The sequence below is a fragment of the Dyadobacter sp. CY261 genome (genome assembly GCF_021440085.1).
In the GTDB taxonomy this organism is placed as follows: domain Bacteria; phylum Bacteroidota; class Bacteroidia; order Cytophagales; family Spirosomataceae; genus Dyadobacter.
In genome coordinates this window covers 230,686-346,028 of the sequence record NZ_JAKCPW010000009.1, presented here as the reverse complement: position 1 = coordinate 346,028, position 115,343 = coordinate 230,686, and the positions used below count along the sequence as shown (strand labels likewise).

General features: G+C 48.3%; 82 protein-coding genes (2 of these 82 only partly in view). 48 read left to right on the top strand and 34 right to left on the bottom strand.

From position 1 onward, the window contains the following. The 8 genes from LZD49_RS24770 to LZD49_RS24735 all read right to left on the bottom strand — a co-directional run. A protein-coding gene (locus LZD49_RS24770) for a hypothetical protein (RefSeq protein WP_234670367.1) crosses the window boundary here: on the bottom strand, positions 1 to 444 show its start. The gene continues 948 nt to the left of window position 1, outside the view; the window shows 444 of its 1,392 coding nt (coding positions 1-444); its start codon is at positions 442 to 444; its stop codon lies off the left edge, out of view. 80 nt (positions 445 to 524) lie between these two features. Further along, a complete protein-coding gene (locus LZD49_RS24765) occupies positions 525 to 1,658 on the bottom strand; it encodes a hypothetical protein (RefSeq protein WP_234670366.1) in 1,134 nt (377 codons plus the stop codon). Between the two features lie 96 nt (positions 1,659 to 1,754). Then, complete coding sequence (locus LZD49_RS24760) at positions 1,755 to 2,420, bottom strand: hypothetical protein (RefSeq protein ID WP_234670365.1); 666 nt, start codon at positions 2,418 to 2,420, stop codon at positions 1,755 to 1,757. Positions 2,421 to 2,425: 5 nt separating this feature from the next. Continuing rightward, positions 2,426 to 3,025 (bottom strand): thermonuclease family protein, encoded by a 600-nt coding sequence (locus LZD49_RS24755; protein ID WP_234670364.1) that lies wholly within the window; start codon positions 3,023 to 3,025, stop codon positions 2,426 to 2,428. Positions 3,026 to 3,044: 19 nt separating this feature from the next. Then, a complete protein-coding gene (locus LZD49_RS24750) occupies positions 3,045 to 3,437 on the bottom strand; it encodes a hypothetical protein (protein WP_234670363.1) in 393 nt (130 codons plus the stop codon). A gap of 35 nt (positions 3,438 to 3,472) precedes the next feature. Then, the gene (locus LZD49_RS24745) at positions 3,473 to 4,735 is read right to left on the bottom strand and encodes a sulfite oxidase (RefSeq protein ID WP_409021350.1); all 1,263 of its coding nucleotides are present in this window, start codon (positions 4,733 to 4,735) and stop codon (positions 3,473 to 3,475) included. A 195-nt stretch (positions 4,736 to 4,930) separates the two neighbouring features. After that, positions 4,931 to 5,722, bottom strand: a complete 792-nt coding sequence (locus tag LZD49_RS24740; protein ID WP_234670362.1) for a ferritin-like domain-containing protein — start codon at positions 5,720 to 5,722, stop codon at positions 4,931 to 4,933. Between the two features lie 26 nt (positions 5,723 to 5,748). Then, positions 5,749 to 6,471, bottom strand: a complete 723-nt coding sequence (locus LZD49_RS24735) for a ferritin-like domain-containing protein (protein ID WP_234670361.1) — start codon at positions 6,469 to 6,471, stop codon at positions 5,749 to 5,751. Between the two features lie 607 nt (positions 6,472 to 7,078). Between LZD49_RS24735 and LZD49_RS24730 the strand changes: the two genes are divergently transcribed. Then, positions 7,079 to 7,381, top strand: coding sequence for a hypothetical protein (locus tag LZD49_RS24730; RefSeq protein ID WP_234670360.1), 303 nt, complete (start codon positions 7,079 to 7,081; stop codon positions 7,379 to 7,381). A gap of 139 nt (positions 7,382 to 7,520) precedes the next feature. Continuing rightward, the gene (locus LZD49_RS24725) at positions 7,521 to 8,894 is read left to right on the top strand and encodes a sigma-54 dependent transcriptional regulator (RefSeq protein WP_234670359.1); all 1,374 of its coding nucleotides are present in this window, start codon (positions 7,521 to 7,523) and stop codon (positions 8,892 to 8,894) included. On the opposite strand, the gene LZD49_RS24720 is transcribed toward LZD49_RS24725, so the two are convergent. From LZD49_RS24720 to LZD49_RS24710, 3 genes are all read right to left on the bottom strand, one after another. After that, entirely contained in the window at positions 8,882 to 11,440 is a 2,559-nt protein-coding gene (locus LZD49_RS24720; RefSeq protein WP_234670358.1) for an ATP-binding protein, read from the bottom strand. The genes LZD49_RS24725 and LZD49_RS24720 overlap by 13 nt on opposite strands. Positions 11,441 to 11,640: 200 nt before the next feature. Beyond that, positions 11,641 to 13,584 carry a c-type cytochrome gene (locus LZD49_RS24715; RefSeq protein WP_234670357.1) on the bottom strand — a complete coding sequence of 648 codons (1,944 nt, stop codon included), beginning with the start codon at positions 13,582 to 13,584 and terminating at the stop codon, positions 11,641 to 11,643. 28 nt (positions 13,585 to 13,612) lie between these two features. Then, on the bottom strand, positions 13,613 to 15,460 hold the full coding sequence (locus LZD49_RS24710) for a family 16 glycoside hydrolase (RefSeq protein WP_234670356.1): 1,848 nt from the start codon (positions 15,458 to 15,460) through the stop codon (positions 13,613 to 13,615). A 192-nt stretch (positions 15,461 to 15,652) separates the two neighbouring features. Here LZD49_RS24710 and LZD49_RS24705 point away from each other — a divergent pair, with 192 nt between their 5' ends. From LZD49_RS24705 to glgP, 4 genes are all read left to right on the top strand, one after another. Continuing rightward, positions 15,653 to 16,417: a DUF1080 domain-containing protein gene (locus tag LZD49_RS24705; protein ID WP_234670355.1), complete on the top strand. Its 765-nt coding sequence runs from the start codon at positions 15,653 to 15,655 to the stop codon at positions 16,415 to 16,417. A 212-nt stretch (positions 16,418 to 16,629) separates the two neighbouring features. Next, positions 16,630 to 17,196 (top strand): hypothetical protein, encoded by a 567-nt coding sequence (locus LZD49_RS24700; RefSeq protein ID WP_234670354.1) that lies wholly within the window; start codon positions 16,630 to 16,632, stop codon positions 17,194 to 17,196. 95 nt (positions 17,197 to 17,291) lie between these two features. Further along, positions 17,292 to 18,062: a hypothetical protein gene (locus tag LZD49_RS24695; protein WP_234670353.1), complete on the top strand. Its 771-nt coding sequence runs from the start codon at positions 17,292 to 17,294 to the stop codon at positions 18,060 to 18,062. An 88-nt stretch (positions 18,063 to 18,150) separates the two neighbouring features. Then, entirely contained in the window at positions 18,151 to 19,800 is a 1,650-nt protein-coding gene (gene glgP, locus LZD49_RS24690) for an alpha-glucan family phosphorylase (protein ID WP_234670352.1), read from the top strand. Between the two features lie 111 nt (positions 19,801 to 19,911). Here glgP and LZD49_RS24685 read toward each other — a convergent pair whose 3' ends face one another. The 4 genes from LZD49_RS24685 to LZD49_RS24670 all read right to left on the bottom strand — a co-directional run bounded on the left by LZD49_RS24685 (position 19,912) and on the right by LZD49_RS24670 (position 23,672). Beyond that, complete coding sequence (locus LZD49_RS24685; RefSeq protein ID WP_234670351.1) at positions 19,912 to 20,820, bottom strand: NAD(P)-dependent oxidoreductase; 909 nt, start codon at positions 20,818 to 20,820, stop codon at positions 19,912 to 19,914. A gap of 1 nt (position 20,821) precedes the next feature. After that, entirely contained in the window at positions 20,822 to 21,529 is a 708-nt protein-coding gene (locus tag LZD49_RS24680; protein ID WP_234670350.1) for a peptidylprolyl isomerase, read from the bottom strand. A gap of 5 nt (positions 21,530 to 21,534) precedes the next feature. Further along, positions 21,535 to 22,131 (bottom strand): hypothetical protein, encoded by a 597-nt coding sequence (locus tag LZD49_RS24675; protein ID WP_234670349.1) that lies wholly within the window; start codon positions 22,129 to 22,131, stop codon positions 21,535 to 21,537. 116 nt (positions 22,132 to 22,247) lie between these two features. Then, positions 22,248 to 23,672 (bottom strand): BamA/TamA family outer membrane protein, encoded by a 1,425-nt coding sequence (locus tag LZD49_RS24670; RefSeq protein ID WP_234670348.1) that lies wholly within the window; start codon positions 23,670 to 23,672, stop codon positions 22,248 to 22,250. 323 nt (positions 23,673 to 23,995) lie between these two features. Here LZD49_RS24670 and LZD49_RS24665 point away from each other — a divergent pair, with 323 nt between their 5' ends. The 10 genes from LZD49_RS24665 (at position 23,996) to LZD49_RS24620 (ending at position 41,832) form a co-directional block, all read left to right on the top strand. After that, on the top strand, positions 23,996 to 26,587 hold the full coding sequence (locus LZD49_RS24665; RefSeq protein ID WP_234670347.1) for a T9SS type A sorting domain-containing protein: 2,592 nt from the start codon (positions 23,996 to 23,998) through the stop codon (positions 26,585 to 26,587). Positions 26,588 to 26,665: 78 nt separating this feature from the next. Continuing rightward, entirely contained in the window at positions 26,666 to 29,899 is a 3,234-nt protein-coding gene (locus LZD49_RS24660; RefSeq protein WP_234670346.1) for a DUF6443 domain-containing protein, read from the top strand. Further along, positions 29,877 to 30,260, top strand: a complete 384-nt coding sequence (locus tag LZD49_RS24655) for a hypothetical protein (RefSeq protein WP_234670345.1) — start codon at positions 29,877 to 29,879, stop codon at positions 30,258 to 30,260. Before LZD49_RS24660 ends, LZD49_RS24655 begins: the two co-directional genes overlap by 23 nt. Before the next feature lie 105 nt (positions 30,261 to 30,365). Next, positions 30,366 to 31,520 carry a hypothetical protein gene (locus tag LZD49_RS24650; RefSeq protein ID WP_234670344.1) on the top strand — a complete coding sequence of 385 codons (1,155 nt, stop codon included), beginning with the start codon at positions 30,366 to 30,368 and terminating at the stop codon, positions 31,518 to 31,520. 162 nt (positions 31,521 to 31,682) lie between these two features. Beyond that, a complete protein-coding gene (locus LZD49_RS24645) occupies positions 31,683 to 31,883 on the top strand; it encodes a hypothetical protein (protein WP_234670343.1) in 201 nt (66 codons plus the stop codon). A 343-nt stretch (positions 31,884 to 32,226) separates the two neighbouring features. Then, the gene (locus tag LZD49_RS24640; RefSeq protein ID WP_409021352.1) at positions 32,227 to 35,574 is read left to right on the top strand and encodes a SusC/RagA family TonB-linked outer membrane protein; all 3,348 of its coding nucleotides are present in this window, start codon (positions 32,227 to 32,229) and stop codon (positions 35,572 to 35,574) included. Positions 35,575 to 35,611: 37 nt separating this feature from the next. After that, positions 35,612 to 37,255 carry a SusD/RagB family nutrient-binding outer membrane lipoprotein gene (locus LZD49_RS24635; protein WP_234670341.1) on the top strand — a complete coding sequence of 548 codons (1,644 nt, stop codon included), beginning with the start codon at positions 35,612 to 35,614 and terminating at the stop codon, positions 37,253 to 37,255. Positions 37,256 to 37,344: 89 nt separating this feature from the next. Beyond that, positions 37,345 to 38,613: a hypothetical protein gene (locus tag LZD49_RS24630; RefSeq protein ID WP_409021349.1), complete on the top strand. Its 1,269-nt coding sequence runs from the start codon at positions 37,345 to 37,347 to the stop codon at positions 38,611 to 38,613. Positions 38,614 to 38,643: 30 nt separating this feature from the next. Beyond that, positions 38,644 to 40,002 carry a PhoPQ-activated pathogenicity-related family protein gene (locus tag LZD49_RS24625; protein WP_234670340.1) on the top strand — a complete coding sequence of 453 codons (1,359 nt, stop codon included), beginning with the start codon at positions 38,644 to 38,646 and terminating at the stop codon, positions 40,000 to 40,002. Between the two features lie 48 nt (positions 40,003 to 40,050). After that, a complete protein-coding gene (locus LZD49_RS24620; protein WP_234670339.1) occupies positions 40,051 to 41,832 on the top strand; it encodes a metallophosphoesterase family protein in 1,782 nt (593 codons plus the stop codon). 20 nt (positions 41,833 to 41,852) lie between these two features. Here the strand turns inward: LZD49_RS24620 and LZD49_RS24615 are convergent, their stop codons facing one another. Beyond that, complete coding sequence (locus LZD49_RS24615) at positions 41,853 to 43,136, bottom strand: hypothetical protein (RefSeq protein ID WP_234670338.1); 1,284 nt, start codon at positions 43,134 to 43,136, stop codon at positions 41,853 to 41,855. A gap of 157 nt (positions 43,137 to 43,293) precedes the next feature. Here LZD49_RS24615 and LZD49_RS24610 point away from each other — a divergent pair, with 157 nt between their 5' ends. Next, positions 43,294 to 44,517 carry a DegT/DnrJ/EryC1/StrS aminotransferase family protein gene (locus LZD49_RS24610; protein WP_234670337.1) on the top strand — a complete coding sequence of 408 codons (1,224 nt, stop codon included), beginning with the start codon at positions 43,294 to 43,296 and terminating at the stop codon, positions 44,515 to 44,517. Between the two features lie 27 nt (positions 44,518 to 44,544). Here the strand turns inward: LZD49_RS24610 and LZD49_RS24605 are convergent, their stop codons facing one another. Both LZD49_RS24605 and LZD49_RS24600 read right to left on the bottom strand, forming a co-directional pair. After that, complete coding sequence (locus LZD49_RS24605; RefSeq protein WP_234670336.1) at positions 44,545 to 45,060, bottom strand: GNAT family N-acetyltransferase; 516 nt, start codon at positions 45,058 to 45,060, stop codon at positions 44,545 to 44,547. Positions 45,061 to 45,069: 9 nt separating this feature from the next. Then, entirely contained in the window at positions 45,070 to 51,180 is a 6,111-nt protein-coding gene (locus LZD49_RS24600) for an alpha-2-macroglobulin (protein WP_234670335.1), read from the bottom strand. Positions 51,181 to 51,411: 231 nt separating this feature from the next. Between LZD49_RS24600 and LZD49_RS24595 the strand changes: the two genes are divergently transcribed. Together LZD49_RS24595 and LZD49_RS24590 are read left to right on the top strand one after the other, a co-directional pair. Continuing rightward, a complete protein-coding gene (locus tag LZD49_RS24595; RefSeq protein WP_234670334.1) occupies positions 51,412 to 52,485 on the top strand; it encodes an efflux RND transporter periplasmic adaptor subunit in 1,074 nt (357 codons plus the stop codon). Beyond that, on the top strand, positions 52,482 to 55,595 hold the full coding sequence (locus LZD49_RS24590; RefSeq protein ID WP_234670333.1) for an efflux RND transporter permease subunit: 3,114 nt from the start codon (positions 52,482 to 52,484) through the stop codon (positions 55,593 to 55,595). The genes LZD49_RS24595 and LZD49_RS24590 overlap by 4 nt, the downstream gene beginning before the upstream one ends. A gap of 40 nt (positions 55,596 to 55,635) precedes the next feature. Here the strand turns inward: LZD49_RS24590 and LZD49_RS24585 are convergent, their stop codons facing one another. From LZD49_RS24585 to LZD49_RS24570, 4 genes are all read right to left on the bottom strand, one after another. After that, positions 55,636 to 56,577, bottom strand: coding sequence for an acyl-CoA desaturase (locus tag LZD49_RS24585; RefSeq protein ID WP_234670332.1), 942 nt, complete (start codon positions 56,575 to 56,577; stop codon positions 55,636 to 55,638). A gap of 355 nt (positions 56,578 to 56,932) precedes the next feature. Beyond that, entirely contained in the window at positions 56,933 to 58,213 is a 1,281-nt protein-coding gene (metK, locus tag LZD49_RS24580) for a methionine adenosyltransferase (protein WP_234670331.1), read from the bottom strand. 227 nt (positions 58,214 to 58,440) lie between these two features. Beyond that, a complete protein-coding gene (lipA, locus tag LZD49_RS24575) occupies positions 58,441 to 59,319 on the bottom strand; it encodes a lipoyl synthase (RefSeq protein WP_234670330.1) in 879 nt (292 codons plus the stop codon). Positions 59,320 to 59,376: 57 nt separating this feature from the next. Next, entirely contained in the window at positions 59,377 to 60,132 is a 756-nt protein-coding gene (locus tag LZD49_RS24570) for a hypothetical protein (RefSeq protein WP_234670329.1), read from the bottom strand. Positions 60,133 to 60,355: 223 nt separating this feature from the next. Between LZD49_RS24570 and LZD49_RS24565 the strand changes: the two genes are divergently transcribed. Beyond that, a complete protein-coding gene (locus LZD49_RS24565; protein WP_234670328.1) occupies positions 60,356 to 61,609 on the top strand; it encodes a glycosyltransferase N-terminal domain-containing protein in 1,254 nt (417 codons plus the stop codon). A gap of 32 nt (positions 61,610 to 61,641) precedes the next feature. Here the strand turns inward: LZD49_RS24565 and LZD49_RS24560 are convergent, their stop codons facing one another. Then, positions 61,642 to 62,865, bottom strand: a complete 1,224-nt coding sequence (locus LZD49_RS24560) for an ROK family transcriptional regulator (protein WP_234670327.1) — start codon at positions 62,863 to 62,865, stop codon at positions 61,642 to 61,644. Between the two features lie 333 nt (positions 62,866 to 63,198). Here LZD49_RS24560 and rsgA point away from each other — a divergent pair, with 333 nt between their 5' ends. Next, positions 63,199 to 64,134 (top strand): ribosome small subunit-dependent GTPase A, encoded by a 936-nt coding sequence (gene rsgA, locus LZD49_RS24555; protein WP_234670326.1) that lies wholly within the window; start codon positions 63,199 to 63,201, stop codon positions 64,132 to 64,134. 64 nt (positions 64,135 to 64,198) lie between these two features. After that, positions 64,199 to 64,606, top strand: a complete 408-nt coding sequence (mce, locus tag LZD49_RS24550; protein WP_234670325.1) for a methylmalonyl-CoA epimerase — start codon at positions 64,199 to 64,201, stop codon at positions 64,604 to 64,606. Positions 64,607 to 64,968: 362 nt separating this feature from the next. On the opposite strand, the gene LZD49_RS24545 is transcribed toward mce, so the two are convergent. The 4 genes from LZD49_RS24545 to LZD49_RS24530 form a co-directional block, all read right to left on the bottom strand. Then, positions 64,969 to 67,404, bottom strand: coding sequence for a BamA/TamA family outer membrane protein (locus LZD49_RS24545; protein ID WP_234670324.1), 2,436 nt, complete (start codon positions 67,402 to 67,404; stop codon positions 64,969 to 64,971). After that, the gene (locus LZD49_RS24540; RefSeq protein WP_234670323.1) at positions 67,394 to 72,328 is read right to left on the bottom strand and encodes a translocation/assembly module TamB domain-containing protein; all 4,935 of its coding nucleotides are present in this window, start codon (positions 72,326 to 72,328) and stop codon (positions 67,394 to 67,396) included. The genes LZD49_RS24545 and LZD49_RS24540 overlap by 11 nt, the downstream gene beginning before the upstream one ends. 50 nt (positions 72,329 to 72,378) lie before the next feature. Continuing rightward, positions 72,379 to 73,089 carry a hypothetical protein gene (locus LZD49_RS24535; protein WP_234670322.1) on the bottom strand — a complete coding sequence of 237 codons (711 nt, stop codon included), beginning with the start codon at positions 73,087 to 73,089 and terminating at the stop codon, positions 72,379 to 72,381. Between the two features lie 263 nt (positions 73,090 to 73,352). Beyond that, positions 73,353 to 75,782: a TonB-dependent receptor domain-containing protein gene (locus tag LZD49_RS24530; RefSeq protein ID WP_234670321.1), complete on the bottom strand. Its 2,430-nt coding sequence runs from the start codon at positions 75,780 to 75,782 to the stop codon at positions 73,353 to 73,355. A 246-nt stretch (positions 75,783 to 76,028) separates the two neighbouring features. On the opposite strand from LZD49_RS24530, the gene LZD49_RS24525 reads away from it, so the two are divergent. The 5 genes from LZD49_RS24525 to LZD49_RS24505 all read left to right on the top strand — a co-directional run bounded on the left by LZD49_RS24525 (position 76,029) and on the right by LZD49_RS24505 (position 83,026). After that, the gene (locus tag LZD49_RS24525) at positions 76,029 to 77,657 is read left to right on the top strand and encodes a beta-N-acetylhexosaminidase (RefSeq protein ID WP_234670320.1); all 1,629 of its coding nucleotides are present in this window, start codon (positions 76,029 to 76,031) and stop codon (positions 77,655 to 77,657) included. Between the two features lie 86 nt (positions 77,658 to 77,743). Next, entirely contained in the window at positions 77,744 to 78,442 is a 699-nt protein-coding gene (locus LZD49_RS24520; protein WP_234670319.1) for a DUF6036 family nucleotidyltransferase, read from the top strand. Positions 78,443 to 78,635: 193 nt separating this feature from the next. Beyond that, positions 78,636 to 79,667 (top strand): quinone-dependent dihydroorotate dehydrogenase, encoded by a 1,032-nt coding sequence (locus LZD49_RS24515; protein ID WP_234670318.1) that lies wholly within the window; start codon positions 78,636 to 78,638, stop codon positions 79,665 to 79,667. A gap of 43 nt (positions 79,668 to 79,710) precedes the next feature. Beyond that, positions 79,711 to 82,275 (top strand): DNA translocase FtsK, encoded by a 2,565-nt coding sequence (locus tag LZD49_RS24510; RefSeq protein WP_234670317.1) that lies wholly within the window; start codon positions 79,711 to 79,713, stop codon positions 82,273 to 82,275. 100 nt (positions 82,276 to 82,375) lie between these two features. Beyond that, positions 82,376 to 83,026: an outer membrane lipoprotein carrier protein LolA gene (locus tag LZD49_RS24505; protein WP_234670316.1), complete on the top strand. Its 651-nt coding sequence runs from the start codon at positions 82,376 to 82,378 to the stop codon at positions 83,024 to 83,026. A gap of 96 nt (positions 83,027 to 83,122) precedes the next feature. Here LZD49_RS24505 and LZD49_RS24500 read toward each other — a convergent pair whose 3' ends face one another. The 4 genes from LZD49_RS24500 to LZD49_RS24485 all read right to left on the bottom strand — a co-directional run bounded on the left by LZD49_RS24500 (position 83,123) and on the right by LZD49_RS24485 (position 87,970). Next, positions 83,123 to 83,590: a PA2169 family four-helix-bundle protein gene (locus LZD49_RS24500; protein WP_234670315.1), complete on the bottom strand. Its 468-nt coding sequence runs from the start codon at positions 83,588 to 83,590 to the stop codon at positions 83,123 to 83,125. Positions 83,591 to 83,768: 178 nt separating this feature from the next. Beyond that, entirely contained in the window at positions 83,769 to 84,869 is a 1,101-nt protein-coding gene (locus tag LZD49_RS24495) for a DNA topoisomerase IB (RefSeq protein ID WP_234670314.1), read from the bottom strand. A gap of 168 nt (positions 84,870 to 85,037) precedes the next feature. Next, positions 85,038 to 87,323, bottom strand: coding sequence for an ATP-binding protein (locus tag LZD49_RS24490; protein ID WP_234670313.1), 2,286 nt, complete (start codon positions 87,321 to 87,323; stop codon positions 85,038 to 85,040). A gap of 14 nt (positions 87,324 to 87,337) precedes the next feature. After that, complete coding sequence (locus LZD49_RS24485; protein WP_234670312.1) at positions 87,338 to 87,970, bottom strand: biliverdin-producing heme oxygenase; 633 nt, start codon at positions 87,968 to 87,970, stop codon at positions 87,338 to 87,340. Between the two features lie 277 nt (positions 87,971 to 88,247). Here LZD49_RS24485 and LZD49_RS24480 point away from each other — a divergent pair, with 277 nt between their 5' ends. The 19 genes from LZD49_RS24480 (at position 88,248) to LZD49_RS24390 (ending at position 109,192) form a co-directional block, all read left to right on the top strand. Next, positions 88,248 to 88,811: a DUF4142 domain-containing protein gene (locus tag LZD49_RS24480; protein WP_234670311.1), complete on the top strand. Its 564-nt coding sequence runs from the start codon at positions 88,248 to 88,250 to the stop codon at positions 88,809 to 88,811. A 202-nt stretch (positions 88,812 to 89,013) separates the two neighbouring features. After that, complete coding sequence (locus LZD49_RS24475) at positions 89,014 to 90,585, top strand: sulfatase (RefSeq protein WP_234670310.1); 1,572 nt, start codon at positions 89,014 to 89,016, stop codon at positions 90,583 to 90,585. 5 nt (positions 90,586 to 90,590) lie between these two features. Then, entirely contained in the window at positions 90,591 to 92,024 is a 1,434-nt protein-coding gene (locus LZD49_RS24470) for an NAD(P)/FAD-dependent oxidoreductase (protein WP_234670309.1), read from the top strand. A gap of 24 nt (positions 92,025 to 92,048) precedes the next feature. Further along, the gene (locus LZD49_RS24465; protein ID WP_234670308.1) at positions 92,049 to 93,134 is read left to right on the top strand and encodes a formylglycine-generating enzyme family protein; all 1,086 of its coding nucleotides are present in this window, start codon (positions 92,049 to 92,051) and stop codon (positions 93,132 to 93,134) included. A gap of 25 nt (positions 93,135 to 93,159) precedes the next feature. After that, entirely contained in the window at positions 93,160 to 93,729 is a 570-nt protein-coding gene (locus tag LZD49_RS24460; protein WP_234670307.1) for an alpha/beta hydrolase, read from the top strand. Between the two features lie 116 nt (positions 93,730 to 93,845). After that, positions 93,846 to 94,445 (top strand): YceI family protein, encoded by a 600-nt coding sequence (locus LZD49_RS24455; protein WP_409021351.1) that lies wholly within the window; start codon positions 93,846 to 93,848, stop codon positions 94,443 to 94,445. Between the two features lie 149 nt (positions 94,446 to 94,594). Then, positions 94,595 to 95,740: a glycoside hydrolase family 130 protein gene (locus LZD49_RS24450; protein WP_234670305.1), complete on the top strand. Its 1,146-nt coding sequence runs from the start codon at positions 94,595 to 94,597 to the stop codon at positions 95,738 to 95,740. Between the two features lie 218 nt (positions 95,741 to 95,958). Next, a complete protein-coding gene (locus LZD49_RS24445) occupies positions 95,959 to 96,732 on the top strand; it encodes a DUF1080 domain-containing protein (RefSeq protein ID WP_409021348.1) in 774 nt (257 codons plus the stop codon). Between the two features lie 55 nt (positions 96,733 to 96,787). Further along, complete coding sequence (locus LZD49_RS24440) at positions 96,788 to 97,639, top strand: sugar phosphate isomerase/epimerase (protein ID WP_234670304.1); 852 nt, start codon at positions 96,788 to 96,790, stop codon at positions 97,637 to 97,639. 27 nt (positions 97,640 to 97,666) lie between these two features. Further along, entirely contained in the window at positions 97,667 to 98,716 is a 1,050-nt protein-coding gene (locus tag LZD49_RS24435) for a ThuA domain-containing protein (RefSeq protein ID WP_234670303.1), read from the top strand. Positions 98,717 to 98,745: 29 nt separating this feature from the next. After that, positions 98,746 to 99,573 carry a sugar phosphate isomerase/epimerase gene (locus tag LZD49_RS24430; protein ID WP_234670302.1) on the top strand — a complete coding sequence of 276 codons (828 nt, stop codon included), beginning with the start codon at positions 98,746 to 98,748 and terminating at the stop codon, positions 99,571 to 99,573. Positions 99,574 to 99,712: 139 nt separating this feature from the next. Continuing rightward, on the top strand, positions 99,713 to 100,525 hold the full coding sequence (locus tag LZD49_RS24425) for an alpha/beta fold hydrolase (protein ID WP_234670301.1): 813 nt from the start codon (positions 99,713 to 99,715) through the stop codon (positions 100,523 to 100,525). An 86-nt stretch (positions 100,526 to 100,611) separates the two neighbouring features. Beyond that, entirely contained in the window at positions 100,612 to 101,709 is a 1,098-nt protein-coding gene (locus LZD49_RS24420) for an aldose 1-epimerase family protein (RefSeq protein WP_234670300.1), read from the top strand. A gap of 211 nt (positions 101,710 to 101,920) precedes the next feature. After that, positions 101,921 to 103,135: a class I mannose-6-phosphate isomerase gene (locus LZD49_RS24415; RefSeq protein WP_234670299.1), complete on the top strand. Its 1,215-nt coding sequence runs from the start codon at positions 101,921 to 101,923 to the stop codon at positions 103,133 to 103,135. A gap of 20 nt (positions 103,136 to 103,155) precedes the next feature. Beyond that, positions 103,156 to 104,190 carry a TIM barrel protein gene (locus LZD49_RS24410; protein WP_234670298.1) on the top strand — a complete coding sequence of 345 codons (1,035 nt, stop codon included), beginning with the start codon at positions 103,156 to 103,158 and terminating at the stop codon, positions 104,188 to 104,190. Between the two features lie 143 nt (positions 104,191 to 104,333). Beyond that, positions 104,334 to 105,494 (top strand): Gfo/Idh/MocA family protein, encoded by a 1,161-nt coding sequence (locus LZD49_RS24405; protein ID WP_234670297.1) that lies wholly within the window; start codon positions 104,334 to 104,336, stop codon positions 105,492 to 105,494. Between the two features lie 80 nt (positions 105,495 to 105,574). After that, positions 105,575 to 107,080 (top strand): sugar ABC transporter ATP-binding protein, encoded by a 1,506-nt coding sequence (locus LZD49_RS24400; protein ID WP_234670296.1) that lies wholly within the window; start codon positions 105,575 to 105,577, stop codon positions 107,078 to 107,080. A 133-nt stretch (positions 107,081 to 107,213) separates the two neighbouring features. Further along, on the top strand, positions 107,214 to 108,146 hold the full coding sequence (locus LZD49_RS24395) for an ABC transporter permease (protein ID WP_234670295.1): 933 nt from the start codon (positions 107,214 to 107,216) through the stop codon (positions 108,144 to 108,146). A gap of 113 nt (positions 108,147 to 108,259) precedes the next feature. Beyond that, positions 108,260 to 109,192, top strand: coding sequence for a sugar ABC transporter substrate-binding protein (locus LZD49_RS24390; protein WP_234670294.1), 933 nt, complete (start codon positions 108,260 to 108,262; stop codon positions 109,190 to 109,192). 1 nt (position 109,193) lies between these two features. Here LZD49_RS24390 and LZD49_RS24385 read toward each other — a convergent pair whose 3' ends face one another. Beyond that, a complete protein-coding gene (locus LZD49_RS24385) occupies positions 109,194 to 109,343 on the bottom strand; it encodes a hypothetical protein (protein ID WP_234670293.1) in 150 nt (49 codons plus the stop codon). After that, positions 109,340 to 109,909, bottom strand: a complete 570-nt coding sequence (locus tag LZD49_RS24380) for a DUF6934 family protein (protein ID WP_234670292.1) — start codon at positions 109,907 to 109,909, stop codon at positions 109,340 to 109,342. The genes LZD49_RS24385 and LZD49_RS24380 overlap by 4 nt, the downstream gene beginning before the upstream one ends. A gap of 41 nt (positions 109,910 to 109,950) precedes the next feature. Between LZD49_RS24380 and LZD49_RS24375 the strand changes: the two genes are divergently transcribed. Both LZD49_RS24375 and LZD49_RS24370 read left to right on the top strand, forming a co-directional pair. After that, on the top strand, positions 109,951 to 111,318 hold the full coding sequence (locus LZD49_RS24375; RefSeq protein ID WP_234670291.1) for a Gfo/Idh/MocA family protein: 1,368 nt from the start codon (positions 109,951 to 109,953) through the stop codon (positions 111,316 to 111,318). A gap of 336 nt (positions 111,319 to 111,654) precedes the next feature. Then, positions 111,655 to 112,230, top strand: coding sequence for a DUF4136 domain-containing protein (locus tag LZD49_RS24370; protein WP_234670290.1), 576 nt, complete (start codon positions 111,655 to 111,657; stop codon positions 112,228 to 112,230). Between the two features lie 76 nt (positions 112,231 to 112,306). On the opposite strand, the gene LZD49_RS24360 is transcribed toward LZD49_RS24370, so the two are convergent. Next, positions 112,307 to 115,343: the 3' portion of an efflux RND transporter permease subunit gene (locus tag LZD49_RS24360; protein ID WP_310590503.1), read on the bottom strand. 1,319 nt of this gene lie beyond the right edge of the window; 3,037 of the gene's 4,356 nt are visible here — the last part of the coding sequence; its start codon lies off the right edge, out of view — the gene reads right to left on this strand; the stop codon is at positions 112,307 to 112,309.

Sequence of the window (115,343 nt, the reverse complement as noted above, 5' to 3'; positions counted from 1 at the left end):
GATATTGAGCGCATAGGCTACGATTTCGTGGGAGATAATCAAGTCACCGGCGATGAATGAAATACCGGCAGCAAGGAAGATCAGTCCTGCAATGAGTGAATAGGATGGCGCTTTTTCAGCACGTCTTTCTTTCAGCTCCTCAGTCGTGAAATCGATCTCGGTAATCTGCCGCTCCATGTCCTTCGTTTGCGTAGCCGCATTGTTGAGGCCCATTACCTCATTTTGCAATTTGCCATAAGCAGCCTTGTGTTGCTCCGTGGCTTGCTGGTTGCGCGATCTTACTTCGGAAAGCTCCTGTTTTTTTTCATTGAGCCGGTCCTGGATCCAGCCGTGATTTACGTTACTGGACAAATAGTTTTCATATACCTGACGGTCGATACCTTCGATTCCACGCGTGTAGCCGTGTTGGTAGTCTCCGTTTTCATTTGGATTTTGCTCGTTCATAACCAGTATTAGGGTTGATCGAATGTGAGTTTGGGTAAAAAATCGCGCCATCAGGGCGCTTCCTGATCATCATTTCTCCTTTATTTGCCTTTCTGGATCAGGTTAAGCTGCCGGGTTGTCAGCTCGTGTTTCATGCGGCGTGCAAGATAAAATTCGCTCTCAAAAAGCTTGATAAGCATATCCCGCTTCGCGAAAAGGCGGTCACGCTCGGTCTCGGCATGGCTCTGTTCACGCAATACCTGCCATTTTTTTACGCGGAGTGCATCGATTTCTTCCCCTAAATTCTGGCATTCCGCTTCCCAGTTGTAGTTATTTTCAACATAATCCTGGCGGTCGCGACGAATATTTAACCAGATCTTCAAGTCATTGCGCAATACGGTAATGTTACTGAGCAATAGTTTTCCTGCAAAAAGGAAGAGAAAAAACACGAACACAAACAATGCAAACGCCTGCCACCAGGTTTGGTACGTGATCACGTTGGCAAACACAAACAATGTCGCTGCAAATGGTAACCCGGTCTCTTCCAGCAGCGATTTCCAAGTCACTTTCGAATCGGTGTCGTGGAAAAGGGAGATGCGACCAAAGAGACTAAACATCCCGGCGAGGAACACGCCCAGCGCAATCCAGGAGTTATCGGCAAACGCGGGTTTCAGCGACTCGCGGATCAGAAAGAAGTTGCCCACGCACATGGCCGCGCACAATGTGATACCTATGAGTGTTCGCGGGAGCTGATGCTCGCCTTCGGCACGTGCGCCTGGGTTTTTCAAGCGTTCCTGCAATTCGTCGATCCGGTTGTTTTTCTGACCGATAAACAGGTTCAGTTCCTGAATGCGCTCATTATGCTGCTCGATATTCGCAATATGAGAGGCGGCCAGATTAGAGAAGTATTTATGGATAATATCGGTTTTCTCATTTGGGTCCGATTCCGAAAGCCCGAATAGCACACCTTCATCGCGCAATGTATCTTCGTCTTCGAGCCAGTAAGGGATCGGTACTTCCACTTTGGGGAGTTCTTTTACTTCGGAGAGCGGTTGCGACAAGGTCGCGGTTACTGGTTGCCTTGTTTCGACAACGGGTGTTTGATTGATCTGATTTTGTTCCACTGATTGGGTAGGGGTGTCGTTGGCCTCAACAGGCTCATCGTCATAGAATTGGTTTTCGTCGGACTCTTTCGGACGAAACCAGCCGGCAATTAATTCAGTCAGTTTGGCCATAGTTTTCATGGGTTAGCCTGCGATTATCCATGAAAACAAACAAAATCACTATAATATTGTGATGACCGGCTATTAAAAAAGGTAAGTCCCTCGGAATTAGGACATTTCGAACATCTTCTGTAAAGCTTGCCAGAGCTTTTTCTTCAAATTACGGTCGGCTTCGATCACGACCAGCGGGTCCACGAGGAGGAACCATACGCCCTCGACCATTTTGGGAGTGTAGGGCACCAGCAGGAGATCCAGATGGAGCTTGATCAGCGGTACTCCGAAAGAGATGAAGAAATTTGTCTTTTTACCTGAAAGCACCGTGCGCGCATCTTGCCCGGGCATAAAACTGAAGTTCAGGACGTCGCTTGTTTCCAGCGAATGACCAACTGCTTTCAGGATATTGTCGAGGAACAACGCTTCGGACATGATCATGTCCGTTTGCTTCTGTTCGTCCACCAGCACCAGCACTTTATGTTTCAACGCCGGGAATGCGGGAACGGTAGCTTGTGGAGGAGTGGCGGCTGGACTTGGTACTGGTGTAGCCGGTGGCTGCACGAGAATCGCAGGAGCGGGTGGTAATGCTGATGCCGGGATAGCGGGCGTGGCTGGCAATGTGGGAACATCTGCCTGCACGGTGGCGGGCGTCGGTATGGGAAGTTCGGGCTCGGTTATTTCCTCTGAAGTTGCGTCTTGGGGCCGCGCGCGATCTTCCAGTTGAAACAAAGTTTCATGCTGGTAAAGTATCTGAAAAAATGCGACCGACGAATGCTCCATAATTTCTATAAATGTCCAAGTACCATTCCTGGCTGACTCCAAATACCTACTTTTTGTTTTTCTGCGGCTATTTCGAGGGCTGCGTATTCCTGGTCTTTCGAATATTTCTTAAAATGCACCGCAAGGCCTTTTTTTACAAGTTCTTTATTCAAGATCTTGCCATCGGGCAATACTATTTCGCCCAACAGGCGGCCATATTTATCAAATTCACCTTTGTGACGGATACTCACTACTTTCCGGAAACATTTTTCGCTCGTAAACTGCTTCGCGTTTTTGTAAAACGGCATACCGCGTTCGGGGCAATTGATGTGCAAAAAGCGTATCCTGACCGGCTTACCCATTCTCCGTCCCGCTTTTTTGCCGGAATAAATAAATTTCAACTCAATCGTGTCACCGTCCTGAATACCTATAACTTCGGCTTTGAGCGGGTTAGGTAAATCAATGTTGCTGCCAAACTGCTGGCCTTCCTCCGACGTCAGCACACACGAGGCGAGCATTGTCGGGGTGGTTGTAAAAATGAGGAACAACAGGCAGGAAAATACAACTCGGGGAATCAGGAAGCGGAAAGCAGGCACGCGCACGGATGATAAGTTTTGAATACCCAAAGATAGGTATTGTTTCCGATCAGTTCTGATCCAGCTTGTACCACTTAATGTCCTTCAAAGGCGCTCTCCTTGCCACTGAGGCAGTTGGCGAGTAATTTTTTTCCAGATAATCGAGCACCGGCTTTTCGGCGTCACCTAGCTCCCAGAGGTTGTGGTTGGCCTGCATCCAGCGTATCTTCTGTTTCCAGCCATCGCGTGTGAAGCGGTTGGCGATAATCAGCTTTGTGGAATGGCAGTTAGTGCATTGCGCTTTCACCATATACAGGTTTTCGTCCACGATCAGGCCTGTTTCGGGGTCTTTCTTCGTCGTGTCGGCTGGCATTGCAGCCACATTCGCGTTGGTTAACGATGTTTCGGGCAGGGTTTGTGAAATAATGCCCAGCCCGAGCAAGGCAATCAATAGGATTTTCATAGATATCAGATTTGCCGGAAAGCATTATTTTCGCATTAACCCACCTTAACGGCGATCCTTTCGCAGGCGTTGTTCAGATACCCACCCGGGTTCCAGGCTGGTATGAGCATGGGTTGGGCATTGCCTTTATTGTCTGTGGCCTTAACCCAAATTTCATAGTAGCCATTTACCGGGAATTTGATTTCGGTATTCCAATGTTGCCAGGCAAGGCGATTTACCGGGGCTTCGAGCTTGCATTCCTTCCATGTCGCGCCGAAATCAATGGAAACTTCCACTTTTTTGACGGAATGATCTCCGGCCCACGCATGCCCGCGCAACGCGAGGTCCGTGCCGGATCCGATCGTCGCGCCGGATTTGGGATAGGTAATCAGCGATTTCACCGGCATCGATTCGATAATTTTGTAATATTCATCGGTTGCCGGAATGTCAGTGCCGGGAGCAACAGGGTTTTTAGGCATTTTGTAGCTGTGGCCTTCCATTTTTGCGCCATCATGTACCTTGTTACGCACCGAAATTCCGGTTAGCCATTTGCCTGAAACCGAAGCTGGCCAGCCGCCAATCACGAGCCGAAGCGGATAGCCGTGAAATTCCGGAATGTCTTTGCCGTTCATTTGCCAGGCGATCAACGTTTCGTCTTCCATGGCTTTTGCGATGGGTACGCCGCGCGAAATGGGTTCTTTTTTAGGGTCCCGACTTAAATGCAGGTCCTTACCATGGTATCCTATATATACGGCGTCATTCTTAATGCCTGCATCATTTAAAATATCTTTAAGCCTTACGCCCGTCCATTGTGCACAATGCACGGCCCCCTGGCCCCACTGGTTACCCGAAGCTTGCGGCTGGTAGCCCGAGCGCCCATTACCGCCGCATTCAAGTACAAGCTGGTAAGTGTATTGTTTGAAATTCTTTTTAAGGTCGGCCAGCGAGTAGGTTTTAGGAGCTTTTACAGACTCGCCGTCGATGGTCAGCGTCCAGGTGGACACATCGATTTTCTCGGGAATAAGCCCGTTGTTGCGGATGAACATTTTCTCTACCGGGGTAATGCGGTCGTCGAGCAAATGTACTGGTGATTCCACGTTCCAGGGTTTGTCGCCCTGCACGATCATTTCGATATCCTTGCCTTTTAATGCATCCTTTTCATCAAGGAGCAATGGGCGATAGCCCACAGGCATGTGCTTTGCAAAAACGATCTGGCTGCCGATGGTCGTGGCCAGGGCCGTGAGGCTGCCCTGTTTGAGAAAATCTCTTCTGTTCAATTCGGAATTCATCAACTGGTTCAGGAAAAACTTGTAAGACATTCATCCCAAATTTACATAAACCACATGGCTTTAAAACATTAAATCAGACACAATTCGGGTGGTTTACCGCAAAAAAGAGGTTACCAGTAATGGTAACCTCCTCATTCATAATAGTGTGTCGGTTGCACTTCGAACTTTACTCACTTAAAAGTGCATGTATATGCCAACAGGGAAAGTTTACGATAATGCGTGTGATTATTTTTTGATGAACGGCCCGGCAATGGCCAGTACCGCTTCTTTTGATAATGGTTCATCGAATGCCTCGGTAATGGCCGCATCCGACTTGGAGGCAAGACCTTTCAGATCTTTTCCGCCTTGCATCATGTTTTCCTCGCCTGCGTAAATCGCTGCTACCGCACCTTCCTTGCCGGTAATCCAGCCTTTCATGGCAGGGTTTCCGAGCAATGTTCCCGCCAATCTGCGGGCTACTGCTGCATGGCGTGCTTCCACTGAATGCACTTGCAATGCATATTCAAGGATTTGCGGATCGGTGATCAGTTCGCCGGCCTGTCCCTTATATGCACGCACACCGGTGTCTTCAAGCGCACTCGAAACGGTAACGAATGTTTTGTAGTTGGTAAAAACATCGCCGAATGCGCCGCCATATTGGAAATCGAATGTCGGCTTGGCAATGGCTTTTGTTCCCAATGCTTTTACCAGGAATGCCACGTGTTGCGTTTCGTGCTTACCGATTTGCGTAAAAATTGCCTTGTCAGACGCCGGGATCAGATTTGCAGCCGCATTACCTGCTTTGTAAAACTCATCTTCGAGGTATTCAAGTGTCAAGGCGTAGTTGAGTACATCCACAGCCTTAGCCGATTGTGCGTATGCCTTGTTCACAATCGCCGCAAATGCGGTCGGAATCGCGGCAGAGGCCAGTTTGCTCCCCACCCTGTTCATAAAATGACGGCGAGTTGCGTATTCGAGACGCCCCACTGCGTCACCGTCGATTTGCTGAAACTTATCTATGATTTTGAAGATATCCATGTTGTGTGATCCTTTATATGTTGAAATTACTTGCCTACGTTGGCACCCGTGATAGTATCTTTTACATAACCTTTCACGGCAGAAAGAATGTCGGCAGGGGCAACGGCCTTGTCCATTCCGTTGGCGTCGATGATATCGTCACCCGCGAAATCGGCAGACTTAGGATTGATCAGGTCGCGGATCACCGCAGCATGGCGGGCTTCCACCGACACGATTTTGCCGGCCAGTAACAAGTAATTGGGATCTTTAAGCAGTTTCCCGGCACCATTGTACGCGGCAACGCCGGTGTCTTCGAATAATTTAGCAGCGCCCAAAACCGCGTCTTTCTTGGTGAAGTCGATGGCGGCGAAGTTAGGGGTCAGTCCTTTAATGGCTTTGTCACCTAATGCAGCCTTGAAAAAATCGCGGTGGATAATTTCGTGGTCGCGGATGTCGGTTAGGATTGTTTTTTCCGCGTCGGTAATACCCGTGTATGGCGTAGCAATCACCTGTGTGTAGAAAGCGGCTTCCAGTTGTTCCAAAGCGTATGCATAGTTAAGCACGCCAACGTCTCCTGAGCCAAGGTCGACGGTGTCGCCTGACCCTGGGATCATCGGGTCGTCGTCGTCGTTGCAACCTGCGGCGATTACGATTGTCCCCAATGATGTGGCTAAACCGGCTGAGCGCAAAAACAAACGTCTGTTGACAACCGACGTGATTTCCCCCTCTCCTTTGCCGGAGGTTTTCTTCGTTTCTGTGTGTTTGTTCATAACAATAAAGGTTGTTGAATCACTCTCCGCGTGTTCGAAAGAGTTTAATAGATTTTATAGACCTACGCATGTTTGATTGCTTTAGATCGATGGGAGGAAGGGATGAATGAAGGACAGGCGAGAATAGGAGAATGGAGGGGTTGGGGGAACAAACAAAAAGAGTCCCTTTTAGAGGACTCTTTTTGTTTCAAACTAACCGATGATTCTATTAAATAACGTTGAGTAATAAATGCCTGAGATATAATTCAATGCATGAATGTATAGCGTTAAATTCCAGCCGTGTGTAGTATTTGTGCTACTTTCAGTACTTAAATAATTTCTACGCAAATATAAGGGAAAGTGTTCTTAACAAAGAAATTATTTTCTAAAAAATTTTGAATTTTTTTTAGTTGATGTAATAAGATATTGATGAATAGGCAAAATTATTATTGAATTTCGCATATTGATGTGAAATTCCACAACCTGAGGTACAGATCCCTTTCATTCCGACTACGCCGTCGGAAACAAAAATTGGTTAATATCTGATAATCAACTTTTTTTGTGGTTAACTTCCATTGGCACGAATATCTTTTCAGTTTACAGTAAAAATTAAATGCCCCGATCGATTATGCGAATAACTCCGATAGCCATCGCCCTCTTGCTGCTCGCCGCTATAACGAATGTTGATGCCGCCAGACAATCTTCGACGTACATAGTCGTTGTTGCTGAACAAAGCAAAGTGACCGTGAGGCCCGAAGATCTTCCTGAGCCGGTGAAAAGCACATTGGCTGGTTCCTATTCGGAATGGAAGGTAACCAGTGCGTATCTGGTCACACGTGACGACAATTCACAGTATTACGAAATCAATATCAAGAGAGCGGAGGAAACATCTACGTTAAATCTGGACAAGTACGGGAAGAAAATTGACTAAAAAGCGGTTGCCTTCCTGGCTCCTAACAGGCTCATAATGAAAAGCCGGAGACATCTCCGGCTTTTTGGTGTTTGTTTTTTGTAATTTTACATTTAGCCCACTCGTTAATTAATATTTATTTTTTGAAATAGTATCACCCATGGCTCATCTGCTCCTCGTTGAAGACGATTCTACATTCTCAAAGTTGCTCACCAATTTTCTCGGCAAGCATGGTCATCAGGTAAAAGGTTGCACAAATATTAAAGAGGCGAGAGAGGCCCTCGGCAAAAATGCCACCGATGGACCGTTTGAAGTACTGATGCTTGATTACCGCCTGCCCGACGGTAACTCTGTGGATTTCCTCAAGACGCTCAGGAGCGAGGGTAACCGCACACCGGCATTCATTATGACTAGCTTTCATGATGTCCGCACCGCAGTGACCGCCATGCAGATCGGGGCGTTCGACTATATTACTAAACCGGTGAATCCGGAAGAACTGCTTATGGTACTGAGAGAGGCGTTAAATAAGGGAGAGGTTACGAGTGTTAAAACGGCACCGAAGGCCAAAAGCAATGCAAAGGCCGACAAACAGTCACTTGATTATATCGAAGGCAGAAGCAAAATTGCCAAGCAACTATTCGAATACGTACGGCTGGTAGCGCCCACCGACATGTCGGTGATCATTCAGGGTGAGAGTGGGACGGGGAAGGAACATGTAGCGAAGTCGATCCACCGCTTAAGCAAGCGCGCCGATGGACCTTTTGTAGCGATCGACTGTGGTTCTCTTTCCAAAGATTTGGCAGCGAGCGAGCTGTTCGGTCATAAAAAAGGCGCATTTACCGGTGCGTTACAAGACAAAATAGGACAGTTTGAGGCGGCCGACGGTGGTACCCTTTTCCTTGATGAGATCGGTAACCTTAGTTACGACGTGCAAATAAAGCTGCTCCGGGCATTGCAGGAGCGCATAATCGTTCCCATCGGAAGTACACAGCAAGTTAAGGTTGACGTAAGGCTGATCGCGGCAACGAATGAGGACCTGATGTCGAGTGCCGCCGCGGGAGATTTTCGCGAGGATCTTTACCACCGTTTGAACGAATTCAAGATCGAAGTTCCCGCATTACGCAAGCGAGGTGAAGATCTGCCGCTGTTTATACAACATTTTGTGGATAAAGCTAATGAAGAGCTAGACAGGAATGTGAGGGAGCTTTCAAAGGAGGTGATGGATGTGTTTCAAAAATACGACTGGCCAGGTAACCTGCGGGAGCTGAACAATGTGATCAAACGGTTGGTATTACTTTCAAAAGAGGAAGTGGCAACATTGAGCGCATTACCCCCGGAAATGATCACAGCGATGGAAGATCAGCAGAAACCAGCGCCTGGATCGGATCTCAAAGCTTTACAGGAAACACACGAGAAGGAGATGATTGAAAAAGTTTTGCAAGAGGTGCGCTATAACAAAAGTAAAGCTGCCAAGTTGCTCAACATCGACCGGAAGACTTTATATTATAAAATCGAAAAATATCATATCGAGTAGGAAAGCGCTTTTTCCTCCACATGCTCAACTACTGACGCAGCGTCTTCTACGACCTGCGTCATTTCTTTTTCCGATACTTCCGAAGAATCTTCACGAAGTGCTATTTCGAGGTTCCTGAATCGGGCCGATAAATCACGGGCTCCGATCTGCCCGGTTCGCCCGGCCATACGGTGCATGAGTTCCTGTACATGCTCGGGCTCATTGGCTTCAATATGGTTTCTCAGTGATTCGATATCGTTACGGGAATCTTTCACAAACTGGTCTAGTATTTCCCGCAACAGGCTTTCGTCCCCAAAGGTCATTTCACTCAACATCGAAAAATCGAATTCCAAGTTGTTGGCAACGTTAACTTCCGTGGGTTCGACGAGCACCTGCTCCTCCTGTTCTATTTCAGGCGTGGACGATAATTCGAGTAGTTCCAGTAAATCTCTGGAGTGGAATGGCTTCATCAGATAGCCATCGAAGCCCATACTGAGTAACTTTTTCCGTTCTTCGGGCAATGCCTGTGCCGTAAGCACAAAGAACTTCACGCTTTCCGGTGCCGATTTGCGGAGGCGGCCCACCAGCTCGGCCCCGTTCATGCCCGACATGCGCATGTCGGTCAGTATAAATTTTACCTGATTGTCCCACGGCCGGTTGAGGACTTCTTCACCCGATGAGAATGCTGTATGCGGAATGCCGTTCATTTCAAGAACGGAAGAGCACCATTTGAGAATGAAGGCGTCGTCGTCAACCAGCCAGACTTTGCCATTGATCTGATAACTTCTTTCCGGCGCTTCTTCTGCCAATTCCAGTGTGTCTGCCTTTTTCATACTGGTGGTGACAAAAAAAGTCGTGCCCTCGCCGGGTTTGCTGCTCACATGAATGTTTCCCGACATCCCCTCTACTAATGCTTTTACAATGCTCAAACCCAGCCCGGTACCGCCGTATTTGCGTTGAATGGTCGGATCGGCCTGCTCAAACTGATTGAAAATGCGCTCTAACTGCTCTTTTGAAAGCCCTATGCCTGTATCCGAAATCTGGTACTCGATCTTGACCTGGCTACCACTTTCGTGGCCTGCCACTTTGAGCACGACCTCGCCGTTTTCGGTGAACTTTATAGCATTAGTCAGCAAATTGTACAGAACCTGCCGCAACCTGAATGGGTCGCCGTGCACATACAAGTTGGGAATAAGCTTATTATCCAGCTTCAATATCAAACCTTTAGAAAGGGCATTAGGTCGTAATACCTGAATAACTTCGTTGAGGAGCTGGTTAATCGAAAACACCCTGTCTTCGAAGGTAAAGCGGTCGGAAATAATGCGGCTGTAATCCAACACTTCATTGACCAGATATAACAAATGTTCAGAAGCCGAATGCAAAATTTCGAGATCTTGCTTTTTGGGCTTTTCTTCGTTTTTCAAGGCCTCGGTATAACCGATGATGGATTGCAGTGGCGTCCGGATCTCGTGGCTCATATTGGCCAGAAAGCGCTGCTTGGCCATGCTATGGTATTCAGCTTCCTCTTTGGCCTCTTCGAGCAATTGTCGATAATCGTTGCTTTTGGTAATATCTGCGAAGATAAGATAGGCCATTACCGCAGTAATTAAGGAAAAGCCCAGCATGATCCATTCCAGATACTTGATACTGCCTTCCACGATGCCTTTGGCCTGCGAGCTGTTTTGATGAGACTGGGTTACGACGTTCTCTTCTATCTTCTGCATGACGCTTAGCAGTTGTTTCACCAGCGAGTTGCGTGCAGTAGCCAGTTCTTGTTCCCGGTCTACAAAAGTAACTGCCCGCTTCTTTTGTGATTTTTCAATGGCGTGAACGGCTTCGCCTACCTTTTCTATAGTGCTATCCTTCTTTACGACACGAATTGTGTCGACCTGGACATTCACTTCCTGCTTCTGAACCAGCTTGGTGGGTTCGGGGGCGGGTTTTTTGGCACTTTTTTTATTACGGAAAACGCGGCCAAAAAAGCCCTTTTTTTCGCTCGCTTTCTGCGCCGTGTCTGGTACTTCCGTATAAACAGTGGTCGTCGTTGTACGTTTTTCGGTCTTGACTACCGTGCTATCCGGTTTAAGTTGTTCAGTTGTGATCAATCCTGAAATGGATTTGACCTCGTCCTCTAAATCCTTATTATTCACCAATTTGGATCGGACTTTCACATAGTCGCCATATATTTTTTCTCTTTCTTTAAGAATGGTCTTCATCGAATCGATCCGGATCATCTGCATATGATCGCCGATGCTCATATCGCTGAGAGAGTCCAGCGTTGCGATGAGCTCCACAGATTGGGCCAATACTTCGCCATCCATCTCCTCACCTTTAAGCTTTCGCTCATTTTGGAGTTGGTCGAGTGTAAGGATATCGCGGAAAATTTTATTGACGAGCTGCATTTTATTGTCTGGCGTCGACAACACTTGCAGTTTGGTAAGCATGTTATCAAATGCCAGTTTACTGGTGATCCAGGATGCTGCCAATGCGAGGGAGGCTATAAAGAAGCCGAGAAAGACTTTGCCTTTCATCGATTTCAAGAAAGACGGGCCACGTTGCGTAGACATAGTTTCGGGTTACAGTCAGTACCAATTAACGCATTTTCAATGCCAAAACGTGCCATTTGTAATGGATCCGACTGATTTGCAATGTGAATATAATGTATAAAAATGTAATGTAAACATGCTTCCCGCCAACTAAAAAGGCTGCTCCCGCAGCGGAAGCAGCCTTTTATAATGTATTCCCGGTCAGATCCAGGCAAAGTAGATTATTTGGCAAGAGAATTGATCCACGCAGCGATTTTTGCAGCTTCTGCCTTCGGAACCTGAGGCATTGGTGCCATCGGTGTCGCGTAATCAGGCCAGTTTTCAGGCTTCGGTGCGTAAATCAGCTCTACGATCTTCTCGTTGCTGTACTTGCGCTTCGCCACATCGGCGTAAGATGGTCCTACCACTTTTTTATCGGGTGCATGGCACGCAAGGCAAGTGTTTTTAGCTAGTAATGGCTTCACTTCTTCCCAGGTTGGGGTTTTGGCAGCACCGGCCTTCGCGGTAGCCGCTTTACCTTTGCCGTCCGGCGAAACGTGTTCTTTTGCAGGCTCCGCGGAAACGGATGCTTGTGCTTTTCCTGAGCGGGTAGTTTTCAGGTCAGAAACCTTCATTCTTTCGCCATCAGGGATATTGTTCAGCGTGTAATAAGCGTCCGGGTGAACAAGCGACCAGCTGTTAGTCGCCGAGCGAACGCCTTCCAGCGAGATTTTGTGCACATAGTACTGACGCATTCCTTCAAGCACAATGCGCACTTTCTTATTATCGTCGGATACTTTCACTCCGGCGATTTTCACATCTTCGAGGTTGATCTGTGGGCTACCGTACACAGGGTAATGCTTATAGAGATAGCTGCCTACTTTGTATGAATCCAGGTCTTCCGCTGATTTGCGATCAACGGGCATGGTGAATTCGATCTCGAAACCGTCTGGCTGCGCTTTTACTGTGTACATTTCGAACGGCATTTTACCATTCCACACCAGACGCTGCAACCCTTGATTCGCATCACCTGCTGAGCCCCATCCGCGGTTGGTTTCCCCTACGAACATCGACCCGTCCTTATCAAACGCCATACGCAGCACACCCGACTGGAACCCACTGCGGAATCCAATGCTGGCACCCTGATATTCACCCTTTACCTTTTCCATAACGACACGCATGATATTGCTTTGTCCCTGGTCGCCTACGAAAACCTGACCTGTAAATGGGCCGAAATTTCCCTGGGTATTATCGAGAATGAGTTCGGAAGTAGATACACCGTGCACACCGTAAGGTAGCCATACAGCCGGAAGCTGTACCATGTCATATTTCTTTTTCAGTTGGTAAAGGAACTGTGGTTCTTCTCCCAACGTATTTTCTGGCTTGATAGCGCGGCCTTGTGCATCTTTATTCTGGCGGTTGTCGCGCTCGGCGAAGAATTGCTTTTCAGTCAGTTTAACGGGTGAATTAGGCAATCCAGCCCATTTCAAACCTGCGGGGTGACCCATGAAGCCGCCTTTTTTAACCTGGAAAATAGCACCGGTACCCATCCAGTCACCCTGGTTGTCAGTGTAGAACAGTTCGCCGTTCAGCATGCTGATACCTGCCGGGGAGCGCACACCTGTTGCGTATGGCTCGTATTTGCCATCGTTGGTGATGTGGAAGATCCAGCCGCGGCCGGGTACACGGCTTTCGCCTCTCCACCATTCTTCGTCACCGAATGCTACGTTACCACTCACGAAAAAGCTGCCATCCGGCGCCAGTTTCGGTCCGAAAGAGTATTCGTGGTAATGACCCGACAAAGGCCATGCATACACTGTTTCGTAAACGTCAGCTTTGCCGTCGCCGTTTTTATCGACCAGTTTGGTCAATTCACCGCGTTGTGCGCAGTATAATGCGCCTTCTTTGTAAGCCAGACCCAGGATTTCGTGCAAACCGGTCGCGAATTTGCGGAAGTATGGCGCGCGGCTCGTTGGGTTGTCAACGATCCACACTTCCCCGCGACGGGTTGAAATGGCCAGTGAACCATTGGGCATCGTCGTAAGACCACCTACTTCGAGAATAATGCCCTCGGGGATTGGCGGGGTGACGATTTTATAGAAATCTTCTTCTTTTGGAGACTCCTGCGCTTTCAGCGTCGATAGTCCGGCCAAAAGAGCAAATGCTATATGAGCAAGTTTTTTCATTGTTCAATCAGAAATAATAAGGTTAAAATCAGAATAGGATTGCGTACTTCACTTCACCATTGGTAACAGGCACGATGAGTTCCTGCTGCCCGTTGGCGCTTCTGATTTCCGGTTTAAGTTTTTTATCGGCAAGCTGGATGTAGTACGATTTGTTGTCTACTGCATAAAGTCCTTCTCCAACTTTCTCGATTGCAGAACCATCAGCCAGGCGTGCCACGAGGTCTTTTGCAGGGTTATTAACCTTTACAATGCGCTCGAAATATTGATTGTTCACAACCGAAATGTAGTCGGTAATTGCAGAACCAAATGCCTGGTACTGGAATGTAGGCAAATCGGACTCATCCAGTACATAGCCCTTAGGACGATACCCGCTACCGGTTGTATCCGCTTCCCATTTAGATTTACCCGATTTACCTAAAAACATGTCGTCTCCCAGCAAGGTCACGCTGCCGCGCGGACGGGAAGAACCGTCACCGCGATCATGCCACATGGGGGTTGCGTCGAGGAATTCGCCACGCCATACTTGCAGGATCGTTCCTTTATCGAGGTCGTAAGTATAATGCAGGCTTGAAGGGCTACCCACAGAAACAGCGTGAACGACGCGTGTTCTTTTCGCTTTTTCATCCTTGCGGAAATCCATGAAGCTGCGGGTAATGGTGTTGGTTGCCGCGCCGATCAGGATCGGGTCGTTGGAGCCGCCGCCCATTGCCGAGCTTTTAGCGTGGTAAGCAACCTCGCGGAAGCCCGGGCCGCTTGCCCAAAGGCCCAATACCGGACGCATCCAGCCATCTTTTTTGTTATTGAAAATTTCAATGGTATGGTCACCCGCTTTCAGGTTCACGCTTCCATTGCGGAATTCGTTGTTCGATTTCCATTCCGGCTTGATCACATCTTTGCCGTCGATTTTAAGGTAGGAATTACCCGAAGCCTGCAAACGGAAGTCATATTCGCCTTCGGTAGGCGAATTGAAACGTCCCGTATAAACGTAAGAGTAATTATTGTTCTCTTTCAGGATTTCCCAGTTCAGCGATTCCGATTTGCCGGTTTCAGCAGGCGTATGTTTTGAAAGGTCTTCGGTCTCCGACAAAGCGCCGTAATAGGTTTTGTAGGTCAGTTCGGAGAGGGTAGCCGGTTTTTTATCAAAATTATTAATTACAATATTCTTGATTGCCAGCGAACCATGGTCACCTTGGATGCGGATCGGGCCCATAGGCACATCCTCGGCAGTGAGTGAACCGCGGGTAGGGCCGCTTACTTCCACGTTTTCGTGAATTGTTACACCATTCAGTACGATGGAAAGGAATACAGCATTGGAGATTTTCTTACCATTGGCATCAAAACGTGGTGCCTGGTAAGAGATTTTGATATGCTGCCATAAACCCGGTGCTTTTGCGACGTTGAAACGAGGTGCATATCCTTCGTAACCCTTTTCACCTTCGGGCTTGGCGTCGTTCCAGCGCTCGTAGATACCGCCGGCATCATTGTATTTAGCCCCTTTTTTGCCCCAGCTATCGAAAAGCTGGACTTCGTAGTTGCCTTGGAGATAGATTCCTGAATTGGAACCTTTGCTCATCATGAAATCCAGTTCAATGTCGAGGTCGCCGTGTTTGAAGTTGGAGATCAATTCGTAGTCGCTGCCATACTTGCCTTTTTCGTGAAGGCAAGCCAGCACACCTTTACCCGGGCTGGTGATCAGCGCGTTTTCCCTGGTAATGTCTGCGGATGCATTGCCGACAATTTTCCAGTCACTGGATTTGGTCGTGAAAGCACTGAGGTCGTTGAGAGGAATGGGCTGCTGGGCGTAGGCGGTATGCATAGCGAATGCTGCTACCCCAGAGGCGATTAATTGAAAAAGTGAACGGTTTGTTTTAAACATACTTGCGGTAAGCTTAGTCGGTTTTAGATTAGCAATCAGGCCAGGAATGCCTTTAGCCCTGCAAATTACGTGATAAGAATCGGGAAAATTACATTTATATAGATGAGAATCCCTTTTGTTAGTGCTTTTTACTTAATGTTGTGTTTTGATACTATTTCAAAGAGTTATTAGACTAAAACTGTTACTTTTCAAATGAAAAAATTGATGCTTACCGCGTTCAGCATGGCCGCAGCCTTTGCCGCACACGCACAATTGCAACCTGCGAAACAAACTCCTGAATCCAGCGAATTGTGGAACCCGGTACCCCGTGTTGTAACGCCCGGCAAAAGTTCTCCTGCCGTTTCCGGCTTCACTGCCCCATCCGATGCGATCGTGCTTTTCGACGGTAAAAACCTCGATCAGTGGGTTTCCGGAAAAGATGGCAAAGCTGCCGCTCCCTGGACCGTAGCCGACGGAACAATCACCGTCGCTCCCAAGTCAGGCGATATTCAAACTAAACAGACATTCGGCGATTACCAGCTGCACATCGAATGGAGAACCCCTGCAAAAGTGGATGGAAACGGACAAGGCCGTGGTAACAGCGGTATTTTTATGCAGGGAGTCTACGAATTGCAGGTACTCGATAGCTATAACAACCCGACTTATTCAAACGGTCAGGCAGGTTCGATCTACAAGCAAACCATGCCGCTCGTGAACGCAGCGGTAGGCCCGGGCGAATGGCAGACTTACGACGTAGTATATACTGCGCCGCATTTCAACAAAGATGGCCAAATGTCCATCCCACCTTACATCACCGTTATCCATAATGGTGTACTGGTTCAAAACCACACCGCAATCCAGGGAACGACGCCTTACATCGGCCAGCCTACAATCGAACCGCACGGCAAAGGCCCCATCAAATTGCAAGACCATAACAATACGACCAGTTTCCGGAACATTTGGATCCGCGAGTTGTAGCATATTTGAGTACAAAGTAGAAAGGCTGTCTCCGCTAAAGGGACGGCCTTTTTTATGTATGGATGTCGGGGGTGTTGGGCGTGATCGCGAGGTGTGCTTGCTGATCTGAAATTCGGGTATAATACTTTTGCAGGTCTAAACGATTGGCAACATCATTGGCCCTTTTCGGTTTTCTTTTATATTCGTTTAACAGACCTTTTACAAATCTTGCTATGCAGGAAATAGAGCCATATTATAATTGGGAAAAACATTACGTAGCCAGCCAGGACGATCGCTCGCCCTTCTATGGCCGGACATACAATCTGGAATATTACGAAAATGCCATCTATGGTTATTATATACATCCGCTCTGGGATCCCATCGGATCTGAGACGCTATATGTAAAAATCCTTTTTGCCGACTATAAGAAACGTTTTGTGATCATCGAAATGTTTGGTGAATGGAATGATGCCCTGCATAATGACATTATGTTCTTCAAAAGACAGGTTGTCGATCCACTTGTAGATGAGGGCATTAACCAGTTTATCCTGCTGGGTGAAAATGTGCTGGATTTCCACGGCGCCGAAGACGATTACTATGCCGAATGGTTCGACGACGTAGAGGATGGGTGGATCGTCGCTGTCAATTTCCGGGAGCACGTCGAGGAGCAATGGAAGAAATACCGGCTTGATTATTATATCAATTTCGGTGGTACATTGCACCTCAATAACTGGCGTACGTTGCAGCCGGAGCCGTTTTACGAGCTTGTTAAAAATTTGATGGTTAGACGGTTAACATAGCAGAAAGGTGAGCGTCTTGTTTGCAACCTTGCCAAGACATTTGTAGCTTACGCATTCATCGTATCAACTGTTCCCACCTTAAAACACCAGTTCCCATGGCCGAGAATACCGAACCCACACCAGATGATGCAAAAGAATCGCTGGAAAATAAAGTTGAAGAACTCAAAACCACTACTACCGAAGCCAAGGATGAGATTGTGGAAGAAGTGCTGGGGATCAAGGAAGAGGCGAAAGAAGTAGTGGTGGAAGAAGCGGCTGAACTTGAGACCGTGGCAGAAATCAAGGCGGAGGAAGCAGCAGAAGCCGCCGACGGCATCAAAACGGAAGTTTATGAAACGTTGGATGACCTGAAAGCGCAAGCTGAGACCAAAACTTCTGAGGTTATAGAGGTAATTGAGGATAAAGTGGAGGCAGCTGAGGAAACTGTAACGGACGTGAAGGAGGAGGTTGTTGCCAAAGCCGAGGAGGTCAAAGAAGAGGCAGCAGTGAAGGCAGAAGCAGTGAAGGAAGAAGTTGCGGAAAAAGCAGAAGCGGCACAATCCGGTTTTGCGGCAAAGCTGGCTGAGATTAAGGAAGCTGCCGCCGATAAGTTTGAGGATATTAAAGAAGCCGCTGTGGATAAATTCGACGATTTAAAAGAGACAGCAACTGATAAATTTGAGGATATTAAGGAAGATGCCGCTGAGGCGTTTGAAGACGCGAAGGAAATCGCCGCCGAAAAACTGGCCGAGGCGCAGGTGAAAGCTGCCGAGCTCAAAGCGAAAGCCGCCGAGGAAATAGCCGAATTGAGGGAAGAAGCGTCGGAAAAGGTCGTCGAAACGAAAACAAAAGCCAAAGGCTTCTGGGCGCGACTCTTCGGCGGATAGTGCTTAATTGAAATGTACTTTGACCCGGTCCTTTTTAACAGGCCGGGTTTTTTATGCTATGTCTTTTTGTTCACCAAAATCATTTCTAATGTCACAACAATCTTTCTCTCTCCCTTACCAGCATCCATTCACCGCGGATCAGAAATATAAAAAGTCAGTCGCTTATTTTTCCATGGAGTTCGCCGTCGACCAGGCATTGAAAATCTATTCCGGCGGGCTTGGTTTCCTCGCGGGGTCGCACATGCGAAGTGCGTATGCGCTCAAACAGAATATCATCGGAATCGGAATGCTCTGGAAGTATGGCTATTACGATCAGGGCCGCAACAAGGACGGTAGCATGCAGCCCGAGTTTCATGAGAAGATGTATTCCTATCTTGTCGATACAAAAATCCGCTTCCAGATTCCGATGATGGGCAAAGAAGTGTGGGTAGCGGCCTATTATCTCGATCCCGAGATATTTCAGTCGGCGCCATTGTTCTTGCTAACCACTGACACCGACGGTAACGATGAATCGACGCGGGCCATCAGCTATTCATTGTATGATGCGGATGTGACTTACAAAGTGGCACAATGTATGGTGTTGGGCATCGGCGGAGCGCGGTTGCTCGAAGGGTTGGGTTATGAGCCCGAAGTATATCATTTAAATGAAGCGCATGCGGTATCATCGCTTTTTCATTTGTATAAAAAATATAAAAGTGTCTCCGAAGTACAAAAAAAGGTTGTTTTTACAACCCACACGCCCGAGGAGGCCGGTAATGAGAAGCACGACATCCATTTTCTGGATAAACTTGGTTTCTTTTCAGGTATCGACCTGGAAACTGTCCGGAAGATCAGTGGCATCCGCGATAGTATTTTTAATCACTCACTAGCCGCATTGAGTCTCAGCCATAAAGCGAACGGCGTTTCAAAGCTGCATGGGGAAGTTTCCCGGAAAATGTGGAAAGCACATCCCAAAATTGCGCCGATCGGCCACATCACCAATGCGCAGAACAATGCGTATTGGGTTGATCCCGTATTGGAAAAGGCGAGGCTGACTGATGACATCGACACGATTGTTACCCGCAAGAAGGAGCTAAAAAAACTATTGTTCAAAACGGTCGCCGACCAAAGCGGAAAAATTTTCGATCCGGAGGTTTTGACGATCGTCTGGGCGCGGCGGTTTGCGGCTTATAAGCGTCCTGATATGCTGGTGTGGGACATCGAACGTTTCAGGCGATTAATGGGGAATAAAAATCAGCCGATACAGGTGATATGGGCAGGAAAACCGTATCCGAAAGATGAAGGCGCAGTAGGGACTTTTAATCATTTATTCTATCTCAGTCACCTTTTCCCAAATATGGCTGTGCTGACCGGCTATGAACTGGCACTTTCAAAACTGCTGAAAGACGGTGCAGACGTGTGGCTCAACACACCCGTCGTTACGCGGGAAGCATCGGGCACGAGCGGTATGACTGCGGCTATGAATGCCGCTTTAAATCTCTCGACATTCGATGGCTGGATCTGCGAATTCGCGAAGGACGAGCATAATTCATTCCTTTTGCCGGTTGCCAAGGGAGAGGATATTAACAAGCAGGATTGCGACAACCTGATGGAAACGCTCGAACGCAGCGTTATTCCAACTTACTACAACGCCCCGCAAAAGTGGCAGCAAATGGTTTTGAATAGCATGAACGATGTGAGCGAAGCATTCAATTCAGACCGGATGGCGAGGGAATACTATGAGTTGCTATATAATTAGACGTTAAAAGCACCGCTGCAACGGACCGTTAATTCAGCAGGATATGTCCATGCTGATTCACCGTCTTTCGCAGCGGTGCATTTCTCGCTGAGATGAGTGCTCCTGAAATACTTATCCGCCTATCTGCCCTGCCAGCAGTTCAATCCCTTCGCGAAAAGAATGCGGCTCGTAATCCAGTACTTTCCGTGATTTGGTAAGATTAAATCCCGTTCGAGGAGGTCTCCGTGCGGGTTGTGTGAATGCAGACGCATCCGTAGGCGAAATGAGTGAAGCATCGAGCCCGAAATAATCTGCGGTTGCAAGGGCCATTTCGTAAGGCGTGAGAAAATCCTTGCCGGAAATGTGGTAAATACCTTTTGCCTCCTGATCGGCGATGAGGAAACAGCCGGTTGCGAGATCTTCGGCCAATGTTGGCGTTCTGAACTGGTCGGTCACGACTTTGATCGCCCTGCCTTCTTCCAAAGACTTTTTGACCCAAAGAATAATATTGCTCCGGCTCATATCGTGTGCGATGCCGTAAACGAGCACTGTTCGGGCGATAGCCCATTCAATGTCAGAAGAAATCACCACTTTTTCGGCAGCGTACTTACTCCAACCGTAAAAGCTGATCGGATTGGGTGTGTCCCCTTCGCGATAGGGTCCGGAAGTGCCGTCGAAAACAAAATCCGTCGAAACGTGTTCAAGGAAGACATCATATTTAGCACAAGCCGAGACCAGCGTTTCAGTTGCCGTTACATTCAGCTTCCAGCACGCGTCTTTCTCCGTTTCGCATTGGTCTACATTCGTCATAGCTGCTGTGTGGATCAACACATTCGGCCGTTCGGTGGCGAATACATGGTCGACGGCCGCCGGATCGGTAATATCCATTTCAACATAACGGTAACCCTGGCTGAATGGCAGCCGGTTTTCACCTTTGGCCGTGGCAATGGTTTCTATATGTGCTTTTGAAACCAGTAGTTCCACCAGTTTTTGTCCCAGCAATCCGTTGGAGCCGGTGATCAGGATTTTCTTCTTTTCCAATTTAAGCTTCGTATTTCCAGCCGTACTTGCGGGTAATCTTCTTCTTTTTCATCTTTTTAACCGACACCTTCATCGTAACGTCCTTTTCGGGACGGTCACGCTCGTCTTTGTCTACCGAAGCAATGTTGTCGAGTGCATCCATCCCGTCAATGAGCTGTCCGAAAACGCTATACGCGCCATCCAGATGCGGTGTTCCGCCAACAGTCTCATATACTTTCTTCTGATCGTCAGTCAGCTTGCGTGCTGCGCGGGCCGACTGTTTTTCCAAATCGGTTTTGCTCCATTTACGTCCTTCGACAATGTAAAACTGGCATCCGCTCGATTCCTTCGCAGGATTGTTGTCGCGCGCCGCGGCTAATGCACCTTTCTGGTGAAACAGCTTCCCATTGATTTCCGCCGGGATTTTGTAGCCATTGTCGCCCCGACCGAGCATTTCATCGGGCTTTGCATTGCGCGAGTTGGGGTCGCCACCCTGGATCATAAAGTCGTCGATCACGCGGTGGAACAGGAGCCCGTTATAGAATTTATCTTTCGCGAGTTTTATAAAATTGGCTTTGTGCTTCGGGGTCTCGTCGAAAAGGATGAAACGCATCGTGCCCTTATTCGTCTCGATGGTAACCACTTCGTCTCTTTTCGACGTTTTTTGAGCAGAAACTGAAACAGCAATGAGGCAAAGTACGCCCAGGATAATCGATCTTTTGGTTTTCATAGGTGTTATTTAGCGGCCAGTACGTTTTTGTCGGCTGGGAAGAATTGAAATTTCAGTCCATAGTCTTTTCCTTCCGATACATCCTCCATACTCACCCGAACAGTCTTGCTGTTCCAGGAGATCTTTTTGGATTCTTCTTTCGGAGAAGAATAGGTTTTACTAAAATATTGCCTGCTGGCGTCCCAGAGCTGCTTGGTTGCCGCCGGGCTGTTGAGATAAACGTCAATCATGATCTTGTTTACCTTCTTATCGCTTGTGAGGAAATACTGCACATCGATCGTCTCCAACTGTGCGGTTTCGGACGTATAGCCAAGATGGTCAGCTGTTTCTTCGAACATTTCGAATGCTTCAGTCGCTTTTACCTTCGCAACAGGATCGCCAAATGCAACGCCTCTCAAAACCGTACCCGCCGTACTTTGCTCGGGTGGGCCTAGAATGGTCTTTAATAATGTGGATTGATCGCTGTTCAGTTCAGCAGCGGCGGGTTCGTGCAGCACGACGGAATCCGCTTCCGCCTCTGTTTTTTCGTTTGTCTTGGTCTCGCAAGCCATGGCCAGAAGTGCCATAGAGAAGATGACTGCCCCGTTTTTAAGCATGTTCATAAGCGTAGAGGTTGTACCATCCGGTTTAAATAGAGTTGAGAAATTATCGTGCCTTCTAACTAATTCGATGTTCTTTAATCGCAATTTAGACATATTTGTTGCTTTCGGAAATGACCTCAGAATTCTCTTGACAGGTTGAAAAAGAACCTGCGTTCGCCCTCTCCGTTCAGCGTCACATTGAAATGCGCAACGATATTGTAAAAAGTCACAATATCGAGCCCGGCACCGGCGCCATAAAGCGTAGTGTTGCCCAAACGCGTGTTGCTGAACTCCGGGTAGCTGTTTTTGACATAACCTGCATCCGCAAATGCATTGATGTAGGCAGCTAATGGGATCGTATTGAATTGCCTTACAGGAATAAACGACAAATGCTTTTGAACCGAGAAGAGCTTGTATTTCAGCTCATTCTTGATCAATGCATAATCCTGACCGTCGATCACATACAATTCGTACCCGCGCACGAGGTCATTTCGGTAGCCCAAGCCGACGGTCTGCGGGTAAGGCTGGCGTTTCGGGAACGAGATGCGGCCGCGCACATTGGTGTTGAAAAACCATTTTTTGCTGAGCGGGATGAATTTACGATAGGAGCCGTAAAGATAAAGCGTATTAACGTCGTCGGTCGGGAGTAATCCTGTTTTGGAAATCTGCAAACCGGCAGTCTGACCTTGCAACGCATATTGCGCATTGTCGCGCTTGTCGTAACTGTAAGTGTAGGTCAATTGGAAATAGCGTTGCCGTTTATCCCCATTCAGCAGATAATTGGGGTTGAGCAGGGCAATCGTGTCCGAAATGCTCATGTAACTCCATCGTAAGTCAAGCGAATGGAATGTATAGTATTTGTTGCGGCGCGAAAGGCTTACATAAGCTAAAAAGCGCTCACGATTGACCTCCTCGCTGCTCAGGTATTGCAGCTTGTCGCGCCATGTCCTGAATGCTGTGTTTTTATTAATCGAATAGGAAGTGCCGACGGTGATACCGGTCTTCTGTGCTTTATCGATGTAGGGCAACGTATATGCAAGTTCGAACTTTGGGATAAAACCGAATTCGGCGAGGAAGCGGAGCTTGTCGGCGCGGCCGGTGACATTACCGTAGCTTAAGTATACGCCGTAAGTAGTGCGGGAAAGATCGCGCTTGCGTTCGTACCACCATTCATTGAAATTCCGGTCGGCGAGCTGGAAAACCGGCAGCATGATAAAGTACCAGCGCTCCTTGACCACAATGCGGATATCAGTGTGAACGGAGTCCGGATTAGGCTTTGTGAGCAGGTCAACCGTGATAAATAAATTAGTATTAATCACCTTCCTGCGGTCAATTTCAAGCCTTTCCTTCAGCGACTCCGTAGAAAGCGTATCACCTCTGCGGAGGGCCATTTCGCGCATGATAATGCCCGTGCGCGTGCGGTGGTTGCCTTCCACCATGATGTCCCCCACGACCACAATGCCGGAGCTATCGGCTACGACCGTCTGACCACATGTAAAGTGGGAAATCAACAAGGTAAAAAGCAGAAAGTAAATCGTCTGATAGTACTTCTTAGGGTTCATTCTTCACAGCCCGGTTTCGGTATAGAAACGATACTTCCCGTTAATATGATAAAATTTTGACAAAAATAGGGGTTAACGGCAAACATCGATCCGTTTGATCGTCAAAAAGGGTTGTTGGGAAACTATATCCTTTGAGCGAGGAAATAGAAGTTTATGTTTACCCGCATCGCATTAGTTGAATCGCGCGGTTAACTAATGTCGGAAGGCACCCGCTATTATCCATTGATACTGACTTTGTGCGCTGCGCGTCAGGAATTGTCCACCGGCCTGGTTCAGGTCAGTCGGATTCGCTATGCCCAATTTATCTCTTAACTATCATTCAAATGAGACAAACATTACTATGCTTCATCGCGTTATTTCTGATTCACATGCACGTCACAGCACAGCCTGTGCCCAAACCAGATTCCGAGGATTCCACAAAGCTAGCCGAGGCCATCCAATATCTTCAGACTCAGGAAAATATTCCCAAAGCTCCCCAATCCATTCAAAGTCCCAACGTGGCCAGTTTCGGCTCTTATGGAGAAATTCCTGTTTCGCTTTTTATGGGTAAGCCGGAGATTACCGTCAACCTCCACGAGGTTTTCGATGGCTCGGTTCGGCTACCGATCTCCCTGGCTTATGATGCAGCGGGCGTCCGGCCTGAGCAGCATCCCGGATGGGTAGGGATGAACTTTACGCTTTCGACCCATTATGCAGTAACAAGAACGGTCCGGGATGGGCCGGATGACAATAAAGCAACGGCAAGTACGCTTGGTGAACATGGTTTTGGTTATAATACTGCTCTGATTAACAATGTCGACTGGTCACAGAATGCAGGCATTATTGGCATCGCAAACACCACGCTGAATCAAATTCACATTGATACCGAACCGGATGAGTTCACTTTTTCAGCTCCGGGCCTATCTGGTAAATTCTATCTTGGCAGTGACGCGAAATGGAAAGTTCAATGTGACCGGCCTGTAAAAGTCCAGCTCATCAATAGCGGGACGCCCAGTTATCCTCCATTTACACCTCCCACTTTTACCGGAAATCAATGGGATAGCTATAATAATCAGCATTATGCCGAACATTTCGAGGGATTTATCATCACAGATGACCTGGGCACTCAATACGTTTTTGCGGTACTTTCCAGTGGCGTGTTGGCTGGTAAAGCACAGTATTATTGGCCGGATTATAAACCATTGCCCGAAACACAGGGCGTACTGATCGAAGAGGATATTTTTTCCACACAATCGGTACTGCCGGTATCAGAAAATTCAATGGGAGCTCACATCGGCTACTCTCAGGTGATCGAGCGATCGTCTACGGAAGGTTGGAATGTGTATCAATTCTCGAATTTTGATAATGGGTATCGTGATGAAGGCCCATCGGGTTTTTTGCAGCCGAGTGCAACCCCTTATCAGCCTTACAACAACAAGTCTTATACAAGAGGAAAGTTAATCAGCGCTGCTAGTTACTATCAGAACGGGAATCCTGCTTCCAAGACTACCCAGGTTTTTGCACCGGTCGGACCGTTGGGCGATTATTCGGCCCGATCTGTTAAAACGCTGGTGACGCTGCTTTGTCAGACCAATCATAAGGTTTACGAAGGTACGGCAAGTGTCAACGATGTCAGGAAATTTCTCCCTGTTGAAATTGTTCAAAATACGTACGATCAGGACAATCCGGCTTCATTCACCAGTTCGGTGACGACGAAGATGTACTGGCCAAACGGGCAGTTGGACATCGAGGGGCGGAATGACAGCAAAGGACGTGCCATCAAACATTGGTACAGATATCCGCCGAATGAAGGGGACGCGATAAGTATTGCCTTGACCACCAAGCATATGATCGGTCCAGTCATTGAAATATTTAAATATAGCGGTCTGGATGTTTTGCCTACTCCAATCAAGGAAACAAGGATTTATTATGACCTTTTCTCGGGAGCGTACCAGCCCCAAAAAGTAGAAAGCCAGCTAGGTAATTGGCCGTTGTTCACAACCGATATCGAATTCCTTACCTACGACCCAAGAGGCAACTTGCTTACTTATAAGGAACTCAATGGTCCTACCCGGAAATTAGAATACTTCGGTCTCGCCGACATCGGCAAAGCAGATTTACTCAAAAAGAGAACCATTGCCGACGGAGTTTCCATTGCCCAGTCCACCACTTACGATTACAAACCCGCAATAGGAATGGAAACTATCCAGGACCCGAACGGGAAAGCGATCTTCTACGATTACGACAGTTTCAACCGCCTCAAATCGGTGGTTTCAAATAATGCAGCCGGTCCGAAGCGTGCTACCTATTGTTATAATCTCGCTGGGCAGGTGGTCGATTGCGCTGCATTGGCACCGGCCGGAACGGTTGCTGCGCCCCCATTGGTATTGATTGCCGAGGCGGCCCTGCCGGTCACACTCGTAGATTTTACGGCGGAAAGGCAAGAAAAGACAGCTTTACTTTCGTGGATTACAACCTACGAATCCAACAGCGATCATTTCGAAATCCAGCGGAGCGGCGACGGAAAGCAGTGGGAAACGATAGGGACAGTGATGTCACATCGGGAAAGTGCGGAAAGGCAATCCTATGCATTTACAGATCCCACGCCTTTGCCAACGGAAAACCTGTACCGGCTCAAAATGGTCGATCAGGATAGCACTTACGCTTACAGCCGCATACAAAGTGTGACGTTTGGGGACGTGCGTGATGCCTTGCTTTATCCTAACCCGATTACTATCGATGACAAATTGTTCATCCGCGTTTCCGATCCTTCGACGATTGCGAGCATAACGATTTTCGATTCTGGAGGTGTACAAACCATGTCATGTCCTTGGCAGCCTGAAATCGACGTCTCGCGCTTGCCGACGGGGTTGTACATCGTGCGCATCGCCTACCGCGATGGCTCGGTGGGTGTGCACCGGATCGCCCGGCAATAGCCTTTCCATTGCGGGCAGCCTTTTTAGCAAAGAGGCTGCCCATCTTTTCAATTCATTTATTTAAACCCTAACTCAGGTATGAAACACACATCATCCTGGCTGATGGTCTGCATGCTCGCGCAGATCACCGGCTATGCACAGCAAACGAATGCGCGTAACTACATTCTCCAACGAACTTACAAGCAATCAGGTGCCAACGCCGACGACGTGGGTAAGGTGACCACGCAAGTACACTATTTCGATGGCCTCGGCCGCCCGGCGCAAACGGTGACGGTAGCACAAAGTCCAGCCGGGCAGGATTTCGTCGAACCATTGGAATATGATGCAGCTGGGCGGATTATCAAGAAGTATCTGCCTTATGCAGCGGCCGGAAACAGGGCTTTTCACGGTAATGGAACCACAGAAGCAGTGAATTGGTACAACGCGAACACGGCAGGCCTGTCAGCTTCGGATCTCGGCAGGCCATTTCAGGAAACGTTTTATGAGCCGGCCCCTACTGGTCGCGTTTCTGGCGAACGTGCTCCCGGTAATAAAAGCAGTTCGTCGGTTATCAAACAAAAGGTTAACACGCTTAATCAGGTCAATCGCTACGATTACGACCCATTGACTAACACCATCGTCGGGATGGGAATGTATGCTCCCGGGACATTGACTTACAAAAATATTACCGATGAACAGGGCAATGTCACCAACGAGTTTACCGACTTGCTTGGGCAGGTAATTTGCCGGCAGGTAATCGCCGACGCCGGAAATCTACTATCCACTTATTACATCTACGATGATGCCGGGCTGCTTAGGGGCGTTTTACAGCCGAATTACCAGGATGTACCGTCATTGACAGACAATGCATTTACCTATGATTACGATGAACGGGGCCGCATGACCGTCAAGCGAGTGCCCGGCGGGGGCGTGACAGAACTTGTGTACGATCAATACAACCGGTTGGCCGTTTCCCGTAATGCCAATCAACTGGCGCGCGGCGTTTGGGGGTTTATCAAGTATGATGCATTGGACCGGCCAGTCGTGACCGGAGAAATTGTCTCGAATGCCACCCTGCAAAACTGGGCCATAATCGTAGATGCCAATACGGAACATCATGAGGAACGCAGCAATGGAACTGTTCAAGGATATACACTTGACAAAACAGCACCTAAAAACGCAGCAGAGGCCAATCTGCTAACGATTACGTTTTATGATGACTACACTTTTTCAAAGCCCGCCAATATGATTTACAATGCAGTATACTATCCCTCAGCTAATGCGAATGTAAAAGGACAAGTTACCGGTACGCGTGCAAGAATGCTCCCAGGCAATGGCGCAACAGGCGGCTGGCTTACTTCTGTGACCCATTATGATGCGGAATACCGTTCGATACAAATCAGCAGAGAGCTTTATGATTTGGGAGCGAGCAGTGCGGAGCGCATTTCGAACCAATACAAATATGACCTGGCCCCGGTACTCGCCGAACAGAAGACGGAACAATTCTTACCTGGCAATATAACTCACAGCCATACAGCCACCTTCCAGTACGACCATGCCGACAGGCTGCTGAGTATCAAGGAAAAGATTATGAGTGGAAACAAAACGAAGGAGGCATTCACTACCGCTAGCCGCTACAATACGCTAGGGCAGCGGCAAAGTCAATGGTTTCATTCAACAGACAATATCCATTATCTGCGCAAAACCAATTTTACCAACAATATCCGGGGATGGCAGACCGAAGGCAGGACGGTATACAAGCAGCAAGACAATAGCCCTGAGCAGAATATCTTTGGTTACAATCTAAGCTATGCCAATGGGAATAGTTATACCAATGGTAATATCAGCCAAATGCAATTGTTGAATAAAAATGACGTCTCGTATACCAAGGGCCTCAATTTCGCATATGATGGAGCAAGCAGGATGACTGGCTCAACGGGTATGGGTGGATACGCTGATACCGAAGCGGGCATCACCTATGACAAGAATGGAAACCTCAAAACGCTGGTACGCGCGGGCACGGCAATCGATAACCTGACTTACACGTATCTGGGCAACAGGTTGTCGGCGATTAACGACGGAAGTGGCAGCAATTTGGGTGTCAAAAGCGGAGGTAGTTCTTATGGTTACGATGGCAACGGGAACATGACTTCGGACGGCAATCGCGGCGCAACACTAGCTTACAACTATTTGAACCTGCCTAAGACTGTTACGCTTGGAGCCAAGACAGCAACTTACGACTATGACGCTTTCGGAAACAAACACAAGTACGCTTTCGATACATTAACAATGAAATACGCCGGTCACTTTCAATACCGGCAGGTTGGCAATGTGAACAATCTCTATCGGGTTTCGCTTTCCGAAGGCCAGGCTGTTTTCAGGAATAATAATATCGAATTCGAATACTATTTAAAAGATCATTTAGGCAATGTAAGGCTCGTGTTTGACGATAAAGGCCAGACTTTGCAACGGACGGATTATTATCCTTTCGGCCTTGAAATCGACCGAAATAATCCGACGCAGCAGGCCAAAGTAAGGAATGGTTATAACCGGTATTTGTTCAATGGCATTGAGCGGCAGTTAGAGACAGGAATTTATCAGGCTCATTTCAGGGGCCTTGATCCTGCTATCGGCCGCTGGATGCAGATCGATCCTAAGCCTGATCTGAGAATGAGTTTATATGTGGCCATGAGTAACAATCCAATAAGATATCCTGATCCATTAGGAGACACCACAATCCTTAATAACAAAGGTGTTGTTCAAAGACAGTACGGCGGAGATAATATCATTTACCAGCAAGAAAAAAACGGGAATTTGACCCAAATTGGAGAGTTCGGCAAATCCGTAAACCTTAATGGGATATTATCAAATGTCATGAGAGAGAACAAAAAAGACGCTAAGATGATGGGAGCACTAGGCTTTGCTAACGCTGTGCGTCCAGGTGGTAAATGGGATTATAAAGATGCTAATGCTCAAAAAGGAAACATTTTTGGAGCTGTTGCCAGGTATGAGGACGTAACCAAAGATAAAACGTCATTCACTTTTGGTAAATTAAATTTTGTTGAAGGCGGTGCGGATGTAGGAAACTATAATTACGGCTATACAGGAAGAAATGTTGGCGGTGTTGGATACAGTCCAATAACTTTATGGGGGGCTGCTGGTATACTTCAAACAGGAAAAGATTTGCTACAAGGAGAAATCAGGAAAGCCCTAACCGAGTTTGGCTCAATGGCCCCTATAGCTCTTCCACCATTTGGAGATGAAGCTGATGACTTTATTTGGGTAACAACAGGAATGACACAGGCAGGTAATGAAAAGAAGAACAATAATTAAAATAGTGACTTTTATTATTTTATTCTTTGGTATCTGGAAATGTACCGATAGTCTTTTTTATAATAAAAGAAATCACTTACATACCGATGAAATAGGTAGTGGAATTTATGAAGAGCGGTTTAAGCCATTTAGTGGAGGAGTATTAATGAATGATACTAGATCATATTATCTAACCGATTCAATAAATTTCAGGATTTTATTAGGTCAATGCGATGAGGAGGAGCTTTATAGATGTGAAGTGTTAGGTGACACAATAAAGGCAATAAAATATTCAAGACGTATCAGATATGGAAAGGAGATGCCAATCGATAGTGTTTATTTTTCAATAAAGGATTTAAAAAATGAAAAGAGTCTTAATTGAAAGTTAAGTGTTAAAATGATAAAATAGTAGTATTTATAATGTACAATATTTTTTTTAACCTAAACAAAAACACACCCAAAAATGAAAACTCAATCAACACACATTATGAAGAACTATACACATATCTTCATAAATGCAATCATCTGTTTATTCTTAATTCTATTAATTAAACCAACTAAGCTTTTTGCACAGGGCCAATTTGTTGAAGGGTACATTCTCACCAGTCAAAGAGATACCATTCGTGGTTCTGTTCGGGATGGGAACTGGGCGGCGAGTCCGCGGCGGGTGGAATTTAAGAGCGCTGGCGAAGAAGTGTGGACGTATTCGGCTGAGGATCTTGTGGGTTTTGGGCTTGTTACGGCGAAGGAAGTTTACAAGAGCAGGAAAATCGGGTTGCTTGACATCAGTTCGACTCATACGTATACATATTCACCGTCATTCGCGGCCAGGGATTCGGTGCAGGTGTTTTTGCAGGAACTCGTGAGCGGAGGCAGGGCTACGTTATTTGAGCTTCTGGACCGTTCGGAACATGCGCATTTCTTTATTGAAAAGGATGGTCAGTTGAAGGAGTTGCTTTACTACCCGTTCTATAAGTTGGTTCGTGAAAAGACCTATCTGCTGGTCTATGACGAATACAAAAAGCAGCTTGACCGGTTGTGCGGAGATTCGAAGGATTTTAAGGAGCCAATGCCGCCTTATCAGGAAAAATATCTGAAACAATATATTGAGGTGTATAACGACTCATTTACAAAGGATAGCACCCGGTATCAGGCAAAAAGCCCTCGGCCAACATTCGATCTCGAATTGAGTGCAGGTGTAGAGAATTGGCAGGAAGGCAGTCTCAGGATTAACAGTAAGGCTACTTATGGATTCGGATGCCGGGTGAACTTTCCGAGGAGGTTTCGTAACCGATATGCCAGGGCCAGTATCCTTCTCACACCAGGAATCCGGACAGACGCTTCTTTGAATTCCTGGGAGACTGAGACGGCGACGATCATCGAAGTCGGGGTAGGCCGGCACATCGGGTCGGGAAGTATAAGACCTTACTTTGGGTTAAATGCGAGTTTTGTGAACCGGGGGTATCGGGCCGATTTCTTGGGGCTTCATGCCGGGATTAGCTACAAGCGACTGATTAGTTTTGAAGTGGGCCATTTCGCCAACTTTTATTGCCTCCTCACGCGATCCAGTTTCATGATTACGCCGAGCGTCAGCCTGCATTATTTCGTCAATTTGAGCTTGAAACAAGATAGAATGCGTTGACCTGGGTTTCCACGGGCCTTGGCGGGCGCGGGGTAATTTGGTGTTGGTACAGGAAGACTTTGGGAAAAAGGAGCAAACAGTTATGAAAAATCCTGGAAAAAGAAGTAGTCTTTTATGAAACATGTCCAGTATCCTGTTCACATACCAAAACTAACTAGCACCATGTCATTCTCCCGGGCGGAAACATTGATTAATAAGTTGATCAGCAACAAGATATCGGAGGGAGAACTGGCGGAATTGCTTACAGCCATTACCGATGAAGAAGAGCGGAAAGTGTATGCCGATGCGCTCGAAATCTATTTTAACCGTCTGTTGAATGAAAACAGTTCGGCTAACGGCTCGGCGGCACCAAAGGATTCTTGACTCTTAAAGTACTACCACTCAACCCTCCTCTATCATAAGTTTGATCAAAAAACCTCTAAAAAGTCAGTACCGCAGAATAGCCCAAAAGACACCAGCCTAAGTATTGTGATCAGGATTCAAGAAGGTTTTCCTTCCGGAATAAACGCCGGAAGGTGATCCGCTACTCACCTGATACATGCTCTAAATGTTATAAATAATCTCAGACACGGATTATATAAGCCTCGTTGTGCTTTCATTTTTTAACATAGCCCAATTTCCAGTATCATGACTAGTGCCCATCACCTTAATTTAGAAAACTATGGATCCAAACTCTACTGTTAGCCTGCGAAGGTTGCTTTTATGCATGTTCGTGGCTGTTTTTTTCGCCTGTCCCGCATTCGCGGAGAAAAAATTCGACAAGACAATCAAAGGGAAGATTACTTCCAAAATCGACGGAGCCGCATTGCCGGGCGTTAGCATTGTGGTCAAAGGCAGCCAGGTCGGAACGTCGTCTGATGCTACCGGTAATTACTCGATCAATGTGAGTGAATCGGGCAGACCGGTGCTGGTATTTTCCTATATCGGGCATGAAACACAAGAAGTTACGGTAGGTAACGAATCGGTGATTGACGTCGTGCTGGTAGAAGGTGCCGAAACCCTCAAGGAAACCGTGGTCACCGCATTGGGCCTTTCTCGCGAGAAACGGTCTCTGGGTTATGCAATTACGGAGGTGGACGGAAAGGACATCAGCCGGGTAGCACAGGAGAACGTTTTGAACTCACTGTCGGGTCGGGTTCCCGGTGTGACGATCAGTTCGACGGGCGGCACGGGTTCGTCGGTGAGCATGATCATCCGCGGCGCTACTTCGCTCAGTAACGACAATCAGCCGCTTTTCGTGGTGGATGGTGTGCCCATTGCCAACACGCTGAACAACGTAAGCCAGATCGGTAGCGACAACCGTGTCGATTATGGCAATGCGATTTCGAGCATTAACCCGGATGATGTGGAAAGCGTATCGATCCTGAAAGGCCCTAACGCCGCGGCGCTTTATGGCTCGCGCGCAGGTCACGGCGTGGTGCTTATTACCACCAAAAGTGGTAGCAAATCGAAAAAAATGACGGTTTCTGTCAATTCAAATACGGTTTTTGACAAACCTTACAAATACCTGAACATGCACCACAAATTCGCAACGGGTATCCTGCCTTTTACGCCGGATAACAATCCCTATCCGGGCGGTGTGCTGATGATCGATGAAAGCTCGGCTGGCGGCGTTGGGCCTGAGTTGGACAAAGGTTATAAAGCCATCCAATGGAACAGCCCGAAAGATGCGAATGGCAACCCAATCCCGACCGAGCTCGTTTCGCATCCAGATAACGTGAAGAACTTTGTCCGTACAGGTATCACGACGACCAATGGCGTTTCGGTTTCCAACAGCAATGACCTCGTTACCTACAGGTTGTCGTACTCGAACATGACGAACCGGGGCATTATCCCGAACTCCGATCTGTTCCGTAATTCATTCAATGTCAGTTCCACCGTTCGGCTTAGTAAAAAGCTGACGATGAGCACCAACATCGATTTGAGCCGTAACAATTCGAACAACCGTCCGGCTACCAACCGGGGAGCCAACCCGCTCCAATGGGCTTATGCCGTTTCGCCGCACATCGATATCCGTGATCTGCGCAACTACTGGGTGCCGGGACAGGAAGGTTTGCAGCAACTGTCGCAAGGGCCGGGCGACTACAATAACCCTTGGTTCCTGGCCTATGAGGTCAACAACAGCTTTGTCCGCGACCGTGTTTTTGGAAACGTGAAGGCTGATTGGCAGATTACCCCGCATTTGAGTTTAATGGGCCGTTATGCGCTCGATACCTACCGGGAGGAACGTCAAACGAAGATCGGCAACAGCTACACGAACGACAGCCGCGGCGGTTACGGGGTGATCAACCTGTCGAGATTTGAACGTAACGCCGATTTCCTTTTGACCTACAAACGCGACATCAGCGATTTCAGCGTTTCGTTTTCCGGTGGTGGTAATACGCGTTACCAGAAAAATACCGACCAGAATTCTTCGACCAAAAATGGAACCGGGCTGATCATTCCAGGCCTTTACACGATGTCGAACATCGCTCCTGCGAACCTCAATTACACAAGCGCATTGTACGAAAAGGCCGTATTCAGTGCATATGGATTGGTAAACCTCGGTTTCAAAGACATGATTTACCTCGATCTGACTGCCCGGAATGACTGGTCGAGCACGCTGCCGAAGGCTAACCGTTCGTACTTCTATCCGTCGGCCTCGTTGAGTGTTTTGCTGAACGAAATGTTCCCGATGGCAGAACAAATCAGCTTGTTCAAACTGAGAGGAGGCTGGGCACAGGTGGGAAATGATACGAACCCATACAGCCTGCTGGCGACATTGGACAATTCAGGTGCGTGGGATGGTATTACACGATTGTCGAAATCAGGGAAAATTTTGCTTCCCGACCTGAAACCGGAGATCGCCACTTCCTATGAATATGGTCTCGACCTGAACCTCTACCATAACCGCTTACGGCTTACAGCCACTTACTATCAGGTGGAAAACCGCAACCAGATCATTCCGACCAAGCTTCCGGGATCCAGTGGTTTTACCTCCAAAAATATCAATGCAGGTTTGCTCGTAAGTAAAGGTTTGGAATTTACTTTGGGCGGCACACCCATCGACAAGAACGGCTGGCGCTGGGATATCAATGCCAACTGGTCGCGGAACAGGACGACGATCAAATCGCTGTCTGACGGGCTGGATTTCTATACACTCTGGACGGATGCCAAAGGTGGTGCCTGGACTTACGTAGGCGAACAGATCGGCGACATTTACGATTCGGAAGTTGTAACAGTGAAGGACAAAAGCTCTCCTTATTATGGTTACCCTATTCTGGATGAAAACGGTTCGTGGCAATCTATCGGCTCAACGAACACGCGTAACAAGATCGGTAACTTCAATCCGGACTTCCTGTTGGGCTTGCAGACATCGTTATCGTACAAAGGCTTTACCCTCAACATGTCCTTCGATTGGCGTCAGGGTGGTGATTTCGTATCCCAAACCTATCGTTATGGTGAATCCGACCTGAAATCGCAACGTTTCCTGGATAACCTCATTAACCCGAACGGTATGACCGGCGATCAGCTGCGCAACTATCTAGTCAACAACGACAAGGTAGCGATCCATGGAAATCATTTCAATATTGTAGGAGGACCTACTAAAGAATACGGCGGCTTCCCATTTGAATATGGTGGCAATACCTATAACTATGCGGTATTTAACCCGGGCGTAATCGCCGAGTATAATGAAGGCGGCGAAATTGTAGGTTATACCGAAAACCTGGGTGGTCCGGGTACCAAATACATCCCATATGGTGATAACTACCCTTGGGATTTCACCCGTGCGGCCACATTCGATGCATCATTTGTGAAACTTCGCGAAATCTCCCTGGGATACGACCTGCCCGCCACATTTGTGAAACGCCTCGGTTTGCAGAATGCCAATGTGGCCGTTTACAGCCGTAATATTATGCTCTGGACCAAAGCTAAAATCGGTATCGATCCCGAGCAGGCATTCCAGCAGGAGTCGAACGCGCAGGCGGGTACTCAGTTCAAGCAAGGTATCGAGCGTTACAACGTAACCCCCTGGGTGATTCCTATCGGCTTTAAGGTGGGTTTAACTTTCTGATTGGAACAACATAGTCTATTTTAATATAAATAAACTCATGAAAAAACTTAGTAAAAAGTTCGTCATCATACCGCTGCTGCTGGCATGCATGGTCTTTTCCTGTAAGGATCTGACGGAGCTTAATGAAAACCCCAACGGCGTAGCGCCCGAAAGCGTAAACCCGAACCTTGTTCTGCCAACCGTGCTTACCGAAGCTGCGAAATTGTATGTCAATCTGGGTTATCAGGACATCGCCGGGGTGGTGCAGCATACACAAAAAGACGCATGGTCGAGCGGGCACAACGATTACGATTGGGGCGGCGATCAAAGCTGGAACGCGTATTACGATGTGTTGCGCAACAATGACCTGGTGTATACCCGTGCCGTCGCAACAAATTTCGAATTCCACCAGGGCGTGTCGCTCGTCATGAAATCGTTCATGTTCGGACTGATCACCGATTTGTGGGGCGACGCACCTTATACCAATGCATTGAAAGGAGAAGCCGGTTCGACGACCGATATTCTGCCGTCGTTCGATAGCCAGGATAAGATTTATGCCGGGATCATTGCCGATCTGGACAAGGCCAATACGCTGCTTTCCAAATCCAAAGCCGATTATGAAGGGATCGTCGACAACGTGGATATATATTACGGCGGTGATCCGGCCAAATGGCGTAAAATGGCCAACTCGCTCATGCTGCGTTATTACATGCGCCTTTCGGGCAAGCAGCCGGATGTAGCCAAGGCTGGGATCGAGAAAATTGTCTCCAATGCGGCACAATACCCCATTATTACTTCAAATGCAGATGATGCAACCATGGGCTTCCCCGGCAATAGTGAGGCAGATTCATGGCCAGCTAATGCCGTAATTGATGCCAGCGGAAGCAACTATCGCCGCATCAAAATGTGCGCCACATTTGTAGAAAAGTTACAGACACTGAAAGATCCAAGACTCGGAATCTGGGCCAATAAAGTGGAAATCCCGCTCGTCGTAGATGACAAACAGCCCGCCGGAACCGATAAGATCGTGGACGGCAAGCGTATCCTTTCACCCGACAAGGTACGTAATACACAGATCGATACAGATCCGGAATACGTAGGCTTGCCACCGAGCTTCTCGGCTTTGCCCTCGGCTTACAACCTGAACCCGACACCGGGCCAGACATCGTACAACCCGCACGTATCCTTCCTGAACAGCATTTATAAAGCCGCGAAAGGACCATTGCTCCGTGCGCGCCTGATTTCGGCGGCCGAAGTGAATTTTATCCTCGCGGAAGCTGCTCTAAAAGGCTGGTCGGCGGGAGTAGCCAAGGACCGTTACGAAGCGGGCGTGAAGGCTTCCATGGAAACCTGGACGGTTGGCGACAAATACGCCGCGTACATCGCTACGCCGGGTGTTGCTTTCGATAATAGTTTAAAACAGATCATCGAACAGAAATGGATCGCCAGCTGGACTGCCGCTACGGAGTCGTGGTTCGACTTCCGCCGTACCGGCTTGCCCGCATTAAAGGCTGGGCCGGCGGCAAAAAGGGAAGTGCTACCGGTGCGCTTCTATTATATGCAGGATGAATTGCGGATCAATAAAACCAATGCGGGAGAGGCAGTGAGCAAGCTGGAAGTGACCAATTATTCGCAGGCCGATGGCGGTAACAGCCCATGGTCGAAACAATGGCTTATTCAAGGAACAGGAAAGCCGTGGTAGTTATATTTGGTGTAAGGTGAGTATTTAAAACCGGGACTGTAAGCTTACATACAGTTCCGGTTTAGTTTTCTTTCGTAAACAGATTCCTTATGAAAACCAGGGCTATTTTCATTTGCTTCGTTTGCATCTGCCTTTGTCAACTGGCGATGGGGCAACATTTCAAAGCCGCAGCTGCTGTAAGGATCATCACGCCCGATCCGCTGTTGCCGGTTTCGGGGGGAATCGGGACGCCGAAGAAGGCTACTCAGAAGAATGGAGAGTTGTATGCGCGGGCATTTGTCATGGAAAAAGGCTCCGTGCGCATTGCCATTGTGAATGTGGATAACCTGGGATGGCCTGCGGCGTTGGGCAATCAATCCAGGAAGCTGATTAAGGGTATTCCGCCTGAAAATGTTCTTATAGGTGCCACGCATACGCATAGCGGGCCCGATGCATATGGTTTCCCGAATGAAAAAGGGGAATCGTTCGCCGATCTCGCCTACCTCGACCGATGTGTAAAGCTGATTGCCGAGGCGGTTAATGAGGCGGTGGAGAAACTGGAAGATGCCTCATTAAAGATTGCGGTGGCGGACGCAAAGGGCAAAATTGCTTATAATTATTATGCAGATCAATTGTACGACCCGCGTTGCGGCGTCATTCAGGCGGTGGCTGCTTCGGGAACCCATAAAGGGAAACCCATCGCCACTTTGGTCAATTACGCGATACATCCCGAAGTGATCGGTTCGGGAAGAGGCATTCTCAGCCCCGATCTTTGCGGCCCGCTGTACGACCGCATCGAATCGCAGGGAGGTGGTACAGCGATTTTCATGAATGGCGCGCAAGGAGGCATGGTCACAGCCGACAACCGACTTGGAAACGGCAAGGAAGCCAATGACTGGAATGAATGCAAACGCATAGGAGAGCTATTGGCCGATGAGGCTCTACGCATTGTGAAGGATGCCGCAGCGCAGGAAAATCCCGATTTGTACTGCGTTTCCCGCAAGATCGAGTTTCCGGTGGATTCTGAGATCATGCGTTACATTCTTCAAAAATCACCGATCAAAAATGAAATGGCGGGTGATAACCGCATTGTTACACAGCTTAACCTGCTTAATATCGGTACCGCGCAGGTTTTGACGATTCCGGGGGAAGCATTACCTAACATCGGGTATTACGTCAAGAGGCATATGAATACCAAACAGCCGTTCCTGTTCGGGTTAACGAACGATGCATTCGGCTATATGCTCACCAAAGTGGATTTCAACAGTTTTAAAAGATATGATTACGTCAGCCGGACAAGCCTGGGCGAAATGACGGGTGAGATCTATATTGAGCAGGCATTGAAATTAGTGAAAGAAAGTCCGGTGCCGGACAAGTAAACAGAGTCTTAAATCCAAATACGAGTAATCATGTTTTCAAAAATGGCTGTCCGGACAATCCAATCCGTCCTCCTGGTGCTTGTTGTATCGGTTGTTGTACACGCGCAGAAAGTTACTCCCGAAAATGCGTTGGAAAGTTACCTTGGGAATGGCGATAAAACCTTCAAATGGGAGCTCAAAGAGTCCTTCGTCCATGAAAACCTGACTTTTTACCAAATTCTCCTGACCTCTCAGAAATGGCGGGAGTTTACATGGACGCATCAATTGACTGTCATCGTTCCGAAAGAAAACCGCCACGATGACGCATTGCTTTTCATTACCGGAGGCTCCAATAGCAACGAGTTGCCCAATTGGAACAGTAAAAAGGATGAGAAAATGTACGCGTCGCTTGGGGCGGTGGCCACTTCAAACCAGGCTATTGTAGCATTGCTGAAACAGACGCCGAACCAGCCATTTTTCGGCGACCTCACCGAAGATGCATTGATCTCCTACACTTTGCACAACTTTAAAAAAGACAAGGACTACACCTGGCCGCTGCTATTCCCGATGGTTAAAAGTGCGGTGAAGGCAATGGATGCAGTTCAGGAGTTTTCTCAAAAACAATTGAAGCACACCGTGAACAGCTTTGTGGTGACTGGCGCGTCCAAGCGTGGGTGGACAACCTGGCTCACAGGCGCAAGCGACAAACGTGTGGAGGCGATCGCGCCGATGGTGATCGACGTGCTGAATATGCCGGTAAGTCTCGATTACCAGATCAAATCATGGGGTGATTACAGTGTCCAGATCGAAGATTATGTAAAACTGGGCATTCCTCAATCCACAGGGTCTCCCGACGGCCAGGCCATTACAACAATGATCGATCCGTTTTCCTACCGCGCCAAACTGACGATGCCCAAGATGATATTCATGGGCACGAACGATGAATATTGGGTGGTGGACAATATCAAAAACTACCTTGACAAGATCCCGGGGAATAATATGTTGCATTACGTACCAAATGCCGGACACGATCTGGGCGATGGCAAGCAGGCTATGGAAGCATTGAGCGCGTTTTTTGGTGCCACCATCAACAAACGGCCTTATACCGAATGCAAATGGAGCCAGTCGGTTTCGAACCAGAAGGTAAGCCTGGACATTAAAGCGACACCCGACGCGCTGGTAGATGTAATCCTGTGGTCGGCCAACTCGCCCGACCAGGATTTGCGCAACGACACCTGGACGGCGAAAAGTTTGGGTATCAGCAAGAAATCTACCGTAAAAGTCACCGAAGCATTGCCTGCAAGCGGCTTCCGGGCTTTTTATGTTGATTTAAAATACAAAACACCAAAGGGCGACGTCTACACAGAAAGCACGAGGATATTTTTGACGAATAATAAGTCGGTTCTGTAAATCCCTGAAAATAGTGTATTTATACTTATTGGGAAACTTAAGATAGCCATGATAAAAAAAAAATTAATGCTGTTTTGGGCCTTGCTTTGCCCGGTTTGGATGTCATTTTACGCCGGGAACGACGAGCAGCCGGAAAGGTCCGTAAAGGAAGTGGTGGATCGTCTCGTGACCAAGTTCTACGACACGCTGACACCGGCACAACTGGATACAATTTCGGACGCGTATATTCTTAGCGTTCTCAACGATCGGGACAAGGAAACCCTGGCTACGCGCTTTTGGACTTTCGAGGTGAATGTACCGGTCAGGGTGTCGCTAATGCGACATACCGGACAGAAAATCCCACCATTCTGGCTTGAAAAGAGCGGTTTTCGGAAAACACCAATGCTCGTCAAAAATGAGGAATATACTTATGAAGTTTGGCAAAAGGATTTTGGCAAAGGGCCGATCGGCTTGGGGATCAATGGGTTTGATAAAGACCGTCCGGTGTACTTCATCAGCGTTGCCCCGCTGAATAAGTCTGATAAATTATCGGTAACAAACGTGATGCCGTCGCAATATGCACTCAGTACTGTACAACCGGGAGCATTCACCTATCACGACTGGGATGGCCTCGTGTTAACCGAAGTACCCGAGGAGCTGAAAGGTCAGACGCTCTTCACAACCGTGCGTGGACGTGCGCGTGAGGCGCATTTGGTAAATGCATTCCGGAAGACATCCACGCCCGCATCCGAAAAGCCGGATCAGACGATCCTGACGTGGAGCGGAGATCCTGCCACGACGGTCAATATCCAATGGCGGACAAGCCCCCAAGTACTTAGAGGTAGGATAAAATACTGGAAAAAGGGTACTTCTGACACGCTTTTTGCCGAAGCTTCGGCATTCAATATGGAAGACAGGCTTTTGCAAAATGACCGGTTCATAAATCGTTTTACCGCAAAGTTGACTGGTCTCAATCCCGGTTCATTGTATCATTATTCTATCGGTAGCGGACAATCGCATTGGTCGGTACCGTCGTCGTTTCAAACAGCTTCCGATCGGGTAAAAGATTTTTCATTCATCTGGTTTGGCGATACGCATTTTTCGCTGATTTGGGGGGATATGGCTCAGAAGTCCATAAAAAGACATCCTGAAACGGCCTTTTTTTCTATCGCAGGAGACCTGGTGACCACCGGCTTGCATCGCGATGACTGGGATCAGCTCTGGGATCATGCCGGTTCGACATTTACTACCCGGCCGTTAATGCCCGTGCCCGGTAACCACGATAGCCAGGATGGTCTGGGGGCGTGGATGTATAAGGAGATGTTCAGTCTTCCCGAGAACGGGCCGACCGGTCAGCCTTCGGAAATGACTTATGCGCTCAATTATCAGGAAGCCCTGTTTCTGATGATCGACGCGACATTGTCCGTGCCGGAGCAAAGTGCGTGGGTTGAAAATCAGCTTAAAAACACCAAAGCAAAATGGAAATTTGCGATGTTCCATTTTCCCCCGTACAATTTCGAAGAGCCTTACGACGAGATCCAGCGCGAATGGTGTTCACTTTTTGACAAATATCATGTAGATATGGTCATGAGCGGGCATATGCATTACTATCTGCGCACGAAGCCGATGTATAATCAGAAAGACGTGGCTACGCCTGCCAAAGGCACTATTTACACCATGTCGATCAGCATTCCGGGCAAACAGGAGCGATGGCCGGACGAAGACTACGCGGTAGTAAGGTATAAAGACGGCCCCCTCTACCAGCATATATCGATCAAAGGCAATAAGCTACATTACAAGTGCTACAATCCCGAAGGCGAATTGAAGGATGAGTTGACAATTAGTAAGTAGTCCCTCCATTTAGTGCCCTGTCATTCAAAGCGCACATTTGCCCCATTCAATTCCCCGTGCGTGCTGATGGCAACGGCTGTCAGGATCGCGAAAATGGCGATAATGAATACAAAATTGATGGCCCAGCGACTGATATTCAAACCACGGTCAGAGAAGGAAGCCTGCGTTTTTTGCATCATGAAACCGAGCGCGACCATATTTAGAATATATAAATACTGCTCGATCCGGTACAAGCTCATGAATGCACAGGTAATAAGCAGGCTGTAAATGGTGTACAAGCCAAGATTAAGAAAGAAGAATACCTGAATGCCATCGTAACCCAATTCCGAACGCCCATTTTTTAATCGGAAATGATAGGCGAACAACGTGTAGGCTCCAAATGCGAACAAAAGTAGTAAGGCAACCCATTGTACACCAGATGCAATTCTTGCCGCATTGGCGAGTGGATCAAAGCTTTGAATTGTTTCGACAAGCCTTTTGGTCTCAAAGGATTGGTCCCAAACAATGAATGGGATTAAAGTGAGGATAATAATAGGAGCAAGGAGGCTGTAAGGAGTCGCTTGCTCATCGGTGGTTTCCCATTCGGAAGTAAATGTTCCGTAAGCCATTCCCACGCCGCCAAAAAAGCCTATCGAGTATTCCATGACATTCCAGAAATTGAAATGAATGCCCGAAACGCTGCCCATTACCTGTAAAAAGTTGCCGAAAGCAAATCCAAAACCCCCTCCGAGCCCCGCAAAGACGGCGAGCCGCATGGCAGAATATTGTCTACTGCGGATCATGTACCAGAACATGGCGACGGCCATCCCAAAGCAAGCCGCCCAGGCCTCCGAGCGCGGTGGGGTCATGAGCCAGCCAAGCTCTTCGATGAGCAGATAGTAAAAAATGATTGCACCTGCCGTCATTTCAGCAATTAATTGAGGCCATTGTACCGGCTTTTGCCTGCTGGATGCCAGGGTAAGTCCAAATAACCCACCGCCGATCAATCCAAACAGCCCGCCGATGATCCCAAGCATCAGGAGTCCGTAATAAACATTCCCGAATTCGAGTCCTCGGGCAAAACCTACCACTTTACCATAACTGATTATCCCGCCCACACCCCAGCCGGCTGCGGAAGCCAGCGCGAGTTGAAATGCCTTCGCGTACCAGTCCTTTCGTTTGGCAATGAGGACGATACTCAGCCCGCCAATGCCTCCCGCCCAGGCTGCACCTTGTTCGTGACCGAATTGCCCACGGATAGCCCAGGCGGTACCCAGTGAAATTCCCGCAACAAGCAGGGCATAAAGCAGTTGTCTGTTATTCATGAATGCAATCCGACTAAGTGGTTGTGGGATAAATACTGGATAGTCCTTTAAAAAGACTATAATGCGACCATTCATACATCGGAAATAGCCCGAAAGCGCCTTACGCCTGTATTTCGTTTGAATGAATCGTCACGATATTTCCGCAAAACACCAATCTATGAGCATCAAAGCAGCACAACTCGCGATCAATGGCGGGCCTAAAACAATTGAAAAAGTATTTCCCTGGCCCATTTACGATGAAAATGAAGTGAATGCCGTTTCGGCGATCGTAGCAGGTGGTAAGTGGGGAAATCCCGATTGCGGCGACGAGGTAGAGCGATTTGAGCAGGCGTTTGCCGCTTACTGCGGAAGCAAGTACGCTATTACCTGTGTGAATGGCTCGGTATCGCTCCGGCTGGCGCTCATGGCGTGTGGTGTAAGACCCGGTGACGAGGTGATTGTTCCGCCTTATACGTTCATTACTACCGCATCGTCGGTAATCGAATGCAATTGTGTGCCTGTTTTTGTGGATATCGATCCCGACACCTACAACATCAGCCCGGCGGCGATTGAGGCGGCCATTACTCCGCGCACAAAAGTGATCGTTCCGGTCCATTTCGGAGGGCTGGCATGCGACATGGAGGCGATCATGGACATTGCCCGGAGGCATCATCTTAAAGTGATCGAAGACGCAGCGCATGGCCACGGAGCCGAGTATAAAGGCAAAAAACTGGGTTCTATCGGCCACGTGGGTAGTTTTAGCTTTCAATCTTCCAAAAACCTGACCTCCGGTGAAGGAGGCATTGTCATAACGGACGACGACGAACTATACGCGATGATGCATTCCCTGCGCAATGTCGGCAGGATCGAGGGTGGGCAGTGGTACGACCATTACAATCCGGGATGCAACTACCGCATTACCCAAATGCAGGCCGCGCTGTTATCTGAACAGCTCAAACGCCTCGAAGAGCAAACACAGCGACGAAATGCCAATGGATTGTATTTAAATAGTTTATTGGAGAAAATAGCAGGAATTACGCCACTGGTCCGCCCCGCCGAGGTGACTTTGCACGGCTATCATATCTATATTTTTAAATACGATGCCTCGAAGTTTGGAGGTCTGTTGAAAAACGATTTTGCAGCCATGCTAGCTGCGGAAGGTGTTCCAAGTTTCAAAGGCTATCCGCATCCGCTTTATAAACAGCCTCTTTTTCAAAACAAAAACTTCATGTGCTACGCAATTCCTGAATCGGTAGACTATACGGGTGCCTTCTGCCCGGTAGCCGAACAGGCTTGCCATACAGACGCCGTCTGGATATTGCAACATGCCATGTTGGGAGACAAAGAGGATATGGAAGCTTTTGCAAGCGCAATTTTGAAGATTCAGGAGGCGGTTGGGTAATTGATCTTCCAACCGCCTTAATGTAAGCTATAATTCCAACCGCATCATAATATCCGTCTGTACATCGTCGCCTAGCTTGAAAAGATGTTGGTCGAATGCGACAAAGCCATTGCGTTTGTAAAATCCGATCGCCTTTTCGTTCTTTTCCCAAACACCGAGCCAAACGTATTTGTACTTGCGTTCGCGGGCAATTTCCATGGCTTTCTCGTAAAGTAATTGACCGATTTTCAGGCCATGCCACGCTTTCAAGACATAAATCCGTTCTATTTCTAGCGCCGTTTCGTCTTTGAGCTCCGTTTGCGCCGGGCCATGATTGATTTTCAGATAGCCAATCAAAGTATCGTCTTCATAGGCAAGATGAAATTCAGAATCGGGATTGCTGAGCTCGGAGACTACTTTTTCTTCACTGAAACCCGTTTCCAGGTAGTAGGCCATGTTTTCTTCCGTGTTAACAGAAGCAAAAGACTCGTAAAAAGTGTCTATTCCGATTTGTCGGACGGTTTTCAGGTCGTTGATGGTAGCTTTTACAAGTTGTATGGACATATTTGAACTTTACTTTTTAGGTAATACCTTAATTCTGACTCCCTCGCTGTGTGCGGTGAATTCCGGGGCGTACATGCATTGGATCGTCGTGATACCATTGCTGAAATCACCCTCATGCGTTATAAAAAGTGGATATTCGAACACATAGGTTCCTTTTCGCAGCGAATTAAAGAAGAAATTCGTACTGGCGTCGCGGGTGTTTTCATAATAGCCCAACCCTCCTTGCCAACGATAACCGCTGAGCACATTCACGGGTTCGAGGCCCGAAGCGCGCAGGTCTTTCATGTGTACGTATTCCATATCACGGTCTACACGCAGTTCGATGCGGACTTTGATTTTATCGCCGATGTGTATCTGATCGTTTTCAGTAATCGGTGTTAGCACAGGGCCAGTGTCCGTGTTTGTCTCCATAAACAGCTTTTTAGAGAGTTTCAACGGGGTTTCTGCAAATGTGATTTTGTCAAGATCTTCGAAGTATTGCCAGTACACCGAACCCCAACCGGGCACTTGCGAGGTAGCCGCTTTAATATCAAGATTGACCTTTCCCATGGCTGCTGTGATACCCGTATCGATGGTTTTTTTAAAATACCCGGTCCCACTTTCAGTTTTCTGGTCATTTTGCTTGATCTCAATTTCTCCAAGCTGGATTGTGACCTCCGGATTTACGGCCAGCCAATCCGAACCAGTCATGAGCAATGCATAACAAGCCTCTGCGGTTGCTTTCGTGCTCTCCCAGCTATTCGTCTGTTTGTTTCTGAGCAGCCACATTTTAAGCTCGCCCACTGTTGCCTGATCATTCCCGATTTCCTGAAATGCTTCGATCAGCAATGTCTGGCGTTCGATGGGAGCCTCGTACCACCACCAGCCTCGCTGGCTTGTTTTCCAATACATACCAAGTTCTTCGTTGCGAATGGCAGTTTGGCGCAATGATTCGAGGATCTGGTTAGCCGTTTTATTATCCCGCATGCGATGGGCCACTAATGCAGTCATGCCTTGCAATAATTTGGATTGGGAAACCCAGGTAAGTCTCGCCCGATCCTGATAATACTGATATGCCTGTTGGGACGCCGCTGGAATGGGCCGACTGAAAAAGCTTCTCGCATACAAATATTGCAGCTCCACCGGTCCGGGAATGTACTTTTTCAGGTCGGTTTTATATTTGACCAGATTATTGTAGTCTTCGAGAATACGTTTATCGATGTAAGGAATGGCTTTTTCCAGAATCGCATCAATGCCTTTCTGTTGTGCAGGGAGGAAGGCCTTAATTTTTTGCAGATGCCCGATGCCGGTAACGATATACTGGGTAATGTAGCGGTCGTCCGGGCCGCCTTTGAACCATACAAATCCGCCATTGCTGCTTTGCATTTCCTGCAATTTGAGCATGCTTGCATTCAGCTCATTCTCCATTTTAGCGAGGTCGAACAGCAAGGCGATGTTGCGTTTCTGCTCTTCCTCCGTTTTCGATGCCAGCACCCAGGGCGTTTCCTCCAAGAGCAGCGATTTCAGTTCCTGGTTTTTGGATAAATTGCTTTGCAATGCATCCGTACCTTTCCACGACTTAAAAACCTGGGCAATGCGCGGAGACGAATTCACGATATGCGAAGCCAGCGTATTGGCATAATAGCGGTTCCAGGTTTGTTCGGCGCATTCGTAAGGATATTCCATCAAATAGGGTAGGGACTGAACGGCATACCAGGCCGGATTGCTACTGTATTCTACGGTGACGGACTGGTGGGTTAACGTGTTTGATTTGGAAGAGCCAGCCAATTTTTCAAAGGTGAACTGCTTCTTACCGGTTCCGTGGATCGAAATAGGCATACTCTCGGTCACCAGCATCCGGTTCGGCAGTACCGGCAGCATATTTTCCTCTCCATCCGATAAACTTCCAGCCTTCGCAACCGCTCGCCACGTGACCATTTTGTTGAAGCCTTTTGGTATTTCCAAAGCAAACAATGCGGTCTGGCTTTGACCGGCAGCGACTGAAAAATGGCTTGACGGCGTATTGTTTTTGAAAAGATCATCGACAGGCTGGCTGGTTTCCGTATCGATCATTTGGAGCGTTACTTCGCCTTGCAGCACAGCTTTCGTTAGATTCACAACCTTGACGGGAAAGCTGATCCGATCACCCTCGCGCAGGAAGCGGGGCGCATTAGGTTGTACCATCAGCTCCTTTTGGGTGATGATCTCCTTGGTACTGTATCCCAAAGCAAGTTCCTGCGTATGCGCAAGCGCCTGAAACTTCCATTTTGTGAGCGCTTCCGGCATGGTGAACGAGAAGGTGATATTGCCTTCGCTGTCTGTTTTTAGATCGGGGAGGAAAAAGGCGGTTTCGTTAAAGTTGGTACGAATTGAGGGAGCTACATTGTCTGGTGGAGTGGTTTCATTATTGCCTGTTTTGGTTTTTTCCTGTTTACGGTTGAAGCCATAGCCCACCTTGACAACCTCATTCAACTTGGGATCTCCGTCCATGCCGATGGATGTTGATTTTTCTTCAATTTCCATCGGGGCGGCTTGCGGCATAATTGCTGACTGAACAGCCCCTCTAATGGCCATGCGCGTACGGCCTGAACGACCTCCACCCGCCGCACTGGCGGGTCTGGATGGATCAAACATCCCTACCCCCCGGATCAATTCATCATAGCGCTTGTTGAAAGACTTGTATTCCCCATACTCAGCATAACGGATATTTGCATCTGCCGACCGGAAGTTGCCATTGTCTGTCCAGTATTTTAAGCCGGATAGTTCGCGCCAGATGTACGGTTTCGTCCATTGATGCGGGTAAAACTGATCCAGCGACGCGTCGTACATACTCCCCAGCATTTCAGCAGTGACTTTTTCTTTCCGGTAACCACTGATTTTTACCTTCCAGGTTTCCTTGCTTCCCGGCAACGTTTTGTCCCGGAATGTTTCGTATTCGATTTCCAGGTCCTTGTTCGTCCAGGGCACCACTATGGTTTCCAGATACGTGTGCACGCGGTTGTGCTTGACAAACATGTAATCCACGGAATAACCACCGCGATCGGCTTCCGAGGCAGTATAGTCAAATGTCCTGACTTCGTCGTCTAACGTAATATAGGAAAAGTCCTTCGGCGCTGATTTTCGATTGGTACTGGTGATCAGAAATGCCTTTTCGGCAGAGGTGCCCAGCGCATATTGACCTTTTTCGCCTGGTTCAATGGCTTTACTATGGGTAGGAGCGATGTATTGGGGATGGGTGAGCTTTTTGGCATTCGGGTCGGTTAACTCGATGAACTTTATGTCGGTGAGTTTTTCTCCGGCGGCATTCACAGTGCTGATCTGAATTTTGTAAAAACCGGCAGGAAGCGCAAATTCTGAAACCGGGATTTCGGTATCCGGACTAAGGCTGACCGTTTTACCTACGCCAGCTCCGGTCACTTCCCAGTTTTCCATTTCCGTTTCGTCGCTGTATTCATCGTTTGGAAAGTCGGATACATATTCGTTTTTGGTCATCACAAACTGGTCAGGCCGTTGCCAGAAGCGGTTCCTGATCAGTCTCTTCTCCGGCACAATCCGGTCGATCCGTATTGTGGCGTCCGCAGGAGCGAATGCGCCGGCCAGGTTTTCGGTACGGATAGACAGCGATTTAAATTGGCTGGCATCCAGCTTCATAGGGATATTGGCCTGCAGCACATAGGACTTGTAACTTACCGAGATCTGGGTCTGCGAGCTCCTGGTCTCTCCATTGCTGTCCGTCACATCCGCGTAAACGGTATAATCAAACACCGGATCCGTTTTTGGGTCGATTTTGAGATCGGGAATGGCTTCGAAATTTACTTGGAATGCCCCGTCAGCGCCCGTTATGGTATCACCGTGTGCAATTTCCATCGGCTCCGTCGGCTGCCACCAGCGCTTGACCATCCAGGTGTAGATCATCCGCGGCGTGCGTACGACCCGGTACTTCACCGTCGCCCCATCGATCGCATTTCCGGCATAGGCCAGTGCCTTACCTGTCAGTTTTATTTGCTCATTGACTTTATAGGTAGTGTTAATCGTGTCAAATTCGACGGCAAACCGGGGACGTTTGTACTCCTCCACACGGAAATCAGCCCGGTACTCATCCCGAATCTGTATGTGAAAATTGCCGGTAAGCCCACTTTGCGGAATATTGAACGAGCCTGAAAAACTTCCGAATGCACTCACGTGGTGTTTGGTTTCAGCCACATGTTCTTCATTCGCATTATAAAGTGTAACGGTAAATTCCGCTCGCTGATCGTTGAGCACACTTTTACCCTTTCGGACGATGCCTTTGTAGTAAACAGTTTGGCCGGGGCGGTATAGGCTTCGGTCTGTGAAAAGGTATGCATGCACGGCATTTTCGGCGTGATCCTCCGTTTCCTCCGCGTTATAGTAATAGCGGCCGTTGTTTTGTTGCAAAAACAGCCTGTCCTGCTGATAGGTGATTTCGAACAGGTATTGCCTGGCATTGCTGGTTTGGGGCCGTGGCGGCACCTTGAAATGCCCAAATGGATCGGTAGTTAGTCGCGGTCCTTTATCGCTGACGTAAGTCCTTGTATTGTAGTTATAACTTTTTTCCCACAATTGTACTGTTGCTCCGGGCAGAGGCTGGCCGTTATCACGGTTTAAGACAAAGAAATCGTCTGCTTTCTGGACATAACTGATGTCCGACACGTAAAACAATGTAGCACCGAGTACCGCCTCATTATTCTTAAAGCCAGGGTCGGAACTCGCCAGCAGCACATATTCTCCCGACGATAAGCCATCGGATTTTATTTCAACAGAATGTTCTTGATAATCATTGGTTTCTGGAAGCGATTGCTCCCAGGCACGTAACGGCTGCGCACTGGTCAATCGGGGCCATTTTGTGTCGTTATCATCCCGTTCCAAACTGTTTTTAATGAGATCGACTGCTTTGACAACCCGCAAAAAAACCTTATTAAAATTCTTGTACTTTACCAGCACCCGGAACGGCCTACCTATGACATTCACATGTTCCACCGAAAAGAAAAGGCTCTTCCTCGTAATTTGTTTTGCAAGATTGAATGCATTGATGCCGCCTTCCGTTTCGAGATTCTCCCGTATAATCCTTTGACAAATTTCCAACGCCTTCACCCGTTCAAAACGGGAGGTAGAGTCAGTGCCGGGCTTATAATTGTCTGCTTTTTCATTCAACCAAAGTGCTTTCAGATACCATGCCTGAGCAGCAGCGGGAGTAGTCTGGCATTGGTCCGCAACGTGACTTACCGCCATAAAATAAAGCTCGTCCTTATCCGGGTGCACTGATTTTTGCCGCACGTATTGAAGACGGGCCAGGTCGACATCGATCAATGCGCCCGCATCACTGTCGCCGATGTGAAATGCCACCAGCTTTTGGTAGAGCAGCAATGCATGATGTTCCAGCGAAGCCGAATCCTTTGTCTCAAATTTCCGGTGAATGAAGTCAGCCGCCGGGTCAAAAGCGGATGCGGTATTGATTTCATATTTATAAGCGGGTTTTTTGAGATTAGGCTCATCGGTTGAGAAGTATTCCAATGCTTTGAAAGTGAGCAGATCGTATAGCGTTGGCCGCAATTTGCGCGTATTGCCTTTGGTTATGATCGCGTCATAGGGTTCCAACCGGGTATTTTTCAAGAGCGCTTCATCGCTGATCGATTCGAGGTATAACGCGGCTATTTTTTGGTGAAAGTCGTCGGTTCCCCAGGTAGCAATGTCCGTTTTGTCGAAGTTAACGGTAGCCGTCCGGTTGTACAGTTGCCAGCGGACGGTCTGGTAGTAGAAGTAGTATTGAGAAGCAACCAGACTTGTCAGGATAGCCTTAGCCGGTCCTGTGTGGTCAGCCGCTTCCTGTTCCAGTTCACGGATCGAGGCAATGGCATTATCCTCACGGTTTTCGGCCTGCAGCTGCATCATAAACATGGCCGCTTTGATAACCTGCGCTTCCTGTTTCTCTTTTTTGGCAAGCTGATGTATTTTCCGTACCTGATCCAGGGCATCCTTGTCGAGTCCCTTGTCGGTGAGACCTTCAACGACCTTCCACTCTTTTTCGTAGCTTTTAATAAGGTTTTGACCGTGGGTGTGCATAGTTAATGATAAGATAATGGTGATGAACAGATATTGCCTGAAGGCGTGCACTATTTTCATAGCAGGGGATTGTTTGTGATGATGTGATAAAGATAGCAAAACGTAGCAGCGTCAAAAACGGCATTTAACTGCCGGAAATCGTCACTCAGCAAACAACTTTGGAAAGCTTTATTGGTAGAAGTATAAAATCTCTACATTGCCTCTTTTTACAATATGAAGTATCTTTAATAAAGGCTTTTACAGAAATATAATTAATTACTACTCTTCTTGAACGAATTTTATTTTTAAGTTATGCGTACGATCATGTTGGTGGCGGGGATCATCGTCGCCCTGGTTTTGGGTAAATTGTTCATTTTTTCAAAACCGGGTGAGGGCAAAGGTTCAGAAGCCCAAAAAGGCGGGGATGTGAAAAATACGAAATCTTCCGGCGGGGCTGTGCCGGTGAATGTGTTTATTGTGGGAAGAGAGTCTATTGAGAACCAGATTTTTGCATCGGGCACGGTGCTGCCCAACGAAGAAGTGAACCTGATGGCCGAAATATCGGGACGGTTGGTGAAGCTCGACATCAAGGAAGGTGCTTTTATTACCAAAGGTCAGCTTATCGCCAAAATCAATGATCGGGAACTGCAAGCGCAACTCCAAAAAGTCGCTTATAATCAGGATTTGAGCAAAAAGATAGAAGCCAGGCAGAAGAAGCTGCTGAATGTGGAGGCGATCAATCTGGAAGAATACGACGTAACATCTAATAATATCAAAGTCCTGGAAGCTGAGAAGGAAGTCATTGAAGCCCAGCTGGAAAAAACAGAAATCCGCGCGCCGTTCAGTGGTCGTATCGGGTTGAAATTCATCAGCGAAGGTGCTTATCTGGCTCCGGGTACGCCCATCGTGACGATCGTGCAAAGTAATCCGGTCAAAATCGACTTCACAGTTCCGGAAAAATACAGTCCGAGTATCCGCGTAGGGAGCACAATCAAATTCAATCTGGACGGCGACTTGTCCACATACAGCGCAAAAATCCTCGCAATAGATCCAAAAGTGGATGAAAACCTGCGCACGTTGCGCGTACGTGCGGTTGCGAACAATCCGGATGGAAGGTTTGTACCGGGTATGTTTGTAAAAGTACTGGCTGATCTCGATGCTAACCGGGCAGCCATGATGATCCCGACCGAGGCCATCGTGCCTGTTTTGAAAGGTAAAAAAGTGTTTGTTGTGAAGGAAGGCAAAGCGCAGGAAGTAATGGTAACGACCGGCCTGCGTACCGATAAGAGGATCCAGATCATCGACGGCTTGCAGCCGGGTGATTCGTTGATTACGTCGGGTATCATCGCTATCAAACCTAACACCACTGTGAAGGTCAATCTATGAGCATCTCGACCCTTTCTATCAAAAGGCCGGTCCTGGCGATTGTCATGAACCTGCTGATTATCTTGTTCGGGTTCCTCGGGTACAAATTCCTGGGGATGCGCGAGTTCCCGTCCATCGATCCGCCGGTGGTTTCAATCCGCACCAGCTACACGGGCGCGAATGCGGATATTATAGAGTCTCAGATTACCGAACCGCTCGAAAAGCAGCTCAACAGTATTGAAGGTATCAAATCCATCAGTTCCACGAGTAGCCAGGGCACAAGCCAGATCACCGTCGAGTTCGACATTGGTGTGGATATGGAGCGTGCAGCCAATGATGTTCGCGACAAGGTAGGTTCTGCCTCGCGGACCTTGCCGTTGGATATCGATGGCCCGCCGGTGGTAGCCAAAGCCGATGCCAATTCGGAGCCTATCATTGTATTGACTTTCACAAGTACCAACCGTTCGCACCTCGAAGTGAGCGATTATGCCGAGAATGTGATCGCGCAGCGCCTCCAAACAATCGAGGGAGTAAGTGAAATCCGGATTTTTGGTCAAAAAAAATATGCGATGCGGATCTGGATGGATCCCATCAAAATGGCTGCACTGGGCGTTACTACCCAGGATGTGAAGCTTGCGCTCGATAAGGAAAACGTAGAATTGCCCAGCGGCAAGCTCGCCGGCGATAATACCGAGCTGACGGTGAAAACCATCGGCCGGTTTCGCACCGAGGACGATTTCAATGAGTTGATTATCAAAAACTCCTCAACACAGACTATCCACCTGAAAGACGTAGGTTTTGCGCAGTTGGGTCCAGAAAACGAAGAAACAATTCTGCGTCTGGATAATGTCCCGATGATCGGTCTGGCGATATCTCCTATGCCAGGCGCAAACTATCTCAATATCGCCGAGGAAGTAAATAAGCGGATGGCAGCTATCAAAAAGGAACTGCCTAAGGATTACGAGCTTGACACGCTGATCGACAATACCATTTTTGTGGAACGGTCCATCGAGGAAGTGGGCGAAACATTACTGATCGCCATTATTTTGGTCGTCATTATCATATACCTCTTCTTCCGCGATTGGCTTATCGCTTTTCGTCCGCTCATCGACATCCCGGTTTCGCTGATCGGGACATTCTTCATTATGTACATCATGGGCTTCTCCATCAATGTACTGACGTTACTCGCCATCGTGCTTGCGACCGGGCTTGTTGTGGACGACGGTATTGTAGTCACCGAGAATATTTTCAAGAAGATCGAGCAGGGTATGAGCCCGATCGAGGCGGCTATCAAAGGTTCGAATGAGATCATATTTGCGGTATTATCTACGTCCATCACGTTGGCCTCGGTGTTTTTGCCGGTGATTTTTATGGAGGGTTTTGTAGGTAAACTGTTCCGTGAATTCGGTATCGTCATTTCCGCCGCTGTATTGATCTCTGCATTCGTATCGCTGACTCTGACGCCGATGCTGAATGCCTACCTGGTGCGTAAGACACATAAGAAAAGCTGGTTTTACGAAAAAACGGAGCCGTTTTTTGAAAAGATCACCAGCGACTACGGAAATGCGCTGGCCAAATTCCTGAAAATGCGTTGGGTTGCCATCCCATTGGTGGCCGTTACAATGGGTATGATCTGGTTCTTTGGTAAAGGTCTCCAATCAGAACTGGCACCGCTCGACGACCGCAACTGGTTCCGTATTAACATGACCGCGCCGGAAGGTTCGTCATTTGAATTTACCGATCGCTATATGCAGAACGTGAGTGATATGCTGATGGATTCCATGCCAGGCCGGAAAGGGTTAATGATGATTACATCACCTGGTAACTCGGGGCTCGGTGCGGCCAATACGGGTAGTGGGCGTATTGCATTGGTAGATAAAAAATTAAGGAAAGAGTCGCAGCAAGAAATTGCAGATTATATCAATAAGAAACTGAAAACGATGCCTGACGCCAAGTCTTTTGTCGTTCAGCAACAAACCATTTCTGTGGATTCGCGCGGTGGTTTGCCCATTCAGTATGTAATTCAGGCGCCGGACTTTGAGAAGCTTAGAGAATACCTTCCAAAATTCATGGAAGAGGTCTCAGAAGATCCCACTTTTGCAATCACAGATGTCAACCTGAAATTCAGCAAGCCAGAGATCCAGATCGTGATCGATCGCGAAAAGGCGAAATCGTTGGGTGTAACCGTTCAGGACGTGGCGCAGACGATGCAGCTGGCATTTGCAGGCCAGCGTTTTGGTTATTTCACCATGAACGGCCGTCAGTATCAGGTTATAGGCCAGTATGACCGTGCCAACCGCGACGAGCCGCTGGATTTAAAGAGCATGTTTGTCAAAACGAATACGGGTGCGCTCGTTCAGTTGGACAACATTGTTAAAGCCGAAGAAGAAAGCAGCCCGCCGCAACTTTTCCACTTCAACCGCTACATGAGCGCCACCGTGCAGGCCGCATTAGCACCTGGAAAGACGATTGGCGACGGTATCGCTGCTATGGACCGTATTCGGGATAAATTGAACGACGAAACAATCCAGACCTCATTGAGCGGCTCGTCACGCGACTATGCCGAAAGTTCTTCCAATACGATGTTCTCATTCTTCCTGGCGCTGGTGTTGATCTATTTCATTTTGGCAGCGCAGTTCGAAAGTTTTGTGGACCCATTCATCATCATGTTCACAGTGCCTCTGGCCATCGGCGGGGCAGTGTTCTCGCTTTGGTTCTTCGATCAGACACTCAATATATTCAGTCAGATCGGCATGATCATGCTGATCGGTCTGGTAACGAAAAATGGTATCCTGATTGTCGAGTTTGCCAATCAATTGCGCGAGCAAGGCAGAAGCGTCCAGGAAGCAGCATTGGAAGCTGCTACGTTGCGTTTCAGACCTATTTTGATGACCAGTTTGGCTACAATCCTCGGCGCATTACCGATCGCGATGGCGCTTGGCTCCGCAGGTCGCAGCCGGATGTCAATGGGTATTGTAATTATGGGAGGGCTATTGTTCTCACTTGTACTGACGCTGTATGTCATCCCGGCCATTTACACATTCTTCTCCCGGCCTAGAAACTTCGAGAAAATGAAAATGATCGAAAGAGTAGCACGGGATAGCGAATTGGAAGAACCGGCGCACTTTTGATGGGGAGCAAACAAGAAGCAAATACAAATGGGAACGTGGACTACCGCGTTCCCATATTTTTTAGCATCCTCACATGCGAGCCCAATGCGTTTCGGAAGTTGGATTTGGCATTGTATACCAGCCCGAATTCAAGGGCTGTCGCTTTTACGATGGGCGACAATGCGTGGTAATGGACGTGCGAAATAGTAGGGAATAAATGGTGCTCGATCTGATAATCGAGGCCGCCGATGAACCATGACAATATGCGGTTCTTTCCTGCGAAATTGGACGTAGTTTGCAACTGATGCACAGCCCAGGCGGTCTCAATGCACCCGGTTTGGTCGGGTTCGGGTTGTTCTGCCCCTTCTACAACGTGCGCCATTTGAAATACTGTACTAAGTATCATTCCCGCAGTTGCGTGCATGATCATGAATCCAATCAGCCATTGACCGAATGTAACGGACGTGAGAGCAAGCGGAATGATGCAGATAAATACGACGTAGGCCAGTTTAGTCAACACCAGTTTTATAAGTTCATTTTTAGGAAACGGCTTCGTCATTCCTGACTTCGACATCTCGTTGAAAAGGGATATTTCCTTGAAATCCTTCCATAGGAATGACAGCGTCATAAGGCTGTACAGGAAAAATGCATAGATGTGCTGAAACCGGTGGATATACCTTTGTTTTTCCTGGAATGAAAGCCGCAGGAGAAATTTGCCGGTAATGTCTTCGTCTACCTCGTGGATGTTCGTGTAGGTGTGATGCAGTCTGTTGTGTTGCACTTCCCAGTTGTAAGCGTTCCCGCCAAGAAGGTAGATAGATGAGCCGAAAACCTTGTTCAGTAAATTGGATGTTGCCAGTGAGCCATGGATAGCATCGTGCATCACCGACATACCTACCCCCGCTACGCCGAGGCCCATCACAAAAGCCAAACCTGCCATTGCCAGCATGCTGAACTGATTGGACAGGATCAGTACATAAGGCACCAGATACAAGCTTAACATAAATAACGCTTTGTAAATAATGCCGGACCCGCCCGACTTACAAATTTCGTTGGTTGCGAAGTACTGATCGACCCGCTGCCTCAGGGTGGGGAAAAATGTACTTTTATCTAGATTTGTGAATTTAACTTTCTGATATTGCATTGCGGGCAAGCGGAAAACGCAGTTTAAATTAATGGGATGGTTTCGTGAGAACGGAGTTTGGTTACAAATATTGGCAAATGCTTCATTAATTTCAATATTGGCCTCAAAAATGCTGTCAAAAGTTGATAATTGAAACAATGTTTTGAAAATGTACCTAAAAACAAAAGAGGCCGACATCACTGCCGACCTCTTTCATTACTGCTAAAAATGCCTTTTACAGGGCAAATTCTGCTTTGATCGCGTCTACAAAATCCAGCTTTTCCCATGTGAAAAGCTCAACTTCAACTTCTTTCTCTTCGCCATTGGCGCCCTTGAACGACTTTTTGACGATCTCGTTCTTGCGTCCCATGTGGCCATAGGCTGCTGTTTCAGAATAGATCGGATTACGTAGTTTCAGACGTTGTTCGATCGCATATGGACGTAAATCGAATATTTTGCCGATTTTTTCTGCAATGGCGCCGTCATTGCCAGCTACTTTCGCGGTTCCGTAGGTGTTGATGTACAAACCGCAAGGCTCGGCAACACCGATCGCGTAGGAAACCTGCACCAATACTTCATCGCAAAGGCCTGATGCAACCATGTTTTTAGCAATATGGCGGGTAGCATATGCGGCCGAACGGTCTACCTTGGAAGGATCTTTTCCTGAAAACGCACCACCACCGTGTGCTCCTTTACCGCCGTAAGTATCTACGATGATCTTGCGACCTGTCAGACCTGTATCACCATGAGGACCGCCGATCACAAATTTCCCGGTAGGGTTAATGTGGTGCGTAATGTCGCCGGTGAAAAGTTGCTGCAGTTCAGGCGTCAGTTTAGCCTTTACGCGAGGGATAACGATGTTGATGACATCCGCTTTGATTTTGGCAAGCATCGCCTCCTCGCTATCGAAATCGTCGTGTTGTGTCGAAACCACGATGGTATCGATACGCTGAGGTACATTGTCGTCACTATATTCAATTGTTACCTGTGATTTCGCATCGGGGCGCAGGTAAGGGATCAATGATGGTTCGTTGTTGCGGATGTACGACATCTCCTGGAGGATCTTGTGTGCCAGGTCGAGGGCAAGTGGCATATAGTTAGCCGTCTCGCGTGTCGCATACCCGAACATCATTCCCTGGTCACCAGCACCTTGTGCATTGGCTTTGGATTCGAAGTCCTCCGCAGCAGCAGCGCGGTCGACACCCTGGTTGATGTCGGCACTTTGGTCGTGAATGGCCGAGAGAATACCGCAGGAATTGGCTTCAAACATGTATTCGCTCTTCGTATAGCCAATCCTTTTGATCACATCGCGCGTGATTTTCTGAACGTCCAGATAGGTGTTGGTTTTTACCTCGCCGGCCAAAACTACTTGCCCGGTCGTCACCAGTGTTTCACAGGCCACCTTGCTGTTGGTATCCCATGCTAGAAAATTGTCAATCAGTGCATCTGATATTTGATCGGCTACCTTGTCGGGATGTCCTTCAGATACGGACTCCGAGGTGAATAAGTATGGCATTGGAAACGAAATAAAGTTGAAGAAAAGTTTAAATGTGTGACAGTTACTGCATTGGAATTGCTTCCGTTTTTGCTGGTTGTCGGCAAAAATAAGTAATCCTTTAGAATTTGGCTTTGAGAATCCTGTGGTTTACCTATAATTTACTGTTAAAACTGATTTGAAGCTGTAAAAAAGCCGGTATAGTAACACTACACCGGCTTTACCATTCAATCGATTTTTCTAATTGATCAGATCGGAACATTTACATGCCGTTCAGCGTGATAGCTCGAACGCACAAGCGGCCCGGATTCTACATATTTCAATCCGCGTTTCAGACCTTCTTCTTTATAGTTTTCAAACATTTCCGGTGTGATCCACTCGATCACTTCGTGGTGCATTTTAGTTGGCTGTAAATACTGACCCAGCGTGAGGATATCGAGGCCGCTTTTGGCCAGGTCGTCCATTGCCTTGTGCACCTCGTCCTGCGTCTCACCCAAGCCCAGCATGATACCCGATTTGGTACGTTGCCCGTATGCTTTCGTGCGTTTGATCTGCTCGAGGCTGCGTGCATATTTGGCCTGAGGTCGCACCGCACGGTATAAACGTTCGACCGTTTCCATGTTATGCGAAACCACTTCCTGCCCTGCTTCGATCATGTGTATCAAAGCTTCCCAATTGCTTTTAACGTCCGGGATCAGAGTCTCGATGGTCGTTTCCGGTGTATTTTCTTTTACCTGGCGGACAGTCTGGTACCATATTTCGGCACCTTTGTCCTTCAACTCGTCGCGGTTTACAGAAGTGATAACGGCATGTTTTACCTGCATAAGCTTAATAGCCTCAGCCACGCGTCGCGGTTCATCGGTGTCATATTCGTTAGGCCGGCCTGTTGCCACCGCGCAAAAGCTGCAGCTTCTTGTGCACACATTCCCGAGGATCATGAAGGTGGCCGTTCCGGCACCCCAGCATTCTCCCATATTAGGACAATTTCCGCTTTCGCAAATGGTGTGAAGTTTATAATTGTCGACCAGTTGTCTTACTTTCCTGAATTCAGGTCCTGCGGGGAGTTTGACCCGGAGCCAATCGGGGCGTTTTCTGCGTTCCGACGGTATTACTGGCAATTCAATCATATCAATCTGTCAATCTCCGATGGAGCTGCTGCGCGCCATCTGTTTATGTAATACTAATTATCTTTTCTTACTTCCAAAATAAAGGGTCAGGTATCCGGATGTAAAAAAGGCTTTGTTTTGAGCATCCGCCATAATCGTGATTTTCCGCGTGAATGCTTCTGCAATAAAACCGATTTCCACGCCGGTAACATTGTCGCGGAATGCGCTTAATTCGAAGCTCATCGCTGCTTTTGCATGCACGCCTGGTACGACCTTCGACTGGCCAAAACCTTGAAAGAAACTTCCGGCGCCTATCAGGTCACCCGATTTATTTGGATCGAACGGTTCGGTAGTGACACGTCCGTCGGAATTCTGATATTGGACCATGTAGGGTTTTTCAAATCCCAGAGATGGCCCCGCCGCTAGAATCCCGCTGATGGATATGCCCTCGTCATCCTGCCGGCTGAACAAAGTTAATTCACGGCCATATTCCGGCCGCAATACAAACAGGTAATTTTGTTTTCCATATACCAATCGCGCGCCCGTCACAAAGTCCTGTGTCGAAAGTTCTTTCGGGTGCTTTACATTCACAAGTTCCAATGCCAGATAGCGATACGTATTTTTTCCGAACATCTTGGAGCTCAGGGCGGAGGACTGACGAAATACTGCGCCTCCCAGAATCCCGGAGTTGGTATTGGTAGTGATGCCCACAGAGGTAAACGACTTATAGGTTTCCTCTTCGTCCTCTTTCTTCACAGACCTGCGCTGAGCGTATATTTCTGTCGACAATACAAACAGAATAGATACTGAAAGTAAAAGTTTTACACGCATCATATTATTAGTATAAATTCCTTGTGACTATGTATGTGTCGTATGAAGAGTGAAAGTACAAAATAATAGTGTACGCATCTGTATATCCACCCCACTTTAACGGTTTTTTGTACATTTATGTTCTTTAAACGAAAAAAGAAGGAAAAAAGCCTGCTAGTGAACCCGGATCCACAAAAATATAGCTGCTTTGTTTCATTTTTAACATCCTTTTAATCAGTGTGCTTAGGTGAAAATCATTTATCAGGTTGCCATTCAGGTTTTCGCTTTTCTCATCCGATTCATTGCACCTTTCAATCATAAAATAAAGCTCGGAGTGGATGGGCGGAAAGGCCTTTTGGATCGTATGCGCGAATCGCTTCCGGGCCTGGTAGCGGGGCGACCGGTAGCTTGGTTTCACGCGGCATCACTGGGCGAATTCGAGCAGGGAAGGCCCGTTATAGAATCATATCGCGATGCCTATCCCGATCATTTTATATTGCTGACATTCTTTTCGCCTTCCGGATATGAAATACGGAAGAATTACAATGGCGTCGATTTTATCTGTTATCTGCCCATCGATACGCCAGCCAACGCGCGTGAGTTTGTAAGGATCGTGAATCCTCGGATAGTTTTTTTCATTAAATACGAGTTCTGGTTTAATTACCTGCGGGAATTGCGGAAAAATGGCAGTTATATTTTATCATTTTCGTCGATTTTCCGTTCCAATCAAATTTTTTTCAAATCATATGGTGGCTTTTTTCGCAAAATGCTGGGCTATTTTGATCATTTGTTTGTCCAGAACCGAACTTCAATTGATTTGTTGGAAAAAGCCAATATTGGTGCTTGCAGCATCGCGGGCGACACGCGCTTTGACCGGGTGCGTGCCATCGCATCCAGTGCGCGTGAGTTGCCTGAAATCGCGCGGTTCAAGGGGGCTAGCCAGTGCATGATCGCTGGGTCGGTATGGGATGCCGACATGCAGGTGCTGATTCCGGCATTGAATGCATTAACCGGAAAGTTGAAGGCGATTATAGCTCCTCATGAGATCAAGGCCGAGGAGATCGCCGGCTGGCGAACTCAGCTAATGGGGCGCTCCATTTTATATTCCGAAGTGGCGGCGGGGCAGTCACCCGATGATTTCGACTATCTTATCATCAACAATATTGGAATGCTCTCGTCGCTTTATCGCTATGGCAACATGGCCTATATTGGCGGGTCTTTCGGGGTAGGGCTGCATAATATCCTGGAAGCAGCCACATTCGGCTTGCCCATCCTGTTTGGTAACAAGAGTTATCACAGGTTCCAGGAAGCTGTGGGACTCATGGAAAAAGGTGGGGCATTCTCAGTGGCGGATACCCCTCAGTTATTGAAAATAGTAGAAAGTTGGGTCGAAAACCCTGTTGAAGCGCGTAGTGCAGGCGATATCAGCAGTGAGTTTGTGCTTTCCGGAACCGGTGCGACTGACCTGATTATGCAAAAAGTGAGAGAGGCCATGGGCTGACGACGTCGCCGACAGCCCATTTATCTATATCATCAGGCAAATTCCTTTGCGATCAAATTATCGAACAGATAAGCCTGCGTTCCCAGCAAACGTGCTTTGGCGCCGAGTTTTGAAATGTGGATCGACAGCGGATTTTTGAAATCCGACAAACAATACTTGTTGATCGCCTGCTCGATCGGGTTGGAAATGAACGGTCCGGCCTCGGCCAGCAACCCACCCACGATAATCACCTCGGGGTTGAACAAATGTACCGCGGTAGCCAATCCTTTTCCGAGCTCCGTGCCCACTGTGCTAAGCAAGTCAATAGAAAACTCGTCACCCGCATGCACGGCTTCAATAATATGGGAAGTTTCCAACTGATCGAGATCATTATTGACGATCTGTTTCAGGATAGTCGCCCGACCGCTATTGATGCCTTCTTTGGCCTGGCGGATCAAAGCGATCGCCGATGTGATCGTATCAAGGCAGCCTACTTTACCGCAATGGCACAGCATGCCATCCGGCTTGACCTGGATATGTCCCAACTCTCCGGCAAAGCCCGACGCACCATTGAAAACTTCGCCATTAATAATAATCCCCAAACCAACTCCCCAGTCAATGTTGATCGTCAGCACCTGCGATTTATCGACTGCATAGCCAAAACGGTGTTCACCGATCGTGGTGGCCTTGGTATCATTGAAAAGACACACCGGAAGATCGAAATGCTGTTTGAGGTACGTTACCAGCGGCACACCCGAAGGCGTGAGGTTCATATAAGTAAGGTTAATGCCTTGTGAAGAGTTGATCAGCCCAGGCATCGAAACCCCGATGCCCCAAAGTTTAGTGCGGGCAATATTGTTGGATTTTAGGAAATCGTTGGTAGCGGCGAAGAGCTCTTTCAGGAAATTGGCAGAATCGTCGAGTCGGATAGCAACTTTCCTTTTCAGGATAAGCTGGTTATGCAGGTCAAAAATGACCAGTTGCGTATCATGGCGGTTAATATCCATGATGAGTGTCAGGTACTTTTTCGCATTCAGACCGTATAATACGGGCGGTCGACCGGCCCGCGCGGGCCCCGTGCCTGTTTCTGTGATCCAGCCTTCGCGCATGAGATCATTAACGATCCCGGTTGCAGACGGGATACTTGCATGGAACAACTTGGCCATTTTGTTAATGGAAGTGTCCCCGGACTGATATAAATGCAGCAGTAAACTGCTTCTGATACGATTCTTACGAATATCAATGACCGAACTCGGTTCTTCTGCCACTAAGTCCATTATGCGGAGTAGAAATTATTATGGGGTGATATTATTAATTTTCTTTACGATAGAATGATACTAATGTATGGAAAAATCGGAAAAAACGCCTGTGATTTTAAAAAATATTATTATTTGTTGCAAAATCCACAGCAGATCGGGCGATTTGCCAAACGTTTTTTAATTAATAAAGTAGTCACAAATGGGAGCTTTAGCTTGAAGCAGATAGATTATACGCGATTCAGATAAAACTAGGCTGTTGTTAAAAACTACTTGTTTTGTATGCCGTTTTGAGGGAAAAGCTGATTTTTAGTGAAAGTCCTTTTAAATTCGCTGATTCCAAAAAAAGACAGAATGGGTTTAATAAAGGGTTTGGTGCTCCGGTCGACGGGTTCGTGGTATGAGGTGAGGGACAGCCGCGACGGGCATATCTGGCAGTGCCGGTTGAAAGGCAAGTTCAAAGCATTGGGCCTTAAAGTGACCAATCCGATTGCCGTAGGTGATTATGTTAATTTTGAAGTGGAGAATGAGGGTGAAAATTTTGGCATCATCCACGAGATCGTGCCGCGTGAAAACTATGTAATCCGCCGCTCAGTACACAAAACCGCCCACGCCCACCTGATCGCCGCCAATGTGGACCAGGCCATACTGATTGCCACGCTTGTCTTTCCCCGTACTTCACTGGGTTTTATAGATCGGTTTCTGGTCGCCATCGAGTCGTTCCGCATTCCCGGTGTGTTGGTTTTTAACAAGCAGGATTTACTGGACGATGACATGAAAGATATCCAGGCTGCACTCATGGAGATGTATTCCGCCCTGGGTTACCGTTGTTTAGCCACGACTGCCCTGGAAGACTTGGGCCTCGATGACTTTAAGGCATTACTGAAAGGGAAGGTATCATTGCTTTCAGGCCACTCGGGCGTGGGGAAATCGACGCTCGTCAATGCGATCGCGCCTAATCTCGACATCAAAACGCAGGAGGTTTCCACATTTGCGAATAAAGGGGTGCATACCACCACATTTGCCGAAATGTTCGAACTGGAAAAAGGTACGTTTATTATCGATTCGCCGGGGATCAAGGAGTTGGGCCTGGCCGATATCGAAAAAGAGGAGATCAGCCATTACTTTCCTGAAATGCGCGATTTGCTGAACCAATGCCGCTTCAACAATTGCCAACATATCAATGAGCCGGGTTGTGCGGTAAAGGATGCGGTTTCAGAAGGAAAAATTGCCTTTACCCGCTATGAAAGTTACCTGAGCATGATGCTGGGGGATGATAATCGGAAATAGATCGGAGTTCAGGAGATTAAAGTTCAGGAGATTAAAGTTTATGAGTTGAATAACGGTCCCGTTTATGAAGAACGTAGAGCATATTGGTATTGCTGTTAAAAACCTCGCTGAGGCGGAGAGGGTCTATTCAGCATTATTGAATATATCTTCCTATAAGCGTGAAAGCATCGAATCCGAGCTGGTTGCGACTTCTTTTTTCAAAATCAACCAAACTAAAATAGAACTGCTGGAAGCCACCGGACCGGAGAGCGTCATCGCCCGCTTTATCGAAAAGAAAGGCGAAGGCGTTCACCATATCGCTTTCGAAGTCGATGACATTGTAGCCGAAATGGAGCGGCTTCGCAATGCGGGTTTTACATTGCTGAATGAGGTTCCTAAGCAAGGCGCTGACAACAAGCTCGTTTGTTTCGTCCATCCGAAAAGTGCGAATGGGGTGTTGATCGAGCTTTGTCAGGAGATGGGAAACCGTTAAATAAATTTGGAATTGAATAATGGCCAATGGATCAGATGCTATTGCGTTTGGCCCGGCCAAAACTGACACTTTTTTCCCATTTACTGTCCCCGCTGGCGCGTCGAAATTGATAGTGGGCGCAACATTAGGTACCAATCCCAGCGTATACAATTGTACCGGTGACTGCGGTTCATATGGTGTCGCAGACGGACAGGTTACAATTTCTCAGCTGTCACTTGATGCCCAAGGTAAACTAACTTTGAAAGCCTCAATTTTGGTAGGTGGCGCAGTTTACAACGCCAATAAAATCGGCTACATAAGAACAAACTAATAATGAGTTTGCCAGTTTTCATGTAATTCCTCTATGTGAAGACTGGCGTTCTTTAGAACGGCAACCCCACGGCAATATTCAGTATCAGATTCTCCTTTCGCCACGCTTTACTACCAAAGTTAATCTCATTAAATACCCAGGGATTTTTGTATTTCACTACACCTTCGTCACTCACATTTTTGACCTCACTCACATACCACGGTTTCCTAAATGGAGTAGCCAGGTCGAGCCTGAAAATCAGATAAGAAAAATCCAGGCGCAACCCAATTCCCCCGCCGACTGCGACTTGTTTTAGAAATTTGTTGCTGATTAGCGCAGTGCCTGGATAAGTCGCGCGTGTACTGTCACCGAATGACCAAATGTTTCCAGCATCTACGAAGATCGCGCCATTGATAATATCAGTGAATTTCATCCTTACTTCAGAGTTGAATTCTAACCGAATATCGGCAAATTGCTGATAGCCCAGTAGCCTTATCGTCAGGGTGTCAGGAGCAACGGCACCTGGTCCGAGTGAGCGTGCACGAAATGCGCGTATGCCTGTACTACCACCACCGAAATATTGTTTGAATTGCGGAATCGGCATTGTTTTGGAATTGCCGTATGGTTTGGCAGCGCCAACCAGAATACGGTTGGCCCATTTGATGGACGGCGTGATAGTACGATAATAACGTACATCACCATCCACCTTTACGTATTGCAAAATGGGCACTTTGAGAAATTCTTTGGGATAGCCTTCCGGGTTTTTCTTAGCTAGCAGGCTTAAAATATTGCCTCCCCAATCGATACCACCCGTCATGGCAATCTGGTTTTTGCTAAACGGACGAGGAGTGGGCCGGTAGGAAACCGAGTAGTTGGAGCCCATGATGAAAAATTTGGTGTCGATAAGCCGGTAAAGACGATCGATGTCAAGCGGGTTGGTGTTCGGATCCGTCACCACTTCACCAAGCAATTCAATATTAATATTTCGCGGTTCTACGAAGTTGATCGAAATCGGTGTGAAAGTGTGCTCAACTTCTGTCTTGCGACGCCACACATACGACCAGTCGCCCCTGATAGAACGCGTGGTGTAAAAATTACGTTGTATCCGGTTTTCGTAGTTTAATGAAAGGATCGTCTTTGGAAGCGCCTGGCTTTTTTCTGGCCTTAACTTTACAAACGGGATAATGAACCTTGGGAAAGATAAGTCTGCCTTGGCTCCATATCTGATATATTCATTTCCTATGCCGTTTGAACTGGTGCCACGGTTCCCGCCCAGTTGCACGTCGAACCCAAAATACGCGCTGATCGCCAGCATTTCCGCTCCTTTGAAGAAATTTCGGTTACGCCACGTTACGTCAAGCTGTGAACCGCCAAGGTTGTTGGATTTAGTACTGGCAGATAATATTGTTTGCAGCGACTTTTTCTTCATCGGAGCAAGGTCATAATACACGTCCAGCAATGCGGAATCAGAACGAGGCACCAGGTCGAAGCGATTTTTGACAAAACGGAAATTTTGTAGGTTGACCAGCCTCTGCAGCGACACGTCGTGCATGGTGTTGGTATACATATTCCCTCGTCTGAAACCGATCGCATCGTAGAAAATCCGTCGTTTGTAATTGTTTCCCGGGTCCGTAACAGTAATGCCCCTGCGCAACGGGCCTCGGGTGGTAAGCCCGGTAGAATCACTCTGCTTGTTTTCTTCCGTGCCGGTATTGACGTAAATACGGTTGATAAAATACTGTTTTAAAGAAGTCTGCGCAGTTTCCTTTTTGACTTCGAGATACAGATTTACCTGCTGGGGACCCAACGTAGAATCAACTCGCCCAATGGTGGAATCCACTTTGACGATCAGGTAATCGGGATTGAAATAGTAGTAACCTTTGCCCTTTAATTCCTGGTCGATGCGTGTGCGCTCGGTAGAGATGACTTCCAGACGGATCGGGTCGCCTTTTTTTAGTAATGTTTTTTGTTTGGCAAGAACGAGGTCTTTGTTGAAAAGCGAACTGTCGGGAACCACGTAGCTGATCTCGTTGATCACATAGCGCGGCATTAAGTAGGCGTTGTACTCGGTGGTTGCCGTCCGTTTTTTCTTCTTTTTGCTTTCCACGATCTTACCCCCTACGGAGGAACGGTAATAGCCCTCGTTGTCAAGATAAGCAACCATATTCGCCGCATTGATGTCGACAATACGTTGCGTAGCATAGCGTGGCGGCTCGCCGAGCTTCTTCCGGAACCAGCTTCTTAATCCGCCCTCATCTTTGGGCTCGCCGATCCAGTAGTAAAACCAAACCTTCCAGGGGAAGCCCAGAATGGTCTTGTTGGGAGGTGGCTTGATCAAACCTGCCAGTTCATCCGCAACACCCGATACATTCGGTTTTGAAATGCTGTCGGGCTGCACTTTCACTTTGTTGCCAACATAAATGCTCTGGCCCTCGGGCACATACTTATTGACCGAGCAGCCGCCCAGGAAAATACAGATCGCCAGTATATATCCAATGTTACTTCTCATCGCGCTGCTTTCGGAAAATTTCGCGGAACAGGTCATAGTCCGCCGTAATGATAAAACTTACCCCGGTTTCGACGATAAAACCTTCAAGGATCGATTGGTACTGGTTTTTGCGATAGCCCCGGAACATATACCGACCGTCGCGGCTTAAAGAGTAGTCGAGGGCGATGTTGTCGAAAACTTCGGTGGAATTACCCGAATTGCCCTGGCTTTCCAGCTCAAAGTTTTTACCTACGGAAATCTTCAGACGATCGTTCAGGAATGCTTTGCTCAGCCCCAGGTTCAGGTCTGTGCGCGCGCCGGTGGTTTGGTCGGCAGTAGAATTCAAGCCTATGTTAAGATCTACCCCTTTAATGAGGTCCGAGGCCAGGTTATTGAGCTGGTCGCTGAGAAGCTGGCTCACACTTTGTCTGGCCACAGCTTCGGCACTTGAACCAATATTAAAACCCGAGCTGGACTGATCGGTGATGAACTTGTTGGTGATGAGCAAGGCAAATGCCTGCTTGTTCATCTCCGACGGGTTATTCACCATATCATTCCAGAAAGTCTGATTCTGGATATCGCTTTTGATTTGCTCATCGATAGTCGCGCCGGGAACAATGTTGAAAGTAATATTCGGAGTCGTTAGATTGCCTGTAATGACGATTTGTACTTCGATCGGTATTTTACTGGAACCCTGGAATTTGCTGGAAATAGAACCCGGGTCTACCATCACGGGATAGGCAGCAGTGATATTCAGATCCGCCTTCATCGGATCGCCGGTCCAAAGCAATGTGCTGCCTTTTTTTATTTCAAACTGTCTTTTCAGGATTTGAAGGGTGAGATCGTAAGAGCCTTCCGTCAGGTCATAAGAGCCTAAAAGAAACAGCTGCCCATTCGGCGCGATCCCCGTATTGAGTTGTGCATTCCCTTTCAATCGGATATTGTCCCCGTTCAGCTCATCGATCACTACTTTAAACTCCGATTTATCATCCACATCGATATCCAGTGAAATCTGGGACGCGAAATCGACGACCACATTCTGCGCTTCAAGTGAGTCTTTCTTCGCGACCTGCGTCGAATCGCTCATATCCACAAACTCAATAACGCCTTTGGTAGCGTCACCCGCTTCTGTGGCGTCACTCGGCATAACTACTGTAATATTGCTACCCGGATCGATTTTCACGTTACCGTCGATCACCGATTTGGCACCCTGCCCTTTTACGGTCAGATTGGCATCGATATTCGCCTTGCCAAAGAAAAGTTCGTTTTGTTTTTGGGTTGAATTCAGGACATTGAAGTTCTTGGCAGAAAGATTAAGGTCATAACCGACGTCGGGCAGTTTGGCAATATTCACATTGCCATTAATTTTCATTGCCTGGTTCAGCGAATCGGTCAATGTGAAGTTGTTGAAGTTGATATTTTGGCCATTGAACTGGATTTTCTGACCAGCCAGTGAATATCTCGATCCCAATTGTGTCGCGTTAAATGCGACATTGTCGAAGTTGATCGCGCCGTCAAGTCTTGGGCTATCCGTCGCGCCGGTAATGGCAATGTTACCGGTAAGATTTCCCTCCGCCCGTTTTAATTCGCCGAAGCTGAATGCCTCGATCGTTTTTGCACTTAGTTTTTTCAAATCCATTTTAAAGTCCATCGGCGTTTCGGACTTCACATTATAACTCCCGCCGATCTGGACGTCGTTTTGGTCGTTGACGAGCGACATAGCAACGCGGATGAGGTTTTCGGTTTCGTTGGTCGATTTGATGGAAAGATTACCGACGGGAATTTTGGTAACTGCAAGATTGTCGATCGTCAGTTCACCCGTGTAGACTGGCGAAGCCATATAGTTGCTCAGAAGCACTTTGCCATTCAATGTGCCGGTAGCAAGGGTCGAATCCAGGGTTGCGATCTCGATCAGCGGGCCGATGGAAATATTCGACATCGCAATGTTCAGCGGGCTGTTGGGCGCTTCCGTAGTTGAATTAATTTTTAAAGACTGACCATTATTACTGATCATAAAATCTTTCACATACACGCTATCCGTCGCATATTGAATAAATCCGGCAGTATCAGTTGCCCATTTACCGTAATTCAACAGGAGAGCGTCGCGCAGGTTGAGACGGTAACGGTTGCCCGCTACCGCCAAATCGCCCTTCACAGCGTGTCTCTCGGTGTTCACTGAGTCACGCACGATGAAATCGAATTTCACATCGTTGTTCACGATCTGGCTTGCAACCGAGGCATTCTGCATTCGGAACCCGCTCATATTAACCAGGCCGACATTGGCATTTAGTGCCGCATTACTTTCCACAGTACTGAAATCCACGGACACCCCCTCGACGCGAATGCTGTCATAGTCCACCATAGGCACGCTCAACCTGGCCACCAGCGAAGAATCTTTCTGATTGTCCATTTGCGCATGTAATTGGATCGCATTCATTTCCCGGAGCTGAGGAACAAATGCCTGTACGGCCGGGTGGTTTGTCAGCGTAGCATCCAGTGCGAAGTTGGCGGGTTTGGTAACTTCTTTATAAGTAAGGTCAGGTGATTTGAAATGCTTTCCAACCTCGGTCAGGATCGCGTCGCCGATCTCCGTGTAAGTATATTGCCCGGTCATTTTAGCCTTCAAAATAGGCGAATCGATATAGGCCTGCCTTCCGCCGCTTGAATCGGTCAATTGCACATTAATGCTCGAAATACCGATCGGTCTGCGGTGGTGAGTCAATACAAGGCTGTCAACTTTCACAGTTCCGAGCGGGTTTTCCGGGTTGGTTGAAGGCATATCGACTTTGATATTACCCTTTACCTGCAATGAATCCGCATATAAATTCAGTGCTGTGAGATCCAGGTTAGTGATTTCCAGATCGGCCTTAACGGAGGGGTATTCCTTGGAAAGATCAGCCTGGGCCGTAAGGTCTAGGTCGATATTGCGGTCGTTCATGTCTGCCGAAATATTGGCGAGTCCATGATCAATATCACCTTTCAACCGCAGGTTTTGATATACATAACCTTTGATATCCGCACTTTCGATATTGCCGTCGAGCCGCGCTTTCATCGTTTTGGGCGCATAACCCACACCTTCAATATCTGTGCGGAGCGTCAGCTTGCCCATCTCGGCAGGCGGTTGCTTGGTAAGTTTGCCGAGGTCAAACTCTGTGAATGTGAGCGTGCCGGTATATTGCGCCCGGACGCTATCGGTAATATTTTTGAGGTTTCCCGAGAATGTGCCGGTGCCAAAAGAGGTGTTAATCGTAGTCGCAAGAGTCAGGTTTTCCATCGAGCCCTTCACTTTGCCTGAGATCTTGATTGATTCGGGCAGTTCAATGGATGCCGGTACTGCGCTATCAGGCAGCATTTTGAGCAAATCTGCCTTTGTGGACGATATTTCATTGATATTTAAATCCATCGCCAGCTTTTCTGCATTCGGAAGCCCCTGCAAACGACCTTCGGCGTTTAATACTGTGCCGTCCAGCATAGTGAACCTTGCCTTGGAAATAAGCATATCATCAACCGAGCCGCTAATTTGTCCTGAGCCCTTCACCAACCCCTGAGGCTCTTTGTCGAATGGCGGCGTTTTCGCGAGGTCGGGTGCTAGCAGAAGGATGTCCGCGAATGCAATGCGGCTGTCGGTAAGACGCAACTTTAATTTTACTTTCCCGATGTCATTGGTAAGCTGGTCGAGGTTTTTATAACGCAGGCTCAGCTCATCGCGCAAAAGGGTGTTGGGGGTTTTGAGATAAAGATTGCGGAGATAGGTCTCGTGGTCGCCGTAGGCAAAATTCGTGCGAAATGCATCGAGACGAAAACCACTTTTGTCTTTAAACGACGCCGATTTCAGTGCTCCCGCGATGTTCTCGGAAGAAAACAGGAATTCCTGCAAATCGACATTAAGATCTTTGATATTAAGGTGTGCATAGTCGAGGCCCTTGGGTACGGCCGGTGAATTGAAATCGTCGTAGCGGACATCGTTGTTTTCAAGCTTGATTTCCCCGACTTTCACGTACCAGCCAGGCGCATCAGTTTGGGCAGCGGTAGTGTCCTTCTTCTCTGCCGCCGTTTTCGGCATTTTGGCAAATTCGGCAAAGAGCGACATGTTTTGCAACGACACGTTTTTTACATCAACGCGCTGGCTGCCCATGTAAATGTTGTTGACATGTCCGGCCAGTTTGCCCACGGTCATCCCGTTTTTTAGTCCGGAAACCTCGTCATCGAATTGCCATTTGAACTGCCGGATATCGATATCGCCTACTTTAATATCCAGTGAATCCGCGGGGTCTGATTTCGGATCCGGCCCCGCGTCCGCTACTTTCAATGCCTTATACATTCGCAGCTTTACCTGGCTGTTATGCAAAGCCGTGTTGGTGAGGTGATATTGGGAAATGGTTGGGTTAAATTTGTCGAACTTCACAAGGGCCGAATCGATATTGCCCGAAGCATCGGTGCCAATGACTGCATCGCGGTACGAGAACCGTACTCTTTTAAGCGAAATCTGATCCAGCCGCATTTTGAGTGGTTCCGAAGCCGCGGTATCAACGGTAGTAGTGTCGGTCCCCGCGAATGCATCAACAATAAACTGAAAATTGAAGGTTGTGTCCGGCAGCACGCGGCTGATATTGGCATTCACATCTTCGAGCTCGACTTTGTTGATGCCGATGTCGCCCTTAATGAGGCTGTACATGTCCAGGTCCACGTACAGGCGCTTGCCCGAGACAAGCGTATCCCCGTGCAAATCTTCAAAATACACCCCTTCCAGTAACACCCAATCGGGAATATCAAAACGCACCTTCTCAATATTGACTTTGGTTTTGAGTTTTTTACGCAAAAAGGAGTTTGCCTGGGACGTTAAAAAATTCTGGCCGAACGGTGTCTGGATACCCCAGATTAACACGCCAACCAGAATCAATACTGTCAGGATTATTATGGCCAATACTTTCAGTGCTTTCTTCATCCTGGGCTTAGTTCCGCCTTGTTGTTTAGAGGCGTTGAGAAATCTTGTTTTTATCTTTTAAATAATTCGACGTTTACCTGGTCGTTCACCGTCAGGGCCGATTTGATGGTAACTGGTTTCTTATCAGAGGTACTGAGCTCTACAAGTTTGGCCGGATATAGAAGACCATATGCGGATTTGGCATAATCGGAGAAATCCGTGGTCGTTTCCACACCTCCCTGTGATTCCTTCTGGCGGACTAGCAACCCTGTTTTGGCGTCGAAGTAAAGGTTGTATTTGACACCTTTTCCCTGCAATTCCACATTGTTCACCTGCACGCCATTGAGCGTCTCGGTTCCCACCGTGGTCGCAATCAGGCCGCGATTTTTATAGTTAATAAAGGGCACAAGATTATCGTACAGTTCCTGGCGCATGCTTTGTTGCTCGGCCTGGCTGAGGTCTTTTATATCTACTTTTTGCCCGATGGGTACCTTAATCCATCCCTGGTCACCTTTAACCGTGTAGATAAAGCTCCGCTTCATGATCGTCTTGCTCTTATAGATGGACTGATCGGGAATAGAAGCCGTGATCGCTGCATCGTAAGGAGTCGCCGCGCTAGCGGTATAATTTCTTTTGATATTATAGGACTTCACGCCGTCCCATAAAGCTTTACCGCCTGTTGCCTTGTAATACTGAGAAAATATGGAGTCGGCAGGCAATTTTTGTGCAAAGGAGCCAGCCGATACGAGTAGCATTGCGGCCAGCATTTTTAGCTTTTTCATTGGTTTTAAGAATTTGTGTTTAAATGTTTCCGGTAAGTTTTAATATCCGGATTCTTAGATCACACCATGTGTTCAGGGTTTAAATAAGCAAAATTAATCGACTCCTGCGTCAGGTATTTGCAAAAACCGTTCCATCAGTGCCGCTTTGATCGAAAATAGCAGCAGCGAGCGGGAAATGCCCATTTGGAAGTATCTGTAAATAAAAAAGGAAGAGCCGTTTAAGCCCTTCCTTTCACATATATTAACAATTTCGCTCTGCGGGATCAGACATCGTCTCCGCTTGCGGAAATTTTTCCAAACCTGTACTGGAAAGTCACATTCACAAGTCGGTTGGTCTGATGCCAGTTCGAAGCCTGTGAATAAGTATCGGTATTCAACTGGCTTTTGTAGTTTCTTGACAGGAAAATGTCCTGCACATTGAAGGAAATGGTCGCTTTCTTTTCCAGCAGGTCCTTGCGGATGCCCATGTTGGCGATGAAAACGCCATCACGCGTGCCTTGCGCGATCGCACGCGGACCCTCATAATTCACATACGCGGATGCCCGGAAGTCTGCTGGCAGCGTAATGAATGCGTTCAGGTTACCGGAGTAGCTCCATGTCCGGTTGTCAATTGCCGCGACGGCGGAGACGACCTCGCTACGAAAAACACGTCCGCTACCATTGAGTTTCAGCACGTCGCCAAAAAGTTTTTGGGAAAAATCGGTTTCAAAGCCATACGACATTTCGCGGCCGACATTGTCGTAGCGGCTAAGTGAAACGCCCGCCTCGTCGATGGTGCGGATCTGGGTAATCGCATTGTTGGAATAATCCATAAAAAGAGACGGTCCCCAGCCACCATTCGCTTCATAATTGGAATAACCCATTTCAGCTTTGTGTGTAAATTCAGGACGCAAGTTTGGATTACCGGTTCTGACGTTACGTGGATCGGAGACATCGGTGTACGGGTTCAGCCAGTCGGCCTCAGGGCGTTGCACGCGGCGGCTGTAGTTCAGTTTTACCTGCGACGACTCGCCGAGCTTGCGGGTAACTGCCAATGAAGGCACCAGTGTGAGAAAATGCACATTGAAATCCTGGTTTCGGCTCACCTGGTCAATGTTCTGGTTATAATCGGTCACACGCAAACCGGCGCGGAGTCCCCACAGATCTGTTTTTTGTGAGAATGTCATAAAGCCGGTGTAAGTGGCGTCCTTATAGCCAAATACATTGCTAATGGTATTATCGAAAACGTAGGAATTAGTCTCGCGATCGAGGTTATAGAATGCATTCACATTGTCGTTGGAGCTGGTACGCGAGCGGACACCGGCTTCCAATGTTGCTTTGGACGTTATGGGCCAGGTATAATCCGCATTCAGGAACAACGAATGGCGGTTATTGTTACGCAGGTTTTGCTGGTTACGCAGCAGGCTGTCGATGGTGCCCTCCTGTGCAAAATACGATTCTCCGTCCGATCCGCCCAGCGAATAGCTCGAATTAAGGTTCAACTGATGGTCTTTTTCTGCGAATTTCAAACGGTAATCGAGGTTGAAATTCACATTGTCGCCATTGCCTTTGCTATTGTTGAGGCGGCGGAAGCTTTCTGTAATCGCACCCGTCGCAAGGCTGGTCTCATTGAGGATATTACTATTATTACGGCTGTTGTCACGCGAGTAATTGACACCAGCTTCAAGGGAATTTTTGTCATTAAAATCGTAATTGACACCTACCCGGCCGAATGCATTTTTACCTTTATTTCCGCCGGTTCCGTCTTGCTGCAAATGGGTGGTGGACTCGGTGACAAAATTGTCCCGGCTCAATGTCCGTTCCCAGGTCATCGCACGTGTTTGTCCGCTTAATGAAGCATTCAGGCCAAATTTGCCCGATTTGTAGCTAAGATTACCCGAAGCGGCATTGTTATTTTTATTACCGATGCTTAGCCGCGCACCGCCGTTCATACCGCGGATTTTAGTTTTCTTGGTAATAATATCGATCACGCCCGATGCCCCCTCGCCTTCATATTTGGCCGAGGGCGTCGTCATCACGTCGATGCGCTCAATGAGGTTGGCGGGAAAAGATTGCAGAATGGTAGGAAGGTCGCTGCCGTAAAGATTGGATGGTTTACCATCGATCAGTACCACCACATTGCCTTTGCCGCGCACCTGCGGGTTCCCGTTTTCGTCAAGCGACACGGCGGGGACTTTTTCGAGCAGATCGCTCACGTTGTTGCTTGTCGCGAGCATATCCTTGCCGATATTGACGATTTTCTTGTCGATATCGTCCACGATCATCGTTTTCTCGCCTTTCACCACCACCTCGGCCAGCTTTTGGGCTTCGGCAACAATGGTAATACTTCCGAGGTCGAGCAGGCTGGCTTCGGCGGCCACGCGGACGTTGGGCCGGTATAGCGTCTGGTAACCCATATTAGTCACACGTAGAATGTAGCTTCCAGGCGTCACATTAGCGATCGTGAATAAACCGTTTTCGTCTGCCACGGCGCCATTAGCAAGGGAGGAGTCTTTGGGAGCAAGCAACGCTACGGTCGCGAATGCCACTCCGGCACTGTTGGGAGCCTCCACGATTTTGCCTACCAATTTACCGCCGTCGACACGCTGCGATTTTGTACCATTCACAGGAAGCGGACGAGAGCCAGGGGATGCAAAAAGGAGTTGTGTCGGCAGAATTAGGGCAATACTGTTAAGAAACAGAGTTCTTTTCACGGGTATAGGATTTTAATTTTATTAGGAGCTAAGTTAGGCAAAGACCATGCAGAGCATATCGAAATGTAACGATACCAAGCTGTAAAACTTTAAAGGGTACAAAGTTACACGCAAAACTGGTAACGTGCCCGTTTTTGAAATAATTACATAAAATTATAAAAAATTTAAGAACAACAGAATTTTAAAATGGGAACACGTTAACTTGCAGTATTCTTAAATAATTTTAATAATCCGTTTTCACACTTCATGAAAAGTTTCCTTTTCGGGTTGATCTGCTGTGTGTTTATGCAAAATGCATCAGCGCAGGTTAACGTAATCCCCAAACCTACCCAGGTCCTGACCGCCAAGGGCGAGTGGACGCTGAAAGCCAAAACCAAGATCGGAGCGCCCGCCGATGCCAAATGGTCGCATGTGGCTCAAATGCTGGCTGCGCAATTGGGCAAAGCAACAGGCAACACTCCGCAAACCGTGAAAGGGAAGGCCGATATTTCGCTTGTCATTTCCTCGGACGCAAGCCTTGGCGAGGAGGGTTACCACTTGTTGTCGACATCCAAAGGTGTGACGATACAAGCCCAAACCGCGAAAGGTGCATTCTACGGGGTTCAGACATTGCTGCAACTGCTTCCTGCCGAAGTTTTTAGTGAAACGCCGGTTGCCGGTGTCAAATGGACGATACCCTGCGTGACCATCAAAGATGTGCCTCGCTATGCTTACCGTGGTTTGATGCTCGATGTTTGCCGTCATTTCATGCCAATTGAATTTGTCAAAAAATACATCGATCTGATCGCTTTGCACAAACAAAACCAGTTCCACTGGCACCTTACCGACGACCAGGGCTGGCGCATCGAGATCAAAAAGTATCCGGAACTGAAAACGATCAGTTCAAAGCGTAAACAAACGATGAAGGGACATTACAGAGACCAGAAATTCGATGGTACCCCTTATGAAGGTTTCTATACACAGGAGCAAATCAAAGAGGTGATCAAATATGCGGAGGATCGTTTTGTAAATGTCATTCCTGAAATTGAAATGCCGGGCCATGCTTTGGCTGCGCTTGCTGCTTACCCGCAATTGGGGAATAATCCTGACAAAATCTACGAAACCGGAACCAAATGGGGCGTTTATGACGACGTCTTTATGCCGAGGGAAGAAACTTTCAAGTTCCTGGAAGACGTGTTGACTGAGGTAATCGATCTTTTCCCAAGCAAATATATTCATATCGGCGGCGACGAATGCCCGAAAGTACAGTGGAAAGAAAGCCGTTTTGCACAAAACCTGATTCAGAAAGAAAACCTGAAAGACGAACACGGCTTGCAAAGCTATGTGATCAAGCGCATCGACAAGTTCATCACCGCAAAAGGCCGCCGCATGATCGGGTGGGACGAAATCCTCGAAGGCGGCCTGTCGCCTAATGCGACCGTGATGAGCTGGCGTGGTATTGAGGGCGGCATAGCAGCAGCAAAAGAACGTCACGACGTGATTATGACGCCTGGCGGCTTTTGCTACCTTGACCATTACCAGGCGGATGCCAAAACCCAACCAGTGGCCTTTGGCGGTTTCACCGACCTGGCTAAGTCCTATTCCTTCGAACCAACGCCGGCCGATCTTTCAGCCGACGAAGCGAAACATATCCTTGGCGTGCAGGGTAACGTATGGACGGAGTACATGAAAACCCCTGCTTACGTACAATATATGGTATGGCCGCGCGCCACCGCATTGGCCGAAGTGGGCTGGACTTCCAAAGAAGGCAGGAACTTCGAAGATTTCAGCAAACGACTTGAAATCCACAAGAAGCGCCTCGATTTCCTGGGCGTCAACTACTTCGGCGCGCCGATCAACGGCAAGTTCGAGTACGTCTGGCCGGAGAAGAAGTAGTTGCGTTAGTTTGCACATTGGTAAAAGCATCCCGCGGTGGCGGGGTGCTTTTATTGTTTATATTTGTTAACAGGCAACGTTCAACTATGGAAAGGAAAAAGATAAAGGTCTTCGGGTCGTTTGAGGAGCTTGATCAAGACCAACTGGAATTAAACATCAAAACCACTCTTGAAGAGCGATTCGAAGCTTATTGGAAGCTGCGTAGGTTCCATAAGGCGCTTTTTCAAGAAATTGGTGAGGATATGGTTTATCCCGAAGCATCCATCAAATTGATTTTTTCTAAGCCTATGGACGTTGAAGATGTAGAATTTTTAAAGTTTGTTAACGCAGCTGCCGAAAACGACCTTGAATACATGCTCATTGGCGGGCTAGCGCTTGCCATGAACGGCATAGCCCGGTATACACAGGATGCAGATGTTTGGGTTCGCCCCACAAATGAGAATAAGCAGAAACTCATTAACACCTTGTTGGCGCTTGAATACGATGAATACGAACTTGCCAGATTAGAAGAGGTGAACTTCTGTAACGCCCAGCATTTGCGTTTGGCAGGTCCTATCGATGTTCTTACTATTGTTCATTTTAGGATTGAATATGATAGTTGCCGATCGCGGGCAAACGAATTTGTTACTAAGGAGGGTATCAAAATTTACTTCATCCACATCAACGATCTTCGGGAAGTTAAAATACTTGCCCGACGTCCGAAAGACCTTCAAGATGTGATCATGATTGATGAACTGTTGGAGAAAATGGCAATGAAACCAAAGGGGGCCGATGACACTAAATAACAAAAAGAACAAACTCACTGCCATGGATATCGCAGAGAGTATAAAAAAGGACTTGCCGAAGTAAAGTTGATTGAAGAAGGAAAAATAAAAGCTAAGACTTGGGAGCAGTTTCTGGGAGAATTGCGATCGCAAGACATAAAATAAATTCCCCAACCCGCCCGCGCCTTCCTGCGAAACATTCTATTTTTGCAGGATGTATAAGATCCTGATCTCCCCTATACTTTTCCTGTTTGACGCTGAACGCATTCACTATTTTGTGTGCGAAGTGCTGCATATCGCTTTTAAAATCCCTTTGGTGCCGCGGATCATCCGGGCGCTTTATACTTATGAACATCCCGATCTGGTACAGGAGGTGGCTGGTTTGCGGTTTCGCAATCCGGTAGGATTGGCCGCAGGGTTTGATAAGAATGCCGAAATGGTGGACCAGCTGGAAGCATTGGGTTTCGGGTATATCGAGATCGGGACGCTGACGCCACGCCCGCAGCCGGGGAATGATAAGCCGCGTTTGTTCCGCCTCAAAAAAGATAAGGCGCTGATCAACCGCATGGGCTTCAATAACAAGGGCGTGCAGGTGGCTGCGGCGAAGTTGGCTACACGGAAGTCTAAAATTCTGGTAGGAGGGAATATTGGCAAGAATAAAGACACACCTAATGAGCAGGCGCTGAGTGATTATCTGATCTGCTTCCGGGAGCTGTTTGAGGTGGTGGACTACTTTGTAGTGAATGTAAGCTCACCCAATACGCCTGGCTTGCGCGATTTGCAGGAGAAAGGGCCATTAACTGAAATCTTGAAGGAATTACAAACCAGAAATCTCGAAAGGACTAACCCGAAGCCGATTTTTCTCAAAATCGCACCAGACCTGACGACCAGCCAATTGGACGATATTATTGATATTGTAAAGGAAACCGGCATTGCAGGGGTGATAGCAACTAACACGACGATCAGCCGGGAAGGCCTCACTACCGACCGGTCGGTAGTTGAGAAAATAGGAGCAGGCGGTTTGAGCGGAGCCCCGCTGACACATCGCTCAACGGAAGTAATTCGTTACCTTTGCGAACAATCCAATCATGCTTTTCCCGTTATCGGAGTCGGCGGTATCGCCACTCCCGGAGACGCTTTGGAAAAAATAAACGCAGGGGCCGGCCTGATTCAGCTTTATACCGGCTTTATTTACGAAGGGCCCGGTGTGGTCAGCAGGATCTGCAAGGCATTGGTCAGAAAGTAAAATCAGAAACACAGCACTTCACGCATTCCCGGAATTGAAATAAATGTCAGTCAACAAGCCAAGAGGTAACACACAGCGCCCAAAACAGGAGGAGGCCGCCGCTCCCCGTTTTCGTGTATCCCTTGACTGGGAGCACATTTTCACCAGCCCAAAGAATACATTGGCCTGGGGCACATTCTTTATCATCCTGGCATTGATCCTGGAAACGTCATTTTTCTCTTATATCATCACAGGGCTCTCCGATCAGAGTGTTCTGGATGGTCTGGGGCATCAATCGATCCGTGACGCAGGCCGACAGACACGCAATTTCCTGGGTGTACTCGGCGCAGTGGTATCCCATATTTTTGTGTATCGCTGGTTTGGCATCGGCGCCTTGCTGCTGCCGCTTGTGCCATTTGTGGCGGGTTGGAAAATGGCCTTTGGCAGGGAAATACTGCCTTTAAGCAAAACGACCAAGGAAGCGATCTTTTTCACACTTTGGGTAAGTGTGCTGATGGGTTATGTCGTGCTCATGAGCGACAACGAGAATACGCTGAGCTTTCTCTCGGGTGGCTTTGGTTATCAGACCAATATAATGTTTTTTGACTGGCTCAAATGGGGTAGCATTCTGCCGATCCTGTTTGCATTGTTCGTATTTGCCGTATTTTTTTATGACGTTCGTGACCGATATGAATCGTGGCAGGCCAAACATGCCAGGCCGGAAATCGCACCGGAGGGTGACCTCGAAGGAGCGATTCCGCAAACGGGATCCGAAGCAGGTGCCGCTGCTGAAAGCAAGTTTGTCTCGGTAGTTAACGATACTTACGATGATGAAGTGATGGCGTCCGAAGGGCAGCCTGATCTCGAAGCCGAAGAAGAAACGCCGCAGGTGGTGCCTCATCCGGCTGTGGTATTGCCGGTTACGCGCCCTGTTCCCCATGTTCCGGCCGCCTCCGCAGCAGTTGAACTTCCGGTAATGCCCATGGAAGTCTCTGCCGCGCCGTCTGAGCCCTTGTTGGAACTCGAAGTGGAGGACACGACGCACGTAACAGAAGTAGTGGAAGAAGAGTTTGAGGATGAGGATGTCAATGCGTCAATTCTACGAGAATTTGGTCAGTACGACCCAATGCTCGACTTGCCTTCCTATCAATTCCCGAACATCGATCTGCTGAATGAAGTTTTTGAAAATCAGCATGAAAAAGTAAGTCAGGAAGAACTGGAAAGCAATAAAACCAAGATTGTCGATACGCTGGGCAGTTATGGTATTAATATCTCCAAAATTAAGGCGACCATCGGCCCCACCGTAACGCTGTATGAGATCATTCCGGAAGCCGGCGTGCGGATTTCGAAGATCAAAAACCTGGAAGGGGATATCGCATTGAGCCTTGCGGCATTGGGCATCCGGATCATCGCGCCTATGCCTGGCCGGGGAACGATCGGGATCGAGGTGCCGAACAAGAATCGGGAGACAGTATTTGCACGGTCGGTACTGGCCAATGAGCGTTTTCAGAAATCGAACTACGATTTGCCGATTGTTTTAGGTAAAACCATTTCAAACGATATTCACATCGCCGATTTGGCTAAAATGCCACACTTGCTCATGGCCGGTGCGACCGGTCAGGGTAAATCGGTGGGGTTGAACGTCATTCTGGCTTCTTTAATTTATAAAAAGCATCCCGCGGAGCTCAAATTTGTTCTCGTTGATCCTAAAAAGGTAGAATTAACGCTTTTCAATAAGCTGGAAAGACATTTTCTGGCCAAGCTGCCGAACGCCGAGGAGGCGATTATTACCGATACTAAGAAGGTAATATTCACACTTAATTCATTATGTATCGAAATGGATTCGCGCTACGACCTGCTAAAAGAGGCCGCGGTACGGAATTTGAAGGAATACAATACGAAGTTTGCGGCCCGAAGGCTAAACCCCGAAAAGGGCCACCGTTTCCTGCCGTACATCGTGCTGGTGATCGATGAGTTGGCAGATCTGATGATGACGGCAGGCAAAGAGGTCGAAACGCCGATCGCCCGCTTAGCACAGCTCGCCCGTGCGGTTGGTATTCACCTTGTAGTGGCTACGCAACGGCCTTCGGTGAAGGTTATTACGGGTTTGATCAAGGCCAACTTCCCGGCGCGTCTGTCGTTCAGGGTGACGTCCAGCATCGATTCGCGCACGATCCTCGATATGGGCGGTGCAGAACAGCTGGTGGGTCAGGGTGATATGTTGCTGGCAATCAACTCTGAGGTTATCCGCTTACAATGTCCGTTCATCGACACGCGCGAGATCGAGGATATTTGTGAATACATTGGCGCGCAGCGCGGTTATGATGAAGCCTATGCACTGCCTGAATATGAAGGTGAGGATGCAGCGGAAGGCAAAGCGGAGCTTAACCCGGACGATTTTGACACTTTGTTGCCAGATGCCGCCCGGCTAATCGTGACGCATCAGCAAGGAAGCACATCGTTGATCCAGCGGAAGATGAAACTGGGGTACAACCGGGCAGGCCGTATTATGGACCAGCTTGAAGTGTTAGGGGTTGTAGGGCCATTTACAGGCAGCAAAGCGCGCGACGTGATGTTCCACGACCTGAATATGTTGGAAGAGCATCTGCGAGTGATGGGAGTAAATTAGAATAGGCATTAAACCTTCGAAAGTTTCCAGCGTCTAAAATTTCAAGAATCTCACTTAAAACCCCGTTTTTATAAACCCATTAAGAATTAAATAATTGTATATGAGAAATTTAAAGAATAGTGCGTGTCTGCTTTTGATCATAGCGATTTCCCTTTTAAACCCCTTTGAATCACAGGCGCAGGGTGATAAAAAATCATCGGAGATCCTCAATGCCATGAGCAGCAAGTATCAGAAGATCAAATCCTTCAAAGCGCTTTTTACCTATATTAGTAAAGGAGAAAAGCCCCTGAAAGGAGAAGCGACCGTAAAGGGCACGAAGTTTCGGTTGAAGATGGCAGGTCAGGAGATCTTTAATGATGGCAAATTAATGGCGACTTACATTAAAGAAACCAACGAAGTGAATTTGCAGGATTTCGACCCCACCACGGGCGGCGATCTGGATCCGACCAAAATTTACACTGCATACAAAAAAGGCTTTAAGTCAGCATTTGTAAAGGAGAAACAGGAAGCTGGTAAGGCATTGGAAGTGGTTGAATTGACCTCGACCAATAAAAGCAGCCAGGTCGACAAGGTGCAGATTGAGGTGAATAAAGCTGATAAGTCGATCGCCAGCTGGAAAATTTTCCAGAAAAACGGACAGGAAGTTACCTACAAAGTAGACCAGTTTGTTGCTGATGTGAACGTCGCAGATAACTTCTTCGCTTTTAATGCCAAGCAATATCCGGGAGTCGAAGTGGTGGATCTGAGATAATTTTGGATAAGTAACATCATTGGATAAATAACATCAAAAGTAATGGGTGAGCCTTTCGGTCTCACCCATTTTCTTATACGCGTTATATATAGCTTCTTAATTAACTGCCTGGTGCAGGTCACGGTATTTCTTAATCAGATTGTGCGATTCAAGTAGTTCTGCTTTTTGATTAGCGATAATCTGGCGAATATCTACCGGCAGGTCTGCATCAGTGGCAAGCGCATCGTCGTAAGCCTCTTGCGCGGCATCTTCACCATATTCACAGCTTTCCAGTACCGAAGTACGGTCGTGGCCGGTGAAGGTTGCCTTAATATCCATCCATACACGATAAATCTTACCAGAAGCAGTAGTTCCTGTTACAATTTCACCGCCAAGGTTACGGATCTCTGCGCTTAGTTCGTTGATATTCTCGCGGCTTTCATTAGCCATTTTCTGAAAGATCCCTCTCAGGTCCACATCTATATCTTCAACCTCTGCAAGTGCTCTTTCATAACCATCTACACGATCATTGTTAATCCTGATCAGGTCATTTAATACTTCAATCAGATTTTCATTGGTTTCCATGATTATTTGTTGTTAAAGTTTGTGACACTTTTAGTTTGAAATCAGTTGCATTACTTTCAAATGCTGTGCCATTTTTCCAAAATTGCCCTGGAAAGCTGGTTTAAGCGTTTTTGGCATTCCTTATGTGGGAGTTATTGCCCGTCGGTCCAAGCGTATATGCTTCTGAATGTCATCAAATTCAAGACGGACGGGTGAGCAGCGCCCGCACATGTTGTTCGGTTTCGGAAAAGTAGGCGGCTTCTTCGACTTGCTTGTTCATGAAGCGCTGGATACGGTTGTTTTCGTACGCTCTGAAAACGGCCGGATGTACATAGTATTTCTTGCAAACCGCCCTCGTATTGCCTAAATGCGTCGCCACGGCATCGAGACAGGTGTTCACGACACGCGTTAATTGTCGTTGTGAGCCTGCTTTTTCCTGATGACTAAGATATTCGAATGCGGTGACTGTACCCATCCACGTCCGGAAGTCCTTGGCCGAGAAGTTCGCACCCGTGTAGCGACGAATATAGTCATTCACCTGCTGCGCATTTAGCGCACATCTGCCACCATTTTCATTAACATATTGAAACAGCCGTTTCCCCCGCATTTCCTTGCATTGTTTCACAAGGCGAGCCAGCTGCTTGTCACGCAAGGTGATGTCCTGCTTAATGCCTTTTTTACCTGTAAACATAAACCTGATGGTGCTCCCGGTAACGGTAGCGCAGCGGGAGTCCAGTGTGGTGATGCCGGACGAGCCGTGCCGGACTTTGTAGCGCTGGTTGCCAACCCGAATACACGTTTTATCCATCAGCTTGATCACCAGCGCAATGACTTTCGCTGAATCGAAGTCTCGTTTTCTGAGATCATGTTCCACCTGTTCACGTAATGCGGGTAATGCTTCGGAAAATATAAGCAGTTTATAATACTTGGTCTGGTTGCGGATGAGGTTCCAGTAGGGGTGATACCGGTATTGCTTCCGACCGGCGGCATCGATGCCGGTTGCTTGCAAATGTGCATTTGGGTCGTTGCTGATCCATACTTCCGTCCAGGCTGGGGGCAGCACGAGCGACTTGATACGCTTGATCGCCTGCGGGTCTTTGCATCGGTTGCCTTCCTGATCGGCGTAATAAAACTTCGGTGCTTTGCCTTTGCGTAAAAATCCCGGCGCATTGGCCGACTGTACATAATGAAGCCCTGCCGCTTCGGCGGTCAGTGCTGGGTTTTTTCTAAGCTTTTTAAATTGTTGGGCGGTAAGAACGGGTTCCTCTGCCGGTACTTCAATGGCTGCGGCTACTGACATGCGGTTTACAGTTTGTTTGCACCACAGTTCATAATAATTTAATACCAGATTTTGCCAGCAGGCCATTCCGTTCGTAAACGGCATTTTGCAGATTTTGACAAAATAAAAATCCCCAGCCCGAGCGCGCATGCGATGTAGCTGAGGAAGTATGTACTCACTTACCGGCCCTTAATTTAACGGGAAATAGATGGTGAAAACGGAACCTTCGTCAGGCACGGAAGTAGCGCCGATAAACCCTTGATGGTTTTCCATAATTTTTTTGCAGATCGCCAGCCCGATGCCCGTGCCCGGGTATTTGTGAGCCGGGTTCAGGCGTTGGAAAATATCAAAAATCCGGTGCTCGTATTCCTTTTCAAAGCCAATCCCATTGTCGAGGAAGGCAATTGCATGATATTGCCAGCCGGAGGGTGCATTCGCCTGCGGAATGTTGGCTCCGTCGACCATCGATACGGTTATTGAGACCTGGGGTTGTTCGCCGTGTTTTACAAATTTGAGCGCGTTGCCGATCAGGTTAATGAACAACTGATGCATCTGAAATGGGATAATCTCGAGAGCAGGCAAGTCTTCCGTGCGGATAATAGCTCGTTTTTCGTCGATGTCATCCTGCAACTCGGCTAGGGCGTTCCGTAGCACTTCATTCAGGTCTGTCATGGCAAAAACCTGTTCCATACTACCTGCTTTCGAATAAGTCAGAATGTCCTCGATTAACAATTGCATTTTCTCGGCGGCCAAACGCATTCTTTCCACAGAGTCCTTTACTTGCATAGACAGATCCGGGTCTTCCCGGTCAAGGACTTTGCTAGCGAAAATCTGGATCTTTCTTAAAGGTTCTTTCAGGTCATGGGTCGAAATCCAGTTAAGATTGGCGAGCTCCTTGTTGGCAAGCCGCAATTTTTCATTGAGAGCCCTGTTTTTATCTTCTTGTGTCCTGATTATTTGATAATTGATATGTTTTTGCAATGCATAGGAAAAGCTGGAAGCCGCATTGACCTCTGATTTTCTCCATGCCAAGCTTTTGTTTTTGACGATTTCCATCCACAGTTCGAATGATTTGCGCGGCGAAAGCCGTACGCCGTCCTCGTTTTTTACAACAGCTTTGTCGGGATTGCCTGCCCAGTTGATGGTTTCGATTTTCTCCTGTCTCATCCAGAGAATGCCATCCTGCCCGGATACCATGGAGTGATAAATGATACCTGCTGCATATTTTGAAATATCGCGGGCGTCGGGATACATGTTGATTAACTGGTCAGTTGCAAAAGCTTTATTCGGGTAGGCATCGGCCAGGAATGCAAATAGTTTTAAAAGGGCCTGCTCATCCGGAACGTTGCCGTTGGTATAGATCGTCCCGCTATAAAAAATGGCGGCTCCGGTAGCATTGGCCAGTTTCAGCAGCGAAGGCGACTGATGGCAAGCTTCCATAAAATTTTCGGTCTCATGTAGTGCCGTCAATGACTCCACAAGGGCTTTGTCCACCTCCTCGCCAAGATTGAATTCCTCCGCCACTTCACGCACTGCGATCTGGGACGTCAGGAAATTTCCTTGCAACAATGCGGAAAGGCGTGTATAGTGCGGTAATATTTTGGGTGAATAATGGTGGCATGCAATGAGGCCCCACAGCTTTTGATTTTGAAGCAGTGAAATCGTCAGCGTCGCGCCAACGCCCATATTTTTCAGGTATTCGACGTGAATGGGCGACACGCTCCGCAGGATCGAATGGCTGAGATCCAGCGAATGATTGCTTTTATCCGAAGAATCGTCGATCGTCAGTAGCGGTACGGGGGTGTAGCTGATGTCCGCGATCATGCGCAACGGATTACGGATGTACAGTTCGCGTGCCTGCACCGGGATGTCGGTATGCGGATATTTCTGGTTGGCAAATGAAATCAGATCGTCCCTTTTGCTTTCCGCGATCACCTCGCCGTTATACTCCTCGTCGAATCGGTAAATCATCACACGGTCGTAACCGGTAATGACCCGCGTTTCGTCGGCGATCTCCTGGCAGAGGTGCGATAAGCCGCTCGATCTCTCTAAGATCGACACAAAATTTCGGGTCTGATTATAGAGGTTAGGCAAATGTAATGTACCATCAGGAAATGGTTCGAGTTCCATGATCACATTGCCGCCTACCTGATGAACGGTGGTGTTGAACGACGTTCCATTGAGCGAAAACACGAATGGCTGAGCGGAGTCGATCACATCCTTTCCAACGTAATGTGCGAAGGCGGAAGCTTGCTCATCCGAAAAAATATCCCGGATGTGTTTGCCAAGGATTTGTTCCGGAGTAATCGCAATAAAGTCGGCGCTGTTGGCGCTGCAAAATTCAATACGCGATTCACCTTTTTTGATGCCCAGCAAGAAACCATGGGGCTGGATACTCCCCGGGATATGGATGGGTTCACTTTCGCAATTTGTCAGATTGACAATGTCACGATTTACGATGTCCTTAATATTCATCTTCCTGAAATCAGTTACGACCGGATGCGCCCGTCTGGCCGAGCCATCTGGTCGAGCCAATTGTCGATGATAGTAAAAGTTCTTTTTGCGCTGTCGATCACCGCGTCCCGTTCTCCTGTCTGGTCGACAAATTGAGTAAGCGACGAGATGAAACTTTTCCACAGGTTCCCTGTTTGCGTACCATATCCCCAGAAATAGGAAGCACCGTTTTCAGGCGTCAGCCCAAGCACTTCGTGGATATGCCGGTATAAGATCTTTCCGCCGAGTGTCGAACCCTCCAGCACATACATAATGCCCAGCGCTTCGGCAACGGAAGAAAATTGAAAACGGTATACAGGCAAAGCAACGATCTGAGACTCAGAACAGCCAGTTGCCAGCAAATCTTCTATAATCAGCCGCGATTTACGGCGTTCTGGCAACTCACTGACAATGTGGAGAATGGCAGGAAATATCTGATCCTCACATGCAATGGTCACTCCGTACAGGGCAGTAAGGTAGGCCTGATAGTCCTGAATAGAAACGGAGGGGGTGAGTATGGCTTTAGAAAGCGGGTTATCTTCCAGTTTTTTGTGGCTTTCCGCTGTCTCTTGTCTTAATTGTTTGAAAAATAAGTCTTGCTCCGTGTTGAAAGCAGTCGCTTCACTCATACTGAATGCAAATTGAAAATCTGTAAGGATTAAGCGGTTATCAAAAATTGTTCCAACCCCTCTGGCGCTGATGTTCCTGCCCGTTACCGCAGGCATTTTCTCATCATTCCGACCAAGTTGTGAAAGCTGGTCGGTTCTTAAATATACAAACTTGCCCGATGCTGTACGAAGATTCTCACAACTACTATGCGGCAGGGTCGAAAAGTGTTTGAAAACTTGTTCAGTGGCATGCTTTTTTGATTTATTGGATTTAACCATCAAAAAATGAAAACTAAATATGAAAAAGATCACATTAAGTGTTCTGATGCTCGCCACTGTGATGGCGTTCACAGCCTGTAATAGTAATAAAACAGAGGACACAAAGGAAGTTGCCGAAGAGCAAAATGAGGCAAAACTGGACACGACCAATCTAGAAGATGATGCGGAGTTTGCAGTAGCAGCTGCGGACGGTAGTTTAATCGAAGTTCAACTGGGCGAACTGGCGCAGACAAACGCGGCCAACGCAGATGTTAAGAAGTTTGGCCAAACCATGGTAACCGAACATTCGAAAGCCTCCGAAGAACTCAAAACACTGGCGTCACAAAAGAATATCACGCTACCGGCGATGCTGAGCGACGACAAACAGAAGAAATATGACGACCTGGCTAAAATGAAAGGCGCGGAGTTCGACAAAGCCTATATTTCCTACATGGTAGACGACCATAAAGAAGATATCAGCGAATTCGAAGAAGCTGCCAAAGAAGCTAAAGATCCTGATGTGAAGGCTTGGGCGGAGGCAAAGCTGCCAACTTTAAAACATCACCTGGAAATGGCAGAGGCATTGAATAAGAAGACCAAGTAAGCTAACCGATGGTTTGAAAGCCCGGAGCACGGAAATCGCGCTCCGGGCTTTTTGCTTTATAAATAGGAGATAGTGAAAACAGATCATCAATTTGTAATTTTAGCCTCGCTGTTTTGCCGATGCCGGAAAGTAATTCCGGCCAAACGCTTGCGAATTGATTCTTTATAAGTTTATTTTGTCTACCTATTATATAGAGTATTTCATGTTTGTTACCCTATCCCGTTCCGCAAAGTTGACTTTGGCAGCCTTCTCCGGCCTCGTAGCGCTGGCAATGTCCGTCACGTTTTCCTTCGCACAAACCGCTCAGCGTCCGAATATTATCTTCATTTTTTCCGACGACCACGCCTATCAGGGTATTGGTGCATATGGGAATAAGATTGTAAAAACTCCGAATATCGACCGCATTGCGCGTGAGGGCGCATTACTGACTAATAACCTTGTCACCAATTCAATATGCGGTCCTAGCCGGGCTACACTGCTTACTGGCAAGTACAGTCACCTGAATGGCTACAAACGTAACGACCGGACAAAGTTCGATACCAGTCAGACGTTACTTTCCGAAACATTGCGCAACAATGGTTACCAGACTGCGTGGATTGGGAAAATGCATTTGAACAGCCTTCCGGCAGGTTTTGACTACTGGAATGTGTTGCCCGACCAGGGACATTATTACAACCCGGAGTTCGTCGGTCAGCCGAATGATACCACGCATTATACCGGTTATGTTTCCGATCTGATCACCCAGTTTGCAACAGGCTGGCTTGAAAAGCGCGATAACAACAAGCCATTTTTTCTCATCGTAGGTCACAAGGCCACGCATCGCGAATGGATGCCCGATTTGCAGGATCTTGGCGCTTATGATCATGTGACGTTTCCACTGCCATCTACCTTTTATGATGATTATAAAGGAAGAAAGGCCGCTGCCGACCAGGATATGACCATTGACAAAACCATGCGTATGAAGCTGGATTTGAAAGTGGGCGTGGATTATGATACGGATCCTTTATACAGGCGCCTTAATGCCGAGCAGAAAAAGGTTTTCAAAGCGTATTATGACAAGGTATCAAAAGAAGTAACGGATAAAAACCTGACAGGTAAAGCGTTGGTTGAATGGAAATTTCAGCGCTACCTCCGCGATTACTTCTCGACTGCAAACTCACTCGACCGTAACATCGGCAAGCTGCTCGATTATCTCGACAAAAGCGGTTTATCCAAAAATACAGTCGTTATCTACGCTTCCGATCAGGGTTTTTACTTAGGCGAGCACGGATGGTTCGACAAACGCTTTATTTATGAGGAATCATTGAAAACACCATTTTTGATCCGCTATCCTGGTGTGATCAAGCCGGGTACGAAGGTGGACAACCTCGTGGTCAATATCGACTGGGCACCTACCGTGCTGAACATTGCCGGTGTTAAAACGCCTTCCGATATGCAAGGCAAATCGTTTTTCCCATTGCTGAAAGCTAATGATGCTGCACAGGTACCATGGAGGAAAGAGGCCTATTATCATTATTATGAATTCCCGCAGCCACACCACGTCCACCCGCATTTCGGTTTGAGGACAAGCCGCTACAAACTGGCGTATTTTTACGGTGGGGCCGATTCCTGGGAGTTGTATGATTTGCAAAAAGACCCTAAAGAGGTCTCCAATATTTACGGAACAAAAGGGACGGAAAAGCTGACGGCTGATTTGAAAGACAAGCTGAAAGCACTAATGAATGAATACAAGGACGACGAGGCATTGAAAATCCTCGCGACAGCCAAACCCTGATTAGCGTGGCGAACACCGAATACGATGCGATAGTGGTCGGCTCCGGTCCGAACGGGCTTGCAGCTGCTATTACTTTACAGAAATCGGGACTTTCGGTGCTGCTGATCGAAGGTAAGGAAACGATCGGCGGTGGCATGCGGACAGCGGAACTTACATTGCCGGGTTATCGCCACGACATTTGCTCGGCGATCCATCCGATGGCATTGATGTCGCCCTTTTTTGCAGGATTGCCGCTGGCGGATTTTGGATTACGATTTGTTCAACCGACCCACGACGCAGCGCATCCGCTGGATGGCGGCCGGGTAGCGGTGCTGGACAGGTCGGTGGAATTGACGGCCGCGCGATTGGGTGCGGATGGTGATACTTATCGTAAATGGATGGGTAAATTGCTCGAATCCATCCTGAAGTTGCTGCCTGATTTGCTAGGGCCGCTTCGGTGGCCTGACGAACCTTTTCGGCTGGCGGGATTTGGATTGGCTGCATTGCCTGCTGCAACCTGGACGGCGGCGAAGTTCAAAACGGTGGAAGCACGCGCATTATGGGCCGGGATGGCTGCACATTCGATCCAGCCGCTCGGCAATATCGCAACGTCGGCATTTGGAATTATGCTCATGGCCGCGGCGCATATAAAAGGCTGGGTGATCCCGGTTGGAGGAAGCCAGAGCATTGCCGATGCGTTGGCGGCCAATTACCAGTCGCTCGGCGGGAAGATACAGACGGGCTGGATGGTTGGCTCAGTAGGTGAACTGCCGTCGGCGAAAGCGATATTCATGGACGTGACGCCCCGGCAGCTAGTTCGCATCGCGGGGAGCAGATTGAGTTCTACCTATAAAAAGCGTTTGGAGACCTACCGCCACGGGCCGGGTATTTTCAAAGTCGACTGGGCGCTCGACGAGCCGATCCCGTTTCTGCGGGAGGAATGCCGTGGTGCCGGAACGGTGCATTTAGGGAATACATTGGAAGAAATTGTGAGATACGAACGGAATGTAGGGAGTGGAAAGCGTAGTGAAAAGCCATTTGTGCTGGTAGCACAGCAAAGCCTGTTCGACAGCACTCGCGCACCCGAAGGCAAGCACACGGCATGGGCTTATTGCCACGTTCCCAACGGCGACGACCGCGATATGACCGAAGCCATCGAAAGCCAGATTGAACGCTATGCACCTGGTTTCAGGGACGTTGTGAAGGCCAAACATACCATCAATACCAGCGCATTTGAACAATATAACCCGAATTATTTTGGAGGCGACATTAATGGAGGCATTCAGGATATTGGGCAGTTATACTCGCGGCCGATTGTGAGCATATCACCCTACCGGACGTCTGCGAAGGATATTTACCTCTGCTCATCGTCAACTCCTCCGGGTGGCGGCGTACACGGCATGTGCGGATACCACGCGGCGCGACAGGCGTTGAGAGATATTTTTAAAGTTGAAATTTAAAAAAGCGTAACCGAGTTTTGGAATATGGAGTTTTCAATAAAAAGTTTTTGCGGATTGGTAGGAATTGTGGCCGTGGCGTTATGGGGCTGCGGAAACAAGCAGACAGCCGAAGAAAAGCGCAAGGCCGACAGTCTGGCGGCGTGCATTGCCGACGGTATGCCGTCTCGGGCAGCCGCCATCCGTAATGCGAGCCTAGTGACGGAGGGCGCTGGTGATAGCACCGGGATGGTGTGGATCCCTGGCGGCAAATTCCTCATGGGTGCCGACGAGTTTCCCGATTCGCGACCCATGCACGAAGTGACGGTGAATGGCTATTATATCGACGCCCATGAGGTAACCAATGCTGAATTTGCAGATTTCGTAAAAGCAACCAATTACAAAACTATTGCGGAACGCCCATTGAACCCCGCCGACTATCCTGGAGTGCCTGCCGATAAGCTGGTTCCCGGCTCCGCGGTTTTCACGCCCACTCCCACACGTGTGAGCCTGGATAACCCACTTCAATGGTGGAACTATGTGCCGGGCGCCAACTGGGCGCATCCCGAAGGTCCGTCCAGCTCGACCAAGGGACGCGAAAATTATCCGGTGGTACATGTCTCCTATGAAGATGCCGCGGCATATGCGAAGTGGGCGGGCAAAAGGCTTCCTACCGAAGCGGAATGGGAGTTTGCCGCGCAAGGTGGAAAGGGAAACCATACCTATTATTGGGGCGACCAGCTGAAACCCGAAGGAAAATGGGTAGCAAATATTTATCAGGGAAGTTTTCCGGACAAGAATACAAAGGAAGATGGCTATCTTACCGCCGCGCCTATCAAATCATTCCCAGCCAACCCATATGGACTATACGACATGGACGGAAATGTGTGGGAATGGTGTGAGGACCTCTACCGCCCCGACTATTACCAGAAAAGTGCGGCCGTAAACCCGAAAGGGCCTTCCGATAGTTATGACCCGGACGAACCGGGAGCGGTAAAACGCGTGCAACGCGGAGGTTCATTCCTTTGTAGTGATGATTATTGCATTCGGTACAAGGCTGGCAGCCGTGGTAAGGGTGAAGTCACCAGCGGAAGCAATAACCTCGGTTTCCGTTGCGTGATGGATAAAAAATGAGGAGATTATCAAATTTATAATGCATATGAGTATGCGCTTTCTGACCGTACCCGGGCTCGCAAGCTCGGGACCACAGCATTGGCAGACCATTTGGGAAGAACAATATCCCGACCATTTCGACCGCGTGCAGCAGGTCAACTGGGACTGGCCCGTGAAGCACGACTGGGTTGCGCAGTTGCAAAAGCAGATCAGCGAACTCACCGAACCGACCCTATTGGTTGCACATAGCCTGGGTTGCATTACGGTAGCGCATTGGGCACAGGAGTTTAGTTCTGAATTCATTAAAGGTGCATTGCTGGTAGCACCGGCGGACGCGGAGCTGTCGAAACGGTTGAATTTCGTGGTCGGTTTTACGCCCATACCCGTCCGCACGATCCCGTTCAAAACCATCGTGGTGGCCAGCACCAACGATATTTATGCGACGATCGGCCGGTCAAAAGTATTTGCCGCCAATTGGGGCAGCGATTTTGTGAATGTTGGCAAAAAAGGGCATATAAATGCCGTTTCGGGGCTACAAGATTGGACAGAGGGAAAGAAGATATTGGAACAGTTCGAAGGCGTGAAATTGCTCGAAAGCGAAGCAACGCGTTTATAAGAAATATCGTATGGGATTGTTAAAGCCTGTTAATGGTTTAAATAGTCCCTTTAAATCTTTATATCTTTCAAATCAATTCTTCTACACTTTAAACGATTGAAATTATTATGAAAAGAATGTTTGTACTCGCAGCAGCTGGTTTACTTTTTAATGTTGCTGCTATTGCCAACGGTCCCGGAAAGAGTGCTGCGGACAAAACCTTGAAAGTAGATCCCAAAGCGAGCAGCGTAACCTGGGGTGCGAAAAAAGTGACCGGAACCCATGCCGGAACTGTGCCTCTGGAAAGCGGGACACTCGTCGTTGATAATGACAAGCTCAAAGGAGGAAGTTTTGTGGCCGACATCAAATCGCTCGTTGTGACGGATGTAACGGATAAGGAAATGAATGGCAAACTCACCAATCACCTTAAAAGCGACGACTTTTTCTCCGTTGAAAAACACCCGCAGGCGAAACTGGTTATATCTTCGGTGACACCCAAAGGTGGAAACGCTTACGATGTAACAGGCAAGCTTACCATCAAGGGCATTACCGAGGATGTAAAATTCCCTGCGACTGTAACAGCAGATGCTAAAAAAGTGACTGCCAATGCGAAAGTAACGATCGATCGTACCAAATACGACATCAAATTCCGCTCGACAAACTTCTTCGAAAACCTTGGTGACAAGGCGATCGACAACGATTTTACGCTGGACGTAAATCTGGTTGCGAACAAATAATCAGCGAGTATTTAAAAGACATGAAATCCGGTTTGAGCGATCAGACCGGATTTTTTATTGCGTGGCATAGAGTGCCCTCGGCGAAGATTTGAGAGTTAAGGAAATGCTTTATATTTGAAAGATATGATTTGATAACTGATAGAAATTCTATGAAAAATTTTATCGCAGGTCTCGCTATATGCACATCCATATCGGCGGGACAGGCATTTGCTCAAACTGAAAACAAATTACCAGACTGGGCCTTCGGCGGTTTCAAACGGCCCGCCCGCGTAAACCCCGTCATTTCACCGGACAGCACCTCACACTTCTTCTGCCCGATGAACAAGCGGGAAATCGATTGGGAGTCCAACGATACTTTCAACCCTGCTGCTACCATAAAAAACGGCAAGATTGTGGTACTATACCGGGCCGAAGATAAAGCCGGAAAAGCAATTGGAATGCGGACCTCGCGCCTGGGATATGCGGAGAGCGAGGATGGGATCCGCTTTAAAAGGAGAAAACAACCGGTATTATTTCCGGCCGAGGACAGCCAGAAAGCCAATGAATGGCCCGGCGGCTGCGAAGACCCCCGCGTGGCCGTAACGGAAGATGGCCTCTATGTGGTGATCTACACCCAATGGAACAAAGATAAGGCCCGGCTGGGTGTAGCGACGTCCCGCGATTTGCTCACCTGGGAGAAATACGGGCCCGCTTTTAGAGAGGCTTATAATGGTAAGTTCAACAATATCTGGACAAAATCGGGCTCCATTGTAACCAAACTGGTGGGCGACAAACAGGTAATTGCGAAGATCAATGGCAAGTACTGGCTTTATTTCGGCGAAGCGAACGTGAATGTTGCCTCTTCCACCGACCTTGTTAACTGGGAGCCGGTTGTCGATAATAAAGGAGAATTAGTGAACCTGATCTCGCCTCGCAAAGGCTATTTTGACAGTAATCTCACCGAATGCGGCCCGCCAGCCATCGTCACCGAAAAAGGCATCGTGCTGCTCTACAACGGAAAAAATGATAAAGGCGAGGATGGCGACAAGCGCTTCACACCCAACAGCTATTGCGCCGGCCAGGTACTTTTTGATAAAAATGACCCCACTAAATTGCTGGCTCGCCTCGATACGCCATTTTTCCGACCAATGGAGCCTTTTGAAAAAAGCGGCCAGTATGTGGCAGGGACGGTTTTTATTGAAGGAATGGTGTATTACAAGAAGAAATGGCTGCTATACTATGGTTGCGCCGATTCGCGCGTAGGAGTAGCTGTGTACGATCCGTCCGCTAAAGCCCCCGGCGACCCGATTCCCTGACGCGCTGATGCAAAGTTCAGACTTCGTACCTACTAATCGCAGGCTTCCATCCAGCCGGAACATCAACTAGCAGGTTAGTACAGGATAGTGCATCAGATATTTTTAGGAATTTTTGGATATTAATTTCTGCTTTTTTAAGAGAAGTGGATGTTCCGATAGTCGGTACAATAAGGGAAGTCAGTTGTTCAGAAGTCACTAAACCTATAAATGAGATCCAAATGAGTTTCAGAATTATCAAGGCCGGATTATTGATGGCCGCCGCGATGACCTTCACCTTCCAGGTCGACAGTTTCGCTCAGAAAAAAGAGAAAGACGAGAAAGGTTTCGTATCCATTTTTGATGGGAAAACATTGAAAGGCTGGGACGGCGACCCCAAGTACTGGCGCGTCGAAAACGGCTCTCTTGTAGGGGAAATAACACCTGAAACGCTTTTGAAAACCAACTCATTCATTATCTGGAAAGGCGGCGAACCCGGCGATTTCGAACTGAAGGGCTCATTCAAGATCGCGACAGCCGGAAATTCGGGTATTAACTACCGCAGCGAGCAGCTCACCGACGTGCCATTTGCATTGAAAGGTTACCAGGCCGACATCGACGGTAAAAACAACTACACGGGCCAGAATTACGAAGAACGCAAGCGTACTACACTCGCCTACCGCGGCCAGAAAACGGTTATCAAAGAATACACCGGTGAAAAAACGCCCGAAGCTATCCGCTCGAATGTAAAGGCCAACGCCTGGACGGGCTTTGAAGTGGTAGGCTCACTGGGTAAATCAGATTCTCTCAAAACGTTGATTAAAAGCGAAGACTGGAACACATTCCATCTGGTTGTCAAAGGCAATCACCTCCAGCATTACATCAATGGTGTTCTCATGAGTGATGTAACGGACAACGACACGGTAAATGGAGCTAAAAAAGGTCTTTTAGGTGTACAGGTACACGTAGGCCCACCGATGAAAGTGGAATACAAAGACCTGCGCATCAAACAATAGTATTTCTCCTAATGCAAAGCTTATAGCCTAAGGCTTGTAGCATAAAGCCTTTATAATGAATAAAATTGGATTTAATGTGCTCGCCTGGACGGCAGCAGTTTCGGATGATCTTTTTCCGGTTATCGAAAGACTGAAAACGATCGGCTATGACGGTGTCGAGTTTTATTTGGGCCCGCAGGAAGCGGCCGCTTACCAGCGGATGGGCAATTTTACGAAGGACCTAGGCCTGGAAACCACCGCAGTGATGACGCTCGGCAGGGACGACAACCCGGTGAGCGAGTCGGCGGAGGTGAGGCAGAAGGCGCTGGACAAGATCAAATGGGCCGTTGACCGTGCTCATGACGTTAATTCCAAAGTGATTTGCGGCCCCTTTCATTCCGGACATACGATTTTTGTAAACCGTCCTGCCGAAGACCGCGAATATGCACTGGCTGGGGAAGTGCTCCATGCAGTCGCCGATTATGCAGCGCAGGCCAACATCACCTTTGCATTGGAAGCGCTCAACCGGTTTGAATGCTACCTGTGCAACACCATGGAGCAACTGCTCAAACTGGTGAAAGCCGCCGACCATCCGAATGTACGGGCGATGTTCGACACCCACCATTCCAATATCGAGGAGAAAAAATATTCCACCGCATTGCAGACTATCGCGCCGGTGCTCGCGCACGTGCACATCAGCGAGAACGACCGTGGTACACCGGGAACCGGACAGGTACTCTGGGACGATGCGTTCTCGTCCCTGGCGGCAATCAAATATGACGGATGGCTTACGATCGAAGCGTTTTCACGTAACGATCCCGGCTTTGCGAATGCGATCGGCGTATGGCGGGAATTCAACGAGCCGTGGGATATCGCTGAAAACGGCTATCGTTTTATTCGCGAAATGAGCCTGAAACACGGGCTTTGATCAAACCAACTTTTCCAGTCTGGATTTATGAAAAGTCTATTGAAATCGATGCTGGTGCTCGGCATTGCACTGATCACTTTCGGTTCTAGAGCGCAGGACGATCCCGCGAAACACCGGGTCGTATACAAAGGCGACAAAGGGCCGGGTGTGGGTAAAAACATCGTTTTTATTGCCACAGACCATGAATATCGCGGCGAAGAATCACTTCCCGCGCTTGCCCGGATCATGGCTAAAAAGTACGGGTTCACGTGTACTGTCGTGTATGCGCTCGATGACAGCGGCTATATCCTGCCCGGCGGTTCCAATGTTAAGGGGCTGGACGTGCTCGACAAGGCCGACCTGATGGTGCTTTTCATGCGGTTTGCGCATTTCAGCGACAGTGAAATGCAGCATATCGACAATTACGTCAAGCGAGGGGGGCCGATCGTGGCATTCCGTACCTCCACCCATGCATTCGATATCAAGAACGACCCGAAATGGGCGCATTATGGCTGGAATTACAAAGGGTCGAAAACGGAATGGAAAGACGGTTTCGGAGAATATATTCTGGGTGAAACCTGGGTATCCCATTATGGCACGAACCACAAGCAATCTTCCAGAATCATCATCGACGAAGCGCAAAAGAATCACCCGATCATGCGGGGTGTGAAGGATATGTGGGTTTATACAGGAGGTTACACTGCTTATCCTAAAGGGAGTGTTTTGGCAAGAGGCCGGGTATTGAACGGCATGACCGCAGATTCGCCCGCAGATCCTACGAAGGAATTGCTTCCTGTTGCCTGGACTCGCAACTATCAAATTGCTGGTGGCAAAAAGGGCCGTGCATTCACCACAACCCATGGTGCTTCGGAAGATTTAAAAGAGTATGGGTTCAGGAGAATGGTGGTAAATTCTATGTTTTGGGCGATGGGCATGGAGAGCGCAATCAAACCAGACAATGATATTGCGTTTGTCGGACCTTACGAACCATCTACCTTTAATTTCAATGGTTATAAGGCGAATGTAAAGCCATCCGATCTGGCTGGCTGGGATTCTCTGATCATGCCGGGGGAAGTTGTAAAGAAGAAATCGAAGTAATATTCATCATTATCTGAAAATAGTAATTAATGTCTCAGCAACTCCCATTCCGCTTTGGATCAGAAGTTTACACCTGGTTTATGAGCAACAGCGGCCAGACACACCAGGGCCGGTTAGGACACATGATCGAAGTCATCGCAAAAGCGGGTTTTACGGGAATTCAACCCATTTTTACCTGGATGGGCGATCTCCAGGACCCTGATCTGCTCGAAGCCAAGCTCAAAGAGCAAGGCATCGAACTCGCCGCACTGGCCCTCGCGCTGGACTGGAACGAAGCCGAGGAGAACGAACGCGAGCGCGAAGTAGCCGACCACGCCATTCGCGTGTTGCAACGATTCCCCGGCGCGGTTTTGAATACCGTTCAAATCCCGACAGGCAGACACAATATCGAAGAGCGCCAGCAACGCCTTGTCAAGATTGTCAACACAGTTTCGCGCCGTGCTGCCGACAAAGGTGTGGCTTGCAGCTATCACCCCAATTCTCCTCATACTTCCATTATCCGTACAGAAGAGGACTATAAAATCGTCCTCGAAGGCCTCGACGCCTCGGCAACGGGCTGGACGCCGGACGTAGGCCATATCATCAACGGCGGCATGGATCCGCTCGCGAAAATGAAGGAATACCAATCGCTGATCAATCATGTGCATTACAAGGATTGGGACGGAAACCCGGAATTTACATTAATGGGCAAGGGTAAAGTAGACCTGCTCGGCGTAACCCAATGGCTTAAAGACATTAACTATAAAGGCTGGATCATTTGCGAGGATGAAGGCGAAGAAGCGCTGGAAGACCCGGATTTTGTGACATTGCACGATGGAAAATGGATTCAGGAGGATCTGATTCCGGCGTTGAGGTAAGTGATGACCGCCGACGGCCGACCGCGGACCGCCTATTGCGTGTACGTTTTTTGAAATACAAACAGACAACCGATCGGCGGTCGGTCGTCAGCCGTCGGCGGTCAAAAAGGAATCACCAACCAACAAAGCATCCCACCCCATGCCTACGATCAAAACCAACGGTATCAACTTTTACTACGAAGAACGCGGTTCGGGTGAGCCTTTGCTGCTCATTATGGGCATTACCGCGCCGGGAGCGGTGTGGAATGTGCATGTGGCCGACTGGAAACACCATTTTCGCTGTATTATTGGCGATAACCGCGGCGTAGGGCTGACGGACAAACCAACAGGGCCGTACTCGACCGAGCAAATGGCGGATGATTATGCGGGGTTGCTCGATTCGTTGGGGTTAGAGAATGTCAATGTGATAGGTTGTTCAATGGGCAGTACTATTGCGCAGCAATTGGCTATTCGTCATCCTGCAAAAGTTAAATCGCTCGTATTAATGTGCCCCTGGGCACGGTGCGACAATTATGCGAAGGGCTTGTTCCAGCATATTATGAATGCCAAGGCACGTTTCAGACCGGAGGAATTCAGTTTATACATTCAATTGCTGATCTTTTCAAAATCGTCATGGGACGATGCGAAGCAGCATGAAGATCTTGAAAATGGTCGTAAAATCGATGGTTTTAACCCGTTTCCTCAACCCCTGCACGGATTGGAAGGGCAAGCTGCTGCTTGTATTAACCATAATGCATTGCCCGATCTGGGCAAGATTAATGTGCCGACCCTGGTGATCGGCGGGAAAGAAGACATTTTTACGCCGGTATGGATGGCCGAAGAGGTCGCCAGCGGCATTCCAGGCGCCGAGCTGTTTTTGTACGACAAGCTTGGACACGCGTTCCATTTTGAAAATACAGAGGATTTTAATGCACGCGTAAGGAACTGGCTGAACAGCGTGCCAGTTGCCTGATCTCGTTTTTATCAGGATAAAGCATTAAAATAAGGCATTTTGCGCCTTTTTGAGGTTTAGACAATTATCAGTTTAATTAAGATATAATGGGGATCGACGATTCGAAAGGCGCTGAGCAGCAAGAAGGAGATTGGAGGAACAAGGTGTCGAACCACGTACAGGTAGGCGGCATCGAGACTTCGGTGCTGGACAATGGCGCTGGGCGCGGTACCCGCATTGCATGGATCAACACGGGCGGCGGGCTGCGCTTCAAAGTCGTGATCGACCGGGCGATGGACATTGCCGAGGCATTTTATAACCAGCATAGTCTGGCCTGGATCAGTCACGGCGGTATTACCTATCCGCAACCATTCTCCGACAAAGGCATCGATTGGCTCCGCACATTCGGCGGTGGATTACTCACCACCTGCGGTCTTTCGCACGCGGGCGGCCCGGAATCGGATAGCCATGGCGACCGCGGTTTGCACGGGTTGATCGGCAATCAGCCAGCCGAGATCATTTCCATCATCCAGCCCGATTTGCGTGCAGGGAAGTACGACATGAGTATTACGGGCATTATCCGCGAAACGCGGCCATTCGGACCAAGCCTGGAACTGAAACGTACGATTTCGGCCACATTAGGCGAGCCGAAGCTGCGCATTCATGATGAAGTAATCAATAAAGCCAATACCGCAGCGCCGCATATGTTACTATATCATTTCAATTTCGGTTGGCCGCTCGTCGACGAGGGCACTGACATTCTCTGGAATGGAAAATGGCACCCGCGCTTTGGCGACGAGAATGCAACGATTTTTAAAGAAGGCAATGCATTCAAAAAAGCACCGGCTCCATTGGAATCGCACCTTGGTAGCGGTGAGGAAGTGGCATTGATCGATGTAGATGCGGACATTTTCGGCGACAGCATTTGCGGGCTGCATAACGGTGAACTTGGGTTGGCGGTCTCATTGAAATTCAGAAAGGAACAACTTCCGTGGCTGGCCAACTGGCAGCATTGGGGCAAAGGGGAATATGTAACTGGCATTGAACCGAGCACGCATCCGCTTTCGGGTCAGGCCAAAGCACGTGAGGACGGGACATTAATTTTCCTGCAACCGGAAGAGACACGGGAATATGATCTGGAATTGAGCGTGATGACGACGAAGGAGGAGATTGAAGAATTTGAATTGAAGGTGAATGTGTCGTAGAAATCGTATAGCGAAGAACCGATGGTGTTGATGAAATCTGTACGATCGTAATGTCACCCTGAGCGCAGTCGAAGGGTGATAGGCGAAAATGCTTTTGCATCATGCAACTACCCCTCGGCTGCGCTCGGGGTGACATGAACGGCAACATATCAATACACAGCGAATATTTTTAACTAAGTATCAACCAAAACCAATTTTTAATACAAAAACAATGGGACTTTCAAGTATAGCTGAGAAGGCGTTGGAGCAGGGAAAGGGAATTTTGCGTTTGGCGCCGACATGGGTGCCGCGCTCGTTTTGCGTTCCCGGCCGCAGGATCAAGTTGCACCCCGACGATTATTATGTGCTGGGTGGAGAGCGTGGTGGTATCGATGAGCGTTGGTTATCATCCACAACTCCTGCGGAAAATGGGCCGCTTACAGGCGAAAATGAAGGTTTGAGCCAAATCGTTTTTGAAGATGAATCAGGGATTCAAAAAGTGACATTGCGGGACGCGGTAGAAGAACTGAAAGGTCAAATTATAGGCGACAGACTTTGGGATCAATACAAGAGCTGGCCTATGTACTCCAAGTTTTTTGACAATATGGGGCCGCTTCCGCATCATATCCACCACAGAGATGAGCACGCGGCTATGGTGGGCCAGAATGGAAAGCCGGAAGCCTACTATTTCCCGCCTCAACTTAACAATCACGGTGGCGATTTTCCATACACATTCATTGGTATCGCTCCCGGTACTTCAAAAGAGCAGATCAAAGAGTGTCTGATGAACTTCACCAAGGGTGACAATAAGATTACCAATTACTCCCAGGCGTTTCGCCTGGAGCCGGGAACAGGCTGGGATGTGCCACCGGGCATGTTACATGCGCCGGGCAGCTTATGTACCTATGAGCCTCAAAAAGCATCAGATATTTTTGCGATGTATCAATCGCTTGTCAATGAGGCGGTTATTCCGGAAGAGCTGCTTTGGAAAGGTACACCGAAAGACAGAATTGGCGATTATGACCTGTTGATGGAAGTGATCGACTGGGATTTGAACGTAAATCCCAATTTAATGGAAAAGCATTTCATGCGCCCCAAACCGGTAAAAGATGTCGCGGTGATGGCGGAAGAAGGATATAGTGAAAATTGGATCTGCTATAAAAACGAGGCTTACAGTGCCAAGGAGCTTACCGTTTTTCCAGGACAGACTGTTACCATTACTGACGCTGCTGCATACGGAATGATTGTGATGCAGGGACATGGCAAATTCGGTGTGTGGGATATCGAAACCCCTGCATTGATCCGCTACGGACAGTTGACCAACGACGAATATTTCGTGAGCGAGGCCGCTGCGACCGAAGGCGTTACGATCAGCAACCCGTCCAAAACCGACCCGATCGTGATCCTGAAACACTTCGGCCCAGGTAACCCTGATTTAGTATTGTAAAAACTAAAATTCCTTAAACCATGCCTGAAAATAATTTCCCTAAACTCCACAATGCCACATGGCCTGGTATCGTGGGCAAAGGTTCCGATTCGGAACCGATCATTCCTTTTGATACACTGCTTGAAAAAACCGCCGCTGCCGAGGTGGACGGTGCGAAATTCGACGGGGTCGATATCGGCCTTTTCGATGAGCACATCGGTGAGTACCTGAACAGCCCGGATGGCGGGAAGCGTCTGGCGGATAAACTTGCCGGATTTAACCTCGAAGCAGGCAGTCTGGTAGCTAATGTATGGGCCGGTTCGGCATTGGGTAGCCAGGATGCACGCGATACATTTGTGGAGCAAGTGCGCAAGGCATGCGAATTTGGAAAGCAACTGCGCGACGCGGGCGTCCGCCCGAGCGGCGTGATCCGTATCGACTCGGCTGCTTCGCCGGAAGCATGGTCGGCAGACCCTGCGGGTAACACGAAGCAAATCGCGGAAACTTTCAGGCGTGCTGCCGATGTAGCGGCTGATTTCGGCGAAAATCTGGCTGCGGAAGGTGAAATATGCTGGGGTGGTATGCACAGCTGGAAAGCGATGCTGGATACGCTCGAAGCAACAGACCGTCCGAACGTAGGTTTCCAGGCTGATATGTCACATACTTTCCTTTATTTGCTGGGCTACAATGCTCCGGAAGACCGCATTCTACCTGCCGATTTCCAGTGGGACGACAGGGCTGCGCTGGATGAGGCTTTTAAGAAAATGACCGCCGCGCTCCGCCCGTGGACTATCGATTTCCACGTAGCACAAAATGACGGAACCGTTCACGGAACCGGTTCACACGATAAAACAGGCCGCCACTGCCTCGCCACCGATCCTAACGGGAAGCTGGATATCGTACATCATGCCGGTTTCTGGCTGCGCGACGACAAAGGCGAGCTGACAAGAGCATTCCGCCATATTTGCTGGGACGGCTGTATGTTCCCGAACGAAGTGATGTACCAGCAGCAAACCTGGAACGACATCCTCGCCGCATTAGTGAAAGTGCGCAATGCGCATGGATGGGTGGCGTGATGACCGCCGCCGGCTGACCACCGACCGCTGACGGCCGAATCAAGTAATCGGCGGTCAGCGGTCGGTGGTCAGCCGTCAAATAAGAATATTCCAAAACCTAAGGCTCGAAGCGACTCGCTGAAAGCCCCAACCAACAAAACCTTATGTCAGAAAAAAAGCAAATCAGAGTAGCGCTGATCGGTTCCGGTTTGATGGGCCGCACGCATACCAATGGTTATAAAAGAATAGGGGATTTTTTTCCTGAACTTGAATATCGCCCCGTACTGGCGGCCGTTTGCTCCCGTAATGAAGAGAAAGTGAAGGCTTTCGCAGAACAATGGGGCTACGAATCCTACGAAACTGACTGGCGCAAAATCATCGAGCGTGACGATATCGACGCGGTCGATATTTGTACACCGAACGATACCCACGCCGAGATTGCATTGGCCGCCGCAGCAAAAGGTAAAATGATTCTTTGCGAAAAGCCATTGGCACGTACATTGGCTGAGGCGAAAGCAATGGTGGAAGCCATTGAAGCGGCTGGCGTCAAAAACACGGTCTGGTACAACTACCGCCGCGTTCCTGCGGTGACTTTGGCGAAACAGATTGTGGATTCAGGCAAACTGGGACGCATTTTCCACTACCGTGCCAACTTCCTTCAGGACTGGACGATCAGCCCGGACGTACCGCAGGGTGGCACGGCAACATGGCGTTTGGATGTGGATGCAGCGGGTTCCGGCGTGACCGGCGATCTGCTCGCGCACTGTATCGATACCGCAATGTGGATCAATGGTGGGATTAAGGATGTATCTGCGGTGGCCGAGACGTTTATTAAGGAACGCAAGCATACCGAAACCGGAGAAGTCCAGAAAGTGGGTATTGACGATGCTTGTATTTTCCATTGCCATTTCGATAACGGATCTCTCGGTCTGTTTGAATCAACGCGTTACGCACGCGGCCACAAGGCGCTTTATACATTCGAGATTAATGGCGAACATGCTTCTATCCGCTGGGATTTGCATGATCTGAACCGCCTGGAATATTTTGATCACAACGACGATTCGATCGTTCGCGGATGGAGGTCGATCCTGGTAACCGATAGCGACCAGCCTTATATGAAGAGATGGTGGATCCCCGGCACCAGCATTGGTTACGAACATTCATTCATACACCAGGCGGCCGATTTCTTTGAAAGCCTGCAAACGGGCAAACCTTGCTCACCGACCTTCCGTGACGCTTACGAAACACAGAAAGTGTGTGAAGCGGTACTCGAATCGGCGGCTACGAAGAGTTGGAAAGACACCGGTGTTCATTGGGAAGGTTAATTCCGTATACAATCTATATCTGAGGCTTTAATCAAATCCTGTACAGAGGGTAAGGTTAAAGCCTCAGTTTCGATACTGCTATGTCCGACTATATCCTAAGGATTAAGGAAGTTTCCAAGTCATTTTCCGGAATCAAAGCGCTGGATAATATCCATTTTGACCTCAAAAAAGGCGAAGTGCATGCCTTGATGGGTGAAAATGGTGCGGGGAAATCTACCTTCATGAAAATCCTCATCGGACTTGTAGCACCTGATTCAGGGGAAATCCTGCTTGAAGGTGAAAGTTTGATTGGTAGCAATGTGAATGAGACTTTGAAAAAAGGCATTTCCATGATCCACCAGGAAATCCTGATCATTCCTGAACTGACCGTCGCGCAGAATATTTTTCTCGGTAGGGAAAGGGCAGTTTCGGGTAAAAGGGGAATGCTTTCTGGCTGGCTGAATGATAAGGAGATCAATCAGCGTGGGGCTGTATTGCTGGACAAGATGGGTGTCAACATCGCACCGAACGCAAAAATGAAACATCTCAGCGTCGCGCAGATGCAGATGGTCGAGATCGCGAAAGCCATTTCAAACAACGCGAAAGTCATCATCATGGACGAACCTACCTCGGCGATTTCGGATAAAGAGGTGGCGACGCTATTTAAGATCATTCATGACCTGAAGGCGCAGGGCGTCAGCATTATTTATATTTCCCACAAAATGGACGAGATATTCCGCATCTCGGATACCATTACCGTCTTGCGTGATGGGAAATATGTGGGCACCAAAAGCGCCACCGAGCTGGATCAAAATGCCTTGATCGCGATGATGGTAGGCAGGGAAATCGATCGGATGTTTCCCGAAACCACGCAGCCGGTGGGACAGGAAGTGCTTTCAGTTCAGAATCTGGGTAGGGCAGGCAAGTTTTCGAATATTAGCTTCAATGTAAAAGCAGGTGAGATTGTGGGGCTGGCTGGCCTGATGGGCGCCGGACGGACGGAAATTGCAAGGGCGATTTTTGGACTGGATCAATGGGACGAGGGAGAAATTATGATAAAAAAAATACCTCTCCGTGCACGCACGCCACGCGAGGCGATCGATCGAGGCATCGGTTATGTGAGCGAAGACCGGAAGGGACTCGGGTTTATTCCCCAAATGTCCGTAAAGGATAATATCACGCTTTCGAGCATCAATTACCACCGCAAAGGTGGTTTTATCGACACACACAGCGAGCAATCGGTCACCGACAAAATGATCGCCGATTTGAAGATCAAAACGGCAGGGGCCGGTCAGCAAGTAACTTATTTGAGCGGCGGAAACCAGCAGAAAGTTGTCATCGGCAGAGTGCTGCTTGCCTCACCCGAGCTGATCATCCTCGACGAGCCGACCCGTGGCGTCGACGTTGGGGCCAAATTTGAAATTTACAAACTAATCCGAGGCCTTGCCGACCAGGGCATGGCGATTATCATGATATCGTCGGAATTGCCGGAAATTCTCGGTTTGAGCGATCGTATATTGGTGTTATCCAAAGGAAAACAAACCGCAATGCTCTCAAAAGCGGAAGCGACGCAGGAGTTGATTATGCGGTATGCGGTGGAGGGGTGATTCTTTTGACGGCCGACCGCTGACAGCCGAAGGGGGGCGAACGAATATAATTGCAATTTAAAGAAACACAACGGCGGTCGGTGGTCAGCCGTCGGCGGTCACATCGAACAACGTGGCAAGACCCAACAAACGAATGAACAGATTCTCCAAACTCGGCCAGTACGGCATCTTCCTCGCATTCGCATTGATATGCCTCGTGCTGGCATTCAGTACGCCCAAGTTTTTTACTCTTTCTAATTTGCTGATCATTGGGAATCAGGTGTCAATCAATGCTTTGTTGGCTTTTGGCGTGACTTTTGTGATCATCACGGGAGGCATCGACTTGTCACTGGGCTCCATGGTAGCAGTTGCGGGAGTGGTGGCGGCTACTTTTGCGCATCCCGACACTTATCCGTTAATAGTTCCATTGCTCGTTGGCCTGGGAGCCGGTTCCGCGATAGGCGCATTCAACGGGTTAGTCACTACCAAGAGCAAAGTTCCTCCATTCATCGTAACATTGGGGACGATGACCATCGGGCGCGGTCTTGCATTGATTTTCAGCAAAGGAAGACCCATTTCTAATCTTTCAGATGAATTCAATTTCATCGGAGGAGGGAATATCGCAGGAATCCCATTCCCCATTATCATTCTCATATTGGCATTTGCGGTTTGTTCGGTTGTTTTAAATAAAACAGTTTTGGGCAGATACATATATGCGGTCGGAGGTAACGAGCCTGCGGCGCTTGCGTCGGGAATACGCGTAAGTCGGGTAAAGATGTGGGTATATACGATTTGTGGACTGCTTTCTGGATTGGGAGGCATCCTGCTGACGTCGCGCATTACGACAGGTCAGCCGAATGCAGGAGCCGGATTCGAGCTCGACGCCATTGCTGCTGCAATAATTGGTGGTACCAGCACCTCCGGCGGCACTGGAACTATGACGGGCACATTGATTGGTGCATTATTGATCGGCGTGATCAGCAACAGTCTGGACCTGCTCAATGTAACTTCCTACTATCAACAGGTGGTAATGGGCGTGATTATTATTGGAGCGGTGGTGCTGGATGGGATTGGGAAAAAGGATTGAAGGAGAAAGGGAGGATGGAGGAAAGGGAAGATGGAGGAAGGGGAGCAAGGGTTGAATTTGATTTTAAAATACTAAACATAATTGGACGGCCGATTGCAAAGTGCCGAAACGCTATGAAACGCAACGGAATTTTCGCTACTATCATTGCCACGGCTCTTTTTGCGAGCTGTAACCAGTCTTCAGATAAAGAATCCGGCGAAGACAAGCTGGTGATTGGTGCTACCATGCTGAGCATGCAAAATGAATTTATCGTGAATGTAAGCGACGCTATGGAAGCGAAGGCGAAGGAAATGGGTGTGGAGCTCATTACTGTCGATGCGGAGCGTTCGGCTTTGAAGCAGGTCGAACAGGTGGAAAGCTTCATAAGCCAGGGCGTGGATGCGATTATTATGAACCCTTGCGAGGTGGAGGCAAGCTCACCAGCCATCAAACTTGCGATGGATGCGAAGATCCCCATCATCAACGTCAACTCTGAAACTTCTGCTAAACCGACCGCATTTGTTGGCTCTGATGATACAGAATCCGCGCGGATCGCGATGAAATATATTGCAGAGAAGCTGGGCGGCAAAGGCAATGTACTGATGATGCATGGCTTCATGGGCCAGGCAGCGCAAATCAAACGCGATAATGGCGCTAAGGAAATTCTGAAAGCCAACCGGGGCCTCAAACTGCTTGCGGAGCAATCGGGTGAATGGGATCGTGCCAAAGGCATGTCCCTGACTGAAAACTGGATCCAATCCTACGGCGACAAGATCAATGCCATTTTCGCCCAAAATGATGAAATGGGAATGGGTGCCGTAAAAGCACTGGAAGCCGCAGGTTTAAAAAATAAAGTGCTCGTCGTAAGCGTAGATGCTATACCGGACGCATTACAAGCTGTGAAGAAGGGAACGTTGGATGCGACAGTATTCCAGAATGCAAAAGAGCAGGGCGGAAAGGCCATAGAGACCGCTGTAAAGGCAGCCAAAAAAGAGGCGTTTGAGCAGGAGGTACTGATTCCTTTTCGCCTGGTGACGAAGGGGAATGTTGAAGAGTTTTTGAAATAAGTCAGTGTTTTGCGGCGCGCATCTTTTCCAGTCCTCCGCCCTCAATAAACTCTCGGGCGGCCTCCATTTTTTCTATGATAATCGCCTGTACCCGCGGATCAGAAAGAACCTGTTTTTTGCGCTCTTCGATGGTCTTAACTTGAGTTTTCATAATGTCCTAAGTTTTAAAACGTAAGCTTTGTAAGCTTTGCCAACTTCAAATGGCTCAGCGAGCGGGCCATTTGCTCCATAAATTTCGTAATACTTTCGGATGTTTGAAAGTTCTCGGGTAATCACCATTCTATACAAACGGTTTTTTGCTGGAGTATTGCCTTGGATTTGAATTTCTGCGTCAGGATATTTTTCAAAAAAAAGCCGTATGCATTGCGACACAGTTGCCATGACTTTTTCCAGGTCCAGGTTGTTGCCGCTGGTAGCCATATCGCTTAATTCTCCGTCCGAAAGTACATCTACAAGCGCCAGATTAAAAAGCCGCTTAGCATATGAAAATTCTGTAAAAACTACGGCTTTTGTAATCGTCTTGTCATAACTAACACTGAAAAAATCGAAATAGAGCCGGTCATCATCTGACTGAAAAGGATAAAACTCTGACTGCATAGAAACTCGGAATTGTGAGTACCATATCGATGCAGGAAGTTGAGCGGTTGTATGTGTCGCAAATGTAAAATAATCCTTCACAAAAGTAAAACGCCGCTTCCTCTGCGCTTTTACCGGCATATGGCATTTGCCAGTTTTCCTAAAACCAATCAAAATCACGGATGAACACTTTTAATATCAACCGCCGTAGCTTTCTTCACGGGGCGACGGCTGCATTGGCACTTTCAACTTTTGGAGCGCAGGGAATGGACCTGATGAACCCGGCTAAAACATGGCGCGTGGGGCTTATCGGGACAGGTTGGTATGGTAAAAGTGACCTTTTCAGACTAATCCAGGTGGCGCCGGTAGAGGTGATCGCATTGTGCGATGTGGATAAGAATCAATTGAATGAAGCGGGTAAACTCGTGAGCCAGCGGCAGAAATCGGGTAAGACGCCGAAGTTGTATGGCGATTACCAGAAAATGCTCGCCGAAAATGAGATGGATATCGTGCTCATCGGCACGCCCGACCATTGGCATGCACTGCAAATGATCGACGCCGTGAAGGCCGGTGCACACGTGTATGTGCAGAAGCCGATCAGCGTGGATGTGCTGGAAGGGGAAGCGATGGTAGCGGCCGCCCGGAAATATAAAAAGGTAGTGCAGGTAGGGACGCAGCGGAAAAGTACGCCGCATTTGATCGATGCCAAGAAAAATATCGTCGATGCAGGCTTGTTGGGCAAGATTTCACACGTGGAAATGTGCTGTTACTACCATATGCGCGCCAACGGTAATCCGCCGGTTGAGGCGGTTCCGGATTTTCTGGATTATGAAAAATGGACGGGCCCTGCACCCCTGCGCCCCTACGACGGCCTGCCGCACGTGCGCTGGTGGCGGACGTTTATGGAATATGGCAATGGTGTCACAGGTGACATGTGCGTGCATATGTTCGACACGGTACGATGGATGTTGAAACTGGGCTGGCCGAAAAAAATATCTTCAACGGGTGGTATTTATGTGCAGAAAGAGGGTAAGTCCAATATATCGGATACGCAATCGGCGATCTTTGAATACGATGGGTTGAACTGCGTATGGCAGCACCGCACCTGGGGAACACCCAACAACCCGGATTATCCCTGGTCGTTTACGCTCTATGGAGAGAAAGGAACGCTTTGGGCCAGTACGATGGCCTACGATTTCATTCCGCAAGGCAAGGGCGAGAAGATCCATAAGGATGTTGTTTTCGAAAAAGAAAAGTATCCGGAAGATCTGAAAGAGGATAAAATCGAGCTGAATGCGGCCCCGGCTACGCGCCTCCATATGCTCGATTTCCTGAGCGCGATCGAGAACAACGGAAAACCGGTTGCCGACATCGAAGAAGGGCATATTTCTACATCGAGTTGCATTTTGGCAAATCTTTCGATGAAAACCGGTCGTTCGATTGTTTATGATCCGATAAAACGCGAAATTGTGGGAGATAGAGAAGCCAATGCATTGCTTGCCCGCGCCTACCGGGCTCCCTACAAGCATCCTGACTACAAGCACGTCTAGGATAGGTCATTAAAGTTCGTGGTCCCTATATATCCCAGTACATCGCGTCCGGCAAAATCCGGGCGCGTTTTTGTTTGATGGCATGGTATTTATACGGCCGCGGCTGCAACAAAAGTCGGTCTGCGGGGGTATAATGGCAGAGGAGCCCCGAAGAGATTTCAAAAGGGGACTGAAAGGTGAATTCAAACGTTTGAAACGTGTCAAAACAATAATTTTTCTGATCGATATATCAGTTTTATTTGTTTATAAGTTTAATAGATGTTTTCGAGGTATTTAAACCATTTACCCCCTGAAACTGTCAGAGTAGTACAACAAAAACCAAACGTTCAAAATCAAATGAAAACCATAGTGAAGTTGATGAAATCCGCCGGTATGGCGGTTGTGGCGGGAGTGATCTTTATGGCGTGTAGCAATGCCCTTCAAGTCAGTTACGATTACGATTCGGCGGTTAACCTTAAACAGTTTAAAACTTTCAAAGTGGAGTCCGAGCACAATATGGAGCAGGACCCGTTGCTGGGTAGCGAACTGAACCGGAGAAGGCTGGGCGATGCGGTCGTAGAAGTGATGGAAGCGAAAGGCTACAAGTTGGATACGAAAAGTCCGGAGATCGTGGTACGCTTTATGACTGATGTGAAGGACCGCCAGCAAGTGCGTTCCAACAATATGTATTCGCCTTACATGTGGTGGTATGGAGGAGGTAACAATATCTCGACCTACAATTACCAGGAAAGCCGGTTTATCCTGAACATTTATCAGAAAACCACCGAACGGATGGTATGGCAAGGCTGGGCATCAGGCAAAGTGAAAGCCCCGACCAAAAAAGAGGATCAGAACACGATGATCAAAAACACGATGTCTGATATCCTCCGCTCCTTCCCGGAAGCCACGCAGGATACTTACAGCAGGAAGTAATTTCGAAGTTGTGATAATCTAAAATGCAAAAATGCCGGGCACAGTGCCCGGCATTTTTGCGTTGCAACCGGATCAACTACAAATCTTCCCCATTCCGATACTCTTCCGACGCCTTTTTCACGATCGCTTCTCCATCGTGCAAGTCTCCGAAAACCTCCACAAGCGTATCCACGACGATGCCGCGTTTCACGGGTACCCATTCGGCTTTTTTGGCTTTGTCGCGGATGACGAAGACTTGTTCGCTGGAACTGACTACGGCGGTGATGGGAACGAAGAGGGTGTTTCCCGTGCGTTCGGTATTGAGCTGAACCTGCGCATACATGCCGGCTTTGAGCTGGTTGGAGCGGTTGGTAACGTCAAATTCGGTGATCATCGCCCGGTTTTCCTCGGATAAGGTGCGGGAACTGCGGGCATAGACGGCCTTGTATACTTTTTCGGGACTGGCCGGCACCGTGAAATTAACTTCCCCCTTGCTCGGCACGGCGCTGGACATGTTTTCAGGAATGGCCAGCGTCAGGCGCAGTTTGGTATTGTCTTCCAACATAAACAATGGCTTTGCACCGCCTTCTCCCGGTCCTACCAATGCCCCCGGACTGATGTTTCTTTCCGTAATAATCCCGTCGAATGGAGCGGTTACGGTGAGGTAGCGCGAAAGCTCTGTTTTGGTTTCCATAAATGATTTCGCGGCCTGTACATTGCCTTTGGCAACAGACATGGCAGAGCTATCCGCTGCTGCGCGTGCTTTGGACAGGTCGAGCTCGTTGAGGGACACTGCGCCTTCTGTGCGGTTGGTTCGTTGCAAGCGGCTATATGTCAATGCGCTGGCCTGGTATCGCGTTGTGATTTCGTTCAATGCGGCCTCGGCGGCGATGAGTTGCGCTTTGGCCTGGCTTAGTTCAGAGATCACTTCCGGCGCTTCCAATACCGCCAGGACCTGGCCTTTCCGAACTACCGTGCCCCGGTCTGCATTCACCGTTTTCACAAACCCCTTTATTTTCGGATGAATGCTCACCTTGTTCCACGGCTTCAATTCGCCCGGTAATGCGATCTGTTTGGCGGGTTTCATGCTTTTCACATAAGCAAGCTCGACCGATGGCTCTTTCTCGGCCTGCTGCTCGTGCTTTTCGCTCGTTTCGGCTTCGGAGCTGCATGCGCTCATACCGACAGCGACGGTAATCAGTATCAGAATGGATTTCGGGGTGTTCATAGAAACGGATGTTTGGAGTTTTTTGCGGAAGAAATTGCTTTCAGGATCTTCGGGATCGAGGGATACCGAGTTAACGGATGCCTTGCGTTGCACGAGCGTGAACACGGCCGGGAGAATGAGGAGCGACGCCAATGTGGAGGCAATGAGCCCACCGATTACGGCTTGCCCCAATGGAGCGATCTGGTCGCCGCCCTCGCCCAGGCCGGACGCCATTGGTACCATCCCGGCGATCATCGCGATACTGGTCATGAGGATCGGTCGGATACGGCTGCCGGCAGCGAGTGTAATGGCCTTGTGTGCATCATTTAATTTCAGACGAAGGTTCTCCGCATTGGTCACCATCAAAATCGCATTCGCTACGGATACCCCGACGGACATGATCAGGCCCATATAGGATTGCAGGTTCAATGTCGCGCCGGTAAGCAAAAGAAGTCCAATTGAGCCCACCACCACGGCTGGGATCGTTGAAAGCACGACGAGCGACAGTTTGAATGACTGGTAAGTCGCAGCAAGTAAAAGGAACATGATCACGACGGCGATCAGCAAGCCGGTTTGCAAGCTGCTTAGTGTTTCGGTCAGCAGGTCGGTCTGCCCTTTGAGTTCTACAATCACGCCGCGGGGTGGTTCACCTGCATTTTTAATAGCCTTCTGAACGGCAGTTGTCGCCGCGCCAAGGTCTTTTTTATGAATATTGGCCGTAACGGTTACCAGTCGGTTCGGGCCGGCGCGGTCGTATTCGCCGGGGGCGGTCTTTTCGGAGAATGTGGCAACGTCGGCCAAAAGCGGGTTGCTCACACCGGTTTTCAATGGAATGGTGCCAATGTCTTCGACGGATGTCATTTGATATTCCGGGATCTGAACCTGCACCTGGTAGGCAAGTCCTTTTGCATCGTCTAGCCAGAGGTTTTTATCGGTAAAACGGCTGGATGAAGTCGCAGCTACCATCGATCTGGCCACTTGGGTGGAGGTAATACCGAGCTGCCCGGCCCTCTCGCGGTCGATTTTTACGTCGAGGATCGGATATTGCAGCGGCTGTGCGATCTGCACATCTCGGAGGAATGCGATACGCTGCATTTCTTTCCGGATCTTACGCGCAAATCTTCCTGCTTCTTCTACATCTTTGGCAGCGACGCTTACTTCAATCGGCGTCGAAGCCCCCTGGCTCATAATCTTGTCGACCAGTTCGATCGGTTCGAATGAAATAGCGAGATTTGGGATCTCCTTGCCGATTCGCGCACGCAATTTCTCCTTTAATGCATCCATTCTTACAGGGAAATCTTCCTTTAAAGAAACCTGCAACACAGCCTCGTGCGGGCCGCTGTTGAACACGAAAATATTTGAAGTACCGTAGCTGGAAGGAACTGTTCCTACATAAGCCGAGGATATTTCGACATTTTCCTTTCCTACTTCCGATTTTATCAAATTCAGAGCCTTCAATGTAGCCTGCTCTGTGCGCTCCACTCGTGTTCCGTCGGGCACGCGCATCCGCATTTGGAACTGGTGGCTGTTGGCCTTTGGCAGAATGTCGGTGCCGATAAGCAAAAAGCCGCCGACGATCAATGCAATGGTGCCGACGAGATACACAGGCACGATCAGGCGCTTGCCCATGATGCCATTCAGTACATTCAGGTATTTTAATTTAAATTTTTCAAAACCTGTCGGAGGCAGCGACGGGTGCGCCCCTTCTGCAATCACGTCATTGATTTCCTGACTATCCAATGCCAATGTGGGCGCTTCGTGGTGTGGATGGTCTTTCAAAAGCCAGTTAGCTAACACCGGTACCAATGTCTGCGAAAGCAAAAAGGAAGCGATCATCGCAAAGCCGACTGCAAGTGAAAGTGGCAGGAACATCGATCTTGGGATACCACTCATGACGAAAGAAGGCGCGAACACGGCCAGGATCGCC

Coding starts and splice junctions, on each gene's coding strand:
- LZD49_RS24765 (WP_234670366.1), bottom strand. CDS start 1,658: ATGGCCAAACTGACTGAATTAATTGCCGGCTGGTTTCGTCCGAAAGAG.
- LZD49_RS24760 (WP_234670365.1), bottom strand. CDS start 2,420: ATGGAGCATTCGTCGGTCGCATTTTTTCAGATACTTTACCAGCATGAA.
- LZD49_RS24750 (WP_234670363.1), bottom strand. CDS start 3,437: ATGAAAATCCTATTGATTGCCTTGCTCGGGCTGGGCATTATTTCACAA.
- LZD49_RS24745 (WP_409021350.1), bottom strand. CDS start 4,735: ATGTCTTACAAGTTTTTCCTGAACCAGTTGATGAATTCCGAATTGAAC.
- LZD49_RS24740 (WP_234670362.1), bottom strand. CDS start 5,722: ATGGATATCTTCAAAATCATAGATAAGTTTCAGCAAATCGACGGTGAC.
- LZD49_RS24735 (WP_234670361.1), bottom strand. CDS start 6,471: ATGAACAAACACACAGAAACGAAGAAAACCTCCGGCAAAGGAGAGGGG.
- LZD49_RS24730 (WP_234670360.1), top strand. CDS start 7,079: ATGCGAATAACTCCGATAGCCATCGCCCTCTTGCTGCTCGCCGCTATA.
- LZD49_RS24725 (WP_234670359.1), top strand. CDS start 7,521: ATGGCTCATCTGCTCCTCGTTGAAGACGATTCTACATTCTCAAAGTTG.
- LZD49_RS24720 (WP_234670358.1), bottom strand. CDS start 11,440: ATGTCTACGCAACGTGGCCCGTCTTTCTTGAAATCGATGAAAGGCAAA.
- LZD49_RS24715 (WP_234670357.1), bottom strand. CDS start 13,584: ATGAAAAAACTTGCTCATATAGCATTTGCTCTTTTGGCCGGACTATCG.
- LZD49_RS24710 (WP_234670356.1), bottom strand. CDS start 15,460: ATGTTTAAAACAAACCGTTCACTTTTTCAATTAATCGCCTCTGGGGTA.
- LZD49_RS24705 (WP_234670355.1), top strand. CDS start 15,653: ATGAAAAAATTGATGCTTACCGCGTTCAGCATGGCCGCAGCCTTTGCC.
- LZD49_RS24700 (WP_234670354.1), top strand. CDS start 16,630: ATGCAGGAAATAGAGCCATATTATAATTGGGAAAAACATTACGTAGCC.
- LZD49_RS24695 (WP_234670353.1), top strand. CDS start 17,292: ATGGCCGAGAATACCGAACCCACACCAGATGATGCAAAAGAATCGCTG.
- glgP (WP_234670352.1), top strand. CDS start 18,151: ATGTCACAACAATCTTTCTCTCTCCCTTACCAGCATCCATTCACCGCG.
- LZD49_RS24680 (WP_234670350.1), bottom strand. CDS start 21,529: ATGAAAACCAAAAGATCGATTATCCTGGGCGTACTTTGCCTCATTGCT.
- LZD49_RS24675 (WP_234670349.1), bottom strand. CDS start 22,131: ATGAACATGCTTAAAAACGGGGCAGTCATCTTCTCTATGGCACTTCTG.
- LZD49_RS24670 (WP_234670348.1), bottom strand. CDS start 23,672: ATGAACCCTAAGAAGTACTATCAGACGATTTACTTTCTGCTTTTTACC.
- LZD49_RS24665 (WP_234670347.1), top strand. CDS start 23,996: ATGAGACAAACATTACTATGCTTCATCGCGTTATTTCTGATTCACATG.
- LZD49_RS24660 (WP_234670346.1), top strand. CDS start 26,666: ATGAAACACACATCATCCTGGCTGATGGTCTGCATGCTCGCGCAGATC.
- LZD49_RS24655 (WP_234670345.1), top strand. CDS start 29,877: ATGAAAAGAAGAACAATAATTAAAATAGTGACTTTTATTATTTTATTC.
- LZD49_RS24650 (WP_234670344.1), top strand. CDS start 30,366: ATGAAGAACTATACACATATCTTCATAAATGCAATCATCTGTTTATTC.
- LZD49_RS24645 (WP_234670343.1), top strand. CDS start 31,683: ATGTCATTCTCCCGGGCGGAAACATTGATTAATAAGTTGATCAGCAAC.
- LZD49_RS24640 (WP_409021352.1), top strand. CDS start 32,227: ATGTTCGTGGCTGTTTTTTTCGCCTGTCCCGCATTCGCGGAGAAAAAA.
- LZD49_RS24635 (WP_234670341.1), top strand. CDS start 35,612: ATGAAAAAACTTAGTAAAAAGTTCGTCATCATACCGCTGCTGCTGGCA.
- LZD49_RS24630 (WP_409021349.1), top strand. CDS start 37,345: ATGAAAACCAGGGCTATTTTCATTTGCTTCGTTTGCATCTGCCTTTGT.
- LZD49_RS24625 (WP_234670340.1), top strand. CDS start 38,644: ATGTTTTCAAAAATGGCTGTCCGGACAATCCAATCCGTCCTCCTGGTG.
- LZD49_RS24620 (WP_234670339.1), top strand. CDS start 40,051: ATGATAAAAAAAAAATTAATGCTGTTTTGGGCCTTGCTTTGCCCGGTT.
- LZD49_RS24615 (WP_234670338.1), bottom strand. CDS start 43,136: ATGAATAACAGACAACTGCTTTATGCCCTGCTTGTTGCGGGAATTTCA.
- LZD49_RS24610 (WP_234670337.1), top strand. CDS start 43,294: ATGAGCATCAAAGCAGCACAACTCGCGATCAATGGCGGGCCTAAAACA.
- LZD49_RS24605 (WP_234670336.1), bottom strand. CDS start 45,060: ATGTCCATACAACTTGTAAAAGCTACCATCAACGACCTGAAAACCGTC.
- LZD49_RS24600 (WP_234670335.1), bottom strand. CDS start 51,180: ATGAAAATAGTGCACGCCTTCAGGCAATATCTGTTCATCACCATTATC.
- LZD49_RS24595 (WP_234670334.1), top strand. CDS start 51,412: ATGCGTACGATCATGTTGGTGGCGGGGATCATCGTCGCCCTGGTTTTG.
- LZD49_RS24590 (WP_234670333.1), top strand. CDS start 52,482: ATGAGCATCTCGACCCTTTCTATCAAAAGGCCGGTCCTGGCGATTGTC.
- LZD49_RS24585 (WP_234670332.1), bottom strand. CDS start 56,577: ATGTTAAGCTTGTATCTGGTGCCTTATGTACTGATCCTGTCCAATCAG.
- metK (WP_234670331.1), bottom strand. CDS start 58,213: ATGCCATACTTATTCACCTCGGAGTCCGTATCTGAAGGACATCCCGAC.
- lipA (WP_234670330.1), bottom strand. CDS start 59,319: ATGATTGAATTGCCAGTAATACCGTCGGAACGCAGAAAACGCCCCGAT.
- LZD49_RS24570 (WP_234670329.1), bottom strand. CDS start 60,132: ATGATGCGTGTAAAACTTTTACTTTCAGTATCTATTCTGTTTGTATTG.
- LZD49_RS24560 (WP_234670327.1), bottom strand. CDS start 62,865: ATGGACTTAGTGGCAGAAGAACCGAGTTCGGTCATTGATATTCGTAAG.
- rsgA (WP_234670326.1), top strand. CDS start 63,199: ATGGGTTTAATAAAGGGTTTGGTGCTCCGGTCGACGGGTTCGTGGTAT.
- mce (WP_234670325.1), top strand. CDS start 64,199: ATGAAGAACGTAGAGCATATTGGTATTGCTGTTAAAAACCTCGCTGAG.
- LZD49_RS24545 (WP_234670324.1), bottom strand. CDS start 67,404: ATGAGAAGTAACATTGGATATATACTGGCGATCTGTATTTTCCTGGGC.
- LZD49_RS24540 (WP_234670323.1), bottom strand. CDS start 72,328: ATGAAGAAAGCACTGAAAGTATTGGCCATAATAATCCTGACAGTATTG.
- LZD49_RS24535 (WP_234670322.1), bottom strand. CDS start 73,089: ATGAAAAAGCTAAAAATGCTGGCCGCAATGCTACTCGTATCGGCTGGC.
- LZD49_RS24525 (WP_234670320.1), top strand. CDS start 76,029: ATGAAAAGTTTCCTTTTCGGGTTGATCTGCTGTGTGTTTATGCAAAAT.
- LZD49_RS24520 (WP_234670319.1), top strand. CDS start 77,744: ATGGAAAGGAAAAAGATAAAGGTCTTCGGGTCGTTTGAGGAGCTTGAT.
- LZD49_RS24515 (WP_234670318.1), top strand. CDS start 78,636: ATGTATAAGATCCTGATCTCCCCTATACTTTTCCTGTTTGACGCTGAA.
- LZD49_RS24510 (WP_234670317.1), top strand. CDS start 79,711: ATGTCAGTCAACAAGCCAAGAGGTAACACACAGCGCCCAAAACAGGAG.
- LZD49_RS24505 (WP_234670316.1), top strand. CDS start 82,376: ATGAGAAATTTAAAGAATAGTGCGTGTCTGCTTTTGATCATAGCGATT.
- LZD49_RS24500 (WP_234670315.1), bottom strand. CDS start 83,590: ATGGAAACCAATGAAAATCTGATTGAAGTATTAAATGACCTGATCAGG.
- LZD49_RS24495 (WP_234670314.1), bottom strand. CDS start 84,869: ATGTCAGTAGCCGCAGCCATTGAAGTACCGGCAGAGGAACCCGTTCTT.
- LZD49_RS24490 (WP_234670313.1), bottom strand. CDS start 87,323: ATGAATATTAAGGACATCGTAAATCGTGACATTGTCAATCTGACAAAT.
- LZD49_RS24485 (WP_234670312.1), bottom strand. CDS start 87,970: ATGAGTGAAGCGACTGCTTTCAACACGGAGCAAGACTTATTTTTCAAA.
- LZD49_RS24480 (WP_234670311.1), top strand. CDS start 88,248: ATGAAAAAGATCACATTAAGTGTTCTGATGCTCGCCACTGTGATGGCG.
- LZD49_RS24475 (WP_234670310.1), top strand. CDS start 89,014: ATGTTTGTTACCCTATCCCGTTCCGCAAAGTTGACTTTGGCAGCCTTC.
- LZD49_RS24465 (WP_234670308.1), top strand. CDS start 92,049: ATGGAGTTTTCAATAAAAAGTTTTTGCGGATTGGTAGGAATTGTGGCC.
- LZD49_RS24460 (WP_234670307.1), top strand. CDS start 93,160: ATGAGTATGCGCTTTCTGACCGTACCCGGGCTCGCAAGCTCGGGACCA.
- LZD49_RS24455 (WP_409021351.1), top strand. CDS start 93,846: ATGTTTGTACTCGCAGCAGCTGGTTTACTTTTTAATGTTGCTGCTATT.
- LZD49_RS24450 (WP_234670305.1), top strand. CDS start 94,595: ATGAAAAATTTTATCGCAGGTCTCGCTATATGCACATCCATATCGGCG.
- LZD49_RS24445 (WP_409021348.1), top strand. CDS start 95,959: ATGAGTTTCAGAATTATCAAGGCCGGATTATTGATGGCCGCCGCGATG.
- LZD49_RS24440 (WP_234670304.1), top strand. CDS start 96,788: ATGAATAAAATTGGATTTAATGTGCTCGCCTGGACGGCAGCAGTTTCG.
- LZD49_RS24435 (WP_234670303.1), top strand. CDS start 97,667: ATGAAAAGTCTATTGAAATCGATGCTGGTGCTCGGCATTGCACTGATC.
- LZD49_RS24430 (WP_234670302.1), top strand. CDS start 98,746: ATGTCTCAGCAACTCCCATTCCGCTTTGGATCAGAAGTTTACACCTGG.
- LZD49_RS24425 (WP_234670301.1), top strand. CDS start 99,713: ATGCCTACGATCAAAACCAACGGTATCAACTTTTACTACGAAGAACGC.
- LZD49_RS24420 (WP_234670300.1), top strand. CDS start 100,612: ATGGGGATCGACGATTCGAAAGGCGCTGAGCAGCAAGAAGGAGATTGG.
- LZD49_RS24415 (WP_234670299.1), top strand. CDS start 101,921: ATGGGACTTTCAAGTATAGCTGAGAAGGCGTTGGAGCAGGGAAAGGGA.
- LZD49_RS24410 (WP_234670298.1), top strand. CDS start 103,156: ATGCCTGAAAATAATTTCCCTAAACTCCACAATGCCACATGGCCTGGT.
- LZD49_RS24405 (WP_234670297.1), top strand. CDS start 104,334: ATGTCAGAAAAAAAGCAAATCAGAGTAGCGCTGATCGGTTCCGGTTTG.
- LZD49_RS24400 (WP_234670296.1), top strand. CDS start 105,575: ATGTCCGACTATATCCTAAGGATTAAGGAAGTTTCCAAGTCATTTTCC.
- LZD49_RS24395 (WP_234670295.1), top strand. CDS start 107,214: ATGAACAGATTCTCCAAACTCGGCCAGTACGGCATCTTCCTCGCATTC.
- LZD49_RS24390 (WP_234670294.1), top strand. CDS start 108,260: ATGAAACGCAACGGAATTTTCGCTACTATCATTGCCACGGCTCTTTTT.
- LZD49_RS24385 (WP_234670293.1), bottom strand. CDS start 109,343: ATGAAAACTCAAGTTAAGACCATCGAAGAGCGCAAAAAACAGGTTCTT.
- LZD49_RS24380 (WP_234670292.1), bottom strand. CDS start 109,909: ATGCCGGTAAAAGCGCAGAGGAAGCGGCGTTTTACTTTTGTGAAGGAT.
- LZD49_RS24375 (WP_234670291.1), top strand. CDS start 109,951: ATGAACACTTTTAATATCAACCGCCGTAGCTTTCTTCACGGGGCGACG.
- LZD49_RS24370 (WP_234670290.1), top strand. CDS start 111,655: ATGAAAACCATAGTGAAGTTGATGAAATCCGCCGGTATGGCGGTTGTG.